Below are 104574 nucleotides of genomic sequence, written 5' to 3' on the forward strand. Positions count from 1 at the left end.
GTTATTTTATATTGTTTGGCTTTATTTGTTCTTGTCTAAGTAATTGTTGTGGACGCTAATGCGCTAGCGAGTGTACTGGCGGTAGTAGAAGCGAATAAAAAAGTACAGTTGAGAAATGGCAACGGGACAAACAGACCGAAATCAAGAAAACCTGTAGTGGTAATATTCCTCTCTCTTGCTAGACTATGGTTGTCGCAGAAGGGAGGGTGGATTTGATTAATCAGTACAATTTTTCATAAAGATAGATCATTTGACTCCCAATAAATTACAGTGGGAGTCAAATAATCTTTCCAGTTTTTCGTTTGTATAATAATACTATGATCTTAACGCTTGATTATTAAATACCGGATTAGATTGAATATGGATTCTCTGTAAATGCCGTTCTGATTTGGAAGTAAATCCTTCACGTCCATGTAGCAGAGAGAAATTATCCACAATCACCAGATCACCTTTTTTCCATGCATGAGCATATAAATGGCGCTTATCATATAATATATTGATAAAATCTTGTTGAAATTCTGCTACTTGATCAGGGCTGATATTATGATATTCAATAGCATGTTTATTTAGGAATTTTTCTCCATCTACTGCCGGTTCGTTATATCTGATAACGAATCCGTTTCTGTCCGGATATTCTTCCAGTAAAGGAGAGTGAACTTCCCCACCATAATGAGTGACTTTATTAATGCGATAAGTAATCGATATGTTCTTCCACTGTTCTAATTGCTGTTGAGTAGCATTAGCAACAACACGACGAGTATTGACAAAGGTTGTCCTGCCTCCTTGATCGCTTTCAGGTGCGTGGGCGCAATGGAACATAATAAATTCTGGAATTGTCGGTTTATACATGCCATCCCAGTGCAACGGCATATAGCTGTTGTCAAAAACGTGATCGGTAGCATCTTGGTGTTCACGAACATCTAAAATAGCACCAAACGGCCACATCATTATTTCTCCCCAATTACGGGCATATTCTTCATATTTTTTGTGATCAGATAAATCAGATTTAAAACCACGTAATATAAGCAGATGGTGTTTTCTAGCCAGTTCTTTCAGTTGTTCCACTGATAAAGTATCAATATGTTGATCGGAAGATTGAGGCGTAATTTTTAAACCAAAAGGGGTTATTTCTTCTGTCTGAAAGCTATTTAATTCTGTCATCGCTATTTTCCTTCAATTACATAGTGACTGGGTTTTCCATGAATATTTACTAATTTTCCGCCCATCATCTGAACTTCTTTGTGTTTCATAAGTATAAATTGCCCATTTACATTGGCTGCGACACCATGCCAAGGAGTTAACCAATCATCCCGGGTTGGCATCATATGAATACCAAATTTAATACTGTCTGCTGGCTGAGGATGAATAGACAGACGTATGGCTTTTGGAAAATGAGTATCTAATAAACTTCCCCATGCCCAACTGCGTTGAATAACACCGATAGCTCTTTGTTTGGCATCTTTTTGTAGGGCATTATTTGATCCGGTATAGCCGGGTAATAAGCTGTCTTCATATAAGAAACGGGTGACTGCGCGATATAATTGTAATCCATCACTATTTTGCAACAGTTCATCTTTGATAGATTCTTCCGAACGGGCATAATGTATGACTAACATCTGTCTCTGTAAATTGAAATCATCACTATGTTCGCAGAGTTCTTTATCGTCATTAAGGTTAAATGTGCTTAAATTGATAGCACCTACTTCATGAAGTAATTGTTTAATATCTTCATGATATTGACTGATAACATTATCACTGACACGAATCAGATCACCAAAGACATGCCCATCAGAGCAAATAATAATGCGAGCGCCTGGCGGATAATAAAGCTGAATACGCTGGCAAAGAGAATTAAGAAAAATCAAAGACAAGCGTTCTGCCATATCAGGAGCAGTACCAAGTACTTTATTTCTGTTTGGTGACTTGGTTGGGAATGCCGGTAAAATGAATTCGATAGGTTTATTATTCCTGATGAAGTATTCAATTCTAGGTAATTGTACAGATTTAATAATATTTTCTTCTTTAACGGAATCTCTCCCTAGATCGGTAAGACGCCTGCGATATTGCAACAGTTCGTGCAGAATCTGCATAGAAATATTATTAAAGGAAATACTCTCGGAAGTAATATTATTATCGGTAACACTTTGCATCGTTATGGTTTCCATACTTGTTGTCATATCTATTCTTTGATTTATTTAAAAATAGATAAACAGCATTTTCACTAATTGGTATAGGCGAAGTGTAGAATAATGCAATTAAAAAATAATATAATATTTGAGAATATCTAATAATCTATTTAACAATAAACAATATGTTTGAATATGATTTATATATTTAATCAATATATTTGATTGATTGTTACATTAAGGTACTGTTTAGCAAGACTATTAGAATATAAGGATTCTGGTACGACCACTGTAGTAAAATATCCTTAAAACTAAATTAGTGTAGATAAAATTGACCGGTTGACAATTTCATATTGGCAATTTTTTCTGAAATTCATCTTATACCCTATGGATTTCAAGATGCATCGCGGCGGCAAGGGAGCGAATCCCCGGGAGCATAGATAACTATGTGACCGGGGTGAGTGAGTGCAGCCAACAAAGAGGCAACTTGAAAGATGACGGGTATAAATAAAGTGGGTGAGGAATTTCCCTTTACTTATTGATATCTTTATGAAAATTATAACTTCAATGGAAGAAGAGATCATTAAAGTAAAAGGTAAATTACTGCATGAGGTTGATAATAAAGGCTATTACTATAATTATGATCATATCCGGTTATTATTTTACGAAAACCAAGTTTGCCCTTAATTATCTATGCTCCCGGGGATTCACTCCCATGCCATCGCGATGCATCTTCAAATTTACTCCCCCACAGACTGGCAATCAATCATAGGGGAAGTGAAGTGACTTAAGAGCAGATTGGATGATGTTCAAAAGTATCAAGTAATTGCTGAATGAATTCCAGGCGTATCGTTCTTTCGTTCAGGTCAGTAATGAATTTCAGTTTAGCGGGGCCGTCCAAGCGATAAATTTCAGGTTGTTTTTGTAACAGGCCGATAAGATAAGTTGGATCAACTTTATTTTCCTCACTAAACTCGATGAACCCTCCTTTTTCATGGGCTTCTATTCGTTTAATACCTAATTTCTGAGCTAACAGGCGAATGGCTGCTGATTGTAATAAATGGCGCCCCGGATCAGGTAATGCGCCGAACCGGTCTATCAATTCAACCTTCAATTCTGCTAATTCTGATGCGTCTTTGGAGCTGGCAATACGTTTATAAAAAGACAAACGCATATTGACATCAGGAATATAATCATCAGGTAACAAAATAGGCATCCGCAATTCAACGTCAGTTTGACTATTGATTAAGTCTTCAAGTGAAGGTTTGCGGCCTGCTTTTAGTGCATCGATAGCGCTTTCTAACAGCTCCATGTAGAGAGTGAAGCCAATTGTTGTCATCTGACCACTTTGTTCTTCACCTAGGAGTTCGCCGGCCCCACGGATTTCAAGATCGTGAGTTGCCAGTGCAAAACCCGCACCTAAATCTTCAAGGGAGGCGATAGCTTCCAGACGTTTGTGTGCATCGGCTGTCATTGCTTTCGGATGTGGTGTCAGCAGGTAAGCATAAGCCTGATGGTGAGAACGTCCGACACGCCCCCGCAATTGATGCAGTTGGGCTAGGCCAAAATGGTCAGCACGTTCAATAATGATGGTATTGGCGCTTGGAATATCGATGCCTGTCTCAATAATGGTGGTACAAATCAGAACATTAAATCGTTGATGATGGAAATCGGTCATCACCCGTTCCAAATCCCGTTCACGCATCTGCCCATGACCAATGGCAATCCGTGCTTCTGGTACTAATTCTTCAAGACGCAGCTTCGCTTTCTCAATATTTTCAACATCATTATAGAGGTAGTAGACTTGACCACCGCGCAAAACTTCACGCAGTATGGCTTCTCGTACCACCAGACTGTCATACTCGCGCACGAAAGTTTTGACGGCCAGACGGCGAGCGGGCGGGGTCGAAATAATTGAGAGATCCCGCATACTACTCATTGCCATATTGAGCGTTCGTGGAATTGGGGTTGCGGTGAGGGTCAGAATATCGACATCGGCACGCATGGCTTTGATCTGCTCTTTGTGGCGAACACCAAACCGGTGCTCTTCATCGACAATTAACAAACCAAGGTCTTTCCAGCGCAAGTCGCTTTGTAGCAGTTTATGTGTACCAATAATAATATCGACTTTACCTTCGGCTGCCATTTCAACGACTTGTTGCTGTTCCTTGGCGCTGCGGAAACGGGATATCATCTCAATACGTACAGGCCAATTAGCAAAACGGTCGCGGAAATTATCAAAATGTTGCTGAGCCAGCAGTGTTGTCGGAACCAGGACCGCCACCTGCTTGTCATTATGGACTGCCAGAAATGCGGAGCGCATTGCAACTTCGGTTTTGCCAAAGCCTACATCACCGCAAATTAAGCGATCCATAGCGACTGGCTGACACATATCATTCAGAACTGCGTTGATTGCCTGTTCCTGATCTGGAGTCGTTTCAAATGGAAAGCTTTGACAGAATAATTGGTATTGCTCCCAATCATGTTTAAACGCAAACCCTGGTTTTACGGCGCGGTGAGCATAAATGTCAAGCAACTCCGCAGCCACATCGCGTACTTTTTCGGCAGCTTTCTGGCGGGCTTTGTTCCATGCCTCTCCGCCCAATTTATGTAATGGGGCATTTTCATCAGCACCACCTGCGTAGCGGCTGATCAAATGCAGGGAAGAGACCGGAACATAAAGTTTGTCGTTACCAGCATAACTTAAGATCAGATATTCAGCTTTGATACCACCTGCTTCCAGCGTAGTTAGCCCCTGGTAACGGCCAACGCCATGTTCCAAATGGACCACCGGCTGACTGGGGCGTAATTCTGCAAGGTTACGAATCAGGGTATCGGTGTTAATCGTGCGGCGGGTGTCTTGACGGCGGCGAACAACTCGTTCACCAAGCATGTCGCTTTCACAGATTAGAGCCAGTTCATTCTTTGTATCGATAAAACCATGTTCAGCGGCACCAATCATCAAAAAGTGACCTGGCTGTTGTGCTTGATGCAATTTGCTGATTTTAATGGGTTTAATCTTTATTCGTGACAATAATTCCTGTAACGTTTCTTTCCGTCCTTCACTCTCAACAGAGAAAATAACGCGGCCACTGAATTGTTCAAGGAAACGGCGAAGCTTATCCAGAGGAGCCTTATTTTGCGCAACAACGGAGAGATCAGGCAGCAGTTGATAATCAAGATTTACGTGACTCGCTTTTTTGCTCAATTCTTCTGCTTTAAGTTGAATGCGGGGCCAGTTTTTTAGCGCTGAGAATAAATTATCAGCCGGAAGCCAAAGCTCTTCTGGGGGTAAGAGAGGGCGCATTGGGTCAATTTTACGGCTCTCAAAGCGTTGTTGGATGTCCTGCCAAAAACGTTCAGCGGAATGGTTTATTTCTTGACTGATAAGCAAGGTGTTGTCGGGTAGATAATCAAACAATGAAGGCAAGGGTTGGCTAAAAAACAACGGTTGCCAGTATTCTATCCCGGCCGGTAACGTACCTTTACTGACTTGCTGATAAATATGCTCATTGTCACGACGGACTTCAAAACGTTCCCGCCACTGGCTGCGAAACAGTTCAATAGTCTCTTTATCTGTTGGGAATTCATGAGCGGGCAGTAGGTTGATTTGTTTAACCTCAGTCAGCGTGCGTTGGCTGTCAACATCGAAAATACGTAAGCTATCGATTTCATCATCGAAAAAATCAATACGATAGGGATGCTCACTTCCCATTGGGAAAAGATCAAGTAGTGCGCCACGAGTAGCGAATTCGCCGTGTTCAAGAACTTGTTCGACACTACGATAGCCAGCTTGTTCTAATTCAGTACGGAGTTTATCTCGTGAGAGCCTCTGATCTTTATGCATCACTAGTGCATGCCCGTTAAGGTACTTATGAGGGCAAACCCGTTGCATTAAGGTATTTATCGGCAGGATTAAAACACCTTTGGTCATCGTCGGCAGACGGTAAAGTGTAGACAGACGGTTGGAAATGATTTCCTGATGAGGAGAGAAGCTGTCATAGGGCAGTGTTTCCCAATCGGAAAGGAGATCAACAGAGAAGTCGGTAAACTGATGGATTTCATCATGCAGACGTAAGGCGTTTTGCATATCCTTGGTTATCAGTACGACAGGGCCTTGATGGCGTTCGACAATTTCAGCACACTCTACAGCGCAAGCAGCACCAGTAAGTTGGCCTAATTGACGGTTATCACCGCGACGTTCGGGAAGTTTATAACGATATTTTGAGGACATAGGCGTAAATGTGTTCTCTATGATTCAGTCCATTCCCAACAGGCTTTCGACACATAATGGTCTTCGAGTAAACACGCTGGCTGGTTGAGAGAAAATAAAAAAACCACAGAATCTGGATGTTGGTGGTTCCATAAAATATAACTACCCTTTATTATCCCCGAACACTTTGCTTTGGCAACAGGGGCGTAACAGATTTCATGTTTCAATCTGTCTCATTATTTATAGGTTTGCGGTATATGCGTGGTCGGGTGGCTGATAAATTTGGTCGGTTTGTTTCTTGGCTGTCAGCAATTGGCATTACCCTCGGTGTTGCCGCATTAATTACAGTATTGTCCGTGATGAATGGTTTTGAGCGTTCACTGGAAACCAGTATTCTTGGCTTTATGCCACAGGCGGTTGTGACGTCGGTAAATGGCTCGCTAGACCCAAAAGCGCATCCTGCCAGTGAACTTGCGGATCTAAAGCAGGTTAACAGGATTACGCCATTGGTGATGGGTGATGTTGTATTGCAAAGCGCCCGGAATGTCGGTGTTGGTGTAATGTTGGGTATCGCTTTTGATGAATATGAACCGCTGACTGAATATTTAATCGGCGCTTATCGTCATCAACTTGCACCCGGTAGCTACAATGCTATTTTGGGCGAAAGAGTGGCCGGGGAGCTTGGAGTAAAACGCGGTGATCGCATTCGCCTGATGGTGCCTGGCGCAAGTCAGTTGACACCAATGGGGCGTATTCCCAGTCAGCGTCTATTTACTGTTATTGGCACTTTTGCGTCTAATAGCGAAGTCGATGGCACACAGATTCTGGTTAATCAGCAAGATGCTGCCCGTCTGATGCGCTATCCGCTAGGTCACATTACTGGCTGGCGTCTCTATCTCTCAGAACCATTGGCTGTAGATAGTTTGAGCTTACAAACTCTACCAGAAGGGTTGTTATGGAAGGATTGGCGCGAACGTAAAGGTGAGTTTTTCCAAGCGGTCAGGATGGAAAAAAATATGATGGGCTTATTGTTAAGCCTGATTATTGCTGTGGCTGCATTCAATATCATCACTTCGCTTGGTTTACTGGTAATGGAAAAACAGGGAGAAGTGGCGATTTTGCAGACACAGGGACTGGTACGTCGTCAGGTTATGGCGATTTTTATGATCCAGGGAGCGGGAGCCGGGATCATCGGCACTTTACTGGGAACTGGGCTTGGTGTTCTGCTTTCCAGTCAGCTTAATAACTTAATGCCACTTATTGGCTTATTGACCTCAGGTGTTGAGCTGCCTGTTGCCATTGAGCCGCTACAGGTTGCTACAATCGCAATTTCAGCGATGGCGATAGCCCTATTGTCTACGTTATATCCTTCCTGGCGTGCTGCTGCCATCCAACCTGCTGAGGCTTTGCGTTATGAATAATCAACCACTATTGTTGTGTAATAATCTGTGTAAAAAATACCAGGAAGGTCAAGTAATGACCGAAGTGCTGAAAAATGTCACTTTTGCTATCAATCAGAGTGAAATGATGGCGATTGTGGGAAGTTCCGGCTCAGGTAAGAGTACGCTTCTGCATTTGCTTGGTGGGTTGGATACACCGACTTCTGGTGAAGTTCTTTTTAAAGGGCACTCTTTGAATAAAATGTCCTCAGGAGCCAGAGCAGAACTGCGAAATCATGAATTGGGCTTTATTTATCAGTTTCACCATCTGTTGCCAGATTTTAATGCGATCGAGAATGTCGCTATGCCACTGTTGATCGGCGGTAAAAACCGCGGTCAGGCACAGAAGAAAGCATTCGAAATGCTGGCGGCTGTTGGTTTGGAGAAGCGCGCTCATCACCGTCCATCAGAATTGTCAGGGGGAGAACGCCAGCGTGTGGCAATTGCCAGAGCGTTGGTTAATGAACCTTCGTTAGTTTTAGCGGATGAACCTACCGGTAACCTTGATTTACGTAATGCAGATAGCATCTTTGCATTACTGGGTGAGCTTAACCGGCAGCAAGGCACGGCATTTCTGGTTGTCACCCATGATTTGAATCTCGCCGGCAGATTAAATCGTCAGGTGGAGATGTGTGATGGTTATTTACAGGATGAATTGACCGTGACGGGAGCGTTGTAATGGCGAATTTGCCTCTCTCTTTGGTCACTGCCTTACGATTTAGTCGCGGGCGCCGCCGTGGCGGTATGGTCTCTCTGATTTCTGTGATTTCTACGCTAGGGATTATGCTTGGTGTCGCTGTTCTCATTATTGGTCTAAGTGCCATGAATGGTTTTGAACGAGAATTGAGAAACCGTATCCTTTCTGTTGTTCCTCATGGTGAAATTTATACGGTTCATCAGCCTTTTGAACAGTGGCAGCCTGCATTGGAACGGGTAAAAGACACTATCGGTGTGGTTGCTGCTTCACCTTATATTACTTTCACTGGATTGATGGAAAAAGGCGCCAGCTTGCATGCGGTTCAGGTGAAAGGGGTTGATTTAACCACAGAGGCTCAGGTCAGCTCATTACCACAATTTGTACAAGATAATGCTTGGCAAAATTTTCAGGCGGGTCATCAACAGGTCATTCTGGGGCAGGGAGTCGCAAATGCCTTGAAGGTTAAACAAGGTGACTGGCTGACTGTTATGATCCCGAACAGTGATCCCGAAATGAAATTGTTGCAACCAAAACGGATTCGTTTACAAGTTAGCGGAATTTTTCGATTGAGTGGTTTGCTTGATCATAGTTTGGCTTTGGTCCCTTTGGCCGATGCTCAACAATATTTGGATTATGGGCAAGGGATTACTGGTATTGCGATCAAGGTTGATGATGTGTTTGCCGCTGATCAACGAGTAAGGTTTGCCGGCGAAGCGTCACAGGAATATGTCTATATCAGCAGTTGGATAAGAAATTATGGCTATATGTATCATGATATTCAGATGGTACGTAGCATTATGTATCTGGCGATGATTCTGGTGATTGGCGTGGCGTGTTTTAATATCGTTTCTACCCTGATTATGGCGGTAAAAGATAAAAGCAGTGATATTGCTATCCTGCGAACCCTCGGCGCTAAGGATAGGCAAATTAGAGCGGTTTTTCTCTGGTATGGGTTACTGACGGGGATGACGGGCAGTATTGCCGGTGCTATAGCTGGCGTGTTGGCATCACTGAATCTGACGGCGCTTATTCATGGGCTGGAAAAGCTGATCGGGCATCAATTTCTTTCCGGTGATGTTTACTTCATTGATTTCCTGCCATCTGAGTTACATGGCATGGATGTTCTGTATGTTCTGGCGACGGCTCTGATTCTGAGTTTATTAGCCAGTTGGTATCCGGCAAGACGGGCAAGTAGACTTGAGCCGGCACGAATATTAAGTGGAAAATAATTAATCTATTATTGGCATGAGCTAATCAAAACGTTATGGTATAAAAAATAGAAACCTAAGCAATATTTAAGAAATCTTGAAGGAAATCAGTATGCGAGTTTGTCGTCGGCTTAGTCGGCTTGGTCGGCTTCGTAAGGTTAAGCGTTTGAGACAGCAGAGATTTCGTAGTCGGATTTTTTATAGGGATAATCGATTGGCGATTAATATGAAAAAACCTTACATCGTGGTATTGACAGGAGCCGGTATTTCGGCTGAATCGGGTATTCGGACTTTCCGCTCCTCCGATGGGCTGTGGGAAGAACATCGGGTGGAAGATGTTGCTACACCTGAGGGATTTCAGAAGGATCCAGAATTGGTGCAGGCATTTTATAATGCCCGGCGTCATCAACTTCAGCAATCAGAAATAGAACCGAACGCAGCGCATTATGCTTTAGCCGCGCTGGAGCATGAGCTTGGCGATAATTTTTTGTTGATTACTCAGAATATCGATAATCTTCATGAGCGGGCGGGCAGCTATCGCACGGTGCATATGCATGGTGAGTTGTTCAAAATTCGTTGTTGCCAATCTGGGCAAGTGTTTGAGTGGACAGACGATTTGACGACAGATGAACGTTGCCATTGTTGTCAGTTCCCCTCGCCATTGCGTCCACATGTTGTTTGGTTTGGTGAAATGCCTTTGGAAATGGAACGGATCTATTCTGCACTGTCTCAGGTAGATATTTTTATCGCTATCGGCACTTCTGGTCATGTTTATCCTGCGGCTGGATTTGTACATGAAGCTAAACTGGCAGGGGCGCACACGGTAGAGCTGAACCTGGAACCGAGTCAAGTAGAAAGTCTATTTGATGAAAAGCATTATGGACCAGCCAGTAAGATAGTAGATGAGTATGCTCGAAGGTTAATTGATAGTATTAAAGAATTTAAAGCTGATTTAACGCAATAATTATTGTGTTTCTCTTCCTCATAATGGGTAGCTAAATCCCTGGGGGAAGAGAATAATGGACAGATTACTAGAACGTTTTTTTAAATACATATCTTTTGATACTCAGTCAAAGCCGTCAGCAAAGACGATTCCCAGTAGTCATGGGCAGCTCGAACTCGCCAAAGCGCTGAAACAGGAGTTGATCGAATTAGGTTTTTCTAATGTGGTACAGGATGCTCATGGCTGTGTTATGGCAACATTACCTGCCAATACATCTTGGCCTGTACCTGTTATCGGTTTTATTGCTCACCTTGATACTTCACCTGATTTTTCTGGAAAAAATATAAGTCCACAAATGTTGGAAAATTATCAAGGTGGTGAAATTGCTCTGGGTGCGGGTAATGAAGTGTTATCGCCGGTTATGTTTCCTATCTTGCATAATATGTTGGGGAAAACATTGATTACCACCGATGGTAAAACGCTGCTTGGTGCTGATGATAAAGCGGGTATTGCAGAAATCATTACTGCAATGGTTCGTCTGAAAAATAGCAATATCTTACATGGTGATATTCGAATTGCGTTTACACCTGATGAGGAGATAGGTAAAGGAGCACGCTATTTTGATATTAATTCATTTGATGCTGAGTGGGCATACACCGTAGATGGTGGTGGTGTAGGTGAACTGGCATTTGAAAATTTCAATGCAGCGGTAGTAACCGTTAAGATTGTTGGTAATAATGTTCACTCTGGTAGTGCTAAAAATGTGATGATCAATGCTTTATCACTGGCGATCCATATCCATCAAGCATTGCCATCGGAAGAGACACCGGAGCATACCGATGGATATGAAGGTTTCTATCATTTGCAACGTATTAAAGGCACGGTTGAGTGTGCTGAAATGCACTATATCATTCGTGATTTTGATCGGAATAACTTCGAAGAACGTAAAAAGAAGATGATTAAAATTGCTGAAAAAGCCGGTGAGGGGCTGCATCCTGGTTGTTATATCGAACTGACTATCGATGACAATTATTACAATATGCATGATGAAGTTATCAAATATCCGCATGTTATTGAGATTGCCAAACAGGCAATGCTGGATTGTAATATTGAACCCGTTATTAAACCGATTCGTGGTGGTACTCATGGCGCACAATTGTCGTTTCGTGGTTTACCTTGCCCGAATATATTCATGGGGGGGTATAATTATCATGGCAAACATGAATTTGTTTCGTTGGAAGGAATGGAGCAGGCTGTAAGTGTTGTCATGCGTATTGCTGAATTAACCGCACTGTTGTCTAAAAAGTCGGAAATGAGTCAGGCGTTTTGCAGCACTAGTTAATTTGATCGGATATTAACGGCAAATCCTGGCACGACAAGTTCTTAACAAACTGTGCGGAATTCTCCTTCCTGAATGCTAATTGAGATCGAAGCGAACTTAAGAACCCCCCACTATAATCACTTGTGATTTAGTGGGGAGAAAATCAACCTTATTGAAATTAACCTCTTGAGGTGAGGTATCAATCATTAAAGTACCAGTAACCACTATTGACCAATGCAGTGAGCAGTCTGATAAAACGAACATCATCTATCGCTTCACCAAGCATTTCTGCATTAATTTGATAATGGCAGCAAAGAACATCAGCCGCTTTAATATGAGGTGTATCTATTAATTCACCGTTAACAAAGCATTGATCACCAACCCTGATAACCCGTAATCCGTTAAGGCGGTGGAGATTTTCACCTTGTTTCATTAATTCATAAATTTCATCACTTTCATAAGGTGGCTCTGGTGGAGCAATATCAAGTTCATGCCGTGACTGAGAGATGAATTCACCAAACCATTGCTGGAAAGTGTCAGGCTGTGCTAATAACTCGTTCATCATGGTGTGTAGCGCTGATAGTTCATGCGGTTGGACCAGCGCCGGATTTTCGCGGAAAGTCAGATCGGGATCGCTATAACGATAGCTGCCTAAATCACTAGCCAGTACATAATCGGCGAAGCTACTGAACAGTTCACGGGAATTGGGGGCGCGGAAACCAACTGAATAATTTAGTGAATCTTCGATGGAATAACCTTCATGAGGAAATCCTGGTGGGATATAGAGAATATCACCTGGTTCCATCTCTTCGTCAATAACGGCATTAAAGGGATCGACCTGTAATAGATCGGGGTGAGGGCAGCGTTGTTCCATTGGTAGCTTTTCCCCAACGCGCCAGCGACGGCGGCCCATTCCTTGAATGATAAACACATCGTATTGATCTAGATGCGGACCAACACCACCACCGGGAACGGAGAAGGAGACCATCAGATCATCTATCCGCCAGTCAGATAATACGCGGAATGGTTGCATTAATGCGGCGGAAGGATGGTGCCAGTGATTAACCGCTTGTACCAGCAGTGACCACTCTTTTTCACCTAAATGATCGTAACTTTCGAATGGACCATGAGAGACATCCCAACGGCCATTTTTCTGGCTGACCAGACGGCAGTCAACTTCATTTTCCATAGCCAGCCCCGCGAGTTCATCGGGAGTAAGGGGATCAATGAATTGACGGAAGCCTTGTTTAATCAGTAAAGGCCGTTTTTGCCAATGATTATGCAAAAATGCCTGCCAGTCCAGATTCAACTGATAGTCCATAGTGACATCCTGAGTGTGAAGTGAATTTCAGGGTATTATAACGAATAGTTAAACTCAGTATCAGACTACACTGGCATATTTAACTAATCATCGTCATTAATTTGCTGGCATCGGAACATAACGCAAATTCTGGCACCACCAAGTGGACTGTCACTGATACTGATATCGCCTTTATATTGTTCGATAATTTCAGAAGCAATTGACAATCCAAGCCCTTGACCAGGCTTTAAAGTATCAACACGTTGACCTCGCTGGAAAATCATGTCCCATTTTTCAATTGGCACCCCTGGACCATCGTCATCGACAATAATCATTACCGAATCGTGATCAATCGCCACAGAGATCTCAACAAATTTAAGGCAGTACTTACAAGCGTTTTCCAGCACATTACCCATGACTTCCATAAAGTCATTTTTCTCACCAAGCCAGGTGATTTCCGGTGAGACATCTAACGTGAGACTGACACCTTTACGCTGATAAACTTTTGTTAAAGCGCTGCACAGGCTATCTAGTAAAGCAGGAACAGAAGAGACTTTCCGCATAATAGTGCTGTGTTCACTGCGCATACTGGCACGATGCAGATAATAGCCTATCTGCTGAGAAATACGGCCAATTTGCTCAAGCATGATGGGTTCTGCCTGTTGAATAGTCATTTGTTTGCTGTCACGCAAAGAACGGAGAGTTGATTGTAAAACAGCCAGTGGCGTTTTCAAGCTGTGTGTCAGATCAGCCAGTGTTGTTCGGTATTTTGTATAGCGATTGCGTTCATTATTGAGCAACACATTAAGGTTACGAACTAGCCCCCGCAGCTCTGTCGGTGGATTTTCATCCAGTTTTTCCCGTTCACCTTTTTCTAATGAACTGATCTGATGAATAAGCGATTTAATTGGCCGTAAACTCCAGTGTGCTGCCAGCCAGATTAATGGGATAACCAGAATAAGATTGGCAATCAATACATAACCGAACCATTCCCACACCAGAACCGTTTTTTGTAAATCCTGTGGAATGGTATCAATGACTACAATCGTCAACGCTGGCAAATGAGCTGTCGCACTATATCTGTTGACAGAAACGGAGTGAGTTAGCTCATTATCTTCATTTTCGTCAAGTGAATTAAGTTTACCTAATTGTCCTTGTGTGTTAGCCGAGTTTTTTAGCAAATCCCGGCTGCTTTTTAGATCAGTATCCAGTTCATATAAACCGTCTTCTTTTAACCATTCACTAGGAATAGAGTTTTCGACTTTTGGGATATGGTGTTGACGCCAGAGGATGGTACCTTTGTTGTTATAAATCAGAACCAATGATGGGTTATTCAGTGTGAAATTGGGGGGGACTGAAATATCCAGCTGATTGTTATTCCACTGAGCAAGGCTGAAAAATAGATTACTCTGACTGCGTAGCAGTGTATAAGCGGTTTTATCAAAACTGACCAGGTAACCGACAATGGCAACAATACCGTAAGACATGGTAAGAGCAAGAATAACCGCAGCCGTTGCCATTAAAAACCGGGTACGGAGTGAGAAAGGCTGCTTTTTGTGCTTAAGCACTTTTTTACCCATGAAAGTTTTACACATCAAAGCGATAGCCTTGGCCCCGGACAGTCACGATAGCTTCATAAGGCCAAATATCTAATATTTTTTTTCTTAGTCGGCCGATTAAGACATCGATGGAGTGACCTTCGCGTAGTTCAGCATCGGGATATAATTGGCGCATTAATGACTCTTTAGTGACAACTTTGTCGCTATTACACATCAGTATTTCAATGATTCGGTATTCAAACGCCGTTAGTTTGACGCTCTCTCCGTAAACTGTAAATTCCTTGCGTGACAGATCAATTTTGAAAGGTGGGAATTCAATAATCTGAGAAACCAGCCCATTATTACGGCGTAGGAGTGCCTGCATACGGGCAATAATTTCCTCAAGATGAAAGGGCTTGGTAACATAATCATCTGCTCCTGCATCAAGAACCGTGACTTTTTCTTGCCAGCTTTCGCGGGCGGTCAAAACAAGAATGGGGAGTTTTTCATCTTTTTGGCGCCAGCGACGGATCAAACTCAAACCATCTTCTCCGGGCAAACCAAGATCAACAATGGCAATATCGGGTTCGCTCTCGACCAGATAGTAATCGGCTTCTTTGGCGTTTGCAGCGGCATCAACTAGATGACCGGTGTCGCGAAGCTGTACCGTTAAATGGTGACGCAGTAACATGTTGTCTTCAACGATCAATATCCGCATGGAATAATCCTTCTCAACTCCAGCAGGCAGTTATTGTAATAATCAATTCATTTGGATTGTTATATAGACAAAACTGCCGGTAAAAAATTCAATGTCATGGTTCTGGCTGAATATGTTAGATACATGGATCTGTAACAGCAAGACGTTAAGTGGAAATAGAGAATATAACTTTAAAGTATGTTTGGGATTGGTTTATATAAGGATAGCAACAGACGGATGTTTTATCCGTCTGTTGAATATCAACTACTTCAATTCATCAACCAGTGTAATTGCACGGCCAATATAATTTGCCGGCGTCATGGCTTTCAGTCGTATTTTCTCTTCTTCCGGTAAATCCAGCCCATCGATAAAGGTTTTCATTCCTTCACCATTGACGCGTTTGCCACGGGTAAGTTCTTTGAGTTTTTCATAAGGCTTTTCGATACCATAGCGACGCATTACTGTCTGGATAGGTTCAGCAAGCACTTCCCAGTTTTGATCTAGCTCATCCAGTAGGTGTTGCTCATTGACTTCTAACTTATTTAAGCCTTTCATCGTAGCTTGATAAGCGATCAGAGCATATCCCAGGCCAACACCAAGGTTGCGTAATACGGTTGAATCAGTCAGATCTCGTTGCCAACGGGAAATCGGTAACTTGCTTGCCAGATGACTAAATACCGCATTTGCCAGCCCCAAATTGCCTTCCGAGTTTTCAAAATCAATTGGATTGACTTTGTGTGGCATAGTGGAAGAACCGATTTCACCGGCAACCGTTTTCTGTTTGAAATGGTTAAGTGCGATGTAACCCCAAATGTCACGGTCAAAATCGATCAGAATCGTGTTGAAACGGGCGATGGTATCGAACAATTCAGCAATATAATCATGGGGTTCGATTTGGGTCGTGTATGGATTCCATGTGATGCCAAGTGAAGTCACAAAAGTTTCACTAAACTGATGCCAATCAACCTGTGGGTAAGCGGCTATATGGGCATTATAGTTACCCACGGCGCCATTAATTTTGCCGAGTATTTCGGCTTGTTCCAGTTGACGATACTGGCGTTCCATTCGATGAGCAACATTGGCAAACTCTTTACCAACCGTGGAAGGTGTGGCGGGTTGGCCGTGAGTGCGAGATAACAGGGGTAAGTCTCGATATTCACTCGCCATTTTTTTGATGGTATCAATCATCTGGCGCCATTGGGGTAAAAGTACCTCTTCACGGGCTGTTTGTAGCATCAGCGCATAAGCTAGATTGTTAATATCTTCAGAAGTACAGGCAAAGTGAATAAACTCAGAAACTTGATGTAGTGCAGGAACATGCGCAACTTTCTCTTTCAGAAAATATTCCACTGCTTTGACATCGTGATTAGTGGTGCGTTCGATAGTTTTAATACGCATTGCATCCTGCTCATTGAAATTTGCGATAATTTCATTCAGGTAAGCGTTTGCGTCTGTATCAAAAGCGGGAACTTCTTTAATTTCAGCACATTCTGCCAGTTTTTGCAGCCAACGTACTTCAACCTGCACGCGGAATTTCAGTAAGCCAAACTCACTAAAAATGGTACGTAATGCGCTGACTTTATCGCCGTAACGGCCATCGATTGGAGAAACAGCAGTCAGTGAGGATAATTCCATTGGTAGCAACTCCCGGATTTTATTTAACAATGAGAAAGAATATCTTTCGCCTGTTGGATCAGGCGTTGACGAGAAAACATTAATTGCAAGCGACCACCGCCAACTTGTTGCCATAAGACCGCACAACGGACGCCAGCCAGTAGAATAGCCCGGACTTTCGCTTGTACAAGTGGATTGCGCAGAATATCAGGGGAACCAGTTACTTGGATTCGTGGGCCTAATGGGCTGATAACATCGACATAAATACCGGCCAGCGCATTGAACATCCCTTCTGACATGGGTTCGAAATATGCCTGTTGACGTTCTAGTAAACTGATACGGTTACCCAATGCATCGGAAGCTGCCTGATTTTTAATTAGCCGGCGCTCCAATGCTATCAGACTCAAGATATAGCGGGTGAGATCGGCAGAAATACCATTGTTAGAGCTATTAAACATCCCTAGCATTGCGTTCAGACCAATTTTCAGATTGCGTTCATGATTGCCGAACACATCTAAAACAGATGCCGGGTTGGTGTTTAAAATGCTATTAACCATAGTGGCAACAGCATCAGTATCACACTGGTTTTCATGAGAAAGTTGTTGTACCAAGCGACCTGACTGGCAAATTCCCGCCAGCGCTAGTGTAATGTTGTAATAATTCTTTGCCACAATTACTCCTGCAAACGTTGTTCGATCACTCCACCGCCAAGACAAATTTCACCCTGATAAAAGACGGCTGATTGGCCGGGGGTGACTGCGGCGACAGGGTTAGCAAAACGGACTTCTATTTTATCTTCGTTTATGGGGGTGACAGTGCAAGGAATATCTTGCTGACGATAACGTGTTTTGACGACGCAATGGATTTCTTCAGTTAATGTCTGTCTGTCAACCCAGTGAAGTTGCTGAGCAATAAGGCCGGTAGACATTAAACGGGGGTGTTCATGCCCCTGTGCCACGATCAGGATGTTGTTCTGAACGTCTTTATCTATGACATACCACGGCTCTTCGCTGCCTTCTTTCGTTCCACCGATTCCCAGACCTTTACGTTGACCCAGCGTGTGGTACATCAGCCCCTGATGTTCACCAAGGGATTCTCCATCTACTGTCATAATCGGGCCTGGTTTGGCTGGTAAATAACGGCCAAGGAAGTCACGGAATTTGCGCTCGCCAATAAAACAGATACCGGTGGAATCTTTTTTCTTTGCCGTCACCAGACCAATTTTTTCAGCAATACGACGGACCTCCGGTTTTTCCAGTTCACCGACCGGAAATAGGCTTTGAGCAATTTGCTGGTGGCTCAACGTGTATAAGAAGTAGCTTTGGTCTTTATTGTTATCTAGCCCACGTAATAATTGGTTTTTACCGTTAATATCTCTGCGGCGAACATAATGACCTGTTGCGATATAATCCGCGCCTAAATCCTCAGCAGCAAATTCCAGAAATGCTTTAAACTTAATTTCTTTGTTACATAGAATATCTGGGTTAGGTGTTCTGCCTGCTCTATATTCAGAAAGAAAATGTTCGAAAACATTATCCCAATATTCGGCAGCAAAGTTGACGGTATGAAGTTCGATGCCCAACTTATCGCAAACGGATTGGGCATCAGCCAGATCAGTCGCGGCTGAACAGTACTCTTCATCATCATCTTCTTCCCAATTCTTCATGAACAAGCCAGCCACTTGATAACCTTGCTGTTGTAGCAAATAGGCGGAAACGGAGGAATCTACACCGCCGGACATGCCGACAATGACTTTTTTCTGGCTGTTATCTGACATGGGAATCTCACTGGAGAAAAAAACAAGCGCCGTACTTTAACACGTTGCAAATCGGGGTGCATCAAACGTATCACTGTTTTGTTATTAAATAAACGGAGAAACATAACTATCCAGTAGGGTGACAGGATGCTTTTCGTTTTGCAGGTAACAGCGAATACTTTCTGCGACGAGTGGAGAACGAAGATAATGGCTACTGAATATTTGCTCTGCTGTAACCCAATGGCAACTGTCAATATCATGGTCTTGTGGATGGGTTACGGTTTGTTGTTCCATTTCAACCAGAAACAGAAAACGGATAAAGGGGGTGCCGTCTGGTGCAACCCACTGATGAACTTTCAGCAGTGCTTGCGGCTTAGCCTGAATACCGGCTTCTTCCCATAATTCGCGTTCCGCCGCTTGTAACAATGTTTCACCCGCTTCAAGATGACCAGCGGGTTGATTCCATACTGCTTTGCCATTAATTGTCTCTTCAACTACCAGGAATTTATTCTGGGCATGGACAACACAGGCAACTGTGATGTGGGGGCTAAACAAAATTGATCTCCTTCCATTCTCCGGGTTTCATCTTGCCTAATTGTAAGTTTCCCATACTAAAACGAATCAGCCGAAGTGTAGGAAAACCGATATGTGCTGTCATTCTGCGCACTTGACGATTTCGGCCTTCATAAAGTGTTATTTTTAACCAGCTTACCGGAATATTTTTACGTTCACGAATCGGTGGATGGCGATTCCAAAGCCATGTCGGTTCATGAACTAACTCGACACCTGCGGGTAGGGTAGGCCCATCTTTTAATATGATGCCATTGCGTAACTTATCGAGAGAGATTTCATCTGGAACGCCTTCAACTTGCACATAATAAACTTTGGCTGTTTTTTTATTCGGTTGGGTTAGCTGTGCTTGAAGTTTACCGTCATTCGTCAGAATTAATAATCCTTCACTGTCACGATCTAAACGCCCGGCAGCATACACATTAGGGAACGGGATAAAATCTTTTAACGTTGTTCTGCCCATTTCATCAGTGAATTGGGGTAAAACATCATAGGGTTTGTTAAATATCAACACTCGACGAGGTACTGTTGGTTTTTTGACAGAATGCGATATTTTTCTTTGGCTGAATCGGTTAAGTTTGTGTTTTTTAATAGCGAAATTTGTCATTATAGATCACTGAATAAAATGGAAGGGGTATTATACATTAGTCTGCTATCAATTGGCGTTCGCAGAATATTCAAGTAGTATTGACACGTCCCTTACAAAAAATTAACAAGGTATTACGCTTACTTGAAAGGAGAGGTTAATGGAAAGCAAAGTAGTTATTCCGGCGGAAGGTAAAAAAATAACAGTCGACGCTAAAGGTAAACTGGTTGTTCCGAATAACCCGGTCATCCCTTATATCGAAGGGGATGGGATTGGTGTCGATGTTACCCCTGCAATGTTGAAAGTTGTTGATGCAGCGGTTCAGAAAGCCTATCAGGGTGAGCGTAAAATTTCCTGGATGGAAATCTACACCGGTGAAAAATCGACTCATGTATACGGTAAAGATGTTTGGTTGCCGGATGAAACGTTGGATCTGATCCGTGAATATCGCGTCGCCATTAAAGGTCCTCTGACGACGCCGGTTGGTGGCGGTATTCGTTCTCTGAACGTAGCATTGCGCCAGCAATTAGATCTGTATGTTTGCCTTCGTCCTATTCGTTATTACCAGGGAACGCCAAGCCCGGTCAAACAACCTGAATTGACCGATATGGTTATTTTCCGTGAAAACGCGGAAGATATTTACGCCGGTATTGAATGGAAAGCGGGGTCTGCCGAAGCGGATAAAGTGATCAAATTCCTGCAAGAAGAGATGGGCGTAAATAAAATCCGTTTCCCACAGCAATGTGGTATCGGTGTGAAACCCTGTTCTGAAGAGGGCACTAAACGCTTAGTTCGTGCTGCCATCGAATACGCAATTGATAATGACCGTGAATCTGTCACTCTGGTTCACAAAGGCAACATTATGAAGTTCACCGAAGGTGCTTTCAAAGACTGGGGTTATCAGCTTGCTCGTGAAGAGTTCGGCGGTGAACTGTTGGATGGCGGTCCTTGGGTGAAAATTAAGAATCCGAAAAACGGTAAAGAGATCATTGTCAAAGATGTCATCGCAGATGCGTTTTTACAACAGATTCTGTTGCGCCCTGCTGAATATGATGTTATCGCCTGTATGAACCTGAATGGTGACTATATTTCTGATGCACTAGCTGCTCAGGTTGGTGGTATTGGTATCGCTCCGGGAGCAAACATCGGTGATGAATGTGCTCTGTTTGAAGCGACTCATGGTACAGCACCTAAATATGCCGGTCAGGATAAGGTGAATCCAGGTTCTGTGATTCTTTCCGCTGAAATGATGCTGCGTCACATGGGGTGGACAGAAGCCGCAGATCTGATCGTGAAAGGTATGGAAGGCGCGATCGCGGCGAAGACCGTGACTTATGATTTCGAACGTCTGATGGAAGGCGCTAAGCTGCTGAAATGCAGTGAATTTGGTGACGCGATTATTCAGCATATGTAATCTGTCATCTTACGAAAGCTTCACGGTAGTTAATGCTTCCGTGGGGTTTTCTAAATTTTGCCAGTGAGTGTATACCCTATGGATTTCAAGATGCATCGCGACGGCAAGGGAGAGAATCCCCGGGAGCATAGGTAACTATGTGACCGGGGTGAGCGAGTGCAGCCAACAAAGAGGCAACTTGAAAGATAACAGGTATATACTGAGATTAATATTCGTTCTGTCTAATAGGGAAAGGGAGTAAAAAATGAGTGGCTCAGATGATAAAAAAATAGAGTTTAACACGAGTGATGTACTGAATGCTCTCTTACATCGAGGGCAGAATATGCAACATCTTGCAACTCAGGAAAATGTTGATAATCTGCGCCGTGAGACCGAAGTTAACTTTGCATCACTTGATAAACGCTTTGAATCTATTGATAAGCAATTCGAATTAATAGATAGACGCTTTGAATCTATTGATAAACGCTTCGATGTTATGGATAAGCGTATTGAATCCATAGATAAACGTTTTGATAAACTTGAAGGTAAATTTGATCGACTTCAATGGTTTATTGTTGCTGCGGCGCTGGCGTTGCTATTCAAAGAATATATTTTTAAGGCGGCGGCTGTTATCCAGTAACTTGCAACCTCTTGCAAGTTACTGCTAACTCATTCTTCTATCCATTATTTCCTCCCTTTTTCATTGCCTTTTGCTAAGGTGTTTTCCAGCTCACACTGAAACGGTCTGAGCTGTGTTGAATTTCTTTGCTCTAATAACCAATTATGATGAAACCATATTTATGAATCATTTATGTTAATACACAGAAATTTGATTGATAACAATGTGTTGTTTTTGCCCCTTTTCTAATGAATGTTAGTAGAAACAGATCGAAATGTTTGGTCGAAATGAGATATGTATTTTTCTTTTTCATAAAGTGTTTGCAATCTTTGCTCAAGTTCATTAATCGATGCTTTAAGGAGTGGATGTTGTGTTTCAGGTAATAAGTCATTGAGTGGTGTCAAAACAAAGAAGCGCTTATGAAACCTCGGATGAGGAACAATCAGGTTCTCCGTAGATATAATCTTATCCCCGTATAAGAGTAAATCAAGATCCAGCGTTCGAGGCGCATTGACAAACGAGCGTTTTCTGCCGTTGAGAGTTTCAATACTTAGCAACTCGGTGAGCAAAACTACCGGTGGGAGCGATGTCTCAAAGACAACAACGGCATTCAAGTAGTCTGGCGCCCCTGTACTGTCAATCGGTGCTGTTTTATATATCGGACTAAATCGGAAGTTTGTACTTTCCCTCAATGCCAGCAAATAATTTTCTGCTGCTAACAAGTTGTAATAAGGCTGACTAAGATTACTTCCAATTGCCACTGCTGCTATGACTTTTTCGTGCTTCATATCATATTTACTCGCAAAAAATTAAATTACCTGACACTTATTCCATCATGAAACCGTATGTTGCTAGAGTGGAATTTTTATCTGGAAAGTATTGCACCGCCATCGATCCTGATGATGTGACCTGTAACATACTCTGAAATTGCAAGAAATCGTACCGCCTCAGCGATGTCTTTGCCATCACCAATTCGGCCAAGGGGGATTTTTTTCAAAGTAGTGAGTTTTTCGCTATCATCCAATTTATTACTCTTTTCAGGCCACATGATCGTTCCCGGAGCGACGCCATTCACCCGGATATTTGGGGCTAACTCTAAAGCGAGTGCTTCTGTGAGTAGTGCAAGGCCCGCTTTTGCAGCACAATAGACAGGATATCCTTTTAGAGGACGCTGAGCATTGATATCTACAATATTGACTATGTTCCCACGAACCTGATGCAGCCAAGGCATGGCAGTTTGGATCAGAAAAAACGGTATTTTTAGGTTAATATCGACCAAATCATTCCATTGGCTATGGGAAACAGATCCAATTTCTGTTGGGTAATAGGTTGAGGCATTATTGACTAATATATCCAATTGTCCCCATTCGCTTATTGTTGCATTTATGACGGGTTCACAATTGCGTAAATCACTCAAATCGGCTTGCACGGATATTGTAGAGTGGGCTCGTATCGAATTTAATTCCTGAACGAGTTCGTTGGCCTCTAATTGGGATGTATTACAGTGTGCCACTATATTGAATCCCTCAGCATGCAATGTTTTTGCGATAACAGCGCCTAATCTTCTGGCAGCCCCCGTGATCAGTGCAACTCGTCGCTTTCGCATTGATGTAGAATGTTCATTTTTCATATTGATTTTCCGTCATTAAAGTAGATCTCACGAATACAGATAAATTAAGTTTCCATATATTTGTGAACAATCATTTCATTGATTTTTACCCGATTCAAAAATGAAAGGCGTCTGGTATCATCAAGAATACGACGAGCTATACTCATTACCACATTATAAGCTTCTGATAACCAGTATTTTTCCTGCTCCATATCTCCACAGCTGATTGCTACGGTATAGTGGTTCATGTAGATCTCCTGTGTACGGAGAGCGGGTAGCCATCCCATGCGAATGAGCATATCAATAGCAGATTGGCTATATTTTTTGGCAGCGTCAAAGTCATTTCGGCTGAGGGAAATTTGTCCCATAAGCGATAACGAAAGAATTTTGCTACGATATATTCCTGCTTGGTGTGCTTCAGAGATATTTTCCTGCAAGATTTCTTCGGCCAAGGAGATATTTTGTTTGGACGGACTACTTTCTCGTTGTAAAAGAAATTCTGCATAGTAATTTCTGACAAGCGTTATTAAAGGTAAGTTGCGAGCCAATCTGCTCTCTTTCCACCCTGTTATGAGGTGTTCACGTGCCTTGTCATATTTTCCCCACTCCATATAGACCTTGCCAAGGAGTGCGCGATTATTCGCATTCCATGCGTGTGGCGTTTTCTCAGGGATGAAATATTCAAGGCTGCTGAGTAGAAGCGACTCAGCGGTTTCATAATCTCCTAGACTGATATGGACTTGTGCTAGGTAGTTGCAGAAGATGGAAATGTCGAATTTGATGCCGAGTTGCAGGCTTGACTCGTAAACTCTGGACAGATGTTTCATAGCTGCTTCGTAGTTTCCAAAATCGAACTCGCAAACTCCATGTATCGAAGAAATAAAATGGATATACCTTTGGTTTTCCAATGACAGTTCATGACTTATTGGACTTTGATGCAGGATATCGTGGGCTTGCCGGATCAATTCTCTCCCGTGCTTAAGGCTGATTTTCATGGTTTTGTGGCCTAATTCAGCTAATGCAAGGGCTTTGATATAGGGGGTACAACTGTTTTCAGCCAAAATGATTGCATCTTGTATCGCCAAGATTGCTGCTTGTGATGATTTTGTATTGGCGAGGTACTTTCCTTTGAGAACTTTCAGCTTAATATGCGTATCAAGTGATATTTTCTTAGTATAATAAGTTTCTGCCAAGGAGAATAGATCATGTCTTGTCCATTTCTCAGTGAAAGGGAGATGGCATTGTTGATTATAAATGTCATGTATAAACAGTAGCATATAAATACAATCTAGAGTGATTTCATCTTGCAGACAATACGGTTCATTTGCAGCCTTGAGCTGTGTGTAACAATATTTGGCGCAGTGTTCGAAATCTTGACGATTTAATGCTTCGTGTGCTAATCGGTGTAATTCTTGTGCTGGTATCATGCTTGATTACTCAATGGTTTCACAAGTATCTTTAAGTTTAAGCAGCGTAATACTGCTCTCCGAGCATGCTTTCCGAAGGACTGCTGTGAATGATCGAACTATGGATTTCACTGTTTTCTCTTGAAAGAGATCAACGTTATATACTAGCTTTGCACATATATTTTCATGCTCTACAGATATCCATAGCGTCATATCTAAAACTGTACCGTCAAAAGGTTCTCTGCCACGCCCTATATCTAAGTTCACGGGTATGATCTCGATGTTTCGTAAGGTCAATTTTGCGTTGGGAAGCATGATTAACATGACCTGAAAGATGCGTGATCGTACTTTGGGTTTTTCAGGAGGCGCGAGTGCATCGGCAATCGTGCCGAAAGGCCAATCAATATTATCCTTTGCATCCAGAGTGATTCGGCGTATCGATTCAGTCAGTAATGTGAATTCTTGTGTATCTTCAACGAATATGCGTGCAGCCCAATTGTTTGCAAAGAAACCGAGGTTGTTTCCATATTCCGGTTGTCTGTTGTCCGCCGCAGTGCCAATAACGACTTCTTGTTGGGATGAATAATGGGAAAGAACAATTGCCCAAGCTGACATAAGAATCGTATAGGGTGTGGCTCCTATATGGCGGCTGAATTCAAGGACACCAATCTCTTGTGGGATCTGAAACACTTCTGATGCGGAACATCTTGTTTGATAGATTTCTGATTGATTGCATATAGGGAGAGCGAGTAGGGAAGGTGCACCTTCCATTTTATGTTTCCAGTAACTTATTTGACGTTTTACAGATACATCACGGATATATTGTTGTTGCCAGTTAGCATAGTGGCGATATTGTCGTTGTAGATCTTTTGGCAAAGCGACTGATTTGTCACCGTACGCATGGGCATAGAAAGTTGATAATTCGGCAGCGAGAATTCGAATAGACTCACCATCTGCAATCAAGTGATGTAGACAGAGTGTTAAAACCTGCTCGTCTGCTTTGAGAAGAATCAGGCTTACGTGAAACAGCCAGTCGCCTACATTCCAGATACATTGTGAATTACGTTGTAAGGCGGACATCAATTGTTCGTCTTGACCTTCTTTGGCTATTGCAGAAAGGTCAATTATCTCAATTGGCAGATCGGCATCTTCTTCAAAGTACCCAATAAATGAAGCGGTGGTCCAATCGAATCGACTACGAAGGATTTCGTGTCGTTTTGTTAGGTGATGTAGTGCTTGCCTTAATGCCTCTCTATCGAGATGACCAGTGAGCCGATAAGCGCGGAAAAGGTTATAGTCAGAGGGATCTCCATCAGCGCATAATTTGAGTAATCTCTCTTGTTGAAGAGAGAGTGTAGCGTAGTTATCCGGCGACGCAGGTAAAAGATCGTCAATGTTTTGTGGTGTTTCATCAATCAACTGTATAATTTGCTGGGTGAATTTTTGAAGGGTGGGGTTTTCGAAAAGCAATCGCAGAGGTACAGCAACGGCAATATGAGCCGCGACTTGCGATATCGTGTGGGCAGCCTTCATCGAGTCACCGCCGAGTTTGAAGAAATTGTCCGATGGATTCACTACTTGGCATTCAAGCTGTGATTGCCAAATATTGCTGATATCGTCAGCTAATTTTAAATTTGTCGGGGAAAGGATATATGCGTATTCGGATATATCTGGAGTGGGCAGATAACTTGAGCAATCACATCGTGTTCTACGAAAAGTTCTTCTGCTACATCCACCAGTAGATCGCTCAGCCCACCATAACCGAAGATTACAACGTCGACGTTTGTTGACAGAGGGCTTACAACGACCGCTGGGAATGGATCGTCAGAGGCATAGCTTGTGAACCCCAATGGAGCATTTCGAATGCTCTTGGTATAGAGGATTTTATTTTCAATAAGAAGGACAGGACCTTCCTCCTGTTTTGCAAGTGTTTTATAGACTATTGCCGGATCGATAAGATTGTTAATTGCCAGTATCGTCAGACCTGGTATTCCCATGAAATGCTTTTCCAGAGTTTGACTATGGGTAGGTCCGTAACCGCGGCCAGCGCCCATTGGTGTCCGGATCACTAATGGAACTTTCACCTGATCGTTGTACATGTCCCTGAACTTGGCTGCGTGATTCAATATTTGGTCAAACGCTAAAGTCAAGAAGTCGCCGAACATGATTTCCACAAAAGGACAATATCCATGCATGGCGAGCCCACATCCGATGCCGACAATAGCGCTTTCGGAAATGGGGGTATTTATGACTTGTCCGGGAAAGCTATCGGATAGGCCATCGGATATCTTAAATGCGCCGCCATAAGGCGCTTTCACGTCTTCTCCTATGAACAGGATATTTTTATCCAGTTCCATGATTTCCAAAAATGCCTTATTGATTGCACGGGATAGCCGAATCTTAGACCCTTGGCTGGGTAGAGGATGAAATGTGGAAGATCTCGATTGCAATTGTGTTTCAGCGCTGTAAAACGGTGATGAGCGAGCCTGTTTTGCCTTTCTTATTGCGTCATTTACTCTTTCTTGAACTCTGGCGACTTCTGTCTCCAATTCAGCAGCATGCTCACGCAGAATGACATTGATGGGATCGATAGTATTAAAGTGTTCGATTTCATCTATGTTTCTTAGATCGTCTCCTTTGGAGTGAGCTTTGAGACGGTAAGTATCGATTTGTAGAAAAGCGGGGTGCCTTTGGTTTCTAGTATAATTTATCAGCTCTTCTGTCTCAGCTATCAGATGTTCCCAATTCCAAACATCAGATTTCGCATATCTCATTCCAAAAGCCTGTGCGCGTTTGCTTATGCTGCCTGATAATGTTTCTGATATATGAGTAGATTGTGCGTATTGATTGTTTTCTAACACGATCAATAGTGGTAGATCCCACTTTGCTGCGATATTTAATACTTCATATACGACACCCTCTCCGAGAGTGCCATCTCCGATAAACGCTATTGAGATGGAATTATCATGGCGTAACTTCTTGGCGAAAGCTGCCCCGGTTGCTACCGGTAAGATCCCGCCTTGAATCCCGTTAGAAAAAAATCCCTCTTTGCATAGATGTTGACTTCCTCCACGGCCTCCACACACGCCGGTTTCTTTTCCCATCACCTCTGCGATCAGTCCTGTAACATCGCCTGTCCGTGAAAGAAAGTGGCCGTGACATCTATGATTGGAGAATACCCAGTCATTTTTTTTCAGAAACTTGCATACTATTGCGCCTGTTAACTCTTGCCCAATGCATGTATGCACTGTTCCATGGAGCTCTCCAGTGGAATAAAGACGTAACAATGCTTCTTCCGTTTCTCGTATTAGTAGAGATGTCCGTAAGATATCGCTGTCCATATTCGTCAACCCTCATTCATCGTGATTCATTACTTTATAAGCGCTCATGAGTAGAATCGGATGTCACAACATTTCTTGAGTCATATTCAAACCGGCCCATTGCCTGTGAATAAGCTTTGAGTTCCTCAAACCGTTGACTGAGAAATGCGCTGCGTTCTTCTTCATGAATCGACTCGGCATTGCAATCTGTAAAACAATTGGGTGTTTCATAGAGTCTGATGTGATGAATTTTTAGGTTATCCCATTCATTAAAAAGAACCTCCATAGTGAGGAATATTTCTTTGGCAATATTCTCAACTGTTGGATTACAGTACTCCCCATGACGATTTAAGCTCATCAGTCGGAATTTACTGCGTGTAGCATGAACAGCGGATATGAAGTCTGCATCCTTGGGATTAAGAATTGAGGCGTGATCCAGAAACTCATCAATCCATGCGGCACCTATGCGCTTTATCTCTTTGAAATCTATCGCGTATCCAATTGGTTGCATCTGTTCAAATGAGAAAGTAAGTTCATACAGATAAGTGTGTCCGTGGATATTGAAGCATTTGACCCTTTCATTCATTACGCGATGAGCGGAATCAAAAGAGCCTTTGCGAGTAATATATTGAATTGTCATGCAATACCTCTAATCAATTCATAGAACTCTTGTTTTGCCGGTGAATCAGCTTCAGCGAATGCACCTGAAAACATTTGTGTCTTCATACGGCTTCTCTGGTGGCGTACACCTCTGCAACGTACACAATTATGCGATGCATCGACTAATACTGCGACGCCTTGGTTTCTTTCACATACTTGGTTTACAGCATTGTGGATTGCTGCTGTTAACCGTTCTTGTATGAGCCCACGTCTGCCGAAATGTTCGACTATTCGATTTAACTTTGACAAGCCAAGAACACGCCCGTATTGACTTGGCATATAGGCAACGTGAACATAGCCACTGATTGCTTGATGATGGTGAGAGCACATGGAATCGAGCGCTATCCAGCCGTCGAATACAATGCCATCGTAGTTATCTGCCGGAAATGTAGTGATGGGTCCCATTGGTTTGTATCGGCCTTTCCATAGGTCAAGAACATAAGCCTTTGCAACACGTCTCGGTGTGTCTTTTGAGTTAGGATCATTTTTCCAGTCAACGCCAAGAGCAGTCAGGAATTCTCCGAATGATATAGCAGCTTCATCTATAATAAGGTTAAGTTCTGTTTTGGTTAGAACCTCATTGGGTCCGTGTAATGTGCGCTTTTTTGCTAATTGCATGGATATTCCATCGGCAAATCCATGTGTGGCAACTTCCAAGTCTCCTGGTTCCACCGTCGGCATAGGCACCTCGTTATTGTAACTAAATGGTTCATTATGATCCGTTTGGAGAAACGCATATTTCCATTTAACGGATCGATATTTAACTTCTTACTATCTGAATTCTAAATAAAATAATGGTGGGTATCATGTCCTTTGCAGTCATCTTTAAGACCTTTTAGGTCTTAATCAGGTAAGCTGATATTGGTATCCTGTTTTCTGGTTCCACTTAGTTATTGGTGAAATCGTGCATTCAGTCGGATCTGTTTGGCCGTTTTTTCGGTTTTTTATATGAATATTTAATAATTGGCTTTCTAGGGAATGGGTATAGTTAAGGGAAGAGTGAGCTTTATTTATTGTTATTGTAAATGTATTGACGTACAGTTTGGTAAATATTGATTAAATAAATTAATGAATTTAGGGGTATCTAGATAGCTAACTATTGAGCGGTTATTTCATGTTTACTCAAAGGAGGTTTTATGTAATTTGGCATTTATAATAATGGGAGATGTCACCCCTGATCTAACCTACGGGACAATACCAACTAAAGCTGAACGTATTTAGATGATCTGAAAGAACAAATTCAAATTAAAGAAGCGTTTAGAAAGAATAGGCATAAGTCTGTTTAGTGAAAGATTGAGGTTACATATATATGAAGTTACGACATTTACAGTGTTTTATAGTAGTAGCAGAAGAATTACATTTTGCTAGAGCTGCGGAACGCCTGCATATAGAACAATCACCGTTATCAAGAATAATCAAAAAATTGGAAGACGATCTTGGTACGATGTTATTCGTACGTACTACAAGGAATACCCGGCTCACACGTGCAGGGGAAATTTTACTGGAGCAAACTCCTCGCATCTTTTCAGTACTCGGTCAGGTTCGTGATAGTGTGAAAGCGGTTGCGGCCGGATTCCATAGTCAGCTTCGTATTGCGTTATCTGATGGCGTTACACCATCCAAATTAGCCGAGCTGTTAGCAAAATGTCGTGAGGACGAGCCGGAGACGGATATTCGTTTACACGAGGTACCTTTAGCTCAACACATGAATGGATTACGTGATAACCTTTTTGATGTGGGATTCGCTCAATCTACGATAGTGCGAGATGGCATCATCGCAATACCGGCTTGGTATGATTCGTTGGTGGCGGTTATTCCCGCTAGGCATCCGCTTTTGGCATATAAAGAATTGCAGCTGAATGAATTTTTGCGCTATTCACTGATTGTCTGTGGTCAGGAAACTCACGAGGGATTTCTGAAACAAGTTCTGTCTATATTCCAAAATGCAAAGTTAGTTCCATATATCTCCGAAAAGGTTGCCAGTTTTGATCTCTTGTTAACTTTAGTGGCTGCCGGGTATGGGATTGGTGTGGCAGGAGAGTCACAGATCAACTTGGCTCGGCATGGCGACGGCGACGTTGCTATAAGACCATTCGCTGGTGGTATTCCTAAACTGGTGACGTATATGCTTAGGCTTGACTCCCCGTTAACAGAAGAACTTGTACGGTTCAAAGAAAGGGTTGGAAATTTGTACCACAATGTTTATTGATCCTGGTAGGGGAAAAGGGCTTTAAAACTCTGCTAGTACTTAAAAGTGTAATTCGCAATTTTCTAAATTGGTAGGAATTGCGAACTTATGGCAAATATTTGGCTATTTTTTTCCAATAATCCGATGAGAGTTTTCATGCCAACCAAAGTAGGAGACTTAAGATTTCTATCTTGAGAAGGCGTTGGATGATTAGTTTGGTTTGATGAACGATAATACCCGTTATCTTTCAAGTTGCCTCTTTGTTGGCTGCACTCACTCACCCCAGTCACATAGTTATCTATGCTTCCGGGGATTCGCTCCCTTGCCGTCGCGATGCATCTTGAAATCCATAGGGGATATGAGAAGTTAAAACTGGATAGTTAATTTAATAGCGTGTAAAAATCTTTATTATTGGTATATTTAGGCAAAACCGCTAACGGGAGTTTGTTCTCCCGCTGGTTTTATAACTGTAAATAAAGTAATTACTGTATAATATTTGAAATATTATTATTTAGTTATTGTTTTTCCTTGTTAAGAATTTTTTCATATTCCTCCCAAACGACAGATAATGGTGAACTTAAACAACAAATGGATATTGAACCTCCTGATGGAGGGTGATATTCATATTTAGACCTCCCACGATAGACTCTTATAGGTAAATTGTTATCAGTGGGATTCTTCCTTTTTCTTCTTAACATCATTCATAACCTCAACGTATATTGTTTAAATTATGCATTTAGAATAAAAGTGAGATATTTATACAATATTAACTTCATAAACATATTTTTTTTGTAAAAGATAACAAATGAAAATATTAGCAGTAGATAATAAAAGATCCAGTTTTATGTTGCATATGAGAGAAGTTTTTTCATATTTTTCACAATATAGTTTTAATATAAAATAATATTTTAATGTAATTAAAACATAATGTTAATATAATGTAAAGTAAAAGTTGGTTTTAACTATGTATCGTTGGGGTAAGCCTGTTGTTTTTATAGTCTAATGAGATGGCGATTGATCATGTCACTGTGTTGAGAGGATTTTGATGTTTATACCCGTTATTTTTCAAGTTGCCTCTTTGTTGGCTGCACTTGGTCACTCCGGTCACATCGTTCGCTATGCTCCAGGGGATTTTTCCCTTGCCGTCGCGATGCATCTTGAAATCCATAGGGTATAGGTGTGATTTGGGTTTGCAGTGTACCCGATTTTACTTAGAATTCTGTTGCTCATTCAGCAAATTTTCTACAAATTTTGTTAAAGGTTTGGTCTATCTGGCAGGTAATCAAAGTACTGTTCGATCTTTTGTAAAAAAGGATCTTATTATCTCGGCTTTATTGTTGTTTTATTTTAATCCGATTGTGGAAATATTAGACAATCATCTTATAGAGAATAGAATAATGGGAACGATTAGATATATATTTGAATATATTCAGAGAATAGATAAATAAGCGGAAATGTATTCGTTATAATCAAATAAAGAAGTAGTGAACATTCGTTAAAAACTTTTTAATATTAATGATAACTTAACACAAATAGCTGAGGGAAAAATATCATTTGTTCTTGTGATTGAGGAAGCCTACAGATAAATGTCAGATATAGGTTGAGATGTTTATTCGTTATGTTATTTATTGGGGTGATATTTTCTACATTGAGTATATGTGTTGGTATTTCATAGTGATCCGATAAGAGAGTTTTTTTATCTTTTTGATTTTTAATGTTTTATGTGATAAATGTCACTATGCGAAATTTCCTAAATTAATGATGATTTTTTTGTTAAAGCTGATAATCTGCTCACAAAATTAATCACAATATCTTATTTTTGAATTTTTTTTCTTGATATTAATAGGTTGTTGATTTAATTAACAAGCGGTTCATTGGTAGAACTTCTTTTACTTGTGTGAGGGCTAGAGTAACGGGTTTCATATATGCAGTTGTTATGAGTCACAGCTTGTTGTGAATCACTGATAGGAGGCATAGCCAAAAGTGTATGAAGTGACTGACGGGCAATAGTCGATTGAATGACATATCTATTAACTATCAGTCAAAAACAGTACACCAAACATTCATTTAATCTGATGGATAATGTAAAAAGGTCAGTAAACATTACACATTAATTTCAAACTTGTGTTACATTCATAGCGTTTTTCTGACCAGTATCTCTGTGTTCTTTTATACAGCATTGTGTTACTTGTTAATTATAAAGGCATATTAAGCGCAATGAATTCTGCCGGATACGATTTTATGGTCAGACTGGGTTTACTAATTTAAGGGGAAAAATATCTTGACGGAACTAATTAGCTTTTTTAACAGTATCCTTTGGGGCTCCGTATTGATTTATCTTCTTCTTGGGGCTGGTATTTACTTCACTATATGCACAGGTTTTATACAGATCCGTCATTTTGGGCACATGTTTTCAGTATTGAAAAACAGTAAAAAATCTGACAGTGCAGGTATTTCATCATTCCAGGCTCTGTGTACCAGCTTAGCAGCACGGGTTGGTACCGGTAACCTTACTGGTGTGGCAATCGCCTTAACGGCTGGTGGGCCTGGCGCCATTTTTTGGATGTGGATGGTTGCTCTGATTGGAATGGCAACCTCTTTTATTGAGAGTACACTTGCCCAGCTGTACAAGACAAAAGACGATAAGGGGAATTACCGCGGTGGTCCGGCCTACTATATGGAAAAGGGGCTTGGAGTACGCTGGATGGGCGTTATGTTCTCCATATTTCTGATTATTGCTTTTGGTCTGGTATTTAATGCTGTTCAGGCAAATTCCATTGTTCAGGCTGCTGCTTTTGCATTTAATTTTGATCCTTTGTATGTCGGCATCGGTTTGGTGATCCTTAGCGGGGCCATTATTTTTGGTGGCTTGCGCTCTATTGCTCGGGTTGCAGAATTAGTTGTCCCTTTTATGGCGATAGCTTATCTGATTTTGGCGTTCTGGGTCGTCGGGCATAACTTTGAACGAATGCCGGAAGTGTTTGCATTGATTTTCAAAAGCGCATTTGGTTTGCAGGAAGCAGTTGCAGGAACCGTTGGTTATGGTGTTGCACAGGCGATGACACAAGGTGTTCAACGCGGGTTGTTTTCAAATGAAGCCGGGATGGGGTCAGCACCCAATGCTGCTGCTTCTGCTTCTCCATATCCTCCTCATCCAGCATCTCAGGGTTATGTGCAAATGCTAGGTGTTTTTATGGATACTCTGGTTATCTGTAGCGCTACTGCTGTTATCATCCTGTCATCGGGTGTGCTTGATGGCAATATTTCAGGAATAAGTGGGATAGAATTGACTCAGCGGGCATTGTCTTCCGCTGTCGGTGATTGGGGATCTGAATTTATTGCACTGGCTATCTTCTTTTTCGCATTCACATCAATCATTGCGAATTATGCTTATGCTGAAAGCAATATCGTATTCCTTGAACGTAATCATACTGCGGGCTTGATGATCTTACGTCTGGCGGCATTGGGTATGGTGATGTTTGGTGCGTTGGCTGAATTGCCTTTAGTTTGGAAAATGGCTGATTTGTCTATGGCATTGATGGCAATTACCAATCTGACCGCTATCTTGTTGCTTTCTGGCGTCGCATTTAAACTCGCAAAAGATTACAACCAACAGAGACGTGTCGGTAAGTTACCGACATTTGATATTAATCAGTATCCTGAAATTCAGAAAAAGGTCGAAGTTGGTATTTGGGAAGAAACGGCAAATCTTGCCAAATCGAACCAAGCGGCTGGTCACAAGTGAAATGCTAGAACAAAGTATGGTTAGTACGATTTAACAATATAGCGGCTGACAGCCTTTCACGTTTCATTTGTTATTTTTGCCTTATTTCCATCTAAGTTATGGGAATAAGGCATCTTCATTTGTGCTTTATGCCAAGAACAAAACCGATAGTTTTATGAAAAAATCATATAAAACATAAATTTTATTTTGTATTCATTTAATTTCTTTGTGTTATTATCCTGCTTTCAATTAATAGATGGGACAGGGAAATGATGAAGAAGATCATATTGGTTGGCTTATTTATGCTATTGGCGGGGTGTTCCAGCTTGGAAGATCGGGGCGCTTATAAAGTTGATAGCTCTTTTCCTTCGCAAGGTCAAAATGACAGAGTAAGGTTTTTGGTGTTCCACTATACCGCTGTTGATGATAAAGATTCTTTACGTATACTCACTCAGGGCGGTGTTAGTGCTCATTATTTGATCCCATCGTTACCGAATTATGTGAGAGGAAAGCCTGTTATTCTACAACTGGTTCCTGAAGATAAGAGGGCATGGCATGCTGGTGTTAGTGGATGGAATGGTCGGAAAGACTTGAATGACACTTCGATTGGCATTGAAATTGTTAATAAAGGATTTACGGAAATGCTACTTGAGAAAGAGTGGTATCCGTTTAACGAGCAACAGATCGATCTATTAACGCGTTTGGCGAAAGATATTATTCAACGTTATGGCATTGAACCTATTAATGTCGTTGGTCACAGTGATATTGCACCTTTGAGAAAGTATGATCCAGGCAAACTTTTCCCTTGGAAGAATTTGGCAGAGCAAGGTATTGGTGCATGGCCTGAAGATGCAACCGTTGAAAAATATATGGCTGGCAGAAAATGGCATGATGGTGCTTCTGTTGAGTTAATCCAGAAGACATTGGCTAAATATGGCTACACCATTCCACAAACCGGTGTGCTTGATGAAGATACTCGTAAGACTATCAGTGCATTCCAGATGCATTTCAGGCCAGATGACATCAGTGGTAATCCTGATGCACAAACTGAATCAATAGCTCTGGCTCTGGTTGAGAAATATAAAAAATAGTTTTCACTATCTTGTGAGATCGTGCCATAGAAAGAACTTTATTGGAGTGACTTTTATGGCATGGTTTTTCTCATTAACTCTATAAATTTTCATGATCTATTCTTCGAACTTTTCTTCACTTTGTTTTAACCTGTAGTAACAGCCTTACCTCGGCAGTTGTCGATCACATAATATTACTCTTTATTATGATGTTTGCCTCCTGGCAGAATAAATGCAAGAATAATCCCAATTAGGCTGATAAAGGGTGAATACATTATTATTTTGTCGGGAAAATAGTTTGGTAACACACTGCACAGGTAAATAAAAATAGAGATTATCCAGCCATACAGCCCCACGTCATTGAATCTGTAAGCTGTTTTCATGATTAAATAGTAAACCGTAGCGAAGGAGCACATTGCCCATAGACCAATAGAGATCATATACAACCACACTGATAACTCATATTTCATGTGGGCTGCGTAATTGTTTTCTGCTAGATAAGCGGAGAGAAAGATCAATATTCCTAAAATAACGGCTATTTTAATAAAGCTAATAATATAATCTTTTCTACTCAATTTTTGGCTGAAATAGCTTTTTATTGAACCAGCTAGAGAATCGTTCATAAATAATAGTCAGGTAAATAATAATAGATCAGATAATAACTGATCTAATGATAGTATGAACAGAAAAATATCAGTCAGATTTTAGATGAAAATATTTTAAACGTCATTCTATGATTAGATATGTGGAAATAGAGTGATGATTGTTAGATTATATGATATACCCGTTATCTTTCAAGTTGCCTCTTTCTATGCTCCCGGGGATTCACTCCCTTGCCGTCGCGATGCACCTTGAAATCCATAGGGTATAGTTTGTGTTCTTTATGATCTTTTCGGTGCTAAAACCATTCTTTGAGGACTTGACAAATGATTATTCGCTTATCTAAGACTTTGATGATTTTTGCAATAGCTTTGTTTGCGACATTAGCGGCTTTTGGCAATATTACAGACTATGCGACTAATTTCGTATTTGTACAGCATGTATTAATGATGGACACTGTTTTTCCAGATACAACTATTACCTATCGTGCAATTTATTCGCCAGTGCTACACCACATTGGTTATATTGTCATTATTTCTTTAGAAACTTTAACGGCAGTGTTATGTTGGATTGGCGGTATTCATTTGCTGGTAAATTTAAAATCTAACGCTGCTGTCTTTAATAAAAAGAAATCTATTGCGATAGCGGGTCTGACCTTGGGATTCTTGACTTGGCAGGTGGCATTTATGACAATTGGTGGCGAATGGTTTGGGATGTGGATGTCCAAACAGTGGGACGGTGTGTCTAATGCTTTCCATTTTTTTATCACTATCATTCTGGTACTGATTTATTTAATTCAGTATGACAAAGAACAAGAATAAGAATAAAGTTTGTCCATTTTTCAAATTCATGTTAACGGAAACTAAGTGCCGTTAAAAAATTCGACAGAGCTCTCTGTCCATCTAACCATGAAACTCAGAGAGCCTTGTTAAGGGAAGTATTGTGTTTGGCATCAAATAAATTGTGTCTGGCATCAAATAAAAGGTCAGAACACAAAGGTTGAAGCTCTTTGTCTTTCGCCGGAAAGCACGGTTGAATTTGTTGGATAATTGCCCGTTTCAATGTTGTTCTTTAGTTACCGTGTCACGAACAGTTAGTAGTGAAATGCAGAGGTAATTTAACTTCGAGCTCAATCTCTGGATTCTGCCGGAAATCATAGGGAGTTATGCCATACTCTTTGCGGAACATATAAGTGAAATGAGACTGAGAGCCAAAGCCGAAATCTAAGGCGATATCAAAAATAGGCAAAGCGCTGTTTCTCAAAAGATGAACAGCGCCGGCCAGGCGTCGCTGGCGGATATATTTACCAAGAGAAATTCCGGTGACTTCCTTGAATATTTTCTGCATGTGCCAAAGCGAGTAACCGGAGTAAGTTGCCAGTTCTTCCAGGTGGATTACCCGGCCAAGGTGATTCTCAATCCATTTGCTGAGAGCACATACAAGTGCTAAGTGATTATCCTGTGGCATTAACAATTTTGTTCTGGTTGAAAGTGAAAGGAAGTATACACAACTTTTTCTAAAGATGACAAAGCCTTGACATAACGATTTAAATTGTAACTGAATGTGACAATTGATTTTTTTGTTATAGTGAATAGAATCCACATGGTTAGTATTTGTTTAAATGCGTTCTGATATGTTGTTAGCATGCATACTGCTGCCGGTTCGATTTTTTCACAATGAAAGCACAGGATGAATATTTTTCTTGTTTCATTGTTGTAAAATATCATTTTTCAACTTTATTCTTAACGTATTGCGTTCTGACCGAACTTGAAGGAAATAGAATTGGACATAAAAAAAACCATTGCAATCTTAGTATTACTTGGAATATGTCTGTTCTTGTACCTGTTAGCTTTGGATAGCTATTGTGATCAGGGGGAACAGTTTGATTCAGGTATTTGTTCTGTGACTCGATATCTGCCTTTCTGATTAGTTGCTGATACTCATCAGCCATTTTCCCATCATATATCTGTGCTAACATATATCTTCGATATCCACCCTTTAAAGCTAGTGTTTTGTTTGCTTTGAATAAAGCAGATAAGGGGAAGCGGTTGTTTTCCCACTAATAACAAGATAGAAGTTGTATCAAGAGGACAAGATGGCAGGACAATCGCAGCGGTCAACACTTAAACGCGGTTTAAAAAACCGGCATATTCAACTTATTGCTTTGGGGGGGTCTGTCGGGACTGGGTTGTTTCTCGGTATTGCACAAACTATAAAAATGGCAGGCCCCTCCGTAATTTTAGGATACGCTATCGCAGGCTTTATTGCATTTCTGATTATGCGTCAGCTAGGAGAGATGGTAGTCGAGGAGCCTGTAGCGGGGTCGTTTAGTCATTTTGCGTATAAATATTGGGGCGATTTTCCCGGGTTTTTATCAGGCTGGAATTATTGGGCGATGTTTACTCTGGTCGGAATGGCTGAATTAACGGCTGTGGGAATGTACATCCACTATTGGTGGCCTGATATTCCAACCTGGGTTTCTGCAACCGTCTTCTTTGTTTTAATCAATACGGTAAATTTAATTAATGTCCGGTTATATGGTGAAACAGAATTTTGGTTTTCCATCATTAAAGTGACCGCAATTATCTGTATGATTGTTTTTGGTTCTTACCTGTTAGTCAGCGGAAATGGCGGGCCTCAGGCCAGCATTACTAACCTTTGGCAGCATGGTGGCTTTATGCCTAATGGGATCTTCAGCCTTATTATGGCAATGGCTGTAATCATGTTCTCTTTTGGTGGATTGGAACTGGTGGGTATTACCGCAGCAGAAGCGGAAAATCCACGTATCAGCATTCCTAAGGCCACCAATCAGGTGGTATACAGGATATTGATTTTCTATATTGGTTCTCTGACTGTGTTATTGTCGCTTTATCCGTGGGGCAATGTCGTTGAAGGTGAAAGTCCATTTGTTATGATTTTTCATAACCTGGATAGTTTCTGGGTGGCTAACATTCTGAATATTGTTGTCCTAACAGCTGCATTGTCCGTTTATAACAGCGGTGTGTATTGCAACAGTCGGATGCTGTACGGTTTAGCAAAACAAGGCAATGCTCCTGGAATGTTGACAAAAGTTAATGAAAGTGGTGTTCCTATCAGAGCCATTGTTATGTCTGCTTTGGCAACGTCCATTGGCGTATTGATTAATTATGTGATGCCGGGCAAAGCATTTGAGTTATTAATGGCGTTGGTGGTAACAACGTTGGTGATTAATTGGGTCATGATCTGTATGGCGCATTTAAAATTCCGAGCAGAAAAAGTTAAACAGGGGATAGAGCCGTCATTTAAGGCGTTTTGGTATCCATTCGGTAATTATCTGTGTCTGGTTTTCCTTGCTTTTATACTTGTCATTATTTTGATGATGGATAGCATCCGTATTTCAGTTATCCTGATGCCATTCTGGGTGGGGGTGTTATGGATCGGGTTTTTAATGTCCCATTCTCGCCGTAATAAAATGAAAATAGAGGATCAGGGATAATATCTATACCCTATGGATTTCAAGATGCATCGCGACGGCAAGGGAGCGAATCCCCGGGAGCATAGATAACTATGTGACCGGGGTGAGCGAGTGCAGCCAACAAAGAAGCAACTTGAAAGATGACGGGTATATACCCTATGGATTTCAAGTTGCATCGCGACGGCAAGGGAGTGCAGCCAACAAAGAGGCAACTTGAAAGATAACGGGTATACCTTGGATTATCACTATAAAAATACCAGGCTGATGTCACACAGCCTGGTATTTTTTATCCGGTTACCACTGCCAACGTAACCAGGCGAAGAGTACATTACCGTTGTTATATGTGCCGGGAATATACGTTCCTTGAAACGATAACCGATCATATTCTATGGAGAATAACGGTAATGGGAGTGGAATAGGGACATAATAATAATCATGACGAGCTGTAACGCTCAGAGTGAAACCAATTCCCATTCGGAAACCATCTAAATCACCGGGTATCCACATCTTCTGAAATCCATAGCCAACGATGGGTTCCAAACGGTTATGAGAATCCATAAAAGCCATTGCATAAAGGGAATGCCAATCGTTGTCTTCGTCGTAACGATATTTACCATAGCCGAAACCCCAGGGCCGCTCATTATATTTATCGGTTTTCTCTTTATCGTAGGTATGTCTGTTATGCCAAGTAATTACCGGCAGATAAAGTTCATTGTTGGGTGCATCCCAGGTGAGAGCGACATTATTGCTGAATTTTTCCCATAAACTGCTCGAATTGTTGCCATAACTGATCGGGGTGTGAGATTCAGTGGTTGTTAATGATTTGTTAGCAGTATCTGCCGTTGTTGCAAACACTGCCCCAGATGAGACTAAAAGAGTGGCTGATAGGGTACAGGCTGCGGTTAAATCAAACTTCATTATTTATTGCTCCAATTTCCCGACGACATAAATTGGGAAGATCCTTCGTATCACGTAAAATATGACAAACGTCTAAATTCAGGAATTCTACTCTTGCTATTTTCAATAAAAGTTAAACGAAAAATTAATATTAAGATGTGATAGGTATTAATTGGGTATATTTAATACTGATGTTTTAGTCAACTAATATTGGGAATGTGTTGATTTTTTCTTTCACTCAAACAGTAGAGATTGGTCTCTATGACCGTACTATAGATATAAAAAATCTAATAATAAGACAGGCAAAATAAATTAGGATTATTTATGTTATCTGGGGTTTTGTTGAGTGGATAAACTGTAAGCTAATTAGGATAACCTTGGTTTTTCAAATTTTTGCGGCTATGTTAAACAATAATTGTTGTTAAGAATTTTAAATATGTGCGTTAGCTCCATAGCTGATAAAAAATGGCTTGCCATCATATTAAGAATATGTGATAAATCGTTCGGGTAAACGAGGTATGGTTCTGTTATACAGCTCTATTAATAGCAGCAACTTGCTCTAGTTTTTATGTTGCGCCGAACGGCGAATTAGAATTAAGTGATCCGAAGGAAATTCTTAAAATGGCAAAAATCACTGGTACTGTAAAGTGGTTCAACGAATCTAAAGGTTTTGGTTTTATTACTCCGGCTGATGGTAGCAAAGATGTGTTTGTACATTTTAGCGCTATTCAGAGCGAGGGTTTCAAGACTCTGGCCGAAGGTCAAAAAGTTGAGTTTGAAATTCAGGACGGTCAGAAAGGTCCTTCTGCGGCAAACGTTACTACAGCATAACTTTTTTTTGTCAATCATTTTGGATTGACGAAATAAATTTGTTGTCTGTTTGATTTTTTATTGGCAACAATGATATACCGATATCACCCTGTTAGTTATCTGATAGGGTGTTTTTGTTTTGACTCGGGGTGTTCTTCACAGAGCTGAGATGAACCCGTAATACCTGATCTGGATAATGCCAGCGTAGGGAAGTCGAGGTATCTTTTCCTGATATACCCTATGGATTTCAAGATGCATCGTGACGGCAAGGGAGTGCAGCCAACAAAGAGGCAACTTGAAAGATGACGGATATACTTGCTTTTCTTTTGCTGGTTGGAAGGGGTACCTATTGAGAATCAATTCACTGACAATTGCCGGTACTGATCCTAGTGGCGGTGCTGGCATTCAAGCCGACCTAAAAACTTTCTCCGCACTTGGTGCTTATGGCACAACAGTAATGACCGCGCTTGTTGCGCAAAACACCTGTGGTGTGCAATCTGTTTATGATATCGATCCTACTTTTGTTGCGGCACAGCTTGAATCTGTGTTGTCAGATATCAGAATTGATAGCGCTAAGATAGGCATGTTATCCAATGCGGCCAATGTTGCCGTCGTTGCCGACACAATAAGCCGTTATGTCGTTCCTTATGTTGTATTGGATACGGTAATGATTGCGAAAAGTGGCGATCCGTTGTTGGCACCGGAAGCGGTTTCCGCGGTTGTTGAACGATTATTACCGAAGGTTTCGTTGATTACCCCAAATTTGCCGGAAGCCGCAGCGATATTGAAATGCTCTGTAGCAAAAACTGAAACGGACATGCAAAAACAAGGGCGTGAACTATTATCGCTAGGATGCGAAGCCGTTTTACTGAAAGGCGGGCACCTTACAGAACATGAAAGCCCTGATTGGCTATTTACTGTTGAGGGAGAATGGCGTTTTACTGCGCCCAGAATCAATACTCGTCATACTCATGGAACAGGATGTACGCTCTCCGCTGCACTGGCTGCTTTGCGTCCGCGTTATTCGAATTGGCAGACAACACTGCCTGTTGCCAAAGCATACCTCCAGGCGGCGTTAGAACAGGCGGACTCGTTAGATGTAGGAAAAGGAATCGGGCCTGTGCACCATTTTCATCAGTGGTGGTGAGAGTAGCTGATTGGTGTTTTCGGGATTTGGTGAGAAAGTGATAATGAATAAGAAGAGTAAGGTGTTTAGGCTGTGAGAAGAGGATAACTCAACGTTGGCAGCGACTTACTATCTATTCATTATCACCGGCGACAAGTTTGATTTACGCTGACAAGCTTGATTTACGCGATAGTCACTTGCTTATCCAGATAGACATCTTGAACCGCATTAATCAGCTCAATACCTTCTTTCATGGATTTTTTGAAAGCTTTACGACCAAGGATTAACCCCATGCCGCCTGCGCGTTTATTAATGACGGCGGTACGAACGGAGTCACTTAAATCATTATTACCGGATGCACCACCTGAGTTAATCATACCGGCGCGACCCATGTAGCAGTTAGCTATCTGATAACGGACCAGATCGATAGGATGATCGGTAGTCAAATTAGTGTAAACACGTTTATCGGTATGACCAAAGCCAATCGCCGTATAGCCGCCGTTATTTTCGGCCATTTTTTGTTTAACGATATCGGCACCGATAGTGGCTGCTAAATGGTTAGCCTGGCCTGTGAGGTCTGCACTGGAGTGATAATCTACCCCCTCTTTTTTGAAGGCGGAATTACGTAGGTAGGCCCACAATACCGTTACCATGCCCAATTCATGAGCCCGTTTAAAGGCGGCTGAAATTTCCTCAATTTGACGCCGTGATTCAATAGAGCCAAAGTAAATTGTTGCTCCAACGGCAACAGCACCCATCTCGAATGCTTGCTCAACACTAGCATATAAAGTTTGATCATATTGAGCGGGATAGCTCAGTGTTTCATTGTGGTTCAGTTTAACCAGAAATGGGATCTTATGAGCATAACGACGAGAAACAGCGGATAACACGCCATAAGTAGAGGCAACACAGTTACAGCCGGCTTCAATAGCCAGTTCAACGATATTTTTTGGATCGAAATAGAGTGGGTTTGCTGCAAAAGAAGCGGCAGCAGAATGTTCTACACCTTGATCCACCGGCAAAATAGACAAATAACCCGTACCTGCAAGGCGACCATGATTTAACAATGTTTGCATGGAGCGCAGAACCATATTGGGTCGGTTATTGTCGATCATTACGCGGTCAACAAAATCGGCACCTGGCAGATAAAGATTTTCACTCGGAATGGTATTACAACGATGTTGCAATAAACTGTCCGCATCTTTGCCTAACAACTTAGCGATATCAGTCATGTCTTACTCCAGTTATGAAAAGATGCTATCGATTGTCATTTATCCTTTTTAGGATAACAAGTTATATTGGGAGGGAAGTGGTAGTGGATCGCTTCAGGTAGGATTTTAAAGAGAATTTTATTACCAGCAAAGTAGCTATTTAGTGTAAGAGTGACATTACCATTCTTTAGGTGGTTGATATGGGTGTGAAATAGTTTGCTATGCTCCCGGGGATTGACTCCCTTGCCGTCGCGATGCATCTTGAAATCCATAGGGTATATAACTTAATTAACCGATAAATAAGAGTGTTATTTATCGTTTTATCTTTCTATCGCTAAACTGATTATTTTGTTATATGATTTTTTTGTAAAGATTTAATATGTTTTTATATCATTTAAATAAGTTTTATAAGGTTGAGTATTCATATTTTTTGAACGCTATTAGAGATAAATTTTATTGATTTTAATTATTTGTGTGAATAATTTTTTATTTTGTCAATTTATTTATAACTATGTTTCCCCATTATATGTTAAATAACCATTTTTGACGTCAATGTTTTTAAATCTATATAATCCTGTAAGCAACAGTCAATATAGTTATTTATTCTTTCGTAAAAGTGATAATAATACAAAATAATAATTATACTAAATTTTTAGTTTTGATTGTATTCATCAATCAATTAGCTGATTAAGAAATACATCAATATAGTTTGATTTTTTCACGGATGAAAAATTTCTCATGTTTCTATTACGAATGTTGATATTTTGGTTTTCTTCCATTTACCAAGAGTAATTTATTATTACGTTTTCTCTTTAGTAACTTGTTTGCAAACGATTTTTTATAAAGTCATTGGATCTGTTGATGTAAGCTGATTTTTCTTGATGTTATTGTTAGATGATATTTTTCATGCTGATCCGGTGTAAAAATGTGTTTCTATTGTCTTTTGGTTTACTAAGCAGCTCCTATTGTGGGATTAAACTTCATTTCTATGAGGGAGCAACAGGTACTGCGCTATCGTTTATCATCTTTGGGGTGATTTGGCTATTTTGCCCTTATTTATTCTATGGATATACCCTATGGATTTCAAGATGGATCGCGGCGGCAAGGGAGCGAATCCCCGGGAGCATAGATAACTATGTGACCGGGGTGAGTGAGTGCAGCCAACAAAGAGGCAACTTGAAAGATGACGGGTATATATGAAACAAAAGCCGTTTTGGGTTATTAAGTCGATATAGTCGTCAGGTAAATGTTGAACTAATAGTTTTAACAATAAGTAAATTGTAATTATCTGTTGTCATAATCTTTACCTGATTAATTCTATCAAATTGTATAATATTTGGTCTAAATATGATGGATTTCCTGAATTATTAAACAGTGGAAAATTTTAATTACATTTCTTTAGATAGTGTGATATTTCAATAAGTAGAAATATTTTCTTATTAATATTAAGGGTATCAGAAACAGATGAATATAAACATTCATTGATTTAATAGTTAAATTTATCTATTTAATTAATCGTGTGAATGAATTCTGTAACTTGTTGATTTTATTTCCCGGAGCGAAAAAGAAAAGGCCAGCTCAAGGGAGATTGAGCCGGCCAAGGAGGTGGTTCCTAGTCTTACTGTAAAACTTTTTTAATTTTTTATTTTTCACCAACAATACTACGGTAAATAAAATAGTATTGATGTGATCTGTTTCTAAAAAAAGAAATATATCATCGTGAAGAGGGGATATTGATGATTATTTGTCTGAGTCTCGGTTCGTTTGAGGATATTGAGAATTAATACCATTTAGATTACGTATTAATAAGGCGTAATTAATATCAATTTGTTTAGGAATTGGTAAATAGGCAATATACCCATCTCCAGGCGCAACTTCCATTGGTTGGCCTTTTTTATCCTGCATTGCTTCCAGTGTAAACTGGATATTGCCTGATGGTGTCATTAATTCGAGACGGTCTCCGATCATGAATTTATTCTTGACAGCAACTTCAGCCAATCCGTTGACTCGCTCACCTGTAAATTCACCAACAAATTGTTGGGTATCGGATATCGAGTAACCGTATTCATAAGTCTGATAGGCATCATGGGTATGGCGGCGCAAAAATCCTTCGGTATAGCCGCGATGAGCAAGTCCTTCTAACGTTGTCAGCAGCGTTGGATCAAAAGGTTTCCCTGCAACGGCATCATCAATGGCTCGACGGTAAACTTGTGCTGTGCGAGCGCAGTAATAGAAGGATTTTGTTCGTCCTTCGATTTTCAGAGAGTGAACGCCCATTTTAGTTAATCGCTCAACGTGCTCAACTGCACGTAAGTCTTTGGAATTCATGATGTAAGTACCATGTTCATCTTCGAAAGCTGACATATATTCACCAGGGCGTTTTGCTTCTTCGAAGGTAAATACTTTATCTGTTGGTGTGCCTTTTCCCAATGTTGGCTCGATACTTTTTGTCGGTATCGGTTCATGCATATGCACGATATTACCGATATCATCTTCTTTGCCTTCTTGGACATGATATTCCCAACGGCAGGCATTAGTGCAGGTTCCTTGATTGGGATCTCGTTTATTAATATAGCCGGATAATAGGCAACGACCTGAATAGGCCATACACAATGCTCCATGTACGAAAACTTCCAGTTCCATATCGGGAACCTGCTGGCGAATCTCGTTAATTTCATCCAGAGAAAGTTCACGGGAAAGAATGACCCGTGTTAGTCCCATTTGTTGCCAGAATTTTACTGTCGCCCAGTTAACCGCGTTAGCTTGAACGGAAAGATGAATTTCCATTTCAGGAAAAGCTTCACGAACCATCATAATCAACCCGGGATCAGACATAATGAGGGCATCAGGTCCCATATCAATGACAGGCTTTAGATCACGGATAAAGGTTTTCAATTTGGCATTGTGAGGAGCAATATTGACCACAACGTAAAAGCGCTTACCAAGTTCATGAGCTTCTTTAATGCCGAGTGCCAGATTTTCGTGATTAAATTCATTATTGCGAACACGCAGGCTGTAACGTGGTTGACCAGCATATACGGCATCTGCGCCATAGGCAAAAGCATAGCGCATATTTTTCAGTGAACCGGCAGGGGAAAGTAATTCTGGAGTAAACATGGTTAAAAAATTCTCGGTTTGAGTTGAGATGAGTTTTCACTATAAAAAGTAAGGATAAGGCCGGGGATTCTAACGCGTATTTTGTTGCGGATACAAATTTATTAGTATGAAACGTTCGGTTCTCTTGATCGATGGAGAGCGCCTTATCAATTGACGATGACTTTCAACTGATAAGGTGCGGTTTATCATGAAAAAATATTATTCTGACTTTGTCAGATCTCGAACATTGACGCTAGAGCCATGTTTAATTGCAGATTGAATGCCTTTTTTGATTGCCACTTCATTATCGTAAGGCTCGCTGATGCCGATAACTTGATAGTTTCTCGCTTTCAGCACGAAATAGGACTTGCCAGATTTGTTTTCTCTGATTTCGAAGTTTTTTTCTGCCGGTGAATTTGCTTGGACAGAACGAATTCCTTTATTCGCTGCTGCCTTGGTAGTATACATTTCACTGGTAAGGATAACTTCACCGTTCGATGCTTTTAAATTGAAGTAATACTGCTTGTTTTTTGTTCTCTTAAGATCATAATAACCTACAGCCATAAGAAATTCCTCTAATTAAAGGTAAGTATTTTTAATATAGCTGAATTTCTGACCGGTGAAAGGTTGAAAGAAATTTAATTCAGTTAAAGTGTGACAGTTATAACAAACGGCATATATCCGCTTCCCATCGGTAACCAAGTCCATAAATAGAACGAATGAATGTTTTACTGTTATCCAATTGTTCCAGTTTACGGCGTAAATTTTTAATGTGGCTATCAATGGTACGGTCTGTCACGATTCGGTGATCGTCATATAGATTATTCAATAACTTATCGCGGGAAAATACTTGCCCAGGGCGACTTGCCATCGTTTTTAATAACCGGAATTCAACTGGGGTCAAATCCAGTATTTGATCGCGGTAACGTGCTTGGAAACAGGCTTCGTCAATGTGTAGATCGCTTTGCTTGACAATATCTTGTGGTCGGTAACAGCGACGAAGAATTGTTTTAACTCGCGCGACAATTTCACGTGGGCTGTAAGGTTTACAAATATAATCATCTGCCCCGATTTCCAATCCAAGTAAACGGTCAATTTCTTCCGTCTTGGCGGTGACCATAATAATCGGTACGTCAGAGAAGCGGCGAATTTCCCGACAAATAGAGATGCCATCACAACCTGGAAGCATTAAATCCAGCAAAATAATATCTGGATTGTGTTGCTGCACATGGGAGACCGCTTCATCACCTCGCAGTAGCCATTGGGTTTCGTAATCAGCCGCTCGCAAGTAATCAACCAGCAATTGCCCAAGCTTTGGCTCATCTTCAACAATCAAAACAGTATAATGCCCAAATTCTGTACTCATAACGTTTCGTCGTCGAGGGATTCAGTTAGCGGCAATTCTACGATAATTCTCAGGCCACCTAAAGGTGAGGGTTCGGCATGGATCGTACCGTTATGTGCTTCAACGATGTTATTGCAAATGGCTAATCCAAGTCCTGATCCACCACTGGCACGGTTTCGTGAGGATTCACTGCGGTAGAATCGTTCAAAAACTTGTTGGCATTGCTCTGGTGACAAGCCGGGCTTGCTGTCCTCCCAATTCAGAATGAAGTGGTTATCGTCAGAACAACCTTTAATGATCAATTTTCCATTATCAGCGGTATAGCGAAGACTATTTTCCAGTAAATTATGAAATAGCTGAGTCAATCTGCTTGGGTCAGCAAACACCATAATAATTTCAGGAAGTTTAACATCCACTTGGATTTGTTTATCAAGGAAACGTCCATGATAAGATGCGATAGCAACCTGAATTAACTCACTGATGTTGATAAATTCTTTCCGGTATGCCAGCGCCCCACGATCGGATAGAGATAGCTGGTGTAGATCATCAACCAGTTTGGTCAATGTGGTAATTTCAGCCAATAACGAATTGAGTGTTTCTGGCGTTGGTTTGTGAACACCATCCTGTAACGCTTCCAATTCACCACGCAATATAGAAAGGGGAGTGCGCAGTTCATGAGAAATATCCGCCATATAATCGCGACGCATCTGCTCGTTTTTTTCCAGGGTACTGGCGAGCTGGTTAAAATTGTGGGCAAGCTGACCAATTTCATCTTTACTTGATGGTGTGACTCGGGCACTGAAATCACCGGCTGCCAGTTTATGTGTCCCTTCAACCAAACGTTTAACGGGTTTTAACATACCGCGGGATAATAATAGCGTGGCTATCATTGCCAGCAAGGTAGATAAACCGGCAATTATCCAGCTTGTCAGTTGTTGTTGGCGATCAAAACTGATATCCGCTTGACGGGTAATTTTATCTGATGTGCTAACAATGACCCAGCCAACGATTTGATGATGATAGATGATCGGTTTGCGATAAGTCTCTGACGGGATTTTACCTTCGTGACCGACCAGCGGTTTCATGTCACTGTCCACCACCCAAAATTGAGTTCGCCAACCGCGAGGTGGTGGACCTTGATGGCTTTCACTGGTTTGTTCAATGGAGCGGATAATTTGAAAAATTACCCGGTCATTCCTCTTTAAGAATTTCCAGCTGCCATATTGTTGATATTGTTCGGCCAGTGCTTCGGCTAACATGGCAGTACGTAACTGGATATTTTGTTTTATATAACCAATAAAACCATACTGGAAGCTGCTTCTTACGCCCCAGTGCATGGTGATGAGTACTAGCATGCAAGTGGCGAAAATGGCCATAAACAGTTTACCACTGATGCTGAGTTTCATGATTGCTCCATAATTTGCCTAGCGGTACGCCGTTGTTGCCATTTTTCCCTTAGTCGATCAAAACAGAGATAGACAACCGGTGTGGTATACAGTGTTAAAAGCTGGCTCATAACCAAACCACCCACAATGGTTATTCCTAAAGGTTGGCGTAATTCCGTACCGTCGCCACTACTCAAAACCAGTGGCAGGGAACCAAACAAGGCGGCCAGTGTGGTCATCAGAATCGGACGGAAACGTAATAGGCTGGCTTGGAATATCGCATCACGGGCGCAGATATTACCGTTACGTTGAGCTTCAATCGCAAAGTCCACCATAATAATGGCATTCTTTTTCACGATACCAATCAATAACATGATGCCGATTAATGCTATCAGGCTGAATGGTGTGTCAAACAGTTCTAATGCCAGCAGGGCACCAATACCGGCGGAAGGCAGGGTAGAGAGAATAGTCAATGGATGGATATAACTTTCATACAGTATCCCTAGCACTAGATAGACGGTAATAATGGCTGCCAGAATCAAGAATAATTGTGATTTCAGGGTTTCCTGAAAAATCTGGGCGGTGCCTGCAAAAGTGCCACGAACCGTTGAAGGTACCCCAAGTTCGGTTGTGGTTCTTTCAATCGCATTGATAGCATCAGAGAGGGTATAGCCTTCGGATAGATTGAAAGCAATGGTTGAAGCAGCAGAAAGCCCCTGATGATTTACACTGAGTGGCGCGTTAGCCGGTTGCCAGTGAGCAAAATAGGAGAGCGGAATGGCTTTTCCTTGATTGTTAATCACAAACATTTTTTCCAGTGCGCTGACATCCTGTGTATATTCTGGTGCAACTTCCATCACCACCTTGTACTGATTAAGTGGTTGATAAATGGTGGATATTTGTCGCTGACCAAAAGCATTATTTAGCAAATTATTGGCTTCACTGACATTAATGCCCAGACGAGACATGGTATCGCGGTCATAGATTATTGCCATTTCAGCTCCTTTATCCTCCTTATCTGAATTCACGTCAGTCAGTTGTGGCAATTGCCCTAATGCTTTACGGATAACAGGCTCCCATTTGCGAAGATCATTCAGATCATCTGCCAGCAATGTGAATTGATAGCTGGCATTAGCCTGGCGACCGCCAGCCCTAATATCTTGTACCGGAATGAGAAATAGATTTGCTCCCGGTTCATTGGCAAGTTTAATTCTCAGGCGTGAGATAACCTGTTCAGCGTTTTCTGAACGCTCTTTCAATGGCTTTAGAGAGATAAACATAAAGCCATTATTTACCCGCCCACCACCGGTAAAACCGATAACGTTGTCTACCGTAGGATCTGCATTGATTGTCTGCATGAAATTTTTCATTTTTTCACGCATAGATTGGAAAGAGATACTTTGATCTGCCCGAACAAACCCTAGCAAGCGACCGGTATCCTGCTCTGGGAAGAAAGTTTTGGGGATATTGATATAGAGCCAGACATTTAGGGCAATGATGCCGGCCAAAATTAACAATACCCAACGGCTATGATTAAGAACCCACATCAGGGAGCGTCCATAAGCTTGCTGAATTTTCAGTAGAACTTTGCCGAATCCTCGTATTTTCTTCTGTGCTTTGGGACGCTGAGATTTTAGTAAATGAGCGCACATCATTGGCGTTAGTGTTAGAGAAACCAACAGTGAGATGCTGATTGATGTGGTTAGGGTAATGGCAAATTCACGAAACAGCCGACCAACCAATCCATCCATGAGCAGAAGCGGGATAAAGACTGCTACCAGCGAAATACTCATCGAGAGGACCGTAAAACCCACTTCCCGGACACCCTGTAGTGCCGCTTGCATGGGTTTTATGCCTGCTTCAAGGTGGCGGGAAATATTCTCCAGTACCACAATCGCATCATCTACCACAAATCCTGTGGCAACCGTCAGCGCCATTAAGGAAAGATTGTTCAAACTGAAACCGCACAGATACATAGCGGTAAATGTGCCAATGAGTGAAACAGGTACCGCGATGGCAGGGATCAATGTTGCGCGACCAGAACGCAAGAACAGGAATACCACCAGAATGACCAGCCCGATAGCAATCACCAATGCTCGTTCTACTTCCACTATTGAAGCACGAATAGTTGGTGTGCGGTCTTGAGCAACTTTAAGTTGAATACTGGCAGGAATAGATTCACGTAATGCAGGTAATTGTTCACGGATACGGTTTACTGTGGCGATAATATTCGCGCCAGCCTCGCGGCGAATGATCAACAAAATAGCCGGTTTACCGCCAGACATTCCGGCTGCTCTGACATTCTGAACAGAATCTTTTACATTTGCTACATCCTGCAATCGCACTGGTGAATTGTTGTTGTAGTGAACGATGATCGGGCGATAGTTTTCGGCTGTTTTTAACTCATCATTCGTTTGAATTTGCCAGTGTTGCTGATCGGAATCCACATATCCTTGTGGGCGGCGAACATTGGCATTGCTGATAGCTTTGCGTACCGCATCCAGCGAAACTCCCTGATGAAACAGGGCGCCAGGATTCAATTCAACTCTGACTGCGGGTAATGAACTTCCGCCAACAGAAACTTCACTGATACCTTCAACTTGGGCGATTTTCTGAGCCAGTTGTGTAGACGCAAAATCATAAAGCTGCCCCTGATTATAGGTATCGGAAGTCAATGTGAGGATCATGATTGGGGCATCCGACGGGTTGACTTTGTAATAATGCGGCCTGCTAGGCATACCGGAAGGCAACAGGCTTTGAGCGGCATTCAGCGCTGCCTGTACATCCCGTGCTGCACTGTTAATATCACGATTGAGATCAAATTCAAGCGTGATATTGGTATTGCCAAGGGAGCTACTGGACGTCATTTCATTGACTCCGGCAATGTGGCCTAAGGCGTGCTCCAGCGGAGTCGCGACAGATGAGGCCATTGTTTCCGGTGAAGCGCCCGGTAATGAGGCGTAAACGGAGATCACCGGAAAATCCACTTGTGGTAAAGGAGAAACCGGCAACAAGGTAAATCCCAATACTCCACATAGGGTTATGGCTAAACTCAATAGCGTGGTGGCAACAGGGCGTTGGATAAATAAGGCAAAAAATTTCACCGCGGCTCCTGATGATCAATAGATGAGGTATTTGAAACTAAGAGCTGGCGATTGCGGCGATAGTGGGCCAGACGGTCAAACAGTAAATAGATCACTGGCGTAGTAAACAGTGTCAGGATCTGGCTCATAATCAGTCCACCGACCATACAGATACCCAGAGGACGACGTAATTCAGCGCCTACACCGGTGCTAAGCATCAAGGGGAGTGCTCCAAGTAATGCTGCCATTGTGGTCATCAGAATCGGACGGAAGCGCAATAAGCACGCTTGATAAATGGCTTCGTAAGGCGATAATCCCTGTTCACGTTCCGCTGACAGCGCAAAATCGATCATCATGATGGCGTTTTTCTTCACAATACCTATCAACAAGATAATGCCGATGATCGCAATGACATCCAGTTCATGACCTGCCATCATCAGTGCTAATAGTGCACCCACTCCCGCTGTCGGTAATGTGGAGAGGATTGTCACCGGATGGATGAAGCTTTCATACAGTATGCCTAGCACGATATACATGGCGATAATAGCCGCCGCGATTAGCCACAATGTATTGCCCAGTGCGCTTTCAAATGCCAGTGTTGTTCCCTGGAATTGGGTGGAAATGTCTTTGGGCATTTTGATCAATTGTGCGGCATCACGAACAGCATTGACCGCCTGTTCAAGAGAAGCATCCTCGGCAACGTTGAAAGAAAATGTTGCTGAGGGAAATTGAGCTAGATGATTGATTGCCAGTGGGCCAAATCTTTGTTCAATAGTTGCAATAGTTCTGAGAGGTACGACATGGCCGTCAGTTCCGTTAAGGCGGATGTTATCAAATGCTGCCAGCCCTGGAGTCGATGTCACATCATGTTCCAAGATGATCCGATACTGATTAGCCTGCGTATAAATGGTTGAAATTAGCCGCTGGCCGAATGCGTTATAGAGTGCGTTATCTATAGCGGCTATTGAGATGCCCAATCGGCTGGCAATGTCTCGGTCTACTTTAACGTAGGCGATCAGCCCCTGATCTTGCCAGTCACTGCTGATATCAATTAGCTCTGCTCTCTGCTTTAGTTCAGCCAGTAATTTTGGCACCCAGATACTCAGTTCATCCAGAGAGGTTGCCTGCAAAGTGAATTGGTATTGGGTACGAGTAACCTGAGTGTCAATCGTCAAATCCTGCATCGGTTGCAGATAGAGTTTTATGCCGGGTATAGCGGCAACTTTTTCCTGCAAACGCGGAATAATGTCAACGATTCTGTCATCACGCTGATTGAGTGGTTTTAGTGTGATTTGCAGTCGCCCGTTATTCAATGTTGGGTTACTGCCATCAACGCCCACAAAAGTGGTGATATTTTCTACTGCCGGGTCTTGCAGTAATAAGGATGAAACCTGCTGTTGTTTATTCACCATGGCAGCAAAGGAAATGGATTGCGGCGCTTCCAGTGTTCCCTGAATCAGCCCATTATCCTGTGATGGAAAAAATCCTTTTGGAATCATCAGATAGAGCAGGGCAGTTAGCACCAATGTGCTTAGGGCGATGCTAAAGGTGATCCACGGGTGGTTCAGTGCTCTTTTTAGCCATACAGCATAACCGGCAATCATTTGTTCAAAAAAGCGTTCACTGGCTTGTTCAAAACGATTGTGTTTTATCTGTGATTCCGGTTTCAATATTCGAGCGCACATCATGGGGGTTAATGTCAGTGAGACAATGGCTGAAATCAGAATTGCCACGGCCAAGGTAATGGCAAACTCACGAAACAGGCGGCCAACGATATCGCCCATAAAAAGCAGCGGGATCAGTACCGCAATCAAAGAGAAAGTCAGGGAGATAATGGTAAAACCGATTTCACCCGCACCTTTTAATGCTGCTGTCATCGGTTTCTCGCCTTGTTCTATATAACGGGAGATATTTTCAATGACCACAATGGCATCGTCTACGACAAAACCGGTGGCAATGGTGAGCGCCATTAGCGTCAGATTATTGACGGAGAAACCGCAGAAATACATCACTGCGAATGTACCGATCAGTGAAAGAGGAACGGCGATACTGGGGATAAGTGTTGCGATACCGTTACGTAAAAACAGATAAATCACCATAACAACCAGAGCAATTGCCAGTAACAGCTCAAACTGAACATCTTTCACTGAGGCACGAATGGTTGTCGTGCGGTCAGTCAGGATTTTCATATCGACGAACTTTGGCAAGCTGCTGATAAGTTCCGGCAACATCTGACGAATGTTATCTGTAGTTTCAATCACATTGGCGCCTGGCTGGCGCTGAACATTAATCACAATGGCTTGTTTGTTATTTGACCATGCACCTAGTTTGGTGTTTTCAGCGCCTTGTTCAATGGTTGCGACATCTTGTAACCGTACCGGTGAGCCGTTTTTATAGGCAATGATCAAGTTGCGGTAATCATTTACTGACTTCATCTGATCGTTGGCCGAAAGCGTGACAGAGCGAGTCGGACCATCAAGGCTACCTTTGGCGGAGTTAACGTTAGCATTGTTGATAGCGGTGCGGATCGTTTCGCTATCCAATCCCTGTGCAGCGACCGCTTGGGCGTTTAGCTTCACTCTGACGGCTGGTCGCTGGCCGCCGGCGAGTGTCACCAATCCTACGCCATTGACCTGTGAAATTTTCTGTGCGATACGGGTTTCCACCATATCCTGAATCTGTGTCATCGGCATTGCATCGGAGGTGACTGCTAGCATTAGAATCGGTGGATCAGCGGGATTAACTTTGCTGTAGATAGGGGGATAAGGCAGGTCATTAGGCAATAAATTACTGGCTGCATTGATAGCCGCCTGCACTTCCTGCTCGGCGACATCTAACGGCAAAGTTAGCTGGAATTGTAATGTGATAACGGAAGCCCCGCCGGAACTTTGAGAAGCCATCTGTTTAAGGCCAGACATCTGTCCGAGTTGGCGCTCCAGTGGTGCGGTGACTGCCGAAGTCATCACATCGGGGCTTGCGCCGGGGTAGAGTGTGACCACCTGAATGGTGGGATAGTCCACTTCTGGTAATGCAGACACGGGCAACATGCGATAGCCGATAATACCTGCCAGTAGGATTGCTGCCATAAACAGCGTGGTGGCAACAGGTCGCAAGATGAACAGGCGTGATGGTCCGCCTCCTGGGATTGGGGAGTTTACCTGCATCAGGAATTCTCCGTTTTATGGTGTTTTTGTGGCTGAGGCTTATTTGCCATCGGTGTGACAATATCCACCTTAGCGCCATCTGTCAGGCGATCGATACCATCAGTGACCACTTTATCACCTGCTGCTAAGCCGGTACTGATAACAACGCGTTTTGTATCCTGCAATTTGACCGTGACCAGATGTTTGCTGACTTTATTCTCTTTACCTAACATCCAGACAAAATTCCCTTCATTACCCATTTGCAGGGCAGCATTTGGGATCACCACTGCGTTTTCCAGTGTATCGACTTTAATACGGACATTAACGAACTGATTTGGAAATAAGATGCTATCTTGATTGGAAAAACGGGCTTTCAGCTTAATTGTGCCGGTAGCGGCATCAATTTGATTATCAATGCTCAACAGTTTTCCTTCGGCAAGTTGTTGCTGGTTATTGCGATCCCAGGCACTAACAGCGACGTCATGATTCGTTTTCTGAGCTTGTAAAACAGCATTGATATCGTTTTCAGGGAGTGAAAATAGCACATCTACTGGATCGGTTTGGGTAATAACCACGATAGGAGAGCTGTTACCACTGGAAATAAAATTTCCTACATCGATCTGTTTCAAGCCCACTTTACCGGAAATGGGAGCGGTAATACGGCTGTAAGTGAGTTGAAGTTTTGCACTATCAATTGCTGCTTGATCAACTTTCAGACTGGCTTCGTGTTGGCGGACAAGAGCACGTTGATTATCCATTTCTTGTTGGGAAATCAGGTGAGTGTTTGCCAATTTCTGGTAGCGATTGAGATCCTGACGGGCATTCGCCAATATTGCTTCATCTTTAGCAAGCTGGCCTTTGGCTTGTGCTAGTTGAACCTGAAAAGGGCGTGGATCAATTTCTGCCAGTAAATCCCCTTGTTTAATTTGTTGTCCTTCCTGAAAGTGCAAAGCGATAAGCTGACCTTCAACCCGGCTGGTTACCGTGGCAGTATTGGCGGCCTGAATAGTGCCAAGCCCGGCCAGAAAGCGAGGGACTGCCTGCTCTTTTGCTGTGGCAACCTGTACAGGGGGTAAAGGGGAATGTCTTAAACCAGAGAATTGATCAGATGGGCTAGATTGTTGAGGGGTTTTAAGTTGGTGCCAGAAAAATATAGCGGCAGCAATGGCAATAGCGGCCAGTGCTGCACGGAAAAGGAAAGTACGGTGTTTATTATTTTGATTCATTTCTTCGACATTCTCTCAAACGCAAGGCCAAGATGTTGCTTGATTATGTCCGACTGAAATATCGGTTTAATCACATGCTATTAGTTTAGACAGTGAGGATAGGCTAAAAAATGGAGAAAATGTGGAAAATATGTCAAGGAAGCGCTTTTTAAGGTAAATTAAGGCGTTTTTTGTCAGTTTTTTCGAGCTGGCTCCAGAAATTATGCAAATGATGCTGCCTCTGTTATACCCAATGGATTTCAAGATGCATCGCGACGGTAAGGGAGTGAATCCCCGCGAGCTCTGTGCACATTGTTTTTTAATTTTGGGTTTTTTAATTCTGGAAAAAGGTCATGTGACTTTTTTTTGGCGGAACTTATAGACTAATGTAAGGAATATGATAAAGGGAAATAGGCTATGAGACATTTCATTATTGATACAGATACGGCTTCCGATGATGCAGTTGCATTACTGATGGCGCTCCGTGAACCCTCAGTTTTAATTGAAGGTATTACTATTGTTGCCGGTAATTGTACTGTTGCTCAGTGCAGGAAAAATGCATTAGTTAGTATTGAAAAAGCAGGAACATATATTCCTCCGGTATATGAAGGGATGAGTAAACCATTATTTAGAGAGCACTATGCTTCATATCATATTCATGGGAAAGAGGGTATGGGTAATATGAATTTACCAGAGTCTTCGTTAATAGTAGAAGATAAACATGCAGTAGATGCAATTATTGATATCGTGAAAAAATTTCCTGGTGAGATAGAGATAATCGCTTTGGGGCCATTGACAAATATAGCAATGGCTGTCTTAAAAGAGCCGGATTTATATAAATTTGTCAAAGTGATTTATATTATGGGTGGTTCTGGATTGAAGCCAGGTAATATTACGCCATTAGCTGAATTCAATATCTATTCTGATGCAGAAGCAGCACATATAGTATTGGGTTCTGGATTGCCTCTTATATTTTGTGGATGGGAGTTAGGTATGGCGGAGGCTTTTATTAATGAATTCGATATGGATAAATTAAATTCTTTAGGTGATCTTGGTCAGTTTGCAGTGAGCTGTAATAGAACATTGATTGAATTCAATGCAGGAAGAACGAATAGAAAAGGATTTGATCTGCCTGATCCTATAACAATGGCTATTGCTTTATATCCGAATGAAGTGATTGAGGATAAATTAGAGGTATATGGTTATGTTGAATATCAAAGCGCACGTTCATATGGGCATTTAGTGATTGATTCAACCGATCTTCTCAATCATCCCCATAATATGAGTGTGGTGACTAAAATCAAGGGTAAGGTATTTAAGAATAAACTATTTACATTATTATCGTAATTTTAGTCATATAGGCGAATAAAAGATGAATTTTAATCCTGATTTACTGAGAAAGATAGAATTACATACGCATCTTGATTGTGGGTTGCGTTATCACTTCGTTAAAAAACTTATTCCTGATATTACCCATAAGTCATTTTGTGAAAAATATATTGCCCCTGAAAAATGTCATGATTTAGGTGATTTTTTAAATAAGATCATTCCTTCACTGGATTTACTACAAAAAAGGGACGTAATAGCTGATGCTGTAGACGATCTTTTCATACAATTAAAAAGCGATAATGTAGTTTATGCTGAAATTAGATTTGCACCTTTACTTCATCTTCGCTTAGGATTAAATGAGCGCGATATTGTAGAAATTGTTTTGGAGGCAATGAAAAATGCTTCAGTCAAATATAGTATAGCAGCAGGTTTAATATTATGTACATTGCGGCATTTTTCAGAAGATCAAAGTTTGAGAACTGCATATCTTGTCAATGAATATTCTAATTACGGTGTTGTTGCTCTCGATCTTGCTGCCGATGAGGCAAGATATCCACTTAATGCACATTTGAATGCGTTTAGAATGGTGTTGGAAAATGGTGGAAATATTATTGCGCATGCAGGAGAAGCGAAAGGGGCTGAAAGTGTGCGCGAGACTATCAATAAATTAAATATTTCTCGTATAGGTCATGGTGTCAGAAGTATTGAAGATCGAGATGTTATTGATCTCCTTATAGAGAGAAATATACATTTAGAAATCTGCCCGACGTGTAATATTATTTGCGATATTTATGATATCTATGAAAACCATCCAGTTAATTTGTTGAAAAAGGTTGGTGTCAATATTGGGATTAATACGGATGCCCGGACAGTTGCAAATATTACCTTATGTGAAGAATATTTGAAGATTAATCGATACTTTGGTTGGCAGTATAGTGATTTTATTGAAACAAATTTGAATGCATTACAGGCTTCCTTTTCTAGTAATGAATTGAAAAATAGATTGAAAAAGGAAATAATGAGATTGTCGTAGTGAAAAATTGCATTCTATTTATCTCTGTATATAATTGGAAAAATTCTATTAAATCTGTAATCTGTATTAGATATGTATCGGGATAAAGAGAATAAATTGAAAAATTATATTGATAAATATCATCTTGATAGCATTTTTCCAGCAGAATTTATGCCAAAATTAGATGTGGTTGAAGTTAAGAAAAATACCTATCTTACACATCAGTCATCAATTTTTACTCATCTCTATATTTTAGTTGAGGGTAAACTAAAGGTTGAGTTTTATAATATTAATGGAAAATTTTCTGTTTTTGCCTTTGCTACTCCTCTTTTTCTTATTGGAGATTTAGAACTTTTTCATTCCCAAGGCGATAATATAATTAATACTGTCTTTGCTCAGGAGCGATCAGTACTGCTATCCATTCCGTTAGAGACGGTAAGAATATTTGGATTAACAGATGCTGTATTTCTTCAATTTGTTTGTAAACAACTCAGTAATAAGCTTTTTGAATCTTCTTTGTTTCGAACGGGAATATTTTTAACTGTTGAGGATAAGTTAAAGCGATTTCTTTACTATCATTCGAAAAGAAATGGAACTGTGTTGGTATTAGAGAAAAGGGAAGATTTAGCATCTGTTTTAGGTGTTTCAGTCAGGCAATTAAATAGAGCTATTAAGAGTTTGAATGAAAAAGGAATAATTTTATCAAAGAATAAGAGAGTTGAAATTATTGATTATGATTTTTTAAAAAAGGATATTGAGTTTCAATTTGACGCCAAGTGATGAAAATAAAAAATCCTATATCCTATATACCTTATGGATTTCAAGATGCATCGCGACGGCAAGGGAACGAATCCCCGGGAGCATAGATAACTATGTGACCGGGGTGAGTGAGTGCAGCCAACAAAGAGGCAACTTGAAAGATGACGGGTATATTTTTTATCGCTAAATAGCTGCATCGTTAACAGAATAAACAATGCAGCAATCAATATAATGGTTAAATTACGATATGAAATTAAAGTAACCCGATTCTGAAAAATCTTTGCCAGATTCTTTGAAACGCTCTTTCGGTAGTGGATAACCCAAAGAGAGATATTTTTCAGCGAAATATAATGAACTTTGATGGGTTAACCCGATAGAATTAAGGTTGTCAACCATGCTTCTCGGTAGATTGCATTTAATATCTTTAACGTAATCAACGATAGTATTTTTCACACCACTGCCATCTGGCATTCTTATTTTTGGTCTGTCAATGATATATTCCGGTATTTTTCCTCTGAATGCTTCGCGTAAAATATGTTTTTCTATCCCCTTATTGAGTTTGTAAGAAAAATCCAAGCTTAAAACATAAGGCACTAGTGCTGAATCCATAAAGGGAACTCTTGCTTCAACAGTATTTCTCATGCTTGCTCGATCAACTCTTTGTAAATCAGTCCTATGAAGATTATTTAATCGATATAGGGAGAGGCGATGGGGATCGGGATATGTTTTAAATAAATCGTAGCCAGCAAAAATTTCATCACTACCTTCTCCACATAAAGCAATTTTAAAGCCAAGGCGGTTAGCAATATAATAGCCAAAGTGAGCAATAGTTGAATCAATCGCATCGATTTGTTCGAAAAATTCACCATAATAGATAGCATCTTGGATATTATTGATTAATTCTTCCTGAGTAAATGTATATATAATATGCTTTATATTATTCTCAGAACAATATCTTTGGGCGATTTCAATGTCTTTTGAACCCGGTAATCCAAATGAAATCGCGGTAATATCGTGGTGATATTTTTTTGCAAGATAAAGCACGATGGTGCTGTCTATGCCGCCGCTAAACATAATTGACACAGGGAGGTCTGTGTCAACCCGCTTTCTGACGGCATTATCTAACAGTGAATAGACTTTTTCTTTTGCCTGTTCGAAGTTATCGCTGCTTGCTGGGATAGTTGTGTCGTAGCTAATATATTTCTCACTAGTAAATCCGTCGAAAATTGAACCGGGTTCAACAGGTTTAATTTCTGAGTTAAACTCGATCAATGATTTTATTTCTGATGCTACATACCAGTTACCCTCTTTTTGGGTGTAATAGAGAGGTTTTATACCGACGTGATCTCTGCCTAATAAGAATTTATTATTCTTATTATCAAATAGAATAAAACTAAACATGCCATCTAATTTTTTAATAAATGCTTTGCCATAGCAAATATAGGCAATTAGGACAACTTCTGCATCGCCACCATTTTTAAATTGATAACCTTGTTTAATCAATTCATTTCGAAGAGACTTGTAATTATAAATTTGACCATTCAGAACAAGATGAAGATCATGTTCCTGATTTGATATGGGTTGATAGGCTGAATCGCGTTCGACGATAGCAAGTCTGTTGGTTGCGATTGAAAAATTATTTCTGACAATCTTCTCATTAAATCGAGATGGATCGCCTCGATGTGCTATTTTTGACATTATCGTCTGTAGCTTATTCTCAATATCATCAATAAGCCTATTTTCTGTATTAAAAACGCCACCAATTCCACACATAGTGAATTCCTTTGGTTAAGAGTTATCAATGATATTTAAACGTCTTCTGGTATAGGGCTAGAATATTTTAATTCGTTCACATTGGCGCCTAATGTGAATATTTCGGCGAAATATTCTGGATAGGTTTGACCAACATGATATGGCTCACTGATAATGAGAGGCTCATCACAATGTAAACCTATTGTTGTGAGTGCCATGATTAATCCATGATCGTAATGACCATCAACAATAATGCCGCCTTTATATCCATATGGATTGCCATAAATAATTAATTGGTCTAGCTTCTCTTCTGATCTAATCCCTATTTTGTCTAATTCCCGCCGAAAATCAGAAATTCTGTCTGATTCTTTATAGCGGATATGTTCAATGTTATAGAAAACGCTTTTACCGTCGGCAAACGCAGCTAATGCAGCAAGTGCTGGTACCGCATCTGGTGCCAGTGAACCATCGAAATCCTGCGCTTTTAGGGTTCCGCCAGATCGAATATTGAGACAATCATCCCTGATGAAGTTGATTTTCGTTCCACTGTTAATTAAATAATCCACCACCGCGCCATTACCTAATTCTTCCTCAAAGAAACCGTTTAGGGTGACATCAGAATTCAGTGAGGCGCAAAGTGCAAGGATTGCCGCTGTGCTGGCTGGATCAGCGCCGACGCTAAATTCTGATGGAATAAATCGATTTTTTCCTGTCGTAAAGAAATTACGGAATTTATCATCATATTCGATATTAATGCCCGCTTTGCGCAAATTATTAATTGTCGTGTGAACCATCGATGGTGCGGTAATTGTATCGATGACTTTTATTTGCAGATCTCGTTCACTAATGGCACCTAAGTAAAGTAGTCCACTCAGGAATTGAGAGCTCTTTCTGCATGAAATTTCAGTGTAACTACCGATGTTTCTACTTGATTTCATGCTTATCGGTAAAAGTGAATCAGGCCCAACTGAGGTGCACTGAATATTGAGTAATTTTAGTGCATTGACCATTTCTGATTGTGATCGTGTACCCAGGGAGTAACTGTATTCTGTAATAAATTCAGTATCAGGTAAATAACCGGCTACTCCCATTAATAGCCTTAATACAACGCCAGAATTACCTGGGTTAAAGATGATTTTTTTATTAATTTTTCTGATATCTATACCTTCTACGATTGTCCCTGTAATATCACTATTAAATGATGCCCCTAAACGGGAACAGTTTAATTTCATTGCTGTTGTATTGTTCCCTGATGCCATGTTATTTATTTTACTTGTACCTTCCGTTAATGATGCAGTCAGAATGGCGCGAGTTGAAGAACTTTTGGAGGCAGGTAAAGTTATTGAGCCATTTAATGATTTGGTTTTGTTTATTTCGATAAATGGCGGATGATTATTACCATAATAATTCATATTTTTGTCTCGCTTTTATACTGTTAGCTAACTTATTTTAGCTCCGAGAGAAGTTAAGGATTGGATAAATCCAGGAAAACCATCATCTAATTTATGTATATGATTAACCGTTGTTCGTTCTCTTGCCCCTAGTGATGCAATAATATTGGATGCGCAAATCCGATGATCATAGTAACTGAATATTTCGACGCCTCCGTTTAATGGTCCGTTACCATTGATCTTTATTTTGTTGAAAGTCCCAGTGTCATTAAAAATTAAATAACTTTTACCGCCCATCATGCGTATATTTTCGTTGATAATAAATGCGCGTTGACATTTATGATTGTTTATAGCATTAAGACCGGAAAATGTCATATCTCCATTGCCATTAATCGCTGCCGCGATAATGTTAGTGGCAACGGAAGGAAGTTCATTTAAGTAAATTTCATCTGTAATGGTGTTATGTTCCTCCTCCAGGCTGATATTAAGTTCATTCTTAATTGGGTTATAGTTTAAATTCATACCAAATTTTTTATATATGTTAAATAATACTCTTTCGTTAATGGTATTACCCAAATAATAACTTCTGATGGTGACTTTGCTTGGTCGATTAATACTTAATATTGACGAAGCAATGTAGCTTAGTGATGTGAAATCAGAGGGGATGTTAATAGTAATATCCCTTGGTTGATATTCAGTTGAAATAAATGTGCTGCCTATTCGCGTGATTTGACTTCCCAATAACGCCATCATGTTAATTGTTATATCGACATATCCATTCTTAGTTTCGCCGTTGTTGTTAATGATAATACTTTTCCCTTTCATAAATGGTGAAACAAGAAGAGAGAATGATAGAAATTGAGTACTCTTATTGAAGTTTAATGGCGATTGTGATGGATATATTCTTCTGGAAATAATGACAATATTTTCTTCTCGCTTTTCTGCAAATACATTCAGGTATGAAAAAAATGATTCATCATACAGACTTTCTCTGTTAAACAGTGAATCATTGCATTTTATATAAACTTCCTTTTCTGTTAGTGACGCTAAAGCGACACTGATTCTAAATAACATGCCAGAACCGTTAGCATTAATAATCCCATTACAATGATAGATTGGATGTGCCCCTTTCAATATGATGTGGTTTTCACTTCTGTCCAGAATTTGCAGACCAAATTGTTGTAAAGCAATAAGGAGATCTTCGGTTTCGGTACACCACGATATATTATTTACGGTTGTTGTTTCTTCATTCAATAGTGCTAATAGTAGCGCTCTTTGGATATGAGGCTTAGATGAGGGTATGACTATTTCCCCGTTAAGCGTGGAGCCGGGGAGCACGCTAATTTTATTCATGCCAAGCCTCCAGGTAGATCAATTACCATTGGTATTATTCTTTGATTTAACTATTTGCTATCGATAGCAATAGTTGTAATTTCAACGTAATGTTCTGGTTTTACCATCGATTTAACGGCAATAGTCGTATTGACCGGGCGTATATCGCCAAATTTTTCATTAAATGCTCGACAGTAATCATCAAAATGTTGGAAGTCTGTTAAATGTGTTACTGTGCTGACAACGTCAGTCAGTTCTGCATCAAGCTCTTTTAAATATTTCTCAATTTTTTCTATGATAAATAGAGTTTGCTCGTAAGCATTTTCCCCCATAACATTTCCATCACCATCTGAAGCGACACATCCTGCAATAAATATCTGATTACCAACTCTTTTTCCTCTTGAGTATCCCATTTTATTTTCCCACGGAGAGGGGCTAAATACTGTTTTTTTAATTTCATGAGATGACATAAATACTCCTATAAATGAAAATATATAAGAAGAAGATTTGGGAACAATAAATTAATTTAAACAATTTATTCCGTTAACTAAAAAATATCCGTAAATCAATGTAGTATTAATAAAAGTATATAAAGTCTGTTATGTCAAATAAAATTTTTTATTAAAATAGAATAATTGATTGTTTTTTTATTTTAAAAATGAATAACTATTTTATCTTGGCGGAAAAATTATTTTTATGAAAAAATTCTTTTTATTATTTAATTGGTTATGTATTAAAGAGCTGAATCTGGTTGTATTCTGGCGGTTTTTTTATTTGAAAGTCATCTTAGTTGGAACTATACATGATAATTAGGTTGTCTTAATTTTAATGAAATTTTTTATTATTAAGTAAAATTAGATGATTTCAGGAATGAAGAAAGTGTCATAAATTAATAAATATCAACTAACGATGGGGTAGATATGCGTGTTTTTATTTTTATTGAAGCAAGACCGGTTGAATGTTCGGCAATTGATTATATTAGAGATTTGGGATTTTCTCCTGTGTTATTGACTTCAATGGAATCAATGAATAAAGGATTATATGATGATTTAAGAAAGGAATTATTTGATAATATTTATTATGTTGATACGAGAAATAGTACAGATATCATTAATTTAATTAAAGATAACCGTATTCCTGTTGCTGCAATTTTAGGTTGCTATGATGATTTTATGATTGTGGCGTCTGAAGTAGCGTTAGAATTCGGTTTACCTCACCCGGATATAGATGGTTTGAGGAATGCATTTAGTAAGAAGAATGTCAGGGATATCTTAGCACAACATGGTTATGAGCAACCTGCTTACGAGGTTTTTTCTTATAATAATATTCCAGAAAATCCTAAGGTTCCTTTTCCGTTTGTAATTAAGCCACTTCGTGATGCGGGGGCTTATGGGGTATCACTTTGTAAATCTCAAGATGATTACCACCATGTGGTTGCAGAAATTTCATCTAATGGCACAATGTCAATGCTCGGTAAAGTTAATGAAGAGTTCTTGATAGAAGAGTTCCTGCAAGGAAATTTTTATGGGGCAGAATTAATTTATAGTCATGATGAATGGCATTTAATTGGTATCAATAGAATTTTCGTTTCTCCTGATGATGACCTGTGTATGATCGGCTTATCTCATCCTGCTGAATTGTCTGAATTTGAGTTTGCAATGGCTTGTAAGTTTGTTAAGGAGTGGGTAGCCGCGTTGGGATTACGGGGTGGTGCAATAAATGTAGAATTTATTTATACCTCTCGTGGGCCCGTATTAGTTGAAATCAATTTGCGCATAGCGGGTGCCAGAGCGGCTCAACAGATCTTCATGACCTCTGGGATTAATATGGTCAAATACTTGGTCGATTTTGTTTGTGGTATCGAAAGCTCTATATCACCAGCGTCGGAAATAGTTTATCCATTTGTCGCTGATGCATTTGTTTTTTATCGTGGTGAGGGGGTTGTCAATGATATTAGAATAGATACTGATATCCCTTATTTCATTTCCGCAGGGTTTAAAAAAACGCCTTTTACTATTTCGTTAAATAATCAAAGTTCATCGAAAAGTAAAAATTCATCAAAAAATAAAAATTTTGGTTCTATTGTCGGTTATGTTCTGGCTTATGGTAATAGTTGTGAGGAAGCGATGGAAAATGCGACACGTATTGCTAATAGCGTTCAGTTATACCCTATGGATTTCAAGATCGATCGCGACGGCAAGGTAACGAATTCCCGGGAGCATAGAGAACTATGTGACCGGGGTGAGTGAGTGCAGCCAACAAAGAGGCAACTTGAAAGATGACGGGTATAAAAATAAATTAATAAGAGATTATCACTATGGCTATTCTGATGGGGTTGATTTCAGCATTGTGTTGGGGGAGTACTGATTTTTTGGCAGGGCAAGTCGCAAGAAAAGTCGGCGTTGCTAAATCTTTATTCTACAGTCAGCTATTTGGTTTTTTTGTTTTATCGTTGTTGCTGTTTTTTTATTTTGAGATGTCGTTTGTTAATGCAAACTTTTTTCAACTGACCATCTGTGTTGTTGCTTCGGTTTGCAATTTAATGGCAATGGTGTTTCTGCTTAAAGCATTATCAATCGGCAAAGCCTCGATTGTCGCGCCGATTGTTTCGCTTTATGGTGCTATTACCACGATTTTGTCACTGATAAATGGGAAACCAATGACCGCTTTGGTTTTGTTTAGTCTATTTATTTGTGTTGTTGGGGCCTGTCTAACCAGTATACCGAAATCAAAAGATGGACAACGAGAATCATCCGGTTCAATTGTCTTTGCACTTTTGTCTTCACTGATGTTTGGTTTAGGCTTCTGGTTGCAAGGGGAATTTGCTGTTAGAGATCTGGGTGTTATCAATGCATTATGGGTTTACTATTTAACCGCTGTGGTTGTTTTATTTCTCACGCTATTAAAAAAAGGAAACTTATCATTACCGCCGATTTCAATTATCTCTCTGGTTTTTTCAATTAGTTTCTTTAGTCTGATCGGGTTTGCTTCATTAGCTTATGGTTCTGCAACGGGACATGTTGCCGTTGTTACTGTTCTGAGTTCATTGGCAAGTGGAGTTACCGCTTTATTAGGCTTTTTTATTCGCGGAGAACGGTTGAGTCGAATTCAGTGGATTGGTATTGTGATAATAATAACCGGTGTCATTCTTTTGAAATTATGACATTGATAATAGCTTGTTTCCCCGAAGGATTCGGGGAAATAGTGAGGTATGATATTGATTAATAATAATCAGCACTAAGTTGATTATTTCATCTGATGATTTTCGCTTTTCTCTATTATGACCTTTTTATTTTGCTGATGATGTTCTAATGCCGCTATGGATGAGTAAATGAAACGGCCAAATAAAATCAGAAAGCTGATAAGTAAAACCAATTTAATTATCTGAGATCGCTTCTTTTTTTTCATTGTCTGATATCTTTATATTGATTCCTCGGCTATTTCTAATTGCCAACCCGCAACGTTATGCCAGTAACCTTGCTCTTTTTCCAGATCAAGCTGCATCAGGGTGTTTTCTGATAAATAATTGTAAGGCAGGTAGAGCGCCCAATGACTATCATCAGTAACCAGTCTGAGTGATTCAGGAATGGTTGTGGATTGGCGTTGATTATTGAGTAAAGTTGCCAGACGCAGGATTTGAATTAATGGCAGATACTGTTTTTTCTTGAATAAATTGAATCTTGGTAAATCATCCAGTTTTATTGTCTTACGATGACAGCGAACCAAGGTTGCCAGCAGTAATTGTTGTTCTTGATTAAAGCCGGGTAAGTTGGTGTTTTGCAGAATATAGGCAGAGTGTCGCTGTAATCCGCTTAAGTTAATACTTAATCCAACTTCGTGTAACATTGCCGCCCAGTGTAAAATCGCTTCGAGTTGAGGTTGCACTAGTTTAGGGTTCTGGATTGCCCACTGTTGGTAAAGTGTTTCAGTCGTATGAAGTACACGCTTTGCCTGTTCTCTGTCGATATTATAGTGTTCAACCAGGCTTCTTGCGGTTCTCTGGCGGATATCTTGATGACGGAAACGGCCTTCCATTTCATATAAAACGCCTTCACGTAGTGCGCCATCTGAGAGTTGTAATGCTTTTATATGCAGGGCATCGAATATACCGCATAAGATAGCCAAACCAGGAATAAAAAAGTGTTTACGATCATCCGATAGTCCGGGTAAGTCGAAGGTTTTTAATTTCTTGAATTTGAGTATTTCTTTGACCAACATCTCCAGCCGTTCAGGGGTGATTAATCCGTCCTTTTCCCCCATTGCGACCAGCACTTCATACACCGCTTTAATGGTCCCGGATGCCCCAAGCGCTGAATTCCAGCCAGTGATGCGGTACTGCCACGAGAGATTTTCCAATTTTTGTGCAGCTTCAAGCCGCGCTCGACGGAATTTTTCTGCGCTAATTTCGTCATCGGGAAAGAATTGGTGGGCGAAACTAATGCATCCCATTCGGCGGCTTTCTACTAATAATGGTTCAAAATTTTCCCCAATGACCAATTCAGTGGAGCCGCCGCCAATATCAATCACCAGTTTACGGTTTTTTTCTGGTTGTGTATGTTCTACCCCCATATAGATCAGACGAGCTTCTTCATGGCCGGAAATAATTTCAATCGGGTAGGGGATAACGTCTTTAGCACGTTTGATAAATTCTTTGGCATTGCTGGCTTCACGTAAGCTGTGAGTGCCCACCAGACAAACGTTATCAGCAGGAAAGCCTTGTAACCGTTCAGCAAATAAAGCCAGACAGGCAAGACCGCGTGTTATTGCTTCTTCGCTTAATTGATTGTTGTTATCAAGACCGTCGGCAAGATGGACCCGTTGTTTTAAGCGACCTAAAATCTGAAAGGCGTCGTTAACAATTCGGGCAATAATCATATGAAAACTGTTTGAACCCAGATCAATAGCCGCAATTTCTATTGGTCTGGGCGTCGGCTTGTCATGTGTTAGCGGCATAAATTAAGCTCTTGGTTCAGGTTGTTCGAGGGCTTTTATATAGTCATAAATAGCGAGTTGTGCCCGGATTTTCCGCTTATTACCCCGTGGCACGTAACTATTGCTCAGTTCTTTATCGACGTAACGGGCTTTTACCGTATCGTTGAATTGTAATTCGAGAATGTCCAGTACCCGTTGTTTTAATTGTGGATCAAGCAGGCAAACCGCAACTTCAATTCGGTAGTCGATATTACGGGTCATCCAATCAGCAGACGAGAGAAAGACTTTTTCGTCGCCGTCATTAGTGAATACGTAAACCCGATCATGTTCGAGAAAACGGTCAACGATACTGGTGATCTGAATATTTTCGCTAAATCCTGGCTGGTTGGGCACCAGTGAGCACATACCACGTATCAGTAGGCGTATTTTTACCCCTGCCTCCGAAGCGTCATATAGGCGGTCCACCAGCTCTTTATCAACCAGGTTATTGATCTTTAACGTAATACCTGCGGGCTTATTCGCTCTGACATTGGCGATTTCCTGTGAAATAAGCTGGTTGAGCATTGCGCGGGAATTTTGCGGCGAAACCATCAGGTTTTCAAATTTGACCGGGCGGTAAGGATTCTCAATAAAGTTGAATACCCGGCGCACTTCGTTAGTAATTTTGGGATTTGCTGTCAGCAAGGAGTAGTCGGTGTAGAGGCGAGCGGTTTTTTCATTAAAATTGCCGGTACCAATATGGGCATAGCGAACAATTTCTTCACCTTCCAGACGGGAAATAAAAAACAGTTTTGCGTGAATTTTTAGTCCCGGTGCTGAGAAAATAACATGTACACCCGCTTCGGTTAGCCGTTTGGCCCAATGAATATTGGCTTCTTCATCAAATCGAGCCTGTAATTCAACCACGACGGTCACTTTTTTACCGTTATGGGCAGCATGGATCATGGAATCAATAATGCGGGAGTCTTTTGCTACCCGATAAATATTGATCTTGATGGAAAGTACACTTGGATCGAAAGAAGCCTGACGTAATAATTCCAGCACATGTTCAAAGGTGTGATAGGGATAATAGAGCAGCACATCTTGTTCACGAATCGCATCAAAACCATTGCGGAAATTATCAAACCAAGTGTGCCGTAATCTCGGTAAAGGTTTATTGAGTAGGTTTCTCTTCCCCTCATTGGGGAATTTAATGAAATCTTTAAAATTGTGATAGCGTCCGCCGGCAATCACCGAGTCATTGTTTGACAAGCCAAGTTTGCTACGCAGTAACCCCACCATTTCATCTGGCATTTCTCGTTGATAAACGAATCTTACTGGTTCCGCTGTCAGCCGTTGTTTCAGCGTGGATGACATGAGTTCGAGCAAGCTTGATTCCATCTCTGTTGCTAAATCATATTCAGAATCACGGGTCATTTTCATTGAATAGGCGTTCAGTGAATCATAATCGAAAAAGCCTTTGAAAATTTCATCAAGACAATAACGCATAATATTGTCTAGCAGGATCATTGACTTGCGGCGGTGTGGCATTTCAGGCGGCAAGTTAACAAAACGTGGCACCTTATCTGACGGAATTTCCAATAGTGCATATTGAATATTCTGGCCGTGGACAATTTCAACTGCCAGATAAGTGTAGTCATCTTTTAGAAATTCAACCAGGTTGGTTTCTGGATTGATCAGAATTGGCGTAATGTGTGGCCGCAGATGTTGACGAAAATATTGACGTAACCAGATTTGTTGATTTGGTGAAATTTGTCGTTCATTGATGAGAAAAATTTGATTGCGAGCTATTTCTAGTAGCAATTCATTATAGAGCACATCAAATTCTTGATCGGTTTTAGCCACTTTAGCTTGAATTTTTTTCAATACATTTCGAGCGCTGGTGGCCGATCCTCGTTCTTCATTGATTAATATTCGCCGTTTCACATCAGCAAAACGGACTTTGTAAAATTCATCCAGATTATTGGAGTAAATACCAAGAAACCGCATCCGTTCTATTAATGGATTGCTCTTATCCGCTGCTTCTTGAAGCACACGTTCGTTGAATGATAACCAACTCAGTTCTTTCTCGGTATAGAGCCTGTCTTGGGACATGGTTACTCCAGGTGTTGAGGTAAAAGTATTGAAACTTTGAATACGACGGGGCGTCGTTTGTCGCTATCTTATCGTCAGTATCTGCTGACTCATTTTTTCATCTTCCTTAGATGCAAAATATTGATGTTGGAAAACGCACATGCGAATGGCGGTGCGGTAACTGCCATTAATAAAGAATTCGTCTATTAATTCGCCCTCAGTATAGAAACCTAGTTTATTATAGATGTGAATGGCCTTGACATTCTCTTTATCAACAATCAGGTAGAGTTTATACAGATTAAGTACGGAAAATGCATATTCCATTGCCAGTTTTGCCGCTTTGGTTGCATGGCCTTGGCCCTGATAGGCGGGATCGATAATAATCTGAAATTCTGACCGGCGGTGGATATAGTCGATTTCGACTAATTCAACCAAACCAACTTTGGCGTCAGAACTTGCGATAATAAACCGGCGCTCGCTCTGATCGTGAATATGTTTGTCATAGAGATCGCTCAGTTCAACGAAAGCTTCATAAGGTTCTTCGAACCAGTAACGCATGACGCTAGCATTGTTATCTAATTGATGGATAAAAGGCAGATCTTCCCGCTCAAGGGGACGTAACCTAACAGGTGGAGTATGAGAACCACCAGACATTTGACACCTCAATGTTATGTTTTTAATAAAAAAGGAACATAATTAATATAGTTCGCAGTGCCGGGTATGTTACCACAGCACTGTAATTAGCCGTTAATATACCCGTTATCTTTCAAGTTGCCTCTTTGTTGGCTGCACTCGCTCACCCCGGTCACATAGTTGCCTATGCTCCCGGGGATTCACTCCCTTGCCGTCGCGATCCATCTTGAAATCCATAGGGTTTAAATAGATTATTCTGCGGCATAGCCTTCTGGAGGGAGGATCTTTCCATCCAGATACGCTTTGCCATTAACCATACTTAGGCGCCCTTCGATAAACCAGTTGATAACTAATGGATAGATGTTGTGTTCCTGAGTCTGAACCCGTTTAACAACCTCATTTTCCTGATCATCGGCAAAAATAGGAACTTTAGCTTGCAAGATCACCGGGCCGCCATCCAACTCTTCTGTCACAAAATGGACGGAAGTGCCGTGTTCTGTATCTCCATTCGCTATCGCTTTGCGGTGAGTATGCAGACCAGGATATTTGGGTAACAGAGAAGGATGAATATTTAACAGGCGGCCAAGATAGTGCTGAACAAAGTCTGGCGTCAGAATACGCATATAACCCGCGAGGACCAGCAAATCTGGTTGATACTGATCAATCACGTGTTTTAGCGCTTCATCATAAGCCTGACGATCTGCATAGTTTTTCGGGCTAATAACATGGGTGGGAATATCCGCCTGTTGAGCGCGTAACAGACCGTAAGCGTTTGCGCTATTACTCAATACCGCGCAAACCTGCCCATTGATTCTGTTCTGCTGGCAGGCGTCAATCACCGCCTGGAGATTACTGCCACTGCCAGAGATGAGTACAACGATATTTTTCATTTAATGACGACCTGTTGTTCACCCTCTTTCAGTGTCGCGATAGTGCCGATTTGCCAGGCTTTTTCACCGGCCGTAGTGAGTAATTCAATCGCGTGTTCAACGGCTGTTGGTGGTAATGCAATCACCATTCCAACACCACAGTTGAATGTACGGTACATTTCATGACGGCTGACATTGCCTGTCTGTTGCAGCCAGTTAAATATGGCCGGCCATTGCCAACTGGATTCGTTAATCTGTGCTTGGGTATTTTCAGGCAGAACACGCGGAATATTCTCCCAGAAACCGCCACCGGTTAGATGAGCAATAGCGTGAATATCAACCTGTTCAATCAAGGATAAAAGGGATTTCACATAAATTTTTGTCGGGGCGAGTAGGTGATCTGCCAATGATTTACCTTCAAGCTCTGTTGCTTCTGGATCGGTGTTGTTGACGGCCAGAATTTTACGTATCAGAGAATAGCCGTTTGAGTGAGGGCCACTGGCGGCGAGGGCAATCAAGGCATCACCCGCCTGAACTTTACTGCCATCGATAATTTCTGATTTTTCAACCACGCCAACGCAGAAGCCGGCAACATCATAATCTTCACCGTGGTACATCCCCGGCATTTCTGCGGTTTCACCACCAACCAGAGCACAGCCGGATAATTGACAGCCTTCTGCGATACCGCTGATAACGCTGGCAGCCGTATCAACATCCAGTTTCCCGGTTGCATAGTAATCAAGGAAAAACAGGGGTTCCGCACCTTGAACAACCAGGTCATTGACACACATTGCAACTAAGTCAATGCCAATAGTGTCATGGCGTTTGAGATCCATTGCCAGACGCAACTTGGTGCCGACACCATCAGTACCAGAAACCAGAATTGGCTCACGGTATTTTTGTGGTAATGCACATAAAGCGCCAAACCCACCTAAACCGCCCATAACTTCTGGGCGACGGGTCTGTTTTACAACACCTTTAATACGGTTGACTAAGGCATTACCGGCGTCGATATCGACACCGGCATCTTTATAACTGAGAGAGGTTTTGTTGGTCACTCGAAGCCCCCAAGGCGGTTGCGTTTGATAAATTAAGACAGAATAGTAACAATTCTAACAGTCTAAGCAAACGTTTGCGAGACTCTTATTTAGGATCTTAGTTCGCGGCAATTAGGGCTATGTTTAATGAAAATCAACGGATTGGTAGTGGTGTTATGGGTAAAAGACGGTATAATCTCGCCGTTTTTTTGTCTGCTGGCGACATGACATACAGTAGGAGAGGTCCATGAAGATCGTTGAGGTGAATCACCCACTTGTTAAACATAAACTCGGCCTGATGCGAGCGCATGATATCAGCACCAAACGCTTCCGTGAACTGGCCGCAGAAATTGGAAGCCTTCTGACTTATGAAGCAACTTCTGATTTAGAAACAGAAAAAGTCACTATTGATGGCTGGTGTGGCCCAGTAGCAGTTGAGCAGATTAAAGGTAAAAAAATAACCGTCGTACCTATTCTGCGTGCGGGATTGGGGATGATGGATGGTGTATTGGAGAATGTTCCTAGTGCCCGGATCAGCGTCGTAGGGGTTTATCGTAATGAAGAAACCTTAGAACCTGTCCCTTATTTTCAGAAATTGGCTTCCAATATTAATGAACGTATGGCGCTGGTGGTTGACCCCATGTTGGCAACCGGTGGTTCCATGATTGCAACTATCGATTTACTGAAAAAAGCAGGCTGCCAGTCGATTAAAGTGCTAGTTTTGGTGGCTGCTCCTGAAGGTATTGCCGCGTTGGAAAAAGCCCATCCTGATGTGGAACTGTATACAGCTTCTATTGATGAGAGACTCAATGAACAGGGATACATTGTTCCTGGCTTGGGGGATGCAGGCGATAAAATATTTGGTACGAAATAATAAGTTAGCCGACTTTTGAGTCGGCTTTTTTTTGGTTCTGACGCGATAATATTAAGAGGATAAATAAGATGACCCGTCGCATTATTGGGGTAGATGAGCGGCCTCCTTTTTTACAGACCATTCCACTCAGCTTCCAGCATCTTTTTGCTATGTTTGGTGCGACGGTATTGGTGCCGATTTTGTTTAAAATCAACCCAGCGACAGTTCTGCTATTTAATGGTATCGGTACATTGTTGTATCTGGTGATTTGCAAAGGAAAGGTTCCGGCGTATTTGGGATCGAGCTTTGCTTTTATTTCACCGGTCTTATTGTTGTTGCCTCTGGGATATGAATTAGCTTTGGGTGGTTTTATTATATGTGGCGTGCTGTTTTGTCTGGTTTCACTGATTGTTAAGGTGGCAGGGCGAAGTTGGATTAATGCGCTGTTTCCACCTGCGGCAATGGGGGCGATTGTTGCTGTTATCGGTCTGGAACTTGCCGGTGTTGCGGCTGATATGGCAGGTTTGCGTCCGGCGGAAGGTGCCGATGTTGATTCAACAACATTGACCATTTCTCTGGTAACACTGGCGGTAACCGTTCTTGGTTCAGTTATGTTCCGTGGATTCTTGGCTATCATCCCGATTCTTATTGGCGTATTGGTAGGTTATGCGTTGGCGTTCCTGATGGGCGTAGTTGATCTGACGCCGGTACGTGAAGCGCCGTGGTTTGCATTGCCAACTTTTTATACACCACGTTTTGAATGGTTCGCTATTATGACTATCTTGCCTGCGGCGCTGGTTGTCATAGCTGAACATGTTGGTCATTTAGTTGTAACGGCGAATATTGTGAAGAAAGATTTGCTAAAAGAGCCGGGTTTGCACCGTTCTATGTTTGCAAATGGTTTTTCAACCGTGATTTCCGGTTTCTTTGGTTCAACGCCAAATACAACTTATGGCGAGAATATTGGTGTCATGGCAATTACCAAAGTTTACAGTACCTGGGTTATTGGTGGTGCTGCGGTGCTGGCGATTTTGCTCTCCTGCGTCGGTAAATTGGCGGCAGCAATTCAGGCCGTGCCGATTCCGGTCATGGGAGGTGTCTCGCTGTTGCTTTATGGCGTTATTGGCGCGTCAGGTATTCGAGTGCTGATTGATTCAAAAGTAGATTACAACAAAGCACAAAATCTTATCCTGACTTCCGTGATTCTTATCATTGGCGTCAGTGGGGCGAAAATTAATATCGGTGTTGCTGAACTTAAAGGCATGGCGCTGGCAACGATCGTAGGTATCGGTATGAGTTTGATTTTCCGTCTGGTCACGGTTTTCCGTCCCGAAGAACGATATATTGAATCTTCCGTTGAATCTGTTAAGCACGGTAAATAATGGGGTAATAAACTTGGGCTGATTTCCCCGCTTTGAGTAGTTTTCATTATGAAGAGGCGGGGATGATGGTCATTATTTTATTCGTAAGGGAGGCAGGAAAGTAAATGTTCGCCACCGAGGTTACAAAGTTAGTTAGCGATATCTATTAGTCAGAAATAGCAGATATCGCTTTAATTTTATGCTTGTTCTGATTTCAAATTAACTCATCAGGTACCGCTTATTCATTGGAATTGCGGCAGATAATCACGGTTTATCGTTAATATGTCATCCAATAGTGGTGAAGCAATGTCTATATCGGCAACCAGTGGGTTGGTGATCAGTGCCAACAGTGCAGCATTGCGATCGCCATGAATCGCTGCTTTGATCGTTAAGCGTTCATAGGTTTTTATCTGTTGTGTCAGAGCATACATACTGTCAGGCAGGCGGCCGAACGTCAGCGGGTGGGCGCCTTCTGCATTAATAATACAGTTGGTTTCAATGACAGCATCGTCCGGTAAACCTCGAATAGCACCGTGGTTTGTGGTATTGACGACCAATTGGCTATCGAGATTGTTATGAATGGCGCAAATCAGATCCAGTGCAACCTCAGAATAGAATGCACCACCGCGGAAACTGAGTTGTTCTGGCTTGTGATCGAGTTCTGGATCAGCATACAGTTCAAATAGTTCCTGTTCTACTTTCATGACTTGTTCTGCTCGTGTGCCTTGTTCGAATGCAGCCTCGCGCTCTTCCTGTAACATATTGCGGGCTTGGTAGAAGTAGCGATGATAAGGGCAGGGTATCGCGCCTAGAGCCTTGAGCAGTGGTGGAGGCCAGGGCGCCTCTTGAATATTATTCATGGTTAAGACTGCACCATTGCATAGCATATCAAGTACCTGTTGAGTTTTATCCTGACCTGCAACCAGTACTTGATGTACCCAGACCATATGATTCAGCCCGGCAAAGCGTAACTGCACATCCTGATAAGGGCATTGTAGCATATTAGCTATCATGTGATGCATTGTGACCGGGACATTACATAGGCCGATAATTTTTGCTTTGCTATAGCGGGAAATCGCTTCGGTAACGATCCCGGCTGGATTGGTGAAGTTAATAATCCACGCGTCTGGTGCAAGTTTTTCAACTTTATGGGCAATATCCAGCAAAACGGGGATGGTACGTAATGCTTTGGCAAAGCCGCCTACGCCGGTAGTTTCCTGACCGATCAAGCCATATTTTAGCCCCAGACGCTCGTCCGCGGCGCGAGCCGGAAGCTGGCCGACACGCAGTTGAGTTAAAATAAAATTGGCGCCGCGAATGGCGTTATCGGGTGTGAAATGGATGCTGACAATAACGTATTCCATGCCGTGACGAGCTAACATACGGCGAGTAAGCGCGGCGATAATTTCTACTTTCTGTTTTCCACTGTCAATGTCAACCAATGCCAGTTCAGATAATGGAATGTTTTTTTGGTGTTGAATAAGCCCTTCGACTAATTCAGGTGTGTAGCTGCTACCGCCACCAATAACGGCTATTTTGATTCGTTTCATATCTTTTCCTCTTGCGATGGTATTCGGCGATAGAGTTCAATCATATCGCTGGCAAGATCTTGAATAACCATTGCGTTCATTAAATGATCTTGCGCATGGACGGTGATGAGATTGACAGGTAATTTACCGCAGCCTTCATCCAATCCGATGAGGGTAGTTTGAATCGTGTGTGCTTCTTTGATTGCCTGCTGGGATTCTGCCATCAGTGTTTGTGCTGTTTGAAAGTCACCGTTTCTGGCATGTTGTAATGCCATTAGTGCATGACTGCGTGCGCTTCCAGCATGAACCAGCAGTTCTACAATCGTTTTTTCTAAATCAATCGTTTTTTCTAAATCCATGTGTAAAGCCTCCGAAAATTAGGGTTGGGATTGAGTTTCTACACCAGTGGATGCTGTGTTTTCTCGCTGTTTATCTTCTTCGTTGACCAACTGTTTTTCATAAATTTTGAAGAAGGGATACCAGATAAAGAGGTCGATTATCGTGAGTATGATCACTAGCACTGCCGCACGATAATCCCAGGCGGCGGAAATCATTGCGCCGAATGGCGCCGGTGTAGTCCAGGGCGAAATGGCGACCATTTTATGCACCAGGTCAAGATGCAGGGCGCTGTAGGACAATACTGCATTGACCAATGGCACAACCAGTAATGGAATGAATAAGGTTGGATTCATCACAATCGGTGAGCCAAACAGTAGTGGTTCGTTAATATTGAATATGGACGGAACCACGCTCAGTTTTCCGATAGTACGCAAATGTATAGAACGGCTGCGCAGATAAAGAATCGCCAGAACCAGTGTAGAACCAGAGCCACCAATACAGATATAAAACGACCAGTAAGGGTCAGTAAAAATGTGTGTTGTAGCAGTACCTTGAGCCATTAATGTTGCATTGGCAGCAATATTTGCCATAAAAATAGGGGCCATCAAGCCAGTGACAATATTAGCGCCATGAATACCGGCAAACCACAGTAGGTTAGAAATGAGTAGTGCCAATATAATGGCAGGCAGAGTATCACCGACAGAAATGAGTGGGTGGAACATCTGCATTATGGCTGCGGGAATAAGTAGATTGAATTCACTCTGTAATAGCAAGCTGACGGGATAAACTGTCAGCAAGATACCTATAACTGGGTACAGAAGTTCAAAAGAACGGGCGATTGCTGGTGGCACTTGTGTTGGCATTCGAATGGTGATGTTATATTTTTTTAGTAAACGCGTTAATTCAACTGACCAGATAGCGCAAATTAATGCGGTAAATACACCTGTGCCACCAAGGAAATCGAGTGCTATTTTGTTTTCTATTTGTGGTGCTGCTGCTAGCAAAAACGCCATTAGTGACAGTAAAGCCGAAGTTAACCCGTCCAGACCGTAGGATTTAGCTAAACTGTAGGCGGTACCGACCGAAACAAAGACACTCATTAATCCCATCGTCATAAAGTAAGGCATTGTGATGGTGTCCCAGTGAGTTTTGGCAAAGGACAACCAAGCTTGGCCGAATGAGGATGCAGTCTGTAAATCGAAGGGTGGGTTTGCCACAATTAACATTATGCTGCCGATGATCAAAAATGGCATGGCTGAGATAAAGCCGTCACGCATTGCTGTAATATGCCGCTGGTTACCGATTCGCCCGGCAAATGGGATAATGTGGTTTTCTAAAACACGCATAAAAGAGGTATAGAGACTCATGAGGGTACTCCGCGTGATGATGAAATTGCTTATTCCAACAGGCTTAATGCCTTATCGAGAACCTTATCACCACGAAGAGTGCCATAATCCATCATGTCAATAACGTCTATTGGTTTACCAAGTGGTTTGGCGATAGCGGAAAAATGGGCTAATTGATACCTCACCTGTGGGCCGAGTAAAACAACGTCAGCGTCGGCTATCATGTGTTCTAATTCAACCGTGGGAACAGCCTTGATCTCAATGTCCAATGCCCGTTTTATCACTTCTGCCTGCATGCGTTGTACCAGCATGCTGGTGGACATACCGGCCGCACAACACAATAGGATTTTTTTCATTGTTCAATCTCCAGTTTGTTATATCGTTTCTTATGGGATAAGTGGTTGCTGAGAACTTTCACTTTTTATTAAGACTAGCAACTTATGTTAAATATGTTGCGATTTTGTTCGCATATTAATCAAGAATAGTTTAAGGAATAGGGATGGGATGTGATCTTCGTTTGTATTGTATATACCCGTCATCTTTCAAGTTGCCTCTTTGTTGGCTGCACTCACTCACCCCGGTCACATAGTTATCTATGCTCCCGGGGATTCGCTCCCTTGCCGCCGCGATGCATCTTGAAATCCATAGGGTATTAGTGTGAAAATTTTAGTTATGGAATTAAAGGTTTCGGTTTTTTGTCAGAAGTGCTCCGACAACCGCTGGAGGAAATGATGAATGATTATAAAGTGAAAGAAAAAATGCCAGTATTAATCCCAGAAGCAGATTTCGATATCAAACTTAACATGACAGAGAAAAATGTAGAACACACTCAGGCTTTCATTGAACGCGGGGTGAAAGACTTTTCGTTGCCTGGATTGGTTACTCCATATGGTTACCGTTTACTGACATCTGTTTCTGGCAATCAATATAGATTGGTGACTGATGTAGATATGCCGGAGACGGTTTATGCGGTAAAGCTCGAATTTATGGAACATATTGTTCCATCAAAAAAAACATGCACACAGATACTTGTGCGGCGTACAGTCCTTCCTCAACATGACGGAGCAGTGAGAGGCTTGCCACAAGAGTTTTTTAAGTTTTTCCTTGAACGATATTCCATTATTGTATCTGACAGTGAGCAAACGCTAGATGGACGTAGGTTTTGGGAGCGTATGATTGCTTGGGCTATCAGTATTAATGGCTATCATGTATATGTTTCTGATGGCACCAAAGAAGAGCGTCCACTGAACTTGATTACCTCATGGGATGACTTTTATGTAACCTGGGCTAATTATTGCTGGGGTCATGATAAGGATTATCACTACCATCGCCTTTTTGTTATCAGTAAAGAGCTATTACATTGATCTCTGCTAAGAATGAATAAAACTCACTATCTGATGGCTTTTTCTTGAATAATATAGTTCTTGAATAACATAATTCTTAAATAACATAGGACTGAAAACTTAAATTTTCCTGTTCTTACATGAGGAATATTTTATAGGAGTTTGCGGTCCGTTCTGTGTTATGACGAAATATTATGCGCGTATGAGCCTGAAAAGGGTTTAACCTATTGAATCCTAAAAATAGTTTTTTTATTATTTACCTATACAGTTCATTTACAACTATTTTCTGTGATAAACTTGTTGGCGTTTATTACCAGCTCTGTTTGAGGTGCTTCTGAACACGCCATCGCAGCTTTCGTTACCTTTGTATCTTCCCGATGATGAAACTTTTGCCAGTTTCTTTCCGGGGGAAAATGCCACCTTGTTAGCTGCAATCAAATTGGCCATTAATCAGCCGCATGGCAGCTATATTTATTTTTGGTCCCGTGACAGTGGGGGCCGAAGTCATTTGTTGCATGCCGCCTGTGCTGAATTGTCCCTGAAAGATGAAGCTGTGGGTTATGTTCCGCTGGATAAACGTGCTTATTTTATCCCTGAAGTGCTTGATGGCATGGAACACTTATCACTGGTTTGTATTGATAATATTGAGAGTATTGCTGGTGATGAAGAGTGGGAAATGGCAATCTTCAATCTTTATAATCGTATTCTAGAGATCGGTCGCACATGTTTGCTTATTAGCGGCGATCGCCCACCTCGCCAGATTAATCTTAAGTTACCTGATTTGGCTTCTCGTCTGGATTGGGGGCAAATTTATAAATTACAACCGCTTTCTGATGATGAGAAATTACAAGCCTTGCAATTGCGAGCGAAGTTACGCGGCTTTGAATTGCCAGAAGATGTAGGGCGCTTTTTACTGAAAAGATTAGACAGAGAAATGCGGACTTTGTTTATGGCATTGAATCAGTTAGATCACGCTTCGATAGTGGCCCAGCGCAAGCTGACGATTCCATTTGTGAAGGATATTTTGTACCTTTGAAGATGATGGTGGTGTCACCATCATCACATCTATACCCGTTATCTTTCAAGTTGCCTCTTTGTTGGCTGCACTCACTCACCCCGGTCACATCGTTATCTATGCTCCCGGGGATTCGCTCCCTTGCCGTCGCGATCCATCTTGAAATCCATTGGGTATATTCTTATCAATCAAGAAGTTCTTTTACTTTTTCCGGTGGGCGCCCAAGCCTAGCTTTATCACCGCAAACTACGATCGGGCGTTCAATCAGTTTAGGATTGGCAATCATCGCTTTTAGTAAATCATGCTGACTGAGTTTTTCATCAGCCAGATTCAACTCTTTGTATAGCTCTTCTTTCGTTCTCATCAATTGGCGTGCATCATGAAAACCAAGCTGTTCTAGCAGAACAGATAATTGCTCTACAGCGAGAGGAGCCTCCAGATAGAGAATAATCTGTGGTTTAATTCCCCGTTCTTCAATAAGAGCCAAAGTTTCACGGCTTTTGGAGCAGCGGGGATTATGATAAATCGTCACCTGTTGCATGAGAATTCCTTAACGTTTGTATTGACTGTAACGCTGTTGTAGCTGGCGTAATTGATCGATACGAGCATCATAACGTGCTTGATCGTAGCTGCCTAATTTTACGAGTGCGCTGGCACTACTGAGGTATTTGATGGCATTGTCAAACTGACCGCGAAGTGCCATTTCTTCAGCATGTGCTGATAATTCTTCATGGCGTTTTCCTTGTTTGGCGGCAGCTTCGGCTATCAGGTGCCAACCGTTGGGATCATCTGGATTATTGAAGGTATAGCGATGAAGCAGTTTTAAAGCCTGTTGATATTGTTTTGCGTGAATAAGTGCATTAGCGAGATTGATTTGCAATACCAAATTGTCCTTTTGTTTCTGCAAAGCGTTCTGTAACCGGGTGATAGCCTGAGCAATTCGGTTCTGTTCAATGTCGATATCAGTCATTGTGTCAATGAACCAGACATTATCCGGTTGTTTTGCTAACAGTGGTTCCAGAATAGCCCGTGCCTCAGTGTATTTTTTATCTTGAGAAAGCAAGATTGCCCGGCCATAAGCGGCGGCAAGTTGCTCTTTAGCTGTGCCTCTTCGATAATTTTCTAAAATTTGCTCAAGATAGCCGCGTTGCTCGGTGGTGTACATGCCCATAACACGAACTCTGGCGAACAGAAAATCTTGAGATTGTGGAATGTTCTGGGCCGGGTATTGATTAGCGCGGTTACGTGCATCAGCAAGGCGGCTGTCAGGTAACGGGTGAGTGAGTAACATTTCTGGTGGCTTAGAACTGTAACGGGTTTGATCTACCATGATTTGCATAAAATCTGGCATACCTTGAGGATCAAAGCCAGCTTTGCGTAATGTCTGCATGCCAATACGATCAGCTTCTTGTTCATTGGATTGAGTAAAACTGATCATGCCTTGTTGTATACCGGCAATAGTGCCGCTGAGGGCTGCCATCCCTGCTTGTGGGCTAGCCATTAGCAAAAGAATAGAACCCAACGTACCTGCCCAGGCTAGCGGTGCTGTACGTTGCTGATCTTCCATCATTCGTGCCAGGTGGCGTTGAGTAACGTGGGAAATTTCGTGAGCCATTACGGAGGCAAGCTCGCTTTCATTACGGCTATAACGAAAAAGTGCAGCATGGAGTACTACATTACCGCCAAAGAAAGCATAAGCATTGATATTCGGGTTATCAATCAGATAGAAATGGAAAGGCGTTTTAACTGAGTCTGCATGAGCCACTAACCTTTGTCCAAGGGCATTAATGTATTGTGTCAATAATGGGTCATAAATCAGCGGAGCGTTGTCACGCATCTGGCGAACGTAGAAATCGCCCATTGCCAGTTCCTGATTGATGCTCAGGATTGAACCTGCCGTGGTACCGATATCCGGCAATGAATCTTCAATGGAGGCGCTGAGAACAGGGGAGCTTGTTAGCAACAATGTACTGATTAATATTGCTGTCAGAGATTGATTAGACATTATTTTCATAAAACAAAAATGCTCTCATTTGACCATCGTTTTAGATAATGCGTGTATGATAAACAAGGGTACCTTAAAATTAATCAATTTTTAAGAAAAATAGAAATATGAATATTGCTATCAAGGAGCCTGGTCAATGCTGGATATGATTATACAGTGGTATCGCCGTCGGTTTACTGATCCGCAAGTTATTGCGTTATTTGTCATCTTGTTGGCAGGGTTTTGCATTATTTATTTCTTACATGGCATTTTGACACCTTTGCTGGTGGCGATTGTTCTTGCCTATTTGTTGGAATGGCCAACGGCTAAACTTGAAAGACTGGGATGTTCGCGCACAGTGGCTGTTTGTATTGTGCTGATTATTTTTTCCAGTATTAGTTTGTTGGTCATCTTGATTGTGGCGCCAACTGTATGGCAGCAGGGAATTAATCTGTTGTCAGATATACCCAATATGATTAATCGGTTTAATGAATATGCCCAGACATTACCAGCCCGTTATCCGGCTTTGGTTGATGCTGGCATCATTGATATGATGGCCGAAAATTTGCGCAGTAAGATTTCAACTGCCGGAGAGTCTGTAGTGAAATTTTCGGTGGCTTCACTGATTGGTTTGTTAACGCTGGCTATCTATCTGATTCTTGTGCCACTGATGGCCTTTTTCTTGCTAAAAGATAAAAACCAGATGTTGCAAGCATTGCAACGGGTCCTGCCACGTAACCGCATTTTGGCCGGGCAGGTATGGCGCGAGATGAACCAGCAAATCACTAACTATATTCGGGGTAAAGTCACCGAGATGGTGATCGTCGGTATTTGTACCTACGCGGTGTTTGCATTTCTTGGATTGGATTATTCATTGCTGCTTTCTGTTTTGGTTGGTCTGTCAGTGTTAATTCCTTATGTGGGTGCGTTGATTGTCACGATTCCTGTTGTACTGGTTGCGCTATTTCAATGGGGAATCGGAACAGATTTCTGGACTTTGATTATTGCCTATTTGGTTGTTCAGGGGCTGGATGGTAACTTGCTGGTGCCGATTTTATTCTCTGAAGCCGTAAACTTGCACCCGTTGGTAATCATTCTTTCTGTGATTACTTTTGGTGGTTTGTGGGGATTTTGGGGCATATTTTTTGCTATTCCGCTGGCGACGCTGATTAAAGCGGTGATCCAAGCCTGGCCGGAAGATATAGTTATAATAGAAGACGATGAAATGAAAGAGTAAATTTATTTTTAATGATGCGGGTACCCGTTATTAGAGGAAGCACGGGTTGGTGATATCCCTCCCGTACTTGCCCCTGGCATCCTGAGCTGTTAAATGAGCGTGATTAAATTTTGAGTCATTTTCTATTTAAGGGTGCAGTTTCAGATAATCCACCACGATTTGGTGGTGATCACTGGTCTTAAATTTATCAAAAACGTGCTCAATATTACCGTTGGTATCAATCAGGAAACTGATACGGTGGATACCATCGTAGGTTTTTCCCATAAATTGTTTCTTGCCCCAGACACCAAACTGTTCAGCAACTTGGTGATCCTCGTCGGACAACAATGTGAAGTTCAGCATTTCTTTCTCCACAAAGCGTGACAATTTACTTGGGTTATCTGTGCTAATGCCTAGCACTTCAACACCTGATTCCTTTAATGTATCCATTTCATCGCGCAGACCACAGGCTTGTACAGTACAACCAGGAGTCATTGCTTTAGGGTAAAAATAGACTAAAACACGCTGGCCTTCGAAATCAGATAAATTGATTGTTTCTCCATCTTGGTCAGGAAGGCTGAACTGAGGGGCCTTATCACCGGCTTTCAATGGGTTCATCCCGTATTCTCCGTTTAATCTTTCAACTAAAGTGGTTCAAGAATACTAATACTGCCTTGTGCATTTAGATCTGTACATAGCTTATTAAACGCCTGCTTAATAATTATGCCGTCATCCTCCAGGCTGTGGGCGGTAATCTGGATCTGCAACCGAGCAGGGGTATCGCCTTCTGGTGGATGTGTTTTTGATACCAGTTCAGCAATATTAAAATCCTGTGTAGTAAACAGATTGGTAAACTGCTCAACAATACCGGGTGAATCATCAACATCAACTTTAACGGAAACCGTGGAAGGAAATGTTGTGTGGGTATCGCACTTTGTGCGTTTCATTACGATAAGAAGATCGAGCTCGGCCCCTTTCTGTGGCAGTGAGGATTCAATCATTGTGATAGCATTCCAACTACCGGAAAGTAGCATAATGAAGGTGAATTCCTCGCCAAACATGGCTAATCGGCTGTCTTCAATATTACAACCACACTCACTCACAAGACGAGTAATGGTGTTGACGATACCAGAACGGTCAGCACCTAAAGCGGTTATAACGAGAAAATGTTGTTCTGATTGTGGCAAAGTCACTTTTCCTTCTCTGCTGTGGTTTCGTTAAGGTAAACATAAAAAGGCTATGCTGCCAAGGTCAATTGCATCAAAGTTGTTCTATTGTATTCCCATGCTCTATCATTGAATTTCAATAAATTACTTTGGTTATCACTTCTTTTTAACAGAGGTTATCTGGTATTAACAAAATTCATTGAAATCCTGTGTTAAATAGTTTCCTTCTGAATGACTAAAAAGTACCATGGAACTCTTGTTTGTATAGGGGGTTATGTAATGTCTAGCGGGAGATTTGAATTTACAGGTAGCATTGTTGCGCTGGTAACACCAATGGATGCGAGTGGTCAGGTTGATAAGGCCAGTTTGAAAAAGTTAATCGATTACCATGTTGCTAGTGGGACATCAGCGATAGTCTCGGTAGGGACAACCGGAGAATCTGCCACATTAAGTCATGATGAACACGGTGATGTTGTTTTGACAACCGTAGAATTGGCTGATGGGCGTATTCCGGTTATTGCCGGAACAGGTGCAAATGCGACTGCTGAGGCAATATCCCTAACGAAACGTTTTGAAAACAGTGGCGTTGTTGGTTGCCTAACGGTAACGCCTTATTATAATAAGCCGTCGCAGGAAGGTTTATATCAGCATTTCAAAACGATTGCTGAAAATACGGATTTACCACAAATTTTGTATAATGTGCCTTCTCGTACCGGGTGTGATCTGCTGCCATCAACTGTAGCGCGTTTGGCGAAGATTAAAAATATTGTCGCAATTAAAGAAGCTACAGGGAACTTAAATCGCGTTAGTCAAATCCAAGAATTGGTTAATGATGATAGTTTCATTTTATTGAGTGGTGATGATACAAGTGGGTTGGATTTTATTCAGCTTGGTGGCAAAGGGGTTATTTCGGTTACTGCAAACATTGCAGCGCCTGATGTTGCTAAGTTTTGTGAATTGGCATTAAACGGCCAGTTTGCAGAGGCGCGTAAGTTAAATAACCGTCTGATGGAATTACACCGTCAGCTATTTGTTGAACCTAACCCGATTCCAGTTAAATGGGGATGTCATAAATTGGGTTTGATTGCTGATGACACCGTGCGTCTGCCGATGACGCCATTGACGGATGCAGGAAAAGTCTCAGTTGAAAAAGCCTTGAAAATGGCCGGATTATTGTAAAATTTAGGGAATTTTAATGGCAATATTGTTGCAAAAATCGAAGGTGATGAAGGTTGCTGGTATGTCACTTGTCATGTTATTGGCAGCTTGTTCCAGCGACCAGAGCTATAAACGCCAAGTCAATGATGATGAGACATATCTTGAAACACCTCCCCGGAAGGCGTTGAAAGTTCCTGCGGGTATGGTATTGCCATTGCAGAATGGTGAATATGATATTCCAGCAATAGCCTCTAAAGGGCAGGTTGGGAAAGCGCTTGATATTCGCCCGCCATCTCAGGCACTAGCCCTATTGAGTGGTTCCCGTACTGAAAACAGTGTAAAGAGCAGTAAGTTGCTACTTGAAAGCACTCCTGAGAATAGTCATCTGTGGTCACAGATTAACAATGTGCTATTGAAAAAAGGTTTCCAAGTTAGCCAACGTGATGATGCTAGCCAGACATTGACAACCGATTGGATCGATTGGCCGCGAGCAGATGAAAATGTTCCATATCAGACTCGTCATCGTATTAGTGTTGCACGCCAGAGCTATCAGATTGAATTATCCGTGACTAATGAAGGGTTGAGACAAGGCGATCATCAGATAACAGATCCTCTTGAAATCCAACGTTATAACGCACTGATGCTCAATGAATTAATTGAAGGTGTAAACCAGCAGCGTGAACGTATTAGCGATGACTCTGTGGCGCGTAATCTAGGTTCATTGGACGTACAGAGTGGTGGTGATACATCTGGATTACCTCAGATGATTGTTCGGGCACCATATAATATTGTTTGGGATAGATTACCGGCAGCACTGGAAAAAGTCGGTATGAAAGTGGGTAGCCGCAGTCGTTCAACGGGCTCTATTACTGTAACTTATAAAAGTCTCAGTTCATCTAGTTGGAAATCAATGGGTGTGAATGAACCATCCATTAGTGAAGGTGATTACAAATTACAGGTTGGTGATTTGAATAACCGGAGCAGCTTACAGTTTATTAGTGATAAAGGTAAGCCGTTGACCCAATCACAAAATGATGAATTGGTTGCAGCGTTGAAGGCGGCTTTTAGCCAGACCACAGGGTCATAGATCTAGGAAAGCCCCTCATATTATTGACAAAGCGCTGGCTGTTTAGTTAGCGCTTTGATTGATAAAGCGCTGTTTTTTAAATCAGTGTTTGATCGCTAAAATCTCGGATAAAAAAACAAACTAGCGTAGTGTGAAGAATATCCTCTCCACATCATTTCTTTTCGATATAGAAAAAATCGGCCCTTTGGGCAGGATTTTGTCAGCAATCTGTTTTATTATTTATCTTTGGTATTTGTGTAGTAGTAATATCATAGTAGTAATATCTCTGGAGTATATAAGATGCAAAAAAAAGCTGAGTTGTATCGTGGAAAGGCAAAAACGGTGTACACCACGGATGATCCTGATTTGTTAGTGTTGGAGTTCCGTAATGATACATCAGCATTGGATGGCGAGCGTATTGAACAGTTTGATCGTAAGGGGATGGTGAATAATAAATTTAACCATTTCATTATGAGCAAATTGGCAGAAGCAGGGATTCCGACGCAAATGGAACGACTGTTATCGGACACTGAGGTATTAGTTAAAAAGCTGGATATGGTGCCGGTTGAATGTGTTGTGCGTAATCGGGCTGCGGGTTCATTGGTCAGACGCCTTGGTATTGAGGAAGGTCTGGTATTGAATCCACCTCTGTTCGATCTGTTTCTGAAAAATGATGCTAAGCACGATCCAATGGTGAATGAATCTTATTGTGAAACTTTTGGTTGGGTTAGCAAAGAACATCTGGCTGAAATGAAAGAATTGAGCTACAAGGCCAATAAAGTATTGAGCAAATTGTTTGATGATGCGGGTTTAATTTTGGTTGATTTCAAACTGGAATTTGGTTTGTTCAAAGGGCAGGTAGTTCTAGGGGATGAATTCTCTCCTGATGGTAGCCGTTTGTGGGACAAAGAGACGTTGAACAAAATGGATAAAGATCGCTTCCGCCAAAGTCTTGGTGGTCTGATTGAAGCGTATGAAGAGGTAGCGCGTCGTATCGGTGTTATTTTGGACTAATTGCGCAAACGATTACTTGGGCCGAAAGGCCCTTTTATCGTTTGGAATAAGTTAGTTTATTTATATTGAGAATGTATCTGACGATTAGGTTGTTAAATGACCTAATAAAGGTATTGACATTGTAGAATAAGATATCAATTTTATTTTTCGGCTATTTTCTTGTGATAGTGTTTATAAACATTTCAATCAGATCGTGATAAATGCGAGTATTTTGCGATAATTGCATTTTACTAAATGTGAACTAGATCTTGCTGTTGTGATCTATCTGTTATTAATAACTTTGATGTTGGCTGCATACACTGATATTGCAAATAACATCTCTAATTTGAATGAGGTGCCATAACCTAAAGATGAAAAGTGTCATGTCAAAGAATTTAACTGTATGGCGGATACTGCTACAGAGTGCCGTACCATTTAAGGGGACAGTTGTATGTGCGTTTTTGGCCTTAACCGTTACATTATCGTGCGATCTAAGCGGTCCTTATATTATCAGGAATTATGTTGATAAGGCGACATCAGGAACGACTGTTGATCAACTTATCATGTTGGCAATCATTTATGTTTTTATTGCGTCGATTGGTGTTATCGGTAGTCTGGTAACCAGTTACATGAGCACCAAAGCTGGTTGGGGTATTGCTGATACCATTAGATATAAGCTCTTTCACCATGTGATGACAGTTTTACCTGTATTGGAAATAGAACGGCGATCACAGGGAGAATTGCTGGAAAATATCGAAGGTAATGCTGATATTATAGGAAAAACGATTTCTAAAGCAGGCTTTAAGGCCATTGCTAATTTAGCGCTGACACTAGGGACATTGGTCATTATATTCAGCGTCATGCCTCAGGCTGGTATTGCCATAGCAATCGTCGTCATACTCGTGGCGTATGTGTTAATTCAGTTAACCAGACTTTCTGTTCGTCGTTGGCTAATTGCGCGAAATGAAAAAGCTCGAATCTTTGGTTTTGTCGGTGATTCATTACATGCAATGGATGATTTACAGCCATTGTCGCAGGCGCATTGGCCTGCCATTGCATTTCGTAAGATGTTGTCAATATTGCTCAAATTTGAACGCAGTGCTTATATTGGCGGCCGGGCTTTTTGGCCAATTACCCAGATCTTCTTTGCACTCTGTTTCGGTATAGGTTTTGGTTTTGGGCTTCAATTACTTGGTGAGAACAGCTTAAGTATCGGTACATTAACGATGGTTTATCTCTACGTTGATAAACTTCGGGAGCCGGTGGAGGATATGTCATCGGAAATAGAGCTGATACAGAAATTATTTGCTGCTTTGTCACTTTCGGCAAAAATGTTAAATGAAGGCGCCCCTGATAAATCATCGGATAATTTATTGCCTGATGGTCCTCTCGCTATCCATTTCGATAATGTTGATTTCAGTTATAACGGAGAAGAAACGCAGGTTTTGCACGGCGTTAATTTTTACGTCGCTCCGGGGAGTAAAATTGGCATTATTGGTAGAACGGGGGCGGGAAAAAGTACCATTCTTAATTTGATGTGTGGATTTGCGCGACCCGATTCAGGAAGAGTGACCATTGGCAATGTCGATGTCTCAACGATTAAGCCGGAAGAGTTTGCGAAAAAGATTGCTGTTCTTAGTCAACGTTCTCATCTGTTTTCCACAACATTGCGGGAAAATTTAACGCTTTTCAGTAATGAAATATCTGATGATCAAATTTGGGAGGTTCTTCAAGAATTAGATGCGCTTGAATGGGTGAGGGCACTGCCAGATGGCCTTGATACACAGGTTGGTACTCATGGTCTGATGCTATCAGCAGGAGAAATTCAAATGATAGCGGGTGCCAGGGTGATGTTACAGCATTGCTCGTTGGTTATTATTGATGAAGGAACTTCTCAACTTGATCCCCGAACGGAAGAGAGTTGGCTGAAATTGCTTGAAAAGTTAAGTCACAATTGCACTGTCGTGATGGTCGCACATCGCCTTCACACACTTTCGGTCGTTGATGAAATTATCATTATCGATGATGGGCGGATTCAACAGCGAGTCCCCGAAGCCGAAATTGCAACGTTAACGAGCAATCATGGACTCATGGTATGACTATATCCAATGTATCAACTAAGCTTAAAATGTTACCAGCCTTGATTGAGCTGATAAAAAAGTTTGCTCCGCTCTATTTCATTACCATGTTCGTGTGGACACTGATGCATGGTTTTCCTCTATTGATTGGTTACTTAATCAGTAAATTACTCGATAGAGCGATGAATGAGCCAACTAACCCTGTTGTCTGGTGGTTGCTTGCCTCTGCAATTGCCACAATGGTCTTGCGATCACTGTTTTTGTTCCTGGGGTTAACCTTTGATTTTACGTTAATCTTTAAAGTCAGTGCTTACCTGAAAGAGCGGGTTTTATGGGGAGTAAGCCATTGTTCCCGTAATCAGAGACAGACTTTTTCTCAAGGCGATATTCTGAACCGTATTCGTGATGATAGTGATGAAATTGCGGAGTTTCTAAGTTGGACCTCTGATTTTATTTACCGCGCATTACTTTTAATTATCGCATTAGTTGTGCTTATCAACACTGACATAATAACCACACTTGCTCTTATGCCTATGATTGTGGGTCTTTGGGTCGGGGCGATACTTAAACGCAAGGTAGGGAATTTACAGAAGAGTAAACGTCAATCGCAAGGGGACATTGCCGGTAAGATTACTGATGTCTTAACGGGTATACGCGATCTGCGCCTTGGCAACAAAATGGAGGGGGAGGTTGAGCGGTTGTCGCAGAAATTTGTCAATCGACGGGCGATTCAAGCTAAACATCAGGTATTTACTGACCTTCTTTCTGGGCTGTTCAAAAATATTGTCATACTTGGAACGTCGGCTGTTTTATTGATAGTGAGTAAACGGATCGTTGATGGCAGTTTTACTGTAGGGAATCTGGCACTATTTTTGACCTATATCGGTTGGATCAGTGAACAGATACTCTTCTTTGGTCGGTCGGTTGCCTATTACAAAAATGCAGATGTGTGTTATGGCCGAATCAGACAGTTTCTGGCAAATAAAGTAGATAAAAAAGAGAGCAAAGAATATGGGCGAGATGAAATCCTGCATAAGCTAAGTGTTAATCATCTAGCTTATTCGAAAACTCAGCCCCCTGTTTCGTTTGAGGCAACGGCTAATCAGGTTATTGGCATTGTCGGTGATATTGGTTCGGGTAAAACCACCTTTTTGCGTTACCTTATTGGTCTGGAAAAATCCAGTTCCGGCAGTGTACTTTGGAATAACAGAGAGGTTCTGGGCAATGAAAACTGGTGGCGGAATCCACGTATCGGATATGCCAGACAGAAAGCGGGGTTTTTTGGTGGAACCGTAAGGCAAAACCTCGCGTTGGGTGATAAGGATATCGATGATGATGTCATGGTACGGGCGCTGGAGGCGGTAGGTTTGACACCCGGCTCATATGAATTGCCAGAAGGACTCGATACCGTTATTAACTCTGGCAGTGCCGGTCAATTATCTGGCGGCCAGCGTCAACGTTTGGCATTGGCCCGGATGTTATGTCGTCCCGCTGACGTTTATATTGTTGATAACTGCGATTCATCATTAGATACGGATACGGCCCGTCGTTTATGGTCTACCTTACCTGAGTGCTGGCCCGGTCTGTGGATTGTTGTCTCGCATAATGCCGATCTTCTCGCTAAAGCGGATCATATTGTTACCGTTCAACAGCGGAGAGAAATAGCATAATCCATTGGATATCCACTCCTGGCTAAGTCGGTAGGAGTGGATGTCAATAATGAAATGGTATATATTTTTTTATATCAAACGAGGAGGGACTATGGGTAAACAAGCTGTTTTTACTATGAAACTTGAATCAGATCTGCGCGATCACTTTATGGCTGCCACGGCAGCAGAACACCGCCCAGCTTCTCAAGTTGTCCGTGAACTGATGCGTGAATATGTCCAGCGTCATAAATATCGTGCTTTCCTTCAGGGAAAGGTTGATATCGCACGCCAATCTGTAAAAGAGAGTAATGGTGTTGAACATAGCGACGTAAAAGCGATTTTTGCGGCTCGGAGAGAACAGGTTAAGGCTCGTAAGTGAACGTGATTTGGACACTCAGGCGTTATCGACTGGTTTATCAGAACTATCTGGATTTTAACTTTGGTACATACATCAGTACATACATCACGGTTGTGGCCGCAATAAGTTGAGTAATTACATGCTTATTAAGAATTTAATTGTCACATTGGAAGGTGAAATACAGATATTAATAACCACATTGCTTAATGAGCAATGGGAAGCAGCCAGGGAATTAATGAATGAATCATTGCGTATGGCGGCTGATGATTTGGCTTTAACTGTATTGGCAGACAGTTTGTGTAACTCAGATATCGATATTATTTATCAGCAGCAAGGTGCTTGTCATCTGCGGCTAAATACTCTTAATGGAAAGTTTAATCTTTATATTGGGATTAAAGATCGGCAAATTAATTCTCTCTCGTTATCTCGATGCCCAATACCTGATGCGTATGCAAAACAGGGTATTTTTATCGAAAAAACGTTAAAGACGTTTGGTCTTAGAGATGTCCCGGATGGTTTGGTATGTTTGCCATCACCCTATAATGATGCCAAAGCACTTGTATTATTGCTTGCGGGTTCTGGTCCGCATTCGATGGATTATGATGTTGGGCCTAATCCACTGTTTCGTATGTTGGCACATGAATTAAGTCAATATGGAATTGCGAGTGTACGTTTTGACAAACGTTATTACCGTATCCGGCAGAGAAATATGAACCCTGAGGTTGTCGATCTCAATACGGAAATTGTTGACGATGCTTGTAATATTCTGGCTGGTTTGATGGGACATATTGAATTTCACGATGTGCCAGTATTTCTGGTTGGGCACAGTTTCGGCGGATATGTCAGCCCATTAATTGCAAAGGACTTACAGCAAAAATCGGGTTTAAATGTTGCGGGTATTGCGATGTTGGCGGCGCCTTTCCGTAATTTACTCCGGGTGATTTTATCCCAATTACCCAGTGGGAAAGAGCAAGATACAGTATCTCTTGAGCGCTTTTTGTCAGTGCCAGATAGTTATCTCAAACAGATTGAGAATTATCATGCATTTGACTGCTTAAACAGCTTGCCTGCAATGCCGTTATTTTTTGCCCAGGGAGATCAGGATTTCCAGATTTTGCATAATGTTGATTTCACGATGTGGAAAACGGCACTGCAAAATAATAGGCAGGCTGAGTTCAAACTCTACTCTGGATTGAATCATATTTTATTGCCTACAACAGGATGTGATGGTGGAGAGGATTATTTGCAGCCAGGTCAGATACCGGAGCAGGTCATTGCGGATCTGTCTGCGTGGATCATCCACCATTCATCATGAAATAATGAAAGCGCTATTCATCTCTTGCGAGCAGTTTGACCCAATCGTTAATTGTCGGCCATCGCGCTAAATCTGCAAAGTTGACTGGATACCCCGCACATTTTAGCTGATCAACCAGCATCAGCATTTTTATCGAATCGAAACCGATATCAAAAAGATTTTCATCCTCCGGTATTATTTCTGCTTCCGGGTGAAGCGCTCTGATTTCTCGATGTAAAATTTCATAGATAAGCTGATTTTTCATTGTGTCTCCAAAAAGTTTTATGAAACAAAACAAGTTACAATTCTCTGATACCTTCGATTGGCGCTGATGCGGCGGCGCGATGTGATGGATATACACCAAACACTACGGTGATAAAGCAGGCTGCTAGGGATGCGAGTAAAAAGGAGTAGAAAGAGAAACCAACCGCAATATCAAATAGTAATAAAATTCTGAAACCGATAAATGAGCATAATAATCCTAATAATGTTCCCAATAATGAAATTAAAAATGCTTCGGTAAGAAACTGGTAAAAAATATCGGAATAACTTGCCCCTACAGCAAGCCGTATACCAATCTCTCTTCTACGTTCTTTAACACTGATTAAAATCGTATTCATAACACTGACGCCCGCAACAAAGAGGGTCACTGATGATATTGACAGTAGGAAAAGATTAATTTTTGACTGGGTCTCATGCAACGTTTTCAACAACTCGGTGGTATTACGTACCTCATAGCTTTGTTGATGTTTAAACCGTGACAACCGTTGTTCAACAGCATATTTAACCGGCTCAATATGAGAGGCATCTTTGGCTTTCAACATCATACCGCCAGGAGGTGTATGGCCGAACAGCCGTACCAAATAGCTGTTGCCTGGCAAAAATGCGGCATCATCGACGCCTGCATCCATGCCTTCGCCTTTCTGTGTCAGGATACCGATAACTTGCATTGAGATGTCGTTGATCTTGATGCTCTGCTCAAATGCGGTTTCTTTTTGTGGAAAGAGTCGTTCGGCCAGAGATGCTCCCAAAACCACGACATTTGCCAAGGCAGCATCGTCTTGTGGTGTGTAAAAACGTCCGCGATCAATCACCAGATTACGGATAATCGCGATATCTGCATTAGCGCCAATCAATTGAGCATCAGCAGAACCTTGTGGCGAAACTATTGTTCCTGGCGCAGTATAAAATAGAGTGCTGTGGCTGATATGCGGATTACCTGAAAGTGACGTTATATCCTCTTGCGTCAGATAATTATTATGGGAATCGAAAGCGCCGTTTTTTTGTCCCTTGTATTTTACTGAAATGATATTACTTCCCATTGAAGAAACCATCTTAACAATATGATGCTTAGTTTCTGTACCAATTGCTTGCATGATCACAATCGAAGCTACCCCGATGGCAATGCATAATAGAGTCAAGAAGACTCGTGTTTTATGAGCGGTAAGAGAGCGTACCGCCATTTTGAGGTTGAACAGGATAACGGTTAAATAAGCATTGAATTTTAAGGTTATTTTACTCATGCTCATTGAGCCACCAAAGAACCACTGTCCAGATATAGCCGGCGTTTGGCATATTTGGCAACAACTTGGTCATGTGTTACTAGAATGATGCCGCATCCATTGTGATGTAATTCAGTAAAAAGTTGCATGAGGTTGGTCGCATTAGTGGTATCTAACGCGCCGGTAGGTTCATCAGCAATAATAAACTTTGGATTGTTGATCAAAGCGCGAGCGACAGCAACGCGTTGCTGTTCTCCCCCTGATAGATGGCGCGGGTATTTATCTAATAAATTGTCAAGCTGGAGACGATCGATTAAGTAACGGAAATGTTCTCTGTCATAATTGAAGTTTCTTTTTAGGTAGTACATGGGCATCAAGATATTTTCATCAATGCGGTAGTTTTCCAGCAGGTTATAATTTTGAAAAACAAAGCCAAAATATTTTCGCCGTAAAAGCGCCAATGAGTGAATCTTTTGCTGAGTTACCGTGAGATCGTTAATAAGATATTCTCCCGCACTGGCGATATCCAAAAGCCCTATTATATTCAATAAGGTACTTTTCCCTGAACCGGAGCGACCAAGAATAGCAACATAATCATTCTGGTCTATGGTTAAGCAAATATCTTTCAGGACAAGATGTTGTTTACTCTCATTACCGTAGGTTTTGCAGATATTATTTAGTGTTATCATTTTGGCTCTTCCCAAGATTATCTTGTTTGGAAAGTACAACGATCTGCTCGTTATTTTGCAATCCGCTGACAACGACTGAACGTCTTCCATTGTTATGACCGATCAATAATTTTCTTACTACGATGTTTCCATCTTTCATCTCACGTAAAAAATAGGTAGTTAGATTATCGTTCAAAGGTTGATGCCGCTTATTATTCAGTATATCACTGGGTATGGTCACTACGCCGGTGCTTTCGTGGGTCACAATAGTGACATCCGCACTCATACTGGGTTTAAGCAGGAAATTATCATTAGGTACATCAAATAGCACGGTATAATAAACAGCGTTATTAATGAGATCGGGCTTATACATAATCTTCTTAACATTACCGTGCCATATATGCTGATTTGTACTATAGATCTTGAAGGAAGCTTTTTGCCCCGTCACGATTTGGTTAATATCTGCTTCGGAAACTTTTGCATAAACAGTCATATTTTTGAGGTCGGCAATTTGCATGAGAACCGGTGTCTGTTGATTGACATTTAGCGTTTGCCCGGGGTCAACATGAATTGCAGTCACTACGCCGGCAATCGGCGAATAGATTTGGGTATAACTGAGGCTGACTTCTTCACTATGCAAAATATGTTCATTTTGCCTGATGTCTGCTTTGAGGCTTTCAATTCTTGCTTGGCTTTTTTTGACGCCAAAAGCAGCCTCATCCAGTAGTTGCTGGCTGGTTGCGGAGTGCAGGTTAAGCTCTCTTTGGCGCTTTTCCGTGATGACCAGAAGCTGATAAGTGTATTGTTCCTCCTGCAACATGGCTCGCAATTTTTCTAGTCGCGCTCGGCTTGCCTCAACTTTAGTACGATAAAAAGTATCATCAATGCTAGCGACCCGCTTACCTGCTTCAACGATATCCCCGACTTCAACATATAACTTGGTTAACTGGCCTGAGATTTGGCTACCAACATTGACCTGACGGGTTGGTTGTACAACACCGGCAGCATTTACCGTAGTAATAACATCACCTAACGTTCCGGTGATGATTTGTTCTGTCATCACCGTAGATGTCTCTTTTTGGCTAAAGTTGTTATAAGCCACGGCAAGAAAAGCGATCATGATGATAGTGATAACAACCCATTTCTTTTTTTTGACCAGCACAATCAGCATCCATTTTACCATTTGTTATCGTTCCGTATCGCCAGGCATCAGGTCATGCTGAGTGCCTATGCAATCCAATAAATCAATCAAAAACAGCCCCATGTCGCTGATGATATCTTCAGAGAAAATATCATCATCGTAGAGCCATTCCAGACCTATCCCAGTTGGCAAATTGATCAGTTCGAGCGCGATATCTCCTTTAGGCTTGAGCCCCTTGATTTTTTCTTTGGTACAACGGGTTTCACCAAGATATAAACCGGTTTCAAACCCTATTTGAGAAGAAAAATAATAAGTGACTTCCGGCAATTGCATACCGTGGTGGTGATGGAGATGTTGTTTCAAATAGGCCAGTGAGATATTGGAATGAGTATTCGCGTCTGCCAGAAAATCGCGGACATACCTGGATACGTTAATCAGCGAAGTTTCCGCAGTAACGTAGGGCAGCAGTAGTGTGGTTGCGAAGCTACCAACACTGTCAAACGGTATGGGAGGAACGCGGTTGGCACAAGGAATACCTATGATAATCTCATCTTTATTGAGTAATGAGTTAATGGTCATCAGAAATGCGCCAATCACAATATGTTCTAGAGTCACCGCATATTTTTTCTGCGTGCTGGATAGTGCGGCAATTAATTGTGGAGACAACGGCATTGAATAACGTCGGCCTCGGACCCTAAGATGAGCTTCCGATGAATCATTATTTTGTCCGGCAACCGAAAGGACGTTGAACAATTTTTCTGTCCAAAAATTTAATGTTTCGTCTGACATGCGCTGATTAATGAGATTAATGCTTGTTTCCGTCGCGGCTTCAATCTTTGGTACATTATCTGCGTAAGCAGAAGATAATTTTTGCAACACATGAGCAATCGACATCCCGTCACAAAATGCATGATGAAAATTTAATAAAAGGTAGTGCTTATGTTCTGCTATTTTTAATAACTTAAAATATACCGGTGGATTATCCTGTAATTCCATCGGTTTAAATGCCATATCATTTAAGATTTTGCGGAATGAAATTTCAATATTGATGCCGGTAGCATAAGTTAAATCGATATATTCGAAAGGCAGGTTCTCTTCAATAACGGGTGAGAGGGTTAAAGAGAGTTGCCCATCTATTATGGTGACTCTTTGGCAGAGGGCAGGGAAATATTGCATGATATACAGCAAAGCGTAACGTAATTTCTTTAAATCAATCTCGCCGGTCAGATGATAATATAGTGGGATATTATGAGCGCCGGAACGATTAGAGATAGTATCGATGATCCAATAATACTGGTCGTGTTGTTCTGTCAGGCAAGTGCTATTTTTATCGATTAAAACTGGTATTTGCCCTTGTTGAATGACAGATTGTAATAGATAACCTAATCTAGGGGTGTGATAGAAATCTTCCAGGTGAATAGAACAATTAAAACGTTGCTGGATCTTGTTAATTAATAATAATGCTTTAAGCGAAGTACCGCCAGCGTCAAAGAAATTAGTCTCTTCATCAACAATGCCATCGCTATCGCCAAAAACTTCCCGCCATAAAGCGAAAAATATTTCTCGTTTTTCGTCTTTAATTTGCGAAATATTATCTTCTTTATTCAACTCTGATATTGTAACAGAATTGTTGGATGATGATAATTCGACAATAAAAGGTACCTGTAATTTTGGATAACATCCACGCAAAAATGAGACGATTTCGTGACGTGTGATTGAGCATGATCTATCAGGTATAAATATATTAATATATTGGTACCCCGTTTCATTTTCTTTTATTGCTAAATGAATATCATCAATATTAATCGCCGCTGTAAGTAATTTTTGCATTTCATCCAGATCGACACGTTTCCCGTCAATTTTATGCTCTTTATCCAGACGGCCAATGAAATTTAAATTACCTTGGGCATCGTAAAATCCACGGTCTCCGGTTAAATAATAGATTTCTCCATCGTTCAACTGTAAGAATTTACGTGAAGTTGACTGATTATCATTAATATATCCGGTACAGATAGAATCGCCACGGATGCATATTTCTCCACTACTGCCATTAATTATCTTATCAGTTCCATATTCGCGAATAACGATAGTGGTATTTGCTAGCGCTTTACCAATGATATTACCGGGTTGAAATTTATCATCTATTTTGTGACTGCTAGCCACAACGCAACATTCTGTTGGGCCATAAGAGTTAATCAAGGAAATACCGCATCCTACTTTTTCCAACCAATGATGAATGGCTTTATCCATTGCTAGATCGCCACCGATAATTGTCATTCTAATCGAAGGTGCGAGTTCTTTAATGGCTGAATGTAGGAAAAAGACAATTTGATGCCAATAATTGGTAGGAAAATTAACTATAGTGACCGATTGTGCATGGCAAAATGAAAATAGTGTCTCCAGTTCAACGATCATATTATCATTGACAATGGCTAATGTGGCGCTTTGATAAAAACATCCGAACACCTCTTCAATATAAGCATCGAAAACGGGGGTGCTGAAATTGAGAATAACGTCATCTTGTTTAATATCATACTGCTCTGTCATTGCCGCCAAATAGGCATAAAGCCCCTTAAACGTTATCGGTACTGCTTTCGGTACACCTGTGGTGCCTGATGTGAAAAAGATATAGGCTTCGTCTTCTTGAGTTGCGGGACGTTTTATATCATGCCCCAGAAATATCTCGGAAGGGCGAGTTTCTATATCTTCGATAAAGAGAATGTGCGTATTATTAACATCGTTTACTTTTTCATGGTAATGACGAGCAGTGATTAATAAAGAAATATTCAGGCTACTTAATATATTATTTATCTCTTCTTGCCCAAATGTCATATTGATTGGGACAAAACATAATCCCGCCGTATGGATGGATAATATGGATAATAAGGAATCCACCCCTCTGGGCAATAATACGGCGACCCTTCGGTTTTGTAGTGGGCAGGATAATAGCAATTGACTGAAAGTGGATAATTTGCGGTAAAGTTCACGGTAATTAAGGCAATGCACGACGTTTATTTCTGCTTGATCCCCATAAATGACTGATTTTTTATCCGGCGATACTGCAACTATTTGTGCTATTCGACCAATAATATTCTCTTTGATAGGGTGATTAACGACAATATTTTCTGGGTTATCTAGGCTAGATATAATATTATCCATTGGTTCAATTGCTTTATATTTCCCCCAATATGTCTCAACCGTTTCATTAATATTTTCTGCAATCGTACTATAAATACGTAAATAATCGTCGATTAGAGTATGGGCGGCAAAATGACTATACAGGCGGCTTCCCACATCCAATTCAACTAATGCTGATTTCCCATCAGGAGAAAACCGGATGTTAATACCATAATTATTGACTGCGCCGGAAGTCATACAACCGCGAATGGCGCGATTATCTTTCATAAGATCATGTTCAAGTTCATGTAGCAGATTAACATAGGGAGCGGCAGTAAATTGATCTGCTCGACTGATTGCTTCATCATTTAAATCATTTATATCAATACGGCTATGTTTGCTATGCAGACTAATTTGCAACTGCATTGCTACGAGGATCTGTTTTATTGTTGCCTGCGGGGCCAAAGAAACCATCACAGGCAAGGTGTTCATTGCCGGGCGATAATAGCGGTACTCTCCTTTATCATGTCGGTTAGAGAAGGGTAAGTTGATGATACTTGTTGATAAGCGATCTCGTTTGGTCATTTGCAGACATAGAGCCAGTATCATCATTAATTTATCATTAAAGGTAAAACCACCGTTATTTGCGGTGAGCGGCCGGCTTACTTTAATTGCTTTTGAGGGAAATAGGCGTTTACGGGCATAATCCTCTAATTTGGGCAGTTGGTTGAGGTAATTATTCCAATACTCTTTGTTGTTGGCATAATGCACGTTTGCTTTATATTTAACTTCGTCAAGGTAAGCCTGATAGGTAAAAATAGCCGCTGATGTTGGGTGGAATGTTTGTTGTTCATAGCAAGACAAAACATCATGAATTAACTGACCTATGCCCCAATAATCTGTGGCAATATGGTGAGCGATGATTCCCCAGAAATAGCACCCAACATCATTAAAGTAAAGATAATGCCTTATCGTCACGCCCTTTTCAGGCGCTAGCGGTTGAGTTGTTCTCTTTGCAAAATCCGCTTTTGCCGCTGGTTCTACTGTTGGCTCTGACAGTTTTATTGGTATAACTTCGACCGATGTAGATCCCTTCTCCTGAAAAATATTGTGTTCAGCAATACGGTAACGTAAGGAAAAACCATCATTGAAGTGATGAATGGTTATAATGGCCTGCTTCAATCTTGCCAAACTAATATTATCACTGAAACTGACGAATTCACCGACATTGAAGACAGACTTATCGTCAGCAACAGTGTTAGCAATAGCTAAACGGAGCTGTGTATAATTCAACGGCCAATAATTGTCACTATATTCCATTATTTTGCGGCTCCACGCTATATTTTACCTTGTAACTCGCCCTTTATTTTTTCAAAAATAGATTCATCTATGCATAACCCAATATTATCTTCTGAGCTAAAGCAGATCAGAGGGCGTTTACTTACACGCAGAATAAAATATTTGTTTTGTCCCTTGTGGTAGTATCCAGACGAATAATGAATAATATGTATACCATTACTTCGACTAAAATCTTCCAAGGAAACGCCTTCTTCCTGGTGTAATGAGGAAATAACCCATTCGTGTGAATATACCCCGGACTTCATCAATAATTTTCCTTCCTTGACCACGGCTTTATTTGATAACAGTTGATAGCCTATAAATAAGGTAATGATGACAAAGAGCGTTGTCGCAATACTTGCCGCCAGCTTATTGGGATTGCTGTTACTGAGCCAGTATGGTACAGGCAGAAAAACTAAAGCGATCAGGACGAGCATCGCGACATTCATTAATATGACTTTGAAGTCTGGATTTAATCCCACGATATTATTCATGCTGCTGCCATTCCTAAAGATAATTCGGTAAAGAGATGAATCACTTCTTTGCGTTCTTCGCGGGTTGCGGGCAGATTGATATAACCACATTTTTGCGCCGCAAACAGACAAGCGGTGATTTCTCTTCTGACAGCTTCTTTGACCAGTGTATCGACCATTTCTTGGTTGTTATAGAGTCTGGCAAGATGAAGAGAAGCCGTGCCGGTTGAAAGGTCGCTATGATCAATTTTGGGTAAATAATTTGCCATACATACAGTAACCGCTACTTGTACCGCCAGGCTCAAGTAAGCTGCTACGTTAACTGCCGCAGCCGCGTTCACCGCTGCGACAACTCGGGTGCCAACAGCTACGTTAACCGCAGCAACGACATTTGCCCCTACCACAAGGCGAGCAATCTCAATACTGGTATCATCTTCACGGTTTAAGGGTTCCAGAATTTCCTTCAGCCGGATAAGAGGAGGAGTGTCTGTATCTTGGAACTGATAGGATTCGATGTGTTGTTTAAAATGTGCGACAAGACTGGCATCTTGATTGAGATGGTGATTGATTCGACTTCTCAGACTTGAACCCCTTTCGTTTAAACCATAGGTTTTTAAGTGGGAAAAGAGCGCTTCATAGTCGTTGGTTTTTACCGCATTCATTAAGTCTTTGTCATAAGTGATGAATAGCAGTAATTCCTCTGCGGAACCGGGGCTCACGATATCTTTGTCTATGCCAAATTCAGTCAGCACTTTTTCCGGTGATTCCCGATATTCTAATGCTAAATTGGGCTGTTGTTGTAGGGTTTCCCAGAATCGGTTATAGGTGATGATCTCTTCCCAAACTTCAACCGGGAGTTTGGCGTTTGACATTGACAGCCTTAGCTTATTTTCTTCAACCTCCCCCGGAGAGAGTAATGAACGTGGCACGCCAAACAGGCGGTTGCTATCAGTGCTAGCATTGACGGTGGGTATGACACTGCCAATAGCTGCACCGGCAGCCACGCCAATAAATGTACGTCTTTTCATAATTCGTTCCTTTATAAGTTAACGGAATTCTTTTTTTATTGAGCTTTATATAAGATAATATATAACCTTTCCTTATTAACTGCCTATC

General features: G+C 41.4%; 92 protein-coding genes and 1 riboswitch. Of the genes, 37 read left to right on the forward strand and 55 right to left on the reverse strand.

From position 1 onward, the window contains the following. Positions 1–315 precede the first annotated feature (315 nt). The 3 genes from LGZ98_RS06205 to mfd all read right to left on the reverse strand — a co-directional run bounded on the left by LGZ98_RS06205 (position 316) and on the right by mfd (position 6360). On the reverse strand, positions 316–1161 hold the full coding sequence (locus LGZ98_RS06205; RefSeq protein ID WP_113041109.1) for a TauD/TfdA family dioxygenase: 846 nt from the start codon (positions 1159–1161) through the stop codon (positions 316–318). Between the two features lie 2 nt (positions 1162–1163). After that, the gene (gene pvcA / locus LGZ98_RS06210; RefSeq protein ID WP_113041108.1) at positions 1164–2150 is read right to left on the reverse strand and encodes an L-tyrosine isonitrile synthase; all 987 of its coding nucleotides are present in this window, start codon (positions 2148–2150) and stop codon (positions 1164–1166) included. A gap of 763 nt (positions 2151–2913) precedes the next feature. Next, complete coding sequence (gene mfd / locus LGZ98_RS06215) at positions 2914–6360, reverse strand: transcription-repair coupling factor (protein WP_262977839.1); 3447 nt, start codon at positions 6358–6360, stop codon at positions 2914–2916. A 197-nt stretch (positions 6361–6557) separates the two neighbouring features. Here mfd and lolC point away from each other — a divergent pair, with 197 nt between their 5' ends. The 5 genes from lolC (at position 6558) to pepT (ending at position 11968) form a co-directional block, all read left to right on the forward strand. Next, the gene (lolC, locus tag LGZ98_RS06220) at positions 6558–7760 is read left to right on the forward strand and encodes a lipoprotein-releasing ABC transporter permease subunit LolC (protein WP_262977840.1); all 1203 of its coding nucleotides are present in this window, start codon (positions 6558–6560) and stop codon (positions 7758–7760) included. Further along, entirely contained in the window at positions 7753–8457 is a 705-nt protein-coding gene (lolD, locus tag LGZ98_RS06225; protein ID WP_113041105.1) for a lipoprotein-releasing ABC transporter ATP-binding protein LolD, read from the forward strand. Before lolC ends, lolD begins: the two co-directional genes overlap by 8 nt. Continuing rightward, positions 8457–9704 (forward strand): lipoprotein-releasing ABC transporter permease subunit LolE, encoded by a 1248-nt coding sequence (lolE, locus tag LGZ98_RS06230; RefSeq protein WP_113041104.1) that lies wholly within the window; start codon positions 8457–8459, stop codon positions 9702–9704. The genes lolD and lolE overlap by 1 nt, the downstream gene beginning before the upstream one ends. Positions 9705–9795: 91 nt before the next feature. Continuing rightward, positions 9796–10647 (forward strand): Sir2 family NAD+-dependent deacetylase, encoded by an 852-nt coding sequence (gene cobB / locus LGZ98_RS06235; RefSeq protein WP_113041103.1) that lies wholly within the window; start codon positions 9796–9798, stop codon positions 10645–10647. Positions 10648–10702: 55 nt separating this feature from the next. Next, positions 10703–11968, forward strand: a complete 1266-nt coding sequence (gene pepT / locus LGZ98_RS06240; protein WP_113041102.1) for a peptidase T — start codon at positions 10703–10705, stop codon at positions 11966–11968. Positions 11969–12146: 178 nt separating this feature from the next. Here the strand turns inward: pepT and LGZ98_RS06245 are convergent, their stop codons facing one another. From LGZ98_RS06245 to rluE, 8 genes are all read right to left on the reverse strand, one after another. Next, positions 12147–13268, reverse strand: a complete 1122-nt coding sequence (locus LGZ98_RS06245) for a ribosomal protein uL16 3-hydroxylase (protein WP_113041101.1) — start codon at positions 13266–13268, stop codon at positions 12147–12149. Positions 13269–13351: 83 nt separating this feature from the next. Next, positions 13352–14815: a two-component system sensor histidine kinase PhoQ gene (gene phoQ, locus LGZ98_RS06250; RefSeq protein ID WP_113041131.1), complete on the reverse strand. Its 1464-nt coding sequence runs from the start codon at positions 14813–14815 to the stop codon at positions 13352–13354. 19 nt (positions 14816–14834) lie between these two features. Next, on the reverse strand, positions 14835–15503 hold the full coding sequence (phoP, locus tag LGZ98_RS06255) for a two-component system response regulator PhoP (RefSeq protein ID WP_011147027.1): 669 nt from the start codon (positions 15501–15503) through the stop codon (positions 14835–14837). Positions 15504–15746: 243 nt separating this feature from the next. After that, positions 15747–17117 (reverse strand): adenylosuccinate lyase, encoded by a 1371-nt coding sequence (gene purB / locus LGZ98_RS06260; RefSeq protein ID WP_228901143.1) that lies wholly within the window; start codon positions 17115–17117, stop codon positions 15747–15749. Between the two features lie 23 nt (positions 17118–17140). Next, positions 17141–17767 (reverse strand): high frequency lysogenization protein HflD, encoded by a 627-nt coding sequence (gene hflD / locus LGZ98_RS06265; RefSeq protein ID WP_112894185.1) that lies wholly within the window; start codon positions 17765–17767, stop codon positions 17141–17143. Positions 17768–17769: 2 nt separating this feature from the next. Next, positions 17770–18873: a tRNA 2-thiouridine(34) synthase MnmA gene (gene mnmA / locus LGZ98_RS06270; protein WP_113041099.1), complete on the reverse strand. Its 1104-nt coding sequence runs from the start codon at positions 18871–18873 to the stop codon at positions 17770–17772. An 84-nt stretch (positions 18874–18957) separates the two neighbouring features. Continuing rightward, entirely contained in the window at positions 18958–19407 is a 450-nt protein-coding gene (locus tag LGZ98_RS06275) for an NUDIX domain-containing protein (protein ID WP_113041098.1), read from the reverse strand. After that, on the reverse strand, positions 19400–20029 hold the full coding sequence (gene rluE / locus LGZ98_RS06280; protein ID WP_113041097.1) for a 23S rRNA pseudouridine(2457) synthase RluE: 630 nt from the start codon (positions 20027–20029) through the stop codon (positions 19400–19402). Before rluE ends, LGZ98_RS06275 begins: the two co-directional genes overlap by 8 nt. Before the next feature lie 139 nt (positions 20030–20168). Between rluE and icd the strand changes: the two genes are divergently transcribed. The 3 genes from icd to LGZ98_RS06295 all read left to right on the forward strand — a co-directional run bounded on the left by icd (position 20169) and on the right by LGZ98_RS06295 (position 22041). Further along, complete coding sequence (icd, locus tag LGZ98_RS06285) at positions 20169–21422, forward strand: NADP-dependent isocitrate dehydrogenase (RefSeq protein ID WP_113041096.1); 1254 nt, start codon at positions 20169–20171, stop codon at positions 21420–21422. Between the two features lie 67 nt (positions 21423–21489). After that, complete coding sequence (locus LGZ98_RS06290) at positions 21490–21663, forward strand: hypothetical protein (RefSeq protein ID WP_158536481.1); 174 nt, start codon at positions 21490–21492, stop codon at positions 21661–21663. 3 nt (positions 21664–21666) lie between these two features. After that, entirely contained in the window at positions 21667–22041 is a 375-nt protein-coding gene (locus LGZ98_RS06295; protein WP_113041095.1) for a hypothetical protein, read from the forward strand. A gap of 224 nt (positions 22042–22265) precedes the next feature. Here the strand turns inward: LGZ98_RS06295 and folK are convergent, their stop codons facing one another. The 7 genes from folK to folE form a co-directional block, all read right to left on the reverse strand. Next, on the reverse strand, positions 22266–22808 hold the full coding sequence (gene folK / locus LGZ98_RS06300; protein WP_113041094.1) for a 2-amino-4-hydroxy-6-hydroxymethyldihydropteridine diphosphokinase: 543 nt from the start codon (positions 22806–22808) through the stop codon (positions 22266–22268). Between the two features lie 77 nt (positions 22809–22885). After that, a complete protein-coding gene (locus LGZ98_RS06305) occupies positions 22886–23650 on the reverse strand; it encodes a pteridine reductase (RefSeq protein WP_205068526.1) in 765 nt (254 codons plus the stop codon). 44 nt (positions 23651–23694) lie between these two features. Continuing rightward, positions 23695–25056, reverse strand: a complete 1362-nt coding sequence (locus tag LGZ98_RS06310) for a tetratricopeptide repeat protein (protein ID WP_262977841.1) — start codon at positions 25054–25056, stop codon at positions 23695–23697. 6 nt (positions 25057–25062) lie between these two features. Beyond that, positions 25063–26718, reverse strand: a complete 1656-nt coding sequence (locus LGZ98_RS06315) for a condensation domain-containing protein (RefSeq protein ID WP_262405106.1) — start codon at positions 26716–26718, stop codon at positions 25063–25065. Beyond that, complete coding sequence (locus LGZ98_RS06320; protein WP_262977842.1) at positions 26664–28376, reverse strand: dehydrogenase E1 component subunit alpha/beta; 1713 nt, start codon at positions 28374–28376, stop codon at positions 26664–26666. The genes LGZ98_RS06315 and LGZ98_RS06320 overlap by 55 nt, the downstream gene beginning before the upstream one ends. Positions 28377–28410: 34 nt before the next feature. Beyond that, positions 28411–28995 (reverse strand): 6-carboxytetrahydropterin synthase, encoded by a 585-nt coding sequence (locus LGZ98_RS06325; protein ID WP_011147014.1) that lies wholly within the window; start codon positions 28993–28995, stop codon positions 28411–28413. Beyond that, a complete protein-coding gene (gene folE / locus LGZ98_RS06330) occupies positions 28992–29696 on the reverse strand; it encodes a GTP cyclohydrolase I (RefSeq protein WP_113041091.1) in 705 nt (234 codons plus the stop codon). Before folE ends, LGZ98_RS06325 begins: the two co-directional genes overlap by 4 nt. Before the next feature lie 628 nt (positions 29697–30324). Here folE and LGZ98_RS06335 point away from each other — a divergent pair. Beyond that, positions 30325–31224 carry a LysR family transcriptional regulator gene (locus LGZ98_RS06335; protein WP_113041090.1) on the forward strand — a complete coding sequence of 300 codons (900 nt, stop codon included), beginning with the start codon at positions 30325–30327 and terminating at the stop codon, positions 31222–31224. 62 nt (positions 31225–31286) lie between these two features. On the opposite strand, the gene LGZ98_RS06340 is transcribed toward LGZ98_RS06335, so the two are convergent. After that, complete coding sequence (locus LGZ98_RS06340; protein WP_146748049.1) at positions 31287–31493, reverse strand: hypothetical protein; 207 nt, start codon at positions 31491–31493, stop codon at positions 31287–31289. 728 nt (positions 31494–32221) lie between these two features. After that, a complete protein-coding gene (locus tag LGZ98_RS06345) occupies positions 32222–32359 on the reverse strand; it encodes a hypothetical protein (protein WP_158536480.1) in 138 nt (45 codons plus the stop codon). A 1125-nt stretch (positions 32360–33484) separates the two neighbouring features. On the opposite strand from LGZ98_RS06345, the gene LGZ98_RS06350 reads away from it, so the two are divergent. Both LGZ98_RS06350 and LGZ98_RS06355 read left to right on the forward strand, forming a co-directional pair. Then, a complete protein-coding gene (locus LGZ98_RS06350; protein WP_113041089.1) occupies positions 33485–34948 on the forward strand; it encodes an alanine/glycine:cation symporter family protein in 1464 nt (487 codons plus the stop codon). A gap of 251 nt (positions 34949–35199) precedes the next feature. After that, the gene (locus LGZ98_RS06355; protein WP_113041129.1) at positions 35200–36018 is read left to right on the forward strand and encodes an N-acetylmuramoyl-L-alanine amidase; all 819 of its coding nucleotides are present in this window, start codon (positions 35200–35202) and stop codon (positions 36016–36018) included. Between the two features lie 173 nt (positions 36019–36191). Here the strand turns inward: LGZ98_RS06355 and LGZ98_RS06360 are convergent, their stop codons facing one another. Continuing rightward, a complete protein-coding gene (locus tag LGZ98_RS06360; RefSeq protein ID WP_262977843.1) occupies positions 36192–36620 on the reverse strand; it encodes a DUF805 domain-containing protein in 429 nt (142 codons plus the stop codon). Positions 36621–36923: 303 nt separating this feature from the next. Between LGZ98_RS06360 and LGZ98_RS06365 the strand changes: the two genes are divergently transcribed. Then, the gene (locus tag LGZ98_RS06365) at positions 36924–37418 is read left to right on the forward strand and encodes a DUF2165 family protein (RefSeq protein WP_113041087.1); all 495 of its coding nucleotides are present in this window, start codon (positions 36924–36926) and stop codon (positions 37416–37418) included. Between the two features lie 262 nt (positions 37419–37680). On the opposite strand, the gene LGZ98_RS06370 is transcribed toward LGZ98_RS06365, so the two are convergent. After that, the gene (locus LGZ98_RS06370; RefSeq protein WP_112877749.1) at positions 37681–38064 is read right to left on the reverse strand and encodes a helix-turn-helix domain-containing protein; all 384 of its coding nucleotides are present in this window, start codon (positions 38062–38064) and stop codon (positions 37681–37683) included. 315 nt (positions 38065–38379) lie between these two features. Between LGZ98_RS06370 and LGZ98_RS24425 the strand changes: the two genes are divergently transcribed. The 3 genes from LGZ98_RS24425 (at position 38380) to LGZ98_RS06385 (ending at position 40268) form a co-directional block, all read left to right on the forward strand. Further along, on the forward strand, positions 38380–38523 hold the full coding sequence (locus LGZ98_RS24425) for a PhoP/PhoQ regulatory lipoprotein MgrB (protein ID WP_112877748.1): 144 nt from the start codon (positions 38380–38382) through the stop codon (positions 38521–38523). Between the two features lie 169 nt (positions 38524–38692). Beyond that, a complete protein-coding gene (locus LGZ98_RS06380; RefSeq protein WP_113041086.1) occupies positions 38693–40072 on the forward strand; it encodes an amino acid permease in 1380 nt (459 codons plus the stop codon). 73 nt (positions 40073–40145) lie between these two features. Next, complete coding sequence (locus LGZ98_RS06385; protein ID WP_262405104.1) at positions 40146–40268, forward strand: hypothetical protein; 123 nt, start codon at positions 40146–40148, stop codon at positions 40266–40268. Positions 40269–40345: 77 nt separating this feature from the next. On the opposite strand, the gene pagP is transcribed toward LGZ98_RS06385, so the two are convergent. Beyond that, entirely contained in the window at positions 40346–40969 is a 624-nt protein-coding gene (gene pagP / locus LGZ98_RS06390) for a lipid IV(A) palmitoyltransferase PagP (RefSeq protein ID WP_113041085.1), read from the reverse strand. Positions 40970–41569: 600 nt separating this feature from the next. On the opposite strand from pagP, the gene cspE reads away from it, so the two are divergent. Then, entirely contained in the window at positions 41570–41779 is a 210-nt protein-coding gene (gene cspE / locus LGZ98_RS06395; RefSeq protein WP_036781809.1) for a transcription antiterminator/RNA stability regulator CspE, read from the forward strand. Between the two features lie 114 nt (positions 41780–41893). Then, positions 41894–41986, forward strand: a riboswitch (TPP riboswitch). Positions 41987–42107: 121 nt separating this feature from the next. Beyond that, complete coding sequence (thiD, locus tag LGZ98_RS06400) at positions 42108–42905, forward strand: bifunctional hydroxymethylpyrimidine kinase/phosphomethylpyrimidine kinase (RefSeq protein WP_113041084.1); 798 nt, start codon at positions 42108–42110, stop codon at positions 42903–42905. Positions 42906–43066: 161 nt separating this feature from the next. Here thiD and fbaB read toward each other — a convergent pair whose 3' ends face one another. Then, positions 43067–44116 (reverse strand): class I fructose-bisphosphate aldolase, encoded by a 1050-nt coding sequence (fbaB, locus tag LGZ98_RS06405; protein ID WP_113041083.1) that lies wholly within the window; start codon positions 44114–44116, stop codon positions 43067–43069. Positions 44117–45022: 906 nt separating this feature from the next. Between fbaB and LGZ98_RS06410 the strand changes: the two genes are divergently transcribed. Next, positions 45023–45295: a hypothetical protein gene (locus tag LGZ98_RS06410; RefSeq protein ID WP_146748048.1), complete on the forward strand. Its 273-nt coding sequence runs from the start codon at positions 45023–45025 to the stop codon at positions 45293–45295. Between the two features lie 540 nt (positions 45296–45835). Here the strand turns inward: LGZ98_RS06410 and trhP are convergent. From trhP to LGZ98_RS06445, 7 genes are all read right to left on the reverse strand, one after another. Further along, the gene (gene trhP, locus LGZ98_RS06415) at positions 45836–47212 is read right to left on the reverse strand and encodes a prephenate-dependent tRNA uridine(34) hydroxylase TrhP (RefSeq protein ID WP_262977844.1); all 1377 of its coding nucleotides are present in this window, start codon (positions 47210–47212) and stop codon (positions 45836–45838) included. A 198-nt stretch (positions 47213–47410) separates the two neighbouring features. Beyond that, positions 47411–47755, reverse strand: a complete 345-nt coding sequence (locus LGZ98_RS06420) for a YegP family protein (protein ID WP_113041081.1) — start codon at positions 47753–47755, stop codon at positions 47411–47413. A gap of 97 nt (positions 47756–47852) precedes the next feature. Continuing rightward, the gene (baeR, locus tag LGZ98_RS06425) at positions 47853–48557 is read right to left on the reverse strand and encodes an envelope stress response regulator BaeR (protein WP_113041080.1); all 705 of its coding nucleotides are present in this window, start codon (positions 48555–48557) and stop codon (positions 47853–47855) included. After that, positions 48554–49942, reverse strand: coding sequence for an envelope stress sensor histidine kinase BaeS (gene baeS / locus LGZ98_RS06430; protein WP_113041079.1), 1389 nt, complete (start codon positions 49940–49942; stop codon positions 48554–48556). Before baeS ends, baeR begins: the two co-directional genes overlap by 4 nt. Next, complete coding sequence (gene mdtC, locus LGZ98_RS06435; protein ID WP_113041078.1) at positions 49939–53025, reverse strand: multidrug efflux RND transporter permease subunit MdtC; 3087 nt, start codon at positions 53023–53025, stop codon at positions 49939–49941. Before mdtC ends, baeS begins: the two co-directional genes overlap by 4 nt. Beyond that, positions 53022–56168, reverse strand: a complete 3147-nt coding sequence (locus LGZ98_RS06440) for an MdtB/MuxB family multidrug efflux RND transporter permease subunit (protein WP_113041077.1) — start codon at positions 56166–56168, stop codon at positions 53022–53024. Before LGZ98_RS06440 ends, mdtC begins: the two co-directional genes overlap by 4 nt. Next, a complete protein-coding gene (locus tag LGZ98_RS06445; RefSeq protein ID WP_113041076.1) occupies positions 56168–57373 on the reverse strand; it encodes an MdtA/MuxA family multidrug efflux RND transporter periplasmic adaptor subunit in 1206 nt (401 codons plus the stop codon). The genes LGZ98_RS06440 and LGZ98_RS06445 overlap by 1 nt, the downstream gene beginning before the upstream one ends. 396 nt (positions 57374–57769) lie before the next feature. Here LGZ98_RS06445 and LGZ98_RS06450 point away from each other — a divergent pair, with 396 nt between their 5' ends. From LGZ98_RS06450 to LGZ98_RS06465, 4 genes are all read left to right on the forward strand, one after another. Further along, the gene (locus LGZ98_RS06450) at positions 57770–58699 is read left to right on the forward strand and encodes a nucleoside hydrolase (protein ID WP_113041075.1); all 930 of its coding nucleotides are present in this window, start codon (positions 57770–57772) and stop codon (positions 58697–58699) included. A gap of 25 nt (positions 58700–58724) precedes the next feature. Then, positions 58725–59714 (forward strand): adenosine deaminase, encoded by a 990-nt coding sequence (gene add, locus LGZ98_RS06455; protein WP_113041074.1) that lies wholly within the window; start codon positions 58725–58727, stop codon positions 59712–59714. A 96-nt stretch (positions 59715–59810) separates the two neighbouring features. Continuing rightward, positions 59811–60473, forward strand: coding sequence for a Crp/Fnr family transcriptional regulator (locus tag LGZ98_RS06460; RefSeq protein WP_113041128.1), 663 nt, complete (start codon positions 59811–59813; stop codon positions 60471–60473). Continuing rightward, on the forward strand, positions 60460–60639 hold the full coding sequence (locus LGZ98_RS06465; protein ID WP_146748047.1) for a hypothetical protein: 180 nt from the start codon (positions 60460–60462) through the stop codon (positions 60637–60639). The genes LGZ98_RS06460 and LGZ98_RS06465 overlap by 14 nt, the downstream gene beginning before the upstream one ends. A gap of 53 nt (positions 60640–60692) precedes the next feature. On the opposite strand, the gene LGZ98_RS06470 is transcribed toward LGZ98_RS06465, so the two are convergent. Genes LGZ98_RS06470 through LGZ98_RS06485 form a run of 4 tightly spaced genes read right to left on the reverse strand, consistent with a single transcriptional unit; the run spans position 60693 to position 65397 of the window. Then, a complete protein-coding gene (locus LGZ98_RS06470) occupies positions 60693–62225 on the reverse strand; it encodes an asparagine synthetase B family protein (protein ID WP_113041073.1) in 1533 nt (510 codons plus the stop codon). A gap of 35 nt (positions 62226–62260) precedes the next feature. Continuing rightward, entirely contained in the window at positions 62261–63616 is a 1356-nt protein-coding gene (locus tag LGZ98_RS06475) for a 3-phosphoshikimate 1-carboxyvinyltransferase (protein ID WP_228901949.1), read from the reverse strand. Between the two features lie 27 nt (positions 63617–63643). Further along, entirely contained in the window at positions 63644–64948 is a 1305-nt protein-coding gene (locus tag LGZ98_RS06480; RefSeq protein ID WP_228901947.1) for a carboxyvinyltransferase, read from the reverse strand. Between the two features lie 50 nt (positions 64949–64998). Then, entirely contained in the window at positions 64999–65397 is a 399-nt protein-coding gene (locus tag LGZ98_RS06485; RefSeq protein WP_113041070.1) for a RidA family protein, read from the reverse strand. A 450-nt stretch (positions 65398–65847) separates the two neighbouring features. Between LGZ98_RS06485 and LGZ98_RS06490 the strand changes: the two genes are divergently transcribed. Genes LGZ98_RS06490 through LGZ98_RS06500 form a run of 3 tightly spaced genes read left to right on the forward strand, consistent with a single transcriptional unit; the run spans position 65848 to position 68090 of the window. Further along, the gene (locus LGZ98_RS06490; protein WP_262977845.1) at positions 65848–67176 is read left to right on the forward strand and encodes an ATP-grasp domain-containing protein; all 1329 of its coding nucleotides are present in this window, start codon (positions 65848–65850) and stop codon (positions 67174–67176) included. After that, complete coding sequence (locus LGZ98_RS06495) at positions 67160–67294, forward strand: hypothetical protein (protein WP_262977846.1); 135 nt, start codon at positions 67160–67162, stop codon at positions 67292–67294. Before LGZ98_RS06490 ends, LGZ98_RS06495 begins: the two co-directional genes overlap by 17 nt. After that, positions 67245–68090, forward strand: coding sequence for an EamA family transporter (locus tag LGZ98_RS06500; RefSeq protein ID WP_228900038.1), 846 nt, complete (start codon positions 67245–67247; stop codon positions 68088–68090). Before LGZ98_RS06495 ends, LGZ98_RS06500 begins: the two co-directional genes overlap by 50 nt. A 257-nt stretch (positions 68091–68347) precedes the next feature. Here LGZ98_RS06500 and ppx read toward each other — a convergent pair whose 3' ends face one another. From ppx to purM, 5 genes are all read right to left on the reverse strand, one after another. Further along, positions 68348–69880 carry an exopolyphosphatase gene (ppx, locus tag LGZ98_RS06505; protein ID WP_228900041.1) on the reverse strand — a complete coding sequence of 511 codons (1533 nt, stop codon included), beginning with the start codon at positions 69878–69880 and terminating at the stop codon, positions 68348–68350. Positions 69881–69883: 3 nt separating this feature from the next. Beyond that, complete coding sequence (gene ppk1 / locus LGZ98_RS06510) at positions 69884–71953, reverse strand: polyphosphate kinase 1 (protein WP_113041066.1); 2070 nt, start codon at positions 71951–71953, stop codon at positions 69884–69886. A gap of 63 nt (positions 71954–72016) precedes the next feature. Next, entirely contained in the window at positions 72017–72586 is a 570-nt protein-coding gene (gene speG, locus LGZ98_RS06515; RefSeq protein WP_113041065.1) for a spermidine N1-acetyltransferase, read from the reverse strand. A 230-nt stretch (positions 72587–72816) separates the two neighbouring features. Further along, complete coding sequence (purN, locus tag LGZ98_RS06520; protein ID WP_113041064.1) at positions 72817–73455, reverse strand: phosphoribosylglycinamide formyltransferase; 639 nt, start codon at positions 73453–73455, stop codon at positions 72817–72819. After that, a complete protein-coding gene (gene purM / locus LGZ98_RS06525) occupies positions 73452–74492 on the reverse strand; it encodes a phosphoribosylformylglycinamidine cyclo-ligase (RefSeq protein WP_113041063.1) in 1041 nt (346 codons plus the stop codon). The genes purN and purM overlap by 4 nt, the downstream gene beginning before the upstream one ends. Positions 74493–74718: 226 nt before the next feature. On the opposite strand from purM, the gene upp reads away from it, so the two are divergent. Together upp and uraA are read left to right on the forward strand one after the other, a co-directional pair. Next, a complete protein-coding gene (gene upp / locus LGZ98_RS06530) occupies positions 74719–75345 on the forward strand; it encodes a uracil phosphoribosyltransferase (protein WP_262977847.1) in 627 nt (208 codons plus the stop codon). Between the two features lie 68 nt (positions 75346–75413). Further along, positions 75414–76706, forward strand: coding sequence for a uracil permease (uraA, locus tag LGZ98_RS06535; RefSeq protein WP_262977848.1), 1293 nt, complete (start codon positions 75414–75416; stop codon positions 76704–76706). A gap of 221 nt (positions 76707–76927) precedes the next feature. Here the strand turns inward: uraA and LGZ98_RS06540 are convergent, their stop codons facing one another. The 4 genes from LGZ98_RS06540 to LGZ98_RS06555 are packed head-to-tail and all read right to left on the reverse strand — an operon-like array spanning position 76928 to position 80255. Continuing rightward, positions 76928–78235 (reverse strand): 6-phospho-beta-glucosidase, encoded by a 1308-nt coding sequence (locus LGZ98_RS06540; protein ID WP_262977849.1) that lies wholly within the window; start codon positions 78233–78235, stop codon positions 76928–76930. Continuing rightward, positions 78232–78573 (reverse strand): PTS lactose/cellobiose transporter subunit IIA, encoded by a 342-nt coding sequence (locus LGZ98_RS06545; protein WP_191214731.1) that lies wholly within the window; start codon positions 78571–78573, stop codon positions 78232–78234. The genes LGZ98_RS06540 and LGZ98_RS06545 overlap by 4 nt, the downstream gene beginning before the upstream one ends. 18 nt (positions 78574–78591) lie before the next feature. Further along, entirely contained in the window at positions 78592–79920 is a 1329-nt protein-coding gene (locus LGZ98_RS06550; protein ID WP_113041059.1) for a PTS sugar transporter subunit IIC, read from the reverse strand. Positions 79921–79949: 29 nt separating this feature from the next. Continuing rightward, on the reverse strand, positions 79950–80255 hold the full coding sequence (locus tag LGZ98_RS06555) for a PTS sugar transporter subunit IIB (protein WP_112877714.1): 306 nt from the start codon (positions 80253–80255) through the stop codon (positions 79950–79952). 375 nt (positions 80256–80630) lie between these two features. Here LGZ98_RS06555 and LGZ98_RS06560 point away from each other — a divergent pair, with 375 nt between their 5' ends. Both LGZ98_RS06560 and hda read left to right on the forward strand, forming a co-directional pair. Then, positions 80631–81263, forward strand: coding sequence for a hypothetical protein (locus LGZ98_RS06560; RefSeq protein WP_262977850.1), 633 nt, complete (start codon positions 80631–80633; stop codon positions 81261–81263). A 307-nt stretch (positions 81264–81570) separates the two neighbouring features. Then, positions 81571–82278: a DnaA inactivator Hda gene (gene hda / locus LGZ98_RS06565; protein WP_113025619.1), complete on the forward strand. Its 708-nt coding sequence runs from the start codon at positions 81571–81573 to the stop codon at positions 82276–82278. Positions 82279–82441: 163 nt separating this feature from the next. On the opposite strand, the gene arsC is transcribed toward hda, so the two are convergent. Beyond that, complete coding sequence (arsC, locus tag LGZ98_RS06570; protein ID WP_262977851.1) at positions 82442–82798, reverse strand: arsenate reductase (glutaredoxin); 357 nt, start codon at positions 82796–82798, stop codon at positions 82442–82444. A gap of 9 nt (positions 82799–82807) precedes the next feature. Next, positions 82808–84271 (reverse strand): beta-barrel assembly-enhancing protease, encoded by a 1464-nt coding sequence (gene bepA, locus LGZ98_RS06575; protein WP_228900058.1) that lies wholly within the window; start codon positions 84269–84271, stop codon positions 82808–82810. 127 nt (positions 84272–84398) lie between these two features. On the opposite strand from bepA, the gene LGZ98_RS06580 reads away from it, so the two are divergent. Further along, positions 84399–85478, forward strand: coding sequence for an AI-2E family transporter (locus LGZ98_RS06580; protein WP_262977852.1), 1080 nt, complete (start codon positions 84399–84401; stop codon positions 85476–85478). A gap of 126 nt (positions 85479–85604) precedes the next feature. Here the strand turns inward: LGZ98_RS06580 and bcp are convergent, their stop codons facing one another. Both bcp and LGZ98_RS06590 read right to left on the reverse strand, forming a co-directional pair. Then, the gene (bcp, locus tag LGZ98_RS06585; RefSeq protein WP_113041055.1) at positions 85605–86075 is read right to left on the reverse strand and encodes a thioredoxin-dependent thiol peroxidase; all 471 of its coding nucleotides are present in this window, start codon (positions 86073–86075) and stop codon (positions 85605–85607) included. Positions 86076–86101: 26 nt separating this feature from the next. After that, entirely contained in the window at positions 86102–86644 is a 543-nt protein-coding gene (locus LGZ98_RS06590; RefSeq protein WP_113041054.1) for a glycine cleavage system transcriptional repressor, read from the reverse strand. 258 nt (positions 86645–86902) lie between these two features. Between LGZ98_RS06590 and dapA the strand changes: the two genes are divergently transcribed. The 7 genes from dapA (at position 86903) to LGZ98_RS06625 (ending at position 95240) form a co-directional block, all read left to right on the forward strand. Further along, entirely contained in the window at positions 86903–87802 is a 900-nt protein-coding gene (gene dapA / locus LGZ98_RS06595) for a 4-hydroxy-tetrahydrodipicolinate synthase (protein ID WP_113041053.1), read from the forward strand. Positions 87803–87818: 16 nt separating this feature from the next. Next, a complete protein-coding gene (bamC, locus tag LGZ98_RS06600; protein ID WP_228900063.1) occupies positions 87819–88868 on the forward strand; it encodes an outer membrane protein assembly factor BamC in 1050 nt (349 codons plus the stop codon). Between the two features lie 279 nt (positions 88869–89147). Next, positions 89148–89861 carry a phosphoribosylaminoimidazolesuccinocarboxamide synthase gene (gene purC / locus LGZ98_RS06605; RefSeq protein ID WP_113041049.1) on the forward strand — a complete coding sequence of 238 codons (714 nt, stop codon included), beginning with the start codon at positions 89148–89150 and terminating at the stop codon, positions 89859–89861. 362 nt (positions 89862–90223) lie between these two features. Next, complete coding sequence (locus tag LGZ98_RS06610) at positions 90224–91939, forward strand: ABC transporter ATP-binding protein (protein ID WP_228900064.1); 1716 nt, start codon at positions 90224–90226, stop codon at positions 91937–91939. Then, entirely contained in the window at positions 91936–93588 is a 1653-nt protein-coding gene (locus LGZ98_RS06615) for an ATP-binding cassette domain-containing protein (RefSeq protein ID WP_262977853.1), read from the forward strand. The genes LGZ98_RS06610 and LGZ98_RS06615 overlap by 4 nt, the downstream gene beginning before the upstream one ends. Before the next feature lie 91 nt (positions 93589–93679). Continuing rightward, the gene (locus LGZ98_RS06620; protein WP_113041047.1) at positions 93680–93946 is read left to right on the forward strand and encodes an antitoxin of toxin-antitoxin stability system; all 267 of its coding nucleotides are present in this window, start codon (positions 93680–93682) and stop codon (positions 93944–93946) included. A 118-nt stretch (positions 93947–94064) separates the two neighbouring features. Further along, positions 94065–95240, forward strand: coding sequence for an alpha/beta hydrolase (locus LGZ98_RS06625; protein ID WP_262977854.1), 1176 nt, complete (start codon positions 94065–94067; stop codon positions 95238–95240). A 13-nt stretch (positions 95241–95253) separates the two neighbouring features. On the opposite strand, the gene LGZ98_RS06630 is transcribed toward LGZ98_RS06625, so the two are convergent. Genes LGZ98_RS06630 through LGZ98_RS06660 form a run of 7 tightly spaced genes read right to left on the reverse strand, consistent with a single transcriptional unit; the run spans position 95254 to position 104486 of the window. Beyond that, positions 95254–95484 carry a phosphopantetheine-binding protein gene (locus LGZ98_RS06630; protein WP_113041045.1) on the reverse strand — a complete coding sequence of 77 codons (231 nt, stop codon included), beginning with the start codon at positions 95482–95484 and terminating at the stop codon, positions 95254–95256. Positions 95485–95518: 34 nt separating this feature from the next. Next, positions 95519–96742 (reverse strand): ABC transporter permease, encoded by a 1224-nt coding sequence (locus LGZ98_RS06635; RefSeq protein WP_113041124.1) that lies wholly within the window; start codon positions 96740–96742, stop codon positions 95519–95521. A gap of 2 nt (positions 96743–96744) precedes the next feature. Further along, positions 96745–97410, reverse strand: a complete 666-nt coding sequence (locus LGZ98_RS06640) for an ABC transporter ATP-binding protein (protein ID WP_113041044.1) — start codon at positions 97408–97410, stop codon at positions 96745–96747. After that, positions 97394–98551, reverse strand: coding sequence for an efflux RND transporter periplasmic adaptor subunit (locus LGZ98_RS06645; RefSeq protein ID WP_113041123.1), 1158 nt, complete (start codon positions 98549–98551; stop codon positions 97394–97396). The genes LGZ98_RS06640 and LGZ98_RS06645 overlap by 17 nt, the downstream gene beginning before the upstream one ends. A gap of 24 nt (positions 98552–98575) precedes the next feature. Next, positions 98576–102967: a condensation domain-containing protein gene (locus LGZ98_RS06650; RefSeq protein ID WP_113041043.1), complete on the reverse strand. Its 4392-nt coding sequence runs from the start codon at positions 102965–102967 to the stop codon at positions 98576–98578. 17 nt (positions 102968–102984) lie between these two features. After that, positions 102985–103479 carry a hypothetical protein gene (locus tag LGZ98_RS06655; protein WP_113041042.1) on the reverse strand — a complete coding sequence of 165 codons (495 nt, stop codon included), beginning with the start codon at positions 103477–103479 and terminating at the stop codon, positions 102985–102987. Further along, positions 103476–104486 carry a hypothetical protein gene (locus tag LGZ98_RS06660; protein WP_113041041.1) on the reverse strand — a complete coding sequence of 337 codons (1011 nt, stop codon included), beginning with the start codon at positions 104484–104486 and terminating at the stop codon, positions 103476–103478. Before LGZ98_RS06660 ends, LGZ98_RS06655 begins: the two co-directional genes overlap by 4 nt. Positions 104487–104574: the final 88 nt, after the last annotated feature.

It is taken from the genome of Photorhabdus kayaii, from assembly GCF_025384895.1.
GTDB lineage: Bacteria > Pseudomonadota > Gammaproteobacteria > Enterobacterales > Enterobacteriaceae > Photorhabdus > Photorhabdus kayaii.

What these genes read in the sequence shown, in the direction of transcription:
- LGZ98_RS06205 (WP_113041109.1), bottom strand. Translation starts at nt 1,161, where the DNA reads ATGACAGAATTAAATAGCTTTCAGACAGAAGAAATAACCCCTTTTGGT.
- pvcA (WP_113041108.1), bottom strand. Translation starts at nt 2,150, where the DNA reads ATGCAAAGTGTTACCGATAATAATATTACTTCCGAGAGTATTTCCTTT.
- mfd (WP_262977839.1), bottom strand. Translation starts at nt 6,360, where the DNA reads ATGTCCTCAAAATATCGTTATAAACTTCCCGAACGTCGCGGTGATAAC.
- lolC (WP_262977840.1), top strand. Translation starts at nt 6,558, where the DNA reads ATGTTTCAATCTGTCTCATTATTTATAGGTTTGCGGTATATGCGTGGT.
- lolD (WP_113041105.1), top strand. Translation starts at nt 7,753, where the DNA reads ATGAATAATCAACCACTATTGTTGTGTAATAATCTGTGTAAAAAATAC.
- lolE (WP_113041104.1), top strand. Translation starts at nt 8,457, where the DNA reads ATGGCGAATTTGCCTCTCTCTTTGGTCACTGCCTTACGATTTAGTCGC.
- cobB (WP_113041103.1), top strand. Translation starts at nt 9,796, where the DNA reads ATGCGAGTTTGTCGTCGGCTTAGTCGGCTTGGTCGGCTTCGTAAGGTT.
- pepT (WP_113041102.1), top strand. Translation starts at nt 10,703, where the DNA reads ATGGACAGATTACTAGAACGTTTTTTTAAATACATATCTTTTGATACT.
- LGZ98_RS06245 (WP_113041101.1), bottom strand. Translation starts at nt 13,268, where the DNA reads ATGGACTATCAGTTGAATCTGGACTGGCAGGCATTTTTGCATAATCAT.
- phoP (WP_011147027.1), bottom strand. Translation starts at nt 15,503, where the DNA reads ATGCGGATATTGATCGTTGAAGACAACATGTTACTGCGTCACCATTTA.
- purB (WP_228901143.1), bottom strand. Translation starts at nt 17,117, where the DNA reads ATGGAATTATCCTCACTGACTGCTGTTTCTCCAATCGATGGCCGTTAC.
- mnmA (WP_113041099.1), bottom strand. Translation starts at nt 18,873, where the DNA reads ATGTCAGATAACAGCCAGAAAAAAGTCATTGTCGGCATGTCCGGCGGT.
- rluE (WP_113041097.1), bottom strand. Translation starts at nt 20,029, where the DNA reads ATGACAAATTTCGCTATTAAAAAACACAAACTTAACCGATTCAGCCAA.
- icd (WP_113041096.1), top strand. Translation starts at nt 20,169, where the DNA reads ATGGAAAGCAAAGTAGTTATTCCGGCGGAAGGTAAAAAAATAACAGTC.
- LGZ98_RS06295 (WP_113041095.1), top strand. Translation starts at nt 21,667, where the DNA reads ATGAGTGGCTCAGATGATAAAAAAATAGAGTTTAACACGAGTGATGTA.
- folK (WP_113041094.1), bottom strand. Translation starts at nt 22,808, where the DNA reads ATGAAGCACGAAAAAGTCATAGCAGCAGTGGCAATTGGAAGTAATCTT.
- LGZ98_RS06305 (WP_205068526.1), bottom strand. Translation starts at nt 23,650, where the DNA reads ATGAAAAATGAACATTCTACATCAATGCGAAAGCGACGAGTTGCACTG.
- LGZ98_RS06310 (WP_262977841.1), bottom strand. Translation starts at nt 25,056, where the DNA reads ATGATACCAGCACAAGAATTACACCGATTAGCACACGAAGCATTAAAT.
- LGZ98_RS06320 (WP_262977842.1), bottom strand. Translation starts at nt 28,376, where the DNA reads ATGGACAGCGATATCTTACGGACATCTCTACTAATACGAGAAACGGAA.
- LGZ98_RS06325 (WP_011147014.1), bottom strand. Translation starts at nt 28,995, where the DNA reads ATGACAATTCAATATATTACTCGCAAAGGCTCTTTTGATTCCGCTCAT.
- folE (WP_113041091.1), bottom strand. Translation starts at nt 29,696, where the DNA reads ATGCCGACGGTGGAACCAGGAGACTTGGAAGTTGCCACACATGGATTT.
- LGZ98_RS06335 (WP_113041090.1), top strand. Translation starts at nt 30,325, where the DNA reads ATGAAGTTACGACATTTACAGTGTTTTATAGTAGTAGCAGAAGAATTA.
- LGZ98_RS06345 (WP_158536480.1), bottom strand. Translation starts at nt 32,359, where the DNA reads ATGCATCGCGACGGCAAGGGAAAAATCCCCTGGAGCATAGCGAACGAT.
- LGZ98_RS06355 (WP_113041129.1), top strand. Translation starts at nt 35,200, where the DNA reads ATGAAGAAGATCATATTGGTTGGCTTATTTATGCTATTGGCGGGGTGT.
- LGZ98_RS06360 (WP_262977843.1), bottom strand. Translation starts at nt 36,620, where the DNA reads ATGAACGATTCTCTAGCTGGTTCAATAAAAAGCTATTTCAGCCAAAAA.
- LGZ98_RS06365 (WP_113041087.1), top strand. Translation starts at nt 36,924, where the DNA reads ATGATTATTCGCTTATCTAAGACTTTGATGATTTTTGCAATAGCTTTG.
- LGZ98_RS06370 (WP_112877749.1), bottom strand. Translation starts at nt 38,064, where the DNA reads ATGCCACAGGATAATCACTTAGCACTTGTATGTGCTCTCAGCAAATGG.
- LGZ98_RS06380 (WP_113041086.1), top strand. Translation starts at nt 38,693, where the DNA reads ATGGCAGGACAATCGCAGCGGTCAACACTTAAACGCGGTTTAAAAAAC.
- pagP (WP_113041085.1), bottom strand. Translation starts at nt 40,969, where the DNA reads ATGAAGTTTGATTTAACCGCAGCCTGTACCCTATCAGCCACTCTTTTA.
- cspE (WP_036781809.1), top strand. Translation starts at nt 41,570, where the DNA reads ATGGCAAAAATCACTGGTACTGTAAAGTGGTTCAACGAATCTAAAGGT.
- fbaB (WP_113041083.1), bottom strand. Translation starts at nt 44,116, where the DNA reads ATGACTGATATCGCTAAGTTGTTAGGCAAAGATGCGGACAGTTTATTG.
- trhP (WP_262977844.1), bottom strand. Translation starts at nt 47,212, where the DNA reads ATGTTTACTCCAGAATTACTTTCCCCTGCCGGTTCACTGAAAAATATG.
- LGZ98_RS06420 (WP_113041081.1), bottom strand. Translation starts at nt 47,755, where the DNA reads ATGGCTGTAGGTTATTATGATCTTAAGAGAACAAAAAACAAGCAGTAT.
- baeR (WP_113041080.1), bottom strand. Translation starts at nt 48,557, where the DNA reads ATGAGTACAGAATTTGGGCATTATACTGTTTTGATTGTTGAAGATGAG.
- baeS (WP_113041079.1), bottom strand. Translation starts at nt 49,942, where the DNA reads ATGAAACTCAGCATCAGTGGTAAACTGTTTATGGCCATTTTCGCCACT.
- LGZ98_RS06440 (WP_113041077.1), bottom strand. Translation starts at nt 56,168, where the DNA reads ATGCAGGTAAACTCCCCAATCCCAGGAGGCGGACCATCACGCCTGTTC.
- LGZ98_RS06445 (WP_113041076.1), bottom strand. Translation starts at nt 57,373, where the DNA reads ATGAATCAAAATAATAAACACCGTACTTTCCTTTTCCGTGCAGCACTG.
- LGZ98_RS06450 (WP_113041075.1), top strand. Translation starts at nt 57,770, where the DNA reads ATGAGACATTTCATTATTGATACAGATACGGCTTCCGATGATGCAGTT.
- add (WP_113041074.1), top strand. Translation starts at nt 58,725, where the DNA reads ATGAATTTTAATCCTGATTTACTGAGAAAGATAGAATTACATACGCAT.
- LGZ98_RS06470 (WP_113041073.1), bottom strand. Translation starts at nt 62,225, where the DNA reads ATGTGTGGAATTGGTGGCGTTTTTAATACAGAAAATAGGCTTATTGAT.
- LGZ98_RS06475 (WP_228901949.1), bottom strand. Translation starts at nt 63,616, where the DNA reads ATGAATTATTATGGTAATAATCATCCGCCATTTATCGAAATAAACAAA.
- LGZ98_RS06480 (WP_228901947.1), bottom strand. Translation starts at nt 64,948, where the DNA reads ATGAATAAAATTAGCGTGCTCCCCGGCTCCACGCTTAACGGGGAAATA.
- LGZ98_RS06485 (WP_113041070.1), bottom strand. Translation starts at nt 65,397, where the DNA reads ATGTCATCTCATGAAATTAAAAAAACAGTATTTAGCCCCTCTCCGTGG.
- LGZ98_RS06490 (WP_262977845.1), top strand. Translation starts at nt 65,848, where the DNA reads ATGCGTGTTTTTATTTTTATTGAAGCAAGACCGGTTGAATGTTCGGCA.
- LGZ98_RS06500 (WP_228900038.1), top strand. Translation starts at nt 67,245, where the DNA reads ATGGCTATTCTGATGGGGTTGATTTCAGCATTGTGTTGGGGGAGTACT.
- ppx (WP_228900041.1), bottom strand. Translation starts at nt 69,880, where the DNA reads ATGCCGCTAACACATGACAAGCCGACGCCCAGACCAATAGAAATTGCG.
- ppk1 (WP_113041066.1), bottom strand. Translation starts at nt 71,953, where the DNA reads ATGTCCCAAGACAGGCTCTATACCGAGAAAGAACTGAGTTGGTTATCA.
- speG (WP_113041065.1), bottom strand. Translation starts at nt 72,586, where the DNA reads ATGTCTGGTGGTTCTCATACTCCACCTGTTAGGTTACGTCCCCTTGAG.
- purN (WP_113041064.1), bottom strand. Translation starts at nt 73,455, where the DNA reads ATGAAAAATATCGTTGTACTCATCTCTGGCAGTGGCAGTAATCTCCAG.
- upp (WP_262977847.1), top strand. Translation starts at nt 74,719, where the DNA reads ATGAAGATCGTTGAGGTGAATCACCCACTTGTTAAACATAAACTCGGC.
- uraA (WP_262977848.1), top strand. Translation starts at nt 75,414, where the DNA reads ATGACCCGTCGCATTATTGGGGTAGATGAGCGGCCTCCTTTTTTACAG.
- LGZ98_RS06540 (WP_262977849.1), bottom strand. Translation starts at nt 78,235, where the DNA reads ATGAAACGAATCAAAATAGCCGTTATTGGTGGCGGTAGCAGCTACACA.
- LGZ98_RS06545 (WP_191214731.1), bottom strand. Translation starts at nt 78,573, where the DNA reads ATGGATTTAGAAAAAACGATTGATTTAGAAAAAACGATTGTAGAACTG.
- LGZ98_RS06550 (WP_113041059.1), bottom strand. Translation starts at nt 79,920, where the DNA reads ATGAGTCTCTATACCTCTTTTATGCGTGTTTTAGAAAACCACATTATC.
- LGZ98_RS06555 (WP_112877714.1), bottom strand. Translation starts at nt 80,255, where the DNA reads ATGAAAAAAATCCTATTGTGTTGTGCGGCCGGTATGTCCACCAGCATG.
- LGZ98_RS06560 (WP_262977850.1), top strand. Translation starts at nt 80,631, where the DNA reads ATGAATGATTATAAAGTGAAAGAAAAAATGCCAGTATTAATCCCAGAA.
- arsC (WP_262977851.1), bottom strand. Translation starts at nt 82,798, where the DNA reads ATGCAACAGGTGACGATTTATCATAATCCCCGCTGCTCCAAAAGCCGT.
- bepA (WP_228900058.1), bottom strand. Translation starts at nt 84,271, where the DNA reads ATGAAAATAATGTCTAATCAATCTCTGACAGCAATATTAATCAGTACA.
- LGZ98_RS06580 (WP_262977852.1), top strand. Translation starts at nt 84,399, where the DNA reads ATGCTGGATATGATTATACAGTGGTATCGCCGTCGGTTTACTGATCCG.
- bcp (WP_113041055.1), bottom strand. Translation starts at nt 86,075, where the DNA reads ATGAACCCATTGAAAGCCGGTGATAAGGCCCCTCAGTTCAGCCTTCCT.
- dapA (WP_113041053.1), top strand. Translation starts at nt 86,903, where the DNA reads ATGTCTAGCGGGAGATTTGAATTTACAGGTAGCATTGTTGCGCTGGTA.
- bamC (WP_228900063.1), top strand. Translation starts at nt 87,819, where the DNA reads ATGGCAATATTGTTGCAAAAATCGAAGGTGATGAAGGTTGCTGGTATG.
- purC (WP_113041049.1), top strand. Translation starts at nt 89,148, where the DNA reads ATGCAAAAAAAAGCTGAGTTGTATCGTGGAAAGGCAAAAACGGTGTAC.
- LGZ98_RS06610 (WP_228900064.1), top strand. Translation starts at nt 90,224, where the DNA reads ATGTCAAAGAATTTAACTGTATGGCGGATACTGCTACAGAGTGCCGTA.
- LGZ98_RS06615 (WP_262977853.1), top strand. Translation starts at nt 91,936, where the DNA reads ATGACTATATCCAATGTATCAACTAAGCTTAAAATGTTACCAGCCTTG.
- LGZ98_RS06620 (WP_113041047.1), top strand. Translation starts at nt 93,680, where the DNA reads ATGGGTAAACAAGCTGTTTTTACTATGAAACTTGAATCAGATCTGCGC.
- LGZ98_RS06625 (WP_262977854.1), top strand. Translation starts at nt 94,065, where the DNA reads ATGCTTATTAAGAATTTAATTGTCACATTGGAAGGTGAAATACAGATA.
- LGZ98_RS06630 (WP_113041045.1), bottom strand. Translation starts at nt 95,484, where the DNA reads ATGAAAAATCAGCTTATCTATGAAATTTTACATCGAGAAATCAGAGCG.
- LGZ98_RS06635 (WP_113041124.1), bottom strand. Translation starts at nt 96,742, where the DNA reads ATGAGTAAAATAACCTTAAAATTCAATGCTTATTTAACCGTTATCCTG.
- LGZ98_RS06640 (WP_113041044.1), bottom strand. Translation starts at nt 97,410, where the DNA reads ATGATAACACTAAATAATATCTGCAAAACCTACGGTAATGAGAGTAAA.
- LGZ98_RS06650 (WP_113041043.1), bottom strand. Translation starts at nt 102,967, where the DNA reads ATGGAATATAGTGACAATTATTGGCCGTTGAATTATACACAGCTCCGT.
- LGZ98_RS06655 (WP_113041042.1), bottom strand. Translation starts at nt 103,479, where the DNA reads ATGAATAATATCGTGGGATTAAATCCAGACTTCAAAGTCATATTAATG.
- LGZ98_RS06660 (WP_113041041.1), bottom strand. Translation starts at nt 104,486, where the DNA reads ATGAAAAGACGTACATTTATTGGCGTGGCTGCCGGTGCAGCTATTGGC.